Here is a 115343-nt window from a genome sequence, read left to right as displayed (position 1 = left end):
TCGACGCGCAGACCCGGGCCGATCTGGAGGACCTGGTACGGGGGTTGTGGCGGGAGCGCGGCATCACGATCCTGTTCGTGACGCACGACATCGACGAGGCCGTCTACTTGGGTGAACGGGTGGTCGTGCTGTCCGCGTCCCCGACCGTCGTGCAGGAGCAGTTGAAGGTCGATCTGCCCGTGGAGCGAGACCAGTTGCACACCCGGGTCGCCCCGCGCTTCGCCGAACTGCGGACCCATGTGTACGAGCAGATCCAGGCGGCGAAGCGCGGAACTCTGCCGGTCCAGGACCGACTCACGAAGTCGTCGAATACGCCTCCACTTCACTGAACTGCGCTGCCGGCCAACCGGAGTTGGCGGTGACGGCGATCCGCAGACAGCGCAGGTTCGTGCCGCTCGGCAGCGCCACGGTGACCGTGTTCCCGGTCGCCGGGTCGAAGCGGTAACCGGCGGAGCCGACGACGGTCGAGTAGGTAGAGCCGTTCGTGCTGCCCAGCACGGACAGCGTCTCGGTGCGGGCGCCCCACGCGGACGACGGCGGCAGCTTCAACACCACCCTGCGGACGGCTTGGTTGGCGCCGAGGTCGACCGTCCAGGTCTGCGGGAACGCGTTGTTGGCGGATTCCCAGTAGGTGTTCGCGTCGCCGTCGACCGCCTTGCCCGGTGTGTAGACGTCCTGCGAGCCGGTCGCGGTGGCCGGGCGGCCCTTGGCGAGGTTGGTGTTCTGGTCCGGGGGCGGGGTGCCCTGCCCGGGCTGCGGCCACGTCGAGCAGTCCGACCAGGTGCTGCTCCAGCCGGAGTTGCCGCCGCCGTCGGTGAGGGTGAAGGTGCCGGAGCCGGACGGATAGGGGCAGTTGTAGATGCCGGCCGCGCCGACGCCGGTGGCCTGTACGTTGCTGAACCTGGCCGCGCCCTGCGCCTCCGCCTGGACGACGACCGTCCCGGTGTTCTGCACGCTCGCACCGCTCACGGTGACATTGCCGGTCGAGTAGCCGTGGCCGCCGCCGGACACGAACTCGAAGGCGCTGTACGGGCTGTTGGTGATCGTCGTGTTGGTGATGTTCACGGTCGCGTTGACCGCGCTGTCGTAGGAGTCGACGCGCAGCGCGCCCATCGGGTGTCCCCAGTTGGGGTTGATCGCCCCGGTGCGGACGAGGGTGTTGCCGTCGACCGTGATGGTGCCGGCCAGCGGGGAGAAGGGGTCGAGGAACTTCTGGTTGGAGATCGCGATGCCGCTGCCGAGGGCGTTGGTGTCGGAGATCAGGTTGTTCCTGACCGTGATGTCGGTGCCGCCGTAGATCGCGATGCCGTTGGCGAGGTTCGGCTGCGAGATGGTGTTGTTCTCGAAACTGCTGTTGGTGTCCGGGGAGTTGAGCGACCACATGGCGAGGGAGTCGTCGCCCTGGTCGCGGAGGAAGTTGTTGCGGACGATCACGCCGTGGGCGTTGCCGTTGAGGTTGAGGCCGTCGGCGGTGGTGTCGAGGATCCGGTTGTTCTCGACGACGAGGTTGTCGTTGTTGCCCGTCAGCCAGAAGCCGCACTTGAGGTGCTGGATCCACATCCCGGAGACCGAACTCCCCGACCCGAGCGTCCCGTTGACGAAGTTGTCCGGGTTGGAGTCGACGCGTTCGGTGACCTCGCCGATGACCGCGAAGTCCTTGATGTGGACGCCGCCGGAGGAGCTGGACTGGTCGATGAAGCGCGAGCTGTGCACGACCGAGTACCACTGACCGGCGCCCTGGAGCGTCACGTTCTGCACGCCGCTGAGGGAGGAGGTGAGCCGGTAGTCGCCCGGCGGGATCCACACCACTCCCCCCTGTGCGGCGGAGATGGCGTCACGGAAGGCCTGGGTGGAGTCGCCCGCGCCGCTGGGGTCGGCGCCCCTGGAGACCACGGACACCGAACCGGCGGGCTGGGTGGCGGCCCCGGCGACCTGCTCGAAGTCGGCCACGTCGACGGTGACCTGGGTGCCCGTGGACACGAAGGCGACCTTGTCGCCCTGCTGCACGTTCTGGCCGAGCAGGAGCCGCGCGTTGTCGAAGAAGTGGTGCGCCTTGACACCCGCGATCCAACTGGTGTCGACGTACGAGTACTTGGACGTCACGGCGAGCGTCCTGCTGATCTTGACGCCGTTGACGTACACGTCGAGGCTGCCGCTCTGACCGTCCGGGACGCTGTACGACACGTTCACGGCGTTGGCCGCGCGCGGCACGGTGAACTCGACACGCTGGCCCGAGGTGAGCCGTACGGCCTGCCGTCCGGAGGCCTCGGAGGCGAGGGTCCCCTGGGTGTAGTCGGGGCCGACCCTGGTACCGGTCGTGGTGGCGGACTCGGCCTCGACGGACGTGAAGGGGAGGGTGGCTCCCGAGGCCGCGTGGGCGGCGGCCGGGGCCAGGGCGACAAACGTGCCGGCGGTGAGGGCGACCGCCGCACCGATCATTGACATGCGCCTGACAGTTACGAGTGTGGTGCCGTGCATGTGCCGATCCCTTCGGGGTGGGGGTAAGGGGATAGCGGATGCGGGGTGGCGGTCGACTGTCGACGATCTTCGGTCATCGGTCGACCACCGGCATTACGCGGTATGCAGCCAGGCGGCCGTGTCCCGTGGCAGCCTGCCTTGGTCGTCCAGGGGGTTACTGGTCAGCAGGAGCCGGTCGTGCGCGGGGAGGTCGACCGCCGTGTCCGACAGGTTGACCACACAGATCACGCCCTCCGCACGGGCGAAGGCGAGGACGCCTTCGGGGGCGGGCAGCCAGGTGAGGGGGCCGTCGCCGAAGACCGGCCGCAGGCGGATCGCGTCGCGGTAGAGGTTGAGCATGGAGTCGACGGTCCGCTGCTGACGGTCGACCGCATACGATGTCCAGCCGGTCGGCTGCGGCAGCCACGGCTCACCGCGCGAACCGAAGCCCGCGTACGGCGCGTCCTCGACCCAGGGCAGCGGCACCCGGCAGCCGTCACGGCCGGGGTCGGTGCCGCCGGAGCGCAAGTACATCGGATCCTGTATGCGGTCGACCGGCAGCTCGACCTCGGGCAGTCCCAGCTCCTCCCCCTGGTAGAGGTAGACCACTCCGGGCAGGGCCAGCGACAGCAGCGCCGCCGCCCGCGCGCGCCGGGTGCCCAGGGCGAGGTCGGTCGGGGTGCCGAAGGCCTTGGCGGCGAAGTCGAAGCCGGTGTCGGCGCGGCCGTAGCGGGTGACCGTGCGGGTCACGTCGTGGTTGCACAGGACCCAGGTGGCGGGCGCTCCGATCGGCGCGTGCTCGGCGAGGGTCTCGTCGATCGAGGTGCGCAGCCGGTCCGGGTCCCAGGGGCAGGACAGGAAGGCGAAGTTGAAGGCGGTGTGCAGTTCGTCGGGGCGCAGATAGCGGGCGAAGCGTTCGGTGTCGGGGAGCCAGACCTCGCCGACGAAGACGGCGCCGTACTCGTCGGCGACGGCCCGCCAAGAGCGGTAGATGTCGTGGAGTTCGTCACGGTCGACGAAGGGGTTCGGGTCGCGGCCCTCGACGAAGTCGGGCAGTGCGGGGTCCTTGGCGAGCAGCGCCGCCGAGTCGATGCGGACCCCTTCGACCCCGCGCTCGAACCAGAAGCGCAGGATGTCCTCGTGCTCCTGACGCACCGCCGGGTGGGCCCAGTTGAGGTCGGGCTGTTCGGGGGTGAACAGGTGGAGGTACCAGTCGCCGTCCGGGAGGCGGGTCCAGACGGGTTCGGTGGAGCCGGCGAACTGGGACGGCCAGTCGTTGGGCGGGAGTTCGCCGTGTGCGCCGCGTCCGGGGCGGAAGTGGAACAGCTCGCGCTCGGGGCCGCCAGCGAGGGCGGCACGGAACCACGGATGCTGGTCGGAGACGTGGTTGGGCACGATGTCGACGATCGTGCGGATGCCCAGCTCCCGTGCCTCGCTGATGAGTTTCTCCGCCTCGGCGAGCGAGCCGAAGGCCGGGTCGATGGCGCGGTAGTCGGCGACGTCGTAGCCGCCGTCCTTCATCGGTGACAGGTACCAGGGGTTGAACCACAGGGCGTCCACGCCGAGTTCGGCGAGATACGGCAGCCTGGAGCGGACTCCCGCGAGGTCGCCCGTGCCGTCGCCGTCGCCGTCCGCGAAGCTGCGCACGTACACCTGGTAGATGACGGCCGAGCGCCACCAGTCGTCGTGGCTCTGGGCATGGGGAGGCTGTCCCACGGTGCTGGCCTTTCTGTCGGGGGCGTCGAAGGGGGCGGTGTCAGCCCTTCGTGCTGCCCGCGCTGATCCCGGCGATGATGTGCCGTTGGAAGACCAGGAACATCGCGACCATGGGGATGCTCGCGATCACCATCGCGGCGATGAGCACGGTCAGTTGGATGTTCTGGGACAGCTGGACGAGTGCCACGCTGATCGGCTGTTTGTCGGTGTCGGAGAAGACCATCAGCGGCCACAGGAAGTCCTGCCAGACGGCGACGAGCGCGAAGATCGAGACGACGCCGAGGACCGGGCGGGACATGGGCAGCACGATGGACCACAGGGTGCGGAGTTTTCCGGCGCCGTCGATCTCGGCGGCTTCCAGGACGTCGCGCGGGAGTTGGTCGAAGAACCGTTTGAGGAGGTACAGGTTGAAGGCGTTGGCGACGGCCGGCAGCCAGATGCCGAGGGGGTCGTTCAGCAGGCTGGTGTGGATCAGCGGGAGGTCGGCGACGGTCAGGTACTTCGGTACGACCAGGGCCTGCGCCGGGACCATCAGCGTCGCCAGGATGCCGCCGAGGATCAACTTGCCGAAGGCGGGCTTCAGTTTGGACAGGGCGTAGGCGGCGGCCGTGCACAGGACGAGTTGGAACGCCCAGGCGCCGGCGGCCTGGACGACGGTGTTCCACAGGTGTTCCGGGAGCTGCATCAGGTCCCAGGCGTCGGTGTAGCCGCTGAGGTGCCAGTGCTTGGGGACGATCGTGGGCGGGGTCTGCGCGATCTCGTCCGGCGACTTCACGGCGCCGGTGACCATCCAGTAGACGGGGAAGAGGAAGGCGAGCGCGAAGAGGACGACGACGCCGGTGAACACCGTCCAGTAGACGGCTTTTCCGCGCGGCCGGGCGAGGGTCGCCGGGGAGAGCAGCGTGCGGGTGGTCACAGGTCGTCCTCTCCGGAGCGGGTCAGCCGCAGATAGGCGGCGGAGAAGACACCGAGCAGCACGAGGAGCATCACGCTGAGCGCGCAGGCGCCGCCGAAGTCGTTGTAGAGGAAGGCGTATTTGTAGATCAGGTAGAGCACGGTGACGGTGGCGTTCTCCGGGCCGCCGCCGGTGATGACGAACGGTTCGGTGAAGACCTGCATCGTGGCGATGATCTGAAGGAGCATCAGCATGAGGATCACGAAGCGGGTCTGAGGGATCGTCACATACCGCACGCGTTGCAGCAGGCTCGCGCCGTCGAGTTCGGCGGCCTCGTACAGGTCGCCGGGGATGGACTGGAGCGCGGCCAGGTAGATCAGGACGGTGCCGCCCATGTTGGCCCAAGTGGCCACGATCACCAGGGAGATGAGGGCGGTGTCGGTGCCGTTGGACCAGTTCGAGGTGGGCAGGTGCAGGAAGCGCAGCGTCTCGTTGGCGAGGCCCGCTCCGGGGTCGTAGAACCATTTCCACAGCAGGGCGGTGACCACCGGCGGGATCATCACGGGGAGGTAGACGACGATCCTGAAGAAGGCCTTCCAGTGCCTCAACTCGTTGAGGACCAGGGCGAGTACGAACGGGATCGCGAAGCCGATGAGGAGGGCCAGCAGGGTGAAGACGAGGGTGTTGCGCCAGGCGGCGGTGAACTCGGGGTCATGCCAGACGCGGGTGAAGTTGGCGGTGCCGACCCACTCGGGCGAGGAGCCGGGCGTGTACTTCTGGAAGGCGATCACGACCGCGCGGATCGCCGGGTACCAGGAGAACAGGGCGAAGCAGATGAGCCCGCCGACGAGGAACGCGTAGGCGCGGGCCTGGTCCAGGAGGCGGCGCCGCCTCCGGCCCCCGGCCGGGGGCGGCGCCTGGACCTGTCGAACCGCCGTCGTCAGGGCGGGACTCCGGGTGGCCGTCCGGGTCATCGGGTCAGCCCCGGGCCAGGATGCCGTCGATCTTTCCGGAGGCGTCCTTGAGGAGCTGGTCGATGTTCGCGTCCTTCTTGGTGAGGACGGCGGAGACGGCTCCGTCGAGGACGGAGTAGATCTGCTGGGCGTCCGGCGGCTCGATCTTCATCTGGAGGGACTGGTTGCCGTCCAGGAAGGCCTGGTAATTCTGCACCGGGACATTGGAGTTGGCCTTCTTGACCTGCTGGTCCTTGGCGTCGGCGGCGCCGGTGAACAGGCGCGGTTCGGGCAGTCCGACAGGTGCGTTGGCCTGCTTGGCGCGGGCGTAGTCGCCGAGGAAGCCGCTGCCCGGGGTGAGGAACATGCTGTCGAGCCACTTGAGGCCGGCGCGGATCTGGGCGGGCGTGTCGTGCTTGTTGAACATGTAGCCGTCGCCGCCGATGAGCGTGCCCTGGCCGCCGGGCATCGGGCCGAGGGCGAGGTCGTCGTAGTTGCCGCCCTTCTCCTTGACCAGGATCGGGATGTTGTCCGGCGCGGAGAGGTACATGCCGAGCTTGCCCGAACCCATCAGCTGCTGCACGTCGTTGATGACGAGGAGCTGCTTGCTGCCCATCGAGTTGTCGGTCCAGCGCATGTCGTGCAGGTTCTGCAGCACGGCGTGGCCCTGCGGCGTGTCGACGTCGGCCTTCTTGCCGTCGGCGCTGACGACGTCACCGCCCTGCGAGTACATCTCGGCGGTGAAGTGCCAACCCCCTTGGTTCTGGGCGCTGTAGTCGGCGTAGCCGACGGTGCCGTTGCCGAGCGCGGCTATCTTCTTCGCGTCGGCCCGGACCTCGGCCCAGGTCGTCGGCGCCTTGTCGGGGTCGAGGCCGGCCTGCTGGAAGAGCTTGCGGTTGTAGATCAGGCCCATCGAGTAGCCGGTGCGCGGGATGCCGTAGATCTTCCCGTCGACGGTGTAGATGTCGCGCAGCTGCTTCTGCAGCGTGTCGTAGCTCTTCAACTCCTTGATGTACGGCGTGAGATCGGCGGCCTGGTTGATGTCGACGACGTGCTTGGCGTCCGTGAAGTACGTGTAGAACACGTCCTCCATCTGGCCGCCGGCGAGTTTGGCGTCGAAGGTCTTCGGGTCCTGGCAGGGGAACGCGTCGTGGGTGACGACGTCGATGTCCGTGTTCTTCTTCTCGAAGGACGCGACATCGGAGTCGAAGAACTTGCGGTCGACCTTGGCGCTCTTGGGCGGTTCGCAGTTGACCGTGATGCGTGTCTTGCCGCTCGCCGAGTCGTCGCCGGACCCGCAGGCGGAGGCGGTGAGCGCGAGTGAACAGACGCCGATCGCGGCGAAGGTGCGGCGGAACCCGGTGCTTCTCATCGGTGGACCCCTCTGGGCAGGAGCGGTGGGCGCCGCACACTCAAGCACCGCCGACATCCGTCCGCAAGATGTCGCGCAGAATCTGTAATTATTCGACAGCGCGGCGACGCTCAGTCGCGCGGCGCTTGCGCGGTGGAACCGCGCACTACCAATTCCGGTTCGAAGAGCAGCTCTTCGGGCGGTACGGCCGTGCCACCGACCTGCGAGTTCAGGAGCTCCACGGCCGCTCGCCCCATGGCCTCGATGGGCTGGCGGACGGTGGTCAGCGGGGGCTCGGTGCAGTTCATGAAGGCGGAGTCGTCGTAACCGACGACAGAAATCCGTGAGGGGACGTCAAGTCCCTTGCGGCGGGCGGCCCTTATCGCGCCGAGGGCGAGGGGGTCGCTGGCGCAGATGATGCCGGTGACGCCCCGGTCGATCAGCCGGGAGGCCGCGGCGTGACCGCCCTCGATGGAGAAGATGGCCCGGGCGACGAACTCCTCGGGCAGATCCCCCGAGATGGCCCGGGCGGCGGCCAACTTCCTTGCGGAGGGCATGTGGTCGGCGGGGCCGAGGACGAGTCCGATGCGCTCGTGGCCGAGGGAGGCGAGGTGTCGCCAGGCCTGCTCGACGGCGACCGCGTCGTCGCAGGACACGGCGGGGAAACCGAGGTGGTCGATGGCCGCGTTGACCAGGACGACCGGGATGTTGCGCTCGGCGAGCAGCCGGTAGTGGTCGTGCGGCGCGTCGGCCTGCGCGTAGAGCCCACCGGCGAACACGACGCCGGAGACCTGCTGTTCCAGCAGCAGCGTCACGTAGTCGGCCTCGGAGACCCCGCCCTTGGTCTGGGTGCACAGCACCGGGGTGAGGCCGAGTTGGGCGAGCGCGCCGCCGATCACCTCCGCGAAGGCGGGGAAGATGGGGTTCTGAAGCTCGGGCAACACGAGACCCACGAGCCGTGCCCGCTCCCCGCGCAGTTGGGTGGGCCGCTCGTAGCCGAGGACGTCCAGGGCCGAGAGCACCGCCTGTCGGGTGGGCTCGGAGACTCCGGGTTTGCCGTTGAGCACTCGGCTGACCGTGGCCTCGCTGACCCCGACCTTCTTCGCCACCTCAGCAAGTCGTCGCGTCATGCACGCAAGAATAGCGCAAGATACGCAAGTGGTTTGCGTTATGGGTGAGTCGGATCACGTGATCCACGGCTCCGGGTGCCGGTCAGTCGTGGGCGGCCCACAGACCGCGGACATGCCCGAGGTGCCGGGTCATGATCTCACGCACGGCCCGCTTGTCGCGGTCCAACAGTGCGTCGAGAAGCTCCAAGTGCTCCTGCGCGGAGGCGAGTAGACGGCCGGCCTCGACCAGCGCGGTCAGCCCGTAGAGCCGCGAGCGCCCGCGCAGATCGCCGACGACCTCGACCAGGTGGGCGTTGCCGGCCAGGGCGAGCAGTCCGAGATGGAAGCGGGTGTCGGCCTCGACGTACGCGATGAGGTCACCGGCCACGGCCGCGCCGACGATCTCCCGGGCGGCCGGCCGCAGCGCCTCCAGCGAGACGGGGTCGGCGCTCTCGGCCAGCCCCACCACCGTGGGGATCTCGATCAGCGCACGGATGTGGGTGTACTCGTCGAGCTGCTTCTCCGAGACCGCGGTGACCCGGAACCCCTTGTTCGGGACGGTGTCGACCAGCCCCTCCTTGGCCAGGTCCAGCATGGCCTCGCGCACCGGCGTCGCCGAGACCCCGAAGCGGGCGGCCAGGGTCGGCGCGGAGTACACCTCGCCCGGCCGCAGCTCCCCCGCGATCATCGCGGCCCGCAGGGCGTCGACGACCCGCTCGCGATAGCTGCTCTTCCTGCCGCCCAGCGTGGGCAGATCCGGAGGGGTGGTGGGCGGGGCGCTGGTGCGCTGGGCGACCATCGAATCTCCTAGTGGTGCAATGTCACACACGGTGCAATGTCACGCGTGACCGCCGATTATCCCCGGTCTAGAGGATGAATCCGCCCGGGAACGGATCGGTGGGATCGAGCAGGTACTGGGCGGTGCCGGTGATCCAGGCGCGGCCGGTGAAGCTGGGCAGGACGGCGGGGACACCGGCGACTTCGGTGGTGTCCAGGAGCCGTCCGGTGAACTGGGTCCCGATGAAGGACTCGTTCACGAACTCGGTGTGCAGCGGGAGTTCACCGCGCGCGTGGAGTTGCGCCATGCGCGCGCTGGTGCCCGTGCCGCAGGGTGAGCGGTCGAACCAGCCCGGGTGGATCGCCATCGCGTGCCGGGAGTACCGGGCGGTCGCGCCGGGCGCGTAGAGGTGCACGTGATGGCAACCGCGAATGGAGGCGTCCTCGGGGTGGACGGGCTCGTCGCTCTCGTTGATCGCCGCCATGAGGGACAGGCCGGCCTTGATGATGTCGTCCTTGCGGGACCGGTCGAAGGGCAGCCCGAACTGGTCCAGCGGCAGGATGGCGTAGAAATTGCCGCCGTACGCCATGTCGTATGTCACCGTCCGCCCGTCGGCGAGGGTGATCTTGCGGTCCAGGCCGGCGGCGAACGACGGGACGTTCTTGAGGGTGACGTTCTTCGCGGCGCCGTTCTCGACCGCGACCTCGGCGACGACCGGTCCCGCCGGGGTGTCGAGGCGGATCGTGGTGACCGGTTCGACGACCTCGACCATGCCTGTCTCGACGAGCACGGTGGCCACGCCGATCGTGCCGTGCCCGCACATCGGCAGATAGCCCGAGACCTCGATGTAGACGACGCCCCAGTCGCAGTCGGGGCGGGTGGGCGGCTGGAGGATCGCGCCGCTCATCGCGGAGTGGCCGCGCGGCTCGTTCATCAGGAACTGCCGGATGTGGTCGCGGTGTTCGCGGAAGTACAGCCGCCGCTCGTTCATGGTCGCGCCGGGGATGGTGCCGATGCCGCCGGTGATCACGCGGGTGGGCATGCCCTCGGTGTGCGAGTCGACGGCGTGCAGGACGAGTGTGCTGCGCATGAGGCTCCCTGTTCGATCGATGCCGGTGCGAGGGTACTTACGCGAGTCCGGCCGCGACGGCCTTCTCGGTGGCGGCGCGCACGGCCGCCTCCTGCTCGGGCAGCAGCGGGACGCGCGGCGGACGCACCGGGCCGCCGTGTCGGCCGACGAGGTCCATGGACAGCTTGATGGCCTGCACGAACTCCACCTTGGAGTCCCAGCGCAGCAGCGGGTGAAGTTGCTCGTACAGCTTCTTCGCCGTGGCCAGGTCGCCGCCGACGGCCGCGTGGTACAGCTCGACGCTCGCGGCGGGCAGCGCGTTCGGGTAACCGGCCACCCAGCCCTTCGCACCCGCGAGCGCGAGTTCCAGCAGGACGTCGTCGGCGCCGATCAACAGGTCCAGTTCCGGAGCGAGTTCGGCGAGCTGGTAGGCGCGGCGGACATCGCCGGAGAACTCCTTCACGGCGTGGATGTACCCCTCGCCGTGCAGCTTGGCGAGCAGTTCGGGCACCAGGTCGACCTTGGTGTCGATGGGGTTGTTGTACGCCACGATCGGCACCCCCGCCTTCGCGACCTCCGCGTAGTGCGCGAGGACCGAACGCTCGTCTGCGCGATAGGCGTTGGGCGGCAGCAGCATCACGGAGGCACAGCCCGCGTCGCGGGCCTGCTCGGCCCAGCGGCGGGACTCGGCGGAGCCGTAGGCGGCGACCCCGGGCATCACGCGCGCGCCGCCGATCGCGGCGACCGCCGTCTCGACGACCTTGGCGCGCTCCTCGGGTGTGAGCACCTGGTACTCGCCGAGCGAGCCGTTCGGTACGACACCGTCGCACCCGTTGTCGACCAGCCATGCGCAGTGCTCGGCGAACTTGCCGTAGTCGACGGCGAGTTGCTCGGTCAGCGGGAGCGCGGTGGCGACGAGGACGCCGCGCCAGGGGCGGTTCGGGGTGGTGGTCATCCGGAGTCCCTCTCAATGGGGTGTGACATTTTACTGATGGACAGGGCGACGGCGGCCCAGGGCGCCGCAGTCGGTCGGGCAGGGCGGTCAGTCGGGTGGCGCGGGTGATCGGTCGTCCTCGGCCTCGCCCGCCCGTGCGAGCACCCCGAGCGGTACGGGCCGCGCGAACGGCCGCCGGGACGGGCTGAGTTCGCATCCGGCGAGCCCCGCGACGGCGGGCCCGCACATCCGCCCCTGGCACCAGCCCATCCCGGCCCGCGTCAGCAGCTTCACGGTGCGTACGTCACCGGCGCCGAGCTCCTCCACGGCCTCGTGGATCGCTCCCCCGGTGACCTCCTCGCAGCGGCAGACGACGGTGTCGTCGGTGACGAGGTCGGTCCAACGGGCGGGCGGCGCGTACACGGTGTCGAGTGCGGCGAAGAACTCCCGCAGTCCCGTGCGGGACTTGGCGGCCGTCGCCCAGGTGCGCGGGTCGGGTTCGGTGCCGTGCAGGCGTGCGGCGGCGGAGCGTCCCGCGATGTGCCCCTCGGTGAGGGAGAGGGCCGCGCCGCCGATGCCGGTGGTCTCGCCGGCCGCCCAGACGCCGGGGACGTCGGTGCGCTGTTCGTCGTCGACGTGGACGTTGATCCCGTCGAGCCGACAGCCGAGGGTCTCGGCGAGGTCGGTGTGCGGGAGCATGCCGTGGCCGATCGCGAGGGTGTCGCAGGCGATGCGGCGTGCGGTGCCCGGCCGGACCCGTCCGTCGGTGTCGAGCGCGGCGACCGTCACCGCCGCCAGCCGCTCCTCGCCGTGCGCCTCGACGACGGTGTGCCGGGTGAGCAACTTGACCCGGTGGCGCAGAAGTTGGGCCGCGTACTGGGCGCCCTCGACCAGCTTGCCGGGTTGCGCGGCGAGCGCGCGGGTCCGTCGTACGAACGCTCTGGGGTCGGCGGACTCGACGAGGGCGGCTACGTCAACACCGGCTGCTGCGAGGCCTGTTGTCACGGGGAGGAGGAGCGGTCCGGTGCCGGCGATCACGGCGGTGCGTCCGGGGACGGCGAGGGTGCCCTTGAGCATGGCCTGGGCGCCGCCCGCGGTGAGGACTCCGGGGAGCGTCCAGCCGGGGAACGGGAGGACCTTCTCGTACCCGCCGGTGGCCAGGAGGACGGCGTCTGCGCGTACCTCGACCGGGGTCTCCTGTTCGGGGCCGAGGAGGGCGTGCACGGTGAAGTCGCCGTGCGGGCCGCCTCGGTCGGACGTACCGGGCCGGTGGTTCGGCCCCCGCTCCACGAGCCAGACATGACGGTCCGTCAAGTGCGTTACGCGGCCCGCCTCCACGTGTCGCGCGAGGGAGTCCCTGAGCCGCTCCCACGTCCGCCACTGATGGTGCAGGGCCTGCGGGCGCCGGGCACGCAGTTCGGCGGCCGGCTGTCGGTAGAACTGGCCGCCCGCCCACGCCGCCGAGTCGATCAGGGTGACGCGGACGCCGTGTGCCGCGGCGGCGACGGTGGCGGCGAGTCCCGCCGGACCGGCGCCGATCACGGCGAGGTGCGGTCGGTCAGTCATCGTGGCCCGTCCCCTCCTGCGTACGGATGGCGTCCCCCGGGTGCAATGGCACCAGGCAGGCCCGTTGGTTCGGGCGGGAGTTGACGGTGACGAGGCAGTCGTAGCAGACGCCGATCCCGCAGAAGACGCCGCGCGGACGGCCCTCGCCACGGGTGGTGCGCCAGGACGTCACGCCCGCCGCCCACAGTGCGGCGGCGACGGTCTGGCCGGGGAGTGCCTCGATCTCGCGGCCGTCGAGGGTGACCGTGAAGGCGGGGTCCGGGTGGGCCTCGGCGAGGTCCAGCGGGGAGCTCATGCGTCCTCCTCGGGGAAGCGGTCGGGCCGGAAGGGTGCCGGGTCGAGGTCCGGGGTCCGGCCGTCCAGCAGTTGGGCGATCAAGTGCCCTGTGCCGGTGGCGAGTCCGATGCCCGCGCCCTCGTGCCCGCAGGCGTGGACGAGCCCGGGGACGCGGGGGTCGGGCCCGATGGCGGGCAGGTGGTCCGGCAGGTACGGGCGGAAGCCGAGGTAGGAGCGCATCGCGCGGACGTCGGACAGGAACGGGAAGAGTCTCGTCGCGCCCGCGGCCAGCGCCCGCACGACCGGCAGCGAGAACGTCCGGTCGAAGCCGACGCGTTCGCGGCTCGCGCCGATCAGGATCGGTCCCGCGGCCGTGCCCTCCACGACCGGTGAGGTCTGGAGTGCGGCCGAGTCGCTGGCCACGTCGGCCACGTAGTCGGCGGCGTACACCTTGTGGCGGACCAGGCGTGGCAGTGGTTCGGTGACGAGGACGAAGCCGCGGCGCGGGAGGACGGGGAGGGTGACTCCGGCCAGGGCGGCGAGTTCGCCGCCCCAGGTGCCGGCCGCGTTGACGACGATGGGGGCGAGGATGTCGCCCCGGTCGGTGCGGACGCCTTCGACGGTGCCGTCCGTCGTGAGGAGTACGTCCGTCACCGTACGGCCGGTGAGCAGCCGGGCGCCCGAGACCCGTACGAGGTGGGCGGCGGCCAGGGCGGGCATCACCTGGCAGTCCTGCGGGTAGTACACGCCGCCGGGGAGGCCGGGGGCGAGGTGGGGTTCGAGGTCGTTGAGGGTGTCGGCGTCGACCGGCTCGGCGACGACTCCGGCGGTGCGCTGCTCCTCGGCGAATCGCTCCAGTGCGGCGAGTCCGTCGGGCGTGGAGGCGACGACGAGGCCGCCCTTCGCCTCGTACTCGACGAACTCCCCGAGTTCTTCCGCGAGTTGTGCCCACAGGCGGCCGGAGAGGAGGGCGAGGTCGAGTTCCGGGCCCGGCTCCTTGTCGGAGACGAGGAGGTTGCCCTCGCCGGCGCCGGTCGTGCCGCCCGCGACCGGGCCGCGGTCCACGATGATGACGTCGAGGCCCGCCCGGGCCGCGTAGAGGGCGCAGGCCGCGCCCACCGTCCCGGCTCCGACGACCACGACATCGCAGGTCAGTCGCTTGCTCACGTCAGTACTATGTCACATGTCTCTCTGGCTGGGTATGGTGCGACGCGAGTGTCACCACCCCCGGAACCACCGCACACGGAAGAGGTGCCCGTCGTGGCCAAGGGCCGAAAGAACGGTCTCTACCGAGGAATCTCCGACGAGCTGTCCGCCCTGATGCGGACCGGCTGGGCCGACACCGAACGCACGGACCTGGAGCCGACCGAGCAGGCCCCGTACGCGGCCCGCCGCCGGGCCGCGCTGTCCGCGCTCTTCCCGGGCGAGCGCCTGGTCGTGCCGTCCGGGAACCTCCTGATCCGCTCGAACGACAGCCACCACCCGTTCCGCCCGTACTCCGGCTATGTGCATCTGACCGGCGACCAGACACGCGACGGCGCCCTGGTCCTGGAGCCCCGCCCCGACGGCGGCCACGACGCGCACTGTTACCAACTCCCCCGCGACAGCCGGGACAGCGACGAGTTCTGGGCGGGCTACACCGCCGAACTGTGGATGGGCCGCCGCCGCACACTGGCCGAGTCTGCACTGGTGCTCGGTCTGCCCTGCCGGGACATCCGGACGATCGCCGAGGACCTGGCGAAGACCTCCGGAACCCCCACCCGCATCGTCCGCGGCATCGACCCGGCACTGGACGCCGCGCTCGACACCGACGAGGAACACGACGCAGAGCTGGAGACGGCCGTCTCCGGACTGCGGCTCGTCAAGGACGACTGGGAGATCGGCGAGATGCGCCGGGCCGTCGACTCCACGGTGCGCGGATTCACCGATGTCGTACGGGAGTTGTCGCAGGCGGTCGCCACCTCGGAGCGCTGGATCGAGGGCACGTTCTTCCGCCGGGCACGCGTAGAGGGCAACCACGTCGGCTACGGCTCGATCTGCGCCGCCGGCGAACACGCCACGATCATGCACTGGACCGACAACGACGGCCCGGTCCGCCCCGGTGAACTCCTGCTGCTGGACGCGGGCGTGGAGACGCACAGCCTCTACACCGCCGACGTCACCCGCACCCTCCCGATCAACGGGACGTTCAGTCCGGTCCAACGCAAGGTCTACGACGCGGTGTTCGAGGCCCAGGAGGCCGGCATGGCAGCGGTGAAGCCGGGTGCGACGTACCGGGACTTCCACGAGGCGTCCCAACGGGCGCTGGCCGCGCGGCTGGTGGAGTGGGGCTTCATCGAGGGGCCGGCCGAGCGGGCCTACGAACTGGCGCTCCAGCGGCGGTTCACGATGGCGGGCACCGGGCACATGCTCGGGCTCGACGTCCACGACTGCGCCGAGGCGCGGAGCGAGGAGTACGTGGACGGGGTCCTCGAACCCGGCATGGTGCTCACCGTCGAGCCGGGCCTGCACTTCCAGTCCGACGACCTGACGGTCCCGGAGGAGTGGCGGGGCATCGGCGTCCGGATCGAGGACGATCTGCTGGTGACGGCGGACGGCTACGAGAACCTGTCGGCGGGGCTGCCGCGCTCGGCCGACGAAGTCGAGGCGTGGATGCGGGAGTTCGCGGGCTGAACTGGGTCAGTGCGCCGAACTGGTCCACCCGCGCGTCGGGGTGACCGGTCGTCAGACACGGCTGGCGGTGGCCGTGTCGGCGGACAGCCGCTGCGCCACGTAGATCGGGAGCACGGAGATCAGGACGAGCACGGCCGCCACCACGTTGACCACGGGCGCCTGTTGGGGCCGGGTCATGTTGTTGAAGATCCAGATCGGCAGGGTCTCGATGCCGGGCCCGGCGGTGAACGTGGTCACCACGATCTCGTCGAAGGACAGCGCGAACGCGAGCAGACCGCCCGCGAGGAGCGCCGAGCGCACCAGCGGGAAGGTGACATCGACGAAGGCGCGGAAGGTGTCGGCGCCCAGATCCATCGCGGCTTCCTCGTACGACCCGGAGGTGCGTCTGAGCCGGGCGACGACGTTGTTGAAGACGACGACGATGCAGAAGGTGGCGTGTCCGACGATCACCGTGAACAGGCCGAGGCCCACGCCGAGCGGCTCAAGTACCGTGCTGAACGCCGAGTTGAGGGCGATGCCCGTGACGATGCCGGGCAGCGCGATCGGCAGCACGACGACGAAGGAGATGGCGCCGCGGCCGAAGAAGCGGTACCGGGCGACCGCGAAGGCGATCAGGGTGCCGAGCACCAGCGCGATGGCGGTGGCGCCGAGTCCGGCCTTCACCGAGACCCAAAGGGCCGTGCGGGCACCGGAGTTCTGCCAGGCGACGGACCACCAGTGCAGGGTCAGGCTGTCCGGCGGCCAACTCGCGCTGCGGTCCGGGTTCAGGGAGTTGACGAGGACGAGCAGGAGCGGGACGTAGATCACCGCGAAGCCGAACCCGGCGGCCACGCGCAGGGCGATGCGCGCGGAACGGGAGAGCTGCATGACATGTCACCTCCTTCAGAGGCGGTCGACGGTGTTTTACAGGCTGCTCAACGCGCCCGTACGGCGCATCGCCAGCAGGTACACGACGATGACGACGACCGGGACGGTGCCGAGGGCGGCGGCCATGGGCAGGTTGAGTTCGATGTTGGAGTAGACGAGGTTGCCGATGAGCTGGGTCTTGCCGCCGACGATCTGCACGGTGATGTAGTCGCCGAGGCTGAGCGAGAAGGTGAAGATCGACCCGGCGGCGACGGACGGCAGCACCATCGGCAGCACGACGGACCGGAAGGTCCGTCCGGCCCGCGCGCCCAAGTCCGCCGACGCGTCGAGGAGGTTGGCTGGCAGTTGCTCCAGCGCCGTGTGGATCGGCAGGACCATGTACGGCAGCCAGAGGTACGTGAGCGTGAGGACCGTCGCCGGCAGTCCGAACCCGGGTCCGCTCAGGCCGAACGGCTGCAACATCCAGTCGGCCAGGCCTCCTTGGGACAGGATGAGCCGCCACGCGTAGACCTTGACCAGGTAACTGGCCCACAGCGGCGTGAGGATGGCGACCACCAGCAGCGGTCGCCACTTCGGCCTGGCGACGCGGGCGGTGTAGAAGGCGAGCGGGAACGCGAGCACGGCGCACAGGACGGTGACGGCGAGCGCGACGCCGATGCTGCGCAGGATGACCTGCCGGTACACGGGCACCGTGAACAGCTCGTGGAAGTTGTCGGTCGAGAAGACCTTCACCACCTCGGAGGTGAAGGAGTCCGTCGTCCAGAACGCCGAGACGAACAGCACGCTCAGCGAGCCGAGATAGAGCACGGCGAGCCACAGCAGCGGTGCGGTGAGCAGCAGGGAGAGCCGCAGCCGGGGGCGCCGGTACAGCGCCCCCGCGGTCCGGTTCAGCAAGGACATGTGTCAGCCCTTGATCTCGGTCCAGGCCTGCACCCACTTGGCGTACGGCACGCACTTGACGTCGGTGCGGCCGTCGAGGCACTGCTGGATGGGCGTGTTCCAGAAGGCGATGTTCTTCCAGTACGCGGTGTCGGCGGCGTGGTAGGTGGTGCAGAAGTTCTTGTCGCTGGTCTCGGCGCAGGCCTCGGAGTTGGCGGGGGCCTCGCCGAAGTACTCGGCGACCTGGGCGTTGACCTTCGGGGAGACGATCCAATTGAGCCACTGGTAGGCGCAGTTGGGGTGCTTGGCCTTGGCGGAGATCATCCAGGTGTCGGACCAGCCGGTCGAACCCTCCTTGGGTACGAAGGCCTTGATCTTGGTGCCCTCGTCGGCGGTGAGGTTGGCGATGACCTGCCAGGTGGTGCCGACGACGGAGTCGCCGCTCTTGAAGGCGGAGATCTCCTTGAGGTAGTCGCTCCAGTACTCGCCGATGTCCGCGTTCTGCTTCTTCAGCAGGGCGACGGCCGCGTCGAACTGGGTCTGGTCGAGCGCGTAGGGGTCCTTGATCTTCAACTCGGGCTTGGTGGCCTTGAGATAGAGGGCCGCGTCGGCGATGTAGATCGGCGAGTCGTACGCGGTGACATGGCCCTTGTACTTCGAGGCGTCGTCGAAGACCGCGGCCCAGGAGGTCGGGGCGGGGGTGACCTTCTGGGTGTTGTACATCAGCAGGTTGGCACCGCGGCCGTGCGGGATGCCGTAGGCCTTGCCCTTGACCGAGTTCCAGGCCTGGAGCTTCAAGTCCGGGAAGATGTCCTTGTAGTTGGGGACCAGGCTCGTGTTGACGGGGGCGGCGTCGCCGGAGGCTATGAGGCGCAGGGAGGCGTCGCCGGAGGCGGAGACGGCGTCGTACTCGCCGGTCTTCATCAGCTTGACCATCTCGTCGGAGCTGGCGGCGACCTTGGAGTTGACCTGGCAGCCCGTCTGCTTCTCGAAGTCGCCGACCCAGTTCACCTTGGGGTCGTTCGAGCCGTCCTCGACATAGCCGGCCCAGGCGATCAGGTTGACCTCGCCCTCGCTCTTGCCGAGCTTCGACTGGGCTTTGAGATCAGGGGGGTTGAGGCCGCCGCCCGACGAGCCGCTGTCGGAGGAGCCGCAGGCGGTGGCGGCGAGCAGGACGGCGGCACAGGCCGTCACCTGGAGGGTTCGGGTGAGACGCACGGCGTTCTCCATGGGTGAAGGAGATGGGTGACAAAGACGAGTGACGGAGCGAGCGGGGTCAGCGGGGGTCGGGGACGTGCACCGTGTGGCGCCGGTGCCATTGCAGTAGCACCCGGCTGCCGCGATAGGCGGCGACATCTTCGGCGGAGGTCTCCAGGTTCTGCTGGAGCGCGGTGAGCCGGCCGCCTGTGTCGAGGTCGACGAGGAAGCGGGTGGAGTCCCCGAGGTAGACGACCTCGGCGACGGTGCCGGCGGCGCTCTCGTGGTCGGGGTCGTCGGCCTGGGCGGAGTCCTTGAGGACGCGGATCTTCTCGGGCCGGATGCTGTAGGTGCCCGTGGTGCCGACGACGCGCTGCGCGGACTCGCCCGCCAGCAGGTTGGAGGTGCCGACGAAGGACGCGACGAACGGGGTCGAGGGGCGTTCGTAGACCTCGGCGGGGGTACCGACCTGTTCGATGCGGCCCTCGTTGAAGACGGCGATGCGGTCGCTCATCGTCAGGGCCTCCTCCTGGTCGTGGGTGACGAAGACGAAGGTGATGCCCACCTCCCGCTGGAGCGCCTTGAGTTCGACCTGCATCTGCTCGCGCAGTTTCAGGTCGAGGGCGCCGAGCGGTTCGTCGAGCAGCAGGACGCGGGGGCGGCCGACGAGGGCGCGGGCGAGGGCGACGCGTTGCCGCTGGCCGCCGGAGAGCTGGGCCGGGCGACGGGTGCCGTAGCCCTCAAGTCGTACTTCGGCGAGGGCTGTTCGGGCGCGGACCAGTCGTTCGGCCTTGGGGACCCCCCGGACCTTGAGGCCGTAGGCGACGTTCTGTTCGACCGTCATGTGCGGAAAGAGGGCGTAGTCCTGGAAGACGGTGTGGACGTCCCGTTCGAAGGGGGCGAGGCCGGTGACGTCCTGGCCGGCGAGTTCGACGGTGCCGCCGGTGGGGCTCTCGAAGCCGGCGATCATGCGGAGCACGGTCGTCTTGCCCGAGCCGGACGGGCCGAGCATCGAGAAGAACTCGCCGTCCCTGATCTCCAGGTCGACGCCGGCCACGGCGGTGGTCTCCCCGAACGATTTCCGCAGATCCCGCAGCCGGATCGCAATCCCCTCCATGGGCGGGAACCTTTCTGGCGCTCTGTAACGTTGCACGGAAACATATGAAGTCATAGTTCAAATCTCAAGACCCCCTTGGGGTAAAGCTTGAGTCAACGTGCAAGGTGGTGGCCGTGAACCAGCAGCAGCACATGAACGGCGGCGCCCGGAAAGCCGTCTTCGCCCCGGTCGACAACCGGGCGCGGGTCGACGCCGTCGTCAGCAGGCTCGGGGACGCCATCGAACTCGGACTGCTCGCCGAAGGTGAGCAGCTGCCGGGCGAGAGCGAGCTCGCCGGGCAGCTCGGCGTGTCCACGGTGACCCTGCGGGAGGCGCTGATGGCGCTGCGCCAGCAAGGCCTCGTCACCACCCGCCGGGGGCGCGGCGGCGGCAGCTTCGTGTCGCTGCCCGAGGTCCCGGGCGAGGAACGGCTGAAGGTCCGGCTGCGCGGCTGGAGCACCGAGGAACTGCGTGACCTCGGCGACCACTGGGCGGCCCTGTCCGGCACCGCGGCCCGGCTCGCCGCACAGCGCACCGAGCCGGAGGATCTGGTCCAACTCCGGCGCAGCGCCGAGGAGTTGACGCACGCCGAGGACGCGGCGGCGCGCGGCAGGGTGTACGGCCGGTTCCATGTCGAGCTCGCCGCCGCCGCGCAGTCCGCCCGACTCACCCGCGAACAGGTCGCGTTGCAGACCGAGGTCGGCGCACTGCTGTGTCTGGTGCTCGGGAACGACGAATATCGTGAAGAAGCCGCGGCCCGTCACCGCTCCGTAATCTCGGCCGTGCAAGATGGGGCCCACGATTCGGCCAGGGAGTCGGCCGAGCGGTGCGTGCAGGAGTCGACGGCGCGGCTCATCGCCGAGCGGCTGGCCCTGTAACCGTCATCGCGTCCGCTCCCCGTCTGCTGGAGGGCACGCATGAGCCTCGCGACGGCAACGCCGGCCACGGCACCCGAGCAGTCCGTCGCGGCCGGGGTCCGCTCGGCTCTGGAGTCCGTCTTCGACGCCGTGGCGGCCACCCGCGCCGACACCACGGCGCTGCTCGCCAAGGTGGCCGCACAGGGCCGCCGCCCGGCGACCGTCGACCTCGCCGCACTCCGCCCGGGCCTCCATCTCCGGCTCTCCCGCCACGAGTTGGTGTCCGGCGTCGGCTTCGTCGCCGCGCCGGGACTGCTGAGCGACGTACCCGCGTGGCTGGAGTGGTGGCAGACCACGGCCGACGGAGGCATCCGGCCGCTGCTGCTCGACCTCGATCCCGAGCACTCGGCGTACGCGGACTACACGCACTGGGACTGGTTCGCGCTGCCCCGTGACACCGGGGAGCGGGCGGTCGCCGGACCGTACGTCGACTACCTCTGCTCGGACGAGTACAGCCTCACGCTGTCCGCGCCGGTCGAGATGGACGGACGGTTCGCCGGGGTGGCCGCCGCGGATGTGTATCTGCGGCACTTCGAGGCGGCCGTGATGCCGATGCTGCACCAACTCCCGGGCCCGGCAAGGCTGGTGAACGCGCGGGGCCGGGTCGCCGCGTCCACCGACCCCCGGCACCTGGTCGGTTCACTCAGCAAGGGACCGGACTTCGCCGAGGCGCTCGCGGCGGGCCGGGCGGCATATGCGCGGGGGGCGCGGCTGGTGCCGTGCGACGGGGTGCCGCTGGTGCTGGTCGTCGTAGAGCGGTGACCAACGGACAGCCAGGCACGGGGAGTTGACGGTCCGACGCTCAGTCGGCCGCCGGGACAACCCGCAGGTGTCCGGCGCCGCGTCCCGGCCTGCGGACCCTGGCCGACGGGGTCCGGCGGGCCTCGCGCAGGACCAGCGTCAGACGCGTATAGCCCATGTTCTCCAGGGTCTTGGGGGTCTCGCCGACGACCCGGCAGTCGGTGGCGCCCCAGCGCGGGTCGGGGTGCAGCAACGGGCGGACCGCGCCGTCGTGCTCGACGGCCCCCGCGCCGACCGCGCGGATCCAGTGCGGCAGGCCCTGCCGGTAGGCGGCTTCCATGATCGGGTCCTGGGCGATGTCACGGCGGATCGCCTGGAGGCCGTGGTCGTGTCCGTGGCTCTCCACGGCGGCGGCGAAGTGGGCCAGCATCGGCAGACACCAACTCGACTCGTGCTGACCGAGAACGGTGCTCGCGTCGGGGTGGAAGAGCACGAAGCGAAGGAAGTTGTCGCCCGGCATCGCCGTCGGGTGCGGGCCGACCGCCCGGAAAAGTGACTTGAAGGCGCCGTTGGTCAACACCACGTCCCAGCGGTGGTCCACGACGACGGAGGGAAAGGTGACGGCCTCCAACAGCGTGCCGTAGTCCAGCAGATACGCCTGGTCCTCGGGACTCTCGGGGACGGGCCGCGGCGCGGACCGCTGCCCACCTGCCTGGTACGCCATCGGGAGGTCACCCCTCTTGCCTATGCGGCCTTCTCGCGGCGCCCTGATCCTGCTGCCCCGACGCGAGCCGTGTCAACTATCGTGGCATTTCATGCTTGTTGACGGCTGAAATTGGCCACAGTTGTGGCGAGACCTGGATGCGAGTTCGAACCAACCGCTACCCTCCGGGATGTTCACGGCCACCGTTTGTGAGAAGCCTGTGAGAGACGTTGAGGAGATCTGTCGGTGTCGGATGGCTTCGAGGTACAGGGCACGACGGCGACCGCTCTGCTGCCCGCCGTCGTCGACCGCGTCACCGCGCTCGCCGAACGGCTCGACGTGCCGCAGTCCGAGGTCGTCCACATCGGCCGGCTGTCCGTCGCCTGCGGTGTCCCGGAGTCCGTGGTCAGGGCCCTGCTGAGCGGCCGTCCCGCGGGCGAGCCCGATGTGCAGGCCCGGTTCCTGCAACGCCTCGGCCTGCTGCGCCGCACCAGACTCAAGCCCAACGGGCGCAAGTACACCCAGCAGGAGATCGCCGACGGCGCGGGCATGTCCCGCCAGCAGGCGGGCGCGCTCATCAACGGCGACCGGCGTCCCACCATGGAGCACTGCGACGCCCTCCAGCGCTTCTTCCGCGTGCACGCCGGATTCCTCACGGCCGAGGACCCCGAGGCCCTCGCGGGCGCCCTCCAGCGCACCGAGCAGGAACTGTTGCAGAAGCTCGCCGACCGCGAGCGCGCTGCGGCCGAGGCCGCGGAGGACCCGCTGGAGCGGCTGCTCCAGGACCACGGAGTGCGCGGAATCGCCTGGCGCGCCGCGCAGTTGCCCACGGACCAGCACCGCGACAAGGTCGCCGAGTGGCTGGACATGCTCCTGGAGAGCGTGAAGCGGCCCGAGTCGTGATCCGGGGGAGGACTGTGGGCATCGGCAGGCAGATGCGCCGCCTGTGCGGCGAGTTGGTCGCGGAGCTGAGCCTCGGCGCACCCGCACGCCCGCACGACCTGTACACCGCGCTGTGCGACGCGATGAGCCGCCGCCGGGGCCGCCCGGTCCAGTTCCGTACGGCCGCCTTCCCGGCCTGCACCGCGAGCGGGCTGTGGCTCGACATGGCGGACCAGGATCTCGTGGTGATCGAGGAACGCACCGCGCCCGACCACCAGTTGGTGATCCTGGGCCACGAGCTGTGGCACATGAAGGCCGGCCACTGCGGCCCGCATCTGGAGGGCGTCGCGGTGGCCGCCCGGCTCCTGGGCGAGACCGTCGACGAGGCGGCGCTGCGGGCCACGGTCCTCAAGGTGGCCGCCCGCAGCCGGTTCGAGCGCGCCGACGAGCGGGAGGCCGAGAGCTTCGGTCTGCTGCTGGCCAGCAAGTGCCGTACGTGGCTCGCCGGTTCGTCGCTGCGGGGGCCCGCGCGGCACGACCATCTGGCGGGGCGGATCGAGGCGTCGCTGGGGTATCCCGGTCTGCGGGGCTGAGAGTTGACGGGCCGTCACTCTCAAGAGGTCTAGGTGGCGCTGCGTTCGCTCGCCTCCCGCAGGTCCCGTTCCGTCGCTCCGCCCTGCGCGGTGACGCCGGGGCGGCCCTCGCACAGGAGGTCGCGCCAGTGCTCGCGGCTCCAGTGGGCGGGGGTGGTGGTGTGGGTGAACTCCTCCACCAGGGTGAGGAATCGGGCCGGGTCGGTGTGGAACGGGAAGTGTCCCGCGCCCTCGAAGATCTCCAGCCGGCTGCCCGGCATCGCCTCGTGGGCGCCGTACGCGTGCCGTACCGGCACCACGCTGTCCCGGTCGCCCCACAGCAGCATGGTCGGCATGCCCTCGGTCAGATAGCAGCGGTCGAGCATGGTCACCACCTGACCGCGCCAGTCGACGACCGCGCGCAGGGTGCGGATGAAGGCGTTGCGGGCGGTCTCGTCGGGCAACGCGTCGACGAGGGTGAGGAGTTCGGGGGCGTCCTGACCGAGGTCGGTGTCGAGAAGACGCATCAGGCCGACGGCTAGGCCGACTTGGAGGCGCATGCCGGGCAACCGCAGTGCGGACAGGGCGAGATGGGACCCGGGGAGCGAGACGAGCCGTAGCACCGGATTGACCTCGCGGCCCACGCCGCCCGCGCTGACCAGGACGAGGCGTTCGGTGCGCTCGGGGAACTGGTAGGCGAACTGCATCGCCACTCCCCCGCCCAGCGAGTGCCCGAGCAGGGTCGCGGACTCGATGCCGAGCGTGGTGAGCAGATCGCGCACGCCGTTGGCGTAGGCGGCGACCGAGTAGTCGGCGCGCGGTTTGTCGGAGGCGCCGTGCCCGAGGAGGTCGGGGGCGATCACCGTGTGGGTGCGGGCGAGGTCGGGGATCAGGTCGGTCCAGGTGGCGGAGGAGTCGCCGATGCCGTGGATGAGGACCAGCGCCGGGCCCTCGCCGGCCATCCGGAAGGCACGGCGGTATCCGTGCACGACGCGGTACCGCAGTTCGAGTTCTCCGGCACCCACCGAGCGCAGTCGTGCGGCGCGCGCCGGGCGCCGTGCCGGAACATCCGCCACGCACTCGCCTCCCGTTCACCTGGCCGCCCACCAGCGGCCGAAAGCCCTTCCTCCCAGCGTAGGGCCGCTGTCCCACCGGGGATTTCGGTGAGGTTTCGCCTCCGCTAAGCGGGCGAACCGGCGCCCGCCGAGGCGGGATTGTCAGTGGCACCCGGCAAGCTGGAGTCGTGCCACCGCCGTGCGGGGGCGCATGACGCCGAACAGGGGAGAGCCGTCCTATGCAGACCGCAGTGATGACCGACCGCGAGCGCGCCGCCGTTCAGGCCTATCTACGGCTGCTGCACACGGTCAGAGCAGCCTTCGACGGCCCACCGGGCGCCCCCCGGCCGGTCCTTGTCCCGCCCTCGGTGCTGGCCGAGGCGGACCAGGCGCTGACGGACGCCGGACTCGCGGGCAACGAGGAGGCGTTCTTCCGGCTGTTGGAGAGCTGGTGCCCGGAAGGGTGAGGGGCGGGTTCAGGGATGCGGGACCGTGACGGCCGTGGCGACCAGTCCGCGCCCGACGGTCCAGCGGCCCTCGAACACGTCGAGGCGTACACCGTCGACCACCGGGCCGGGGACGAGGAGGCGTGCGCGCAGCGTGCCGCGTGCTTCCTCGCCGGGGTCCGTGAAGACCTCGATGTCGGCCTCCGAGAAGTCCAGCCACTTGCCCGTGAGGGGGAACCACGCCTTGTAGACGGACTCCTTGGCGCTGAACAGGAGCCGGTCCCAGTGCACCGCGGGCCGCTCTGCCGCCAGGCGCGTGAGGCGTTCCTGTTCGGCGGGCAGGGCGACGGAGGCGAGGACGCCGTCCGGGAGCGGGGCGTGGGGTTCGGCGTCGATGCCGAGCGAGGCGAGGTCGGTGGCGCGGGCCAGCGCGGCGGCGCGGTAGCCGTCGCAGTGGGTCATGCTGCCGATGACACCGGTGGGCCAGGTCGGCGCCCCGTGGGCGCCGGGCAGGATCGGCTGCGGAGGCACACCGAGCTTCTCCATGGCACGCCGCGCGCAGGCCCGTACGGCCGCGAACTCGCGCTGCCGCTTGGGTACCGCGCGGACCACGCGGGCTTCTTCCTCGGGGTACAGCGGGGCGTCCTGGAGCCCCTCGTCACCGTGTGTCTCCACGCTCACCACGGAGTCCGGGAGCAGTTCCTCGATCACCGGTTCCGACCTCCATCGGCAGGATGCGGCGCAGTCGGCCCGGGGGGTCCGGGCGCTTCTGCCACTCGCGGGGGTATCCCACGGACACCTCTTCGAAGCGGACCCCCTCGTGGTGGGTGGTCCGCGGGATGTGGAGATGGCCGTAGACCATGGTGTCCACGCGGAATCTGCGGTGCCAGTCGGCGGTCAGGGTAGTGCCGCACCACATGGCGAACTCGGGGTACCAGAGGACTTCCGTGGGGTGCCGGTCCAGGGGGTAGTGGTTGATCAGGACCGTGGGCAGGGTGTCGGGGATCTCGGCGAGCCGGCGTTCGGTCGCGGCGACGCGGGCCCGGCACCAGGCCTCGCGGCTGGGGTAGGGGTCGGGGTGCAGCAGGAACTCGTCGTTGCAGACGATGCCGGTGCCGTGCGCGTACGTCAGTCCCTCGTCCTTGGTGGCGCAGCCGGCCGGGAGGAACGAGTAGTCGTAGAGGAGGAAGAGCGGGGCGACGACGACCGGGCCGCCGGGGCCCTCCCAGACGGGGTAGGGGTCCTCGGGGGTGAGGACGCCCAACTCCCGGCACAGGGCGACGAGATGGTCGTAGCGGGCGACGCCGCGCAGGGTGACGGGGTCCTTGGGGTGGGTCCACAGTTCGTGGTTGCCGGGGGCCCAGAGGACCTTGCGGAAGCGGCCGGCGAGGAGTTCGAGGACCCAGCGGATGTCGGCCACGGTCTCGGCGATGTCACCGGCCACGATGAGCCAGTCCTCGTCCGTGACGGGCCGCATGTTCTGGACCAGGGCGCGGTTCTCCGCGTACCCGATGTGCAGGTCGCTGATGGCCAGCAGCTGTCCGGCTCCGCCGGCCGTCGACTCCACCCTCGCCCCCTCCGCGCACCCGAATGAGCCCACGAGATCACATCCCGCCGTGCCGCGACAAGACGGCGAGGCGGGCGGGGGCGGACGGGCCGGCCGGGAGGCCGGGCGGGGAGGTCGAAACCGTGCGGCGACGCGCGTTCACGTGCCAGGTGGGCACCATCGGGGAATCCGTAACACGGGCGTTGCACGCGGCACCCTTCGAACGCCGTATGATCGCCCCAACACCACCGTCACGAACGCCCCTTCGCCGAGGGCGGTTTGGTGTACCTCCAACCACCTTGGCCGGGCACGGCCCTGTTTTGCCGTGCCCGCGAACCCGAAAGGACGGCCCTGCATGGTCTCTCGCGTACGCGTCTGGCTCAACCGCACGTACGCGGAGAACGTGTTCTTCATGGATCAGCTGCGGAGAAATCCCAGCGATCGGGCCGTCGAGATCCATGCCACGCACGGCGACGTGGACTCCCCCGTACTGGCCGCCGCCGACACCGCCGACCTGGAGCCCGAGGGCCTGTCCCAGGCCGCGTACGTCGAGTACGCCCTCGACCAGTGCGCCCGCCGCGGCATCGACGTGTTCGTGCCCCGGCTGCACCAGTCGGAGATCGTCGCGCACCGCGCGGACTTCGAGGCGGTGGGCACGGCGCTGCTGGCGCCGACCCCCGAGGCCGTCGCCGTCTTCCACGACAAGGTGATCGCGTACGAGGCCGTCCAGGCGATCGGCGTGCCCGTACCGCCGTGGTGGCGGGTCCGCACCGCGCCCGAACTCGTCGCGGCCGTCGAGGAGTTGGAGGCCGCCGGACACAAGGCGTGCTTCAAGCCGGCGTCCGGGGCGGGCGGGGTGGGCTTCCGCGTGGTCACGCGCGCCCCCTTCTCCCTCATGCACCTCAACGGCTTCCCGAGCCCCTACGTCCCGCTCGACACGGTCGTCGAGGCGCTGGAGCGGGCCGACGAGCAGGTCGACTGGCTGGTCATGCCGCGTCTGGAGGAGCCGGAGGTGTCGGTGGACTGCCTGACCGGTCCCGACAACGTGGTCCGGCTCGCCGTGGGCCGCACGAAGAACGGCCGCCGTCGCGGTTTCACCCTGCACGAGCAGTGGCTGGAGCCGGCCCGCCGGATCGCCGAGGGCTTCGGGCTGCACTATCTGTCCAACATCCAGTTCCGTATGTTCGGCGACACGCCCGTACTGATGGACGTCAACACCCGCCCCGCGGGCGGCCTGCACCAGCTGTCGCTGTGCGGGGTCAACGCCCCTTGGGCGGCAGTGCAGTTGGCGCTCGGCGAGGACCCGGGCACGATCGAGCCGCCGTTCCTGGGCGCGGACTACGCGGTGGTGTCCGGCCCGCGTCAGCTGCGTCCGGTGTCGCTCCCGCACCAGCGCGCGGAGGAGTCGGAGCCCCTGCTCCCGGCGGCGGCCGCACCCGCGCAGGACTCGGTGGACACCGTGGACGCTGTGGACACGGCACCGGAGGCCTCCGAGACGGGCAGCCGGGCAGCGGCCCGCGCCTGACTCCTCGGGCCCACCCGCCCTCGCACCACAACTTCATACCGGTCTGGACCAATCATGGCGTCGCATCTTGACACCGCGATTGGTCCATACCAACTTGGTTGCGCACCCTCCTGCACTCCCGAACACCCCCATTCCTTCAGGGAGATCGCGTGCGCGACACACTCAGACGTTCCAGACGTCGGTTCCTCGCCCTGCTCGGTACCGCGGCCCTGGCCATGGCCGGGGCCATCGCGCTGCCCGGCACCGCGGAGGCGGCCAACGTCCTGACCAACCCCGGCTTCGAGTCGGGCAGTCTCTCCCCCTGGTCCTGCACCGGGAACCTCGGCTCGGTCGTCTCCTCGCCCGTACACGGAGGCTCCAAGGCCCTTGCGGGCGCGGTGAGTTCGAGCGACACCGCGCAGTGCACCCAGACGGTGGCCGTGCAACCGAACACGGCCTACTCGCTCAGCGGCTGGGTGCGCGGAAGTTATGTCTACCTCGGTGTCAACGGCGGTTCCTCGACGTGGACTTCGTCCCCGTCGGCGTACACCCAGTTGACGACGTCCTTCACCACCGGCGCCGCGCAGACCAGCGCCACCATCTACGTCCACGGCTGGTACGCGCAGGGCACCTACTACGCGGACGACATCAGCCTCGACGGTCCCGGCGGTGGCGGCGGTGGCGACACCCAGGCCCCGACCGCGCCGACCGGCCTGACGTCCACGGCCAAGACCTCCTCCAGCGTGTCGCTGTCGTGGGGCGCCGCGAGCGACAACGTGGGCGTCACGGCGTACGACATCTACAGCGGCGCCAACCAGGTCCTCAGCGTCTCGGGCACGAGCGGGACGGTCAGCGGGCTCGCGTCCAGCACCGCCTACACGTTCACCGTCAAGGCGCGCGACGCGGCCGGGAACAGCTCGGCGGCCTCCAACGCGGTGAGCGTCACGACAAGTGCCGGCACCGGTGGCGGCACCGGGTTCACCCAGGTCGCGCCGTATCTGTACGAGGGCTGGGGCGATCCGCCGAGTCCGAGCACGGTGATGAGCGCGACCGGCATCAAGTGGTTCACCATGGCGTTCGTGCTCGACTCCGGTGGCTGCACGCCGAGTTGGGACGGCAGCCGGGCGCTGACCGGTGGCGTCGACCAGACCGCCATCAACCAGATCCGCGCGGCCGGCGGTGACATCGTGCCGTCCTTCGGCGGCTGGCAGGGCAGCAAGCTCGGCGCCAACTGCTCCTCCGCGAGCGCACTCGCCGGGGCCCTGCAGAAGGTGATCACCGCCTACGGCCTCAAGGCGATCGACATGGACATCGAGAACACGGACGAGTTCGAGAACGAGGCCGTCCAGGCGAAGATCCTGACCGCGCTGAAGACCGTCAAGGCCAACAACCCGGGCCTGAGGACGATCGTCACCTTCGGCACCTCGACGACCGGCCCGACGTACTACGGCAACCGGCTCATCGAGCAGGCGCAGTCGCTGGGCGCCGGCATCGACGTCTTCACCATCATGCCGTTCGACTTCGGCGGCGGCTCCGACATGTACGGCAACACGGTGGCCGCGGCCGAGGGCCTGAAGACCAAGCTGAAGTCCACGTTCGGCTGGGACGACGCGACGGCCTACTCGCACATCGGTATCTCGGGCATGAACGGTCTGTCGGACCAGTCCGAGACCACGACTCCGGCCATCTGGACGCAGATCCGTGACTGGTCGAACTCGCACCACATCGCGCGGCTCGCGTTCTGGTCGGTCAACCGTGACCGCGGGTGCGCCGGCGGCGGAGTGGTGAGCAACTGCTCCGGCATCAGCCAGAACACCTGGCAGTTCACGTCCATCACGGCCGGTTTCACCGGCTGACGACCCCCACCCCTGGCGGCCGGTCCCCCGTGTGGGCCGGCCGCCTCGGTGTGGGCCGGGCAGTCGCCGCCGACCGTCAGAAGCGGCCTGATCCCCGGTACAGCTCCAACTCCCCGTCCAGTTCCACGGCGAGGACCGTGGCGAGCGGGTCGAGATCGGCCAGGGGCGGCGGGTCGATCCACAACTGGCCCACGGCCTCGTGGAGTCCGCCGACGACCCGGTGCGCGAGTTCGGTGCCGGTGCCCAGCACGGTGACCCGGCGGACCGGGGTGACCAGTCCCCGGACACCGATCTCGGCGCGTGGGACGTCGAACAGGGTGAGGTAGAGGGTGCGGCCGTCTGCGGAGAGAGTGCTCGGCCCGTAGTGGTGCCCGGCCGGGAGGCCGCGGACCGTGCCGTACACGGCGTCGGAGTGCTTGCGGATCCACTCCCCCAGCCCTTCGAGACGCTCGACCTGCGGCTGCGGGATGGTGCCGTCCTCCATCGGGCCGACGTCGAGGAGCAGGTTGCCGCCCCCGCCGATCGTCTCCGTGAAGTAACGCACCAGCTGGCTCAGCGACTTGTGGTTGTCGTCGTGGTGCTGGTAGCCCCACGAGTCGTTGATGGTGAGGCACAACTCCCAGGGCCCGTCCGGGGGTTCGACGGGGGCACCCTGTTCCGGTGTCGCGTAGTCGCCCTCGCTGAGCATCCGGGCGTTGAAGACGACATGCGGCGAGTACGAGCGGATCAGCGCGGCGAGTTCCTTGATCCGCCACTGCTCCTCGCTGCGGTCCCACTCGCCGTCGAACCACATCAGATCGGGCCGGTAGCGGGAGGCCAACTCCCGTATCTGACCGTCCCGGTAGACGATGAACCGCTCCCAGGCCGCCAGGTCCTCGCCCTCGGCCGAGCACTCGGAGTACCGGTTGTCCTCCTGCTCAGGCGGGCGACCCGGCTTGCGGGTGGTGGCGTAGTCGGGGTGGTTCCAGTCGGAGTGCGAGTAGTAGAGGCCGACCTTCAGGCCCTGCTCGCGGAGGGCGTCCGCGTAACCGGTGAGGTAGTCCCTGCCGAGGTTGAGATCGCCGAACCCGGTGTCCCACAGCGCCACTCCGTCGTGGTGGCGGCTGGTGAGGACGGCGTACTTCGCACCCGCGCGGGCGAACAGGTCGGCCCAGGCGCGCGGGTCGTACTTCGCGCCGCTGAACCGGCCGAGCTGGGACATGTACCGATCGTGCGGCACGATGTCGTCGTAGAACGACCAGGACTCCTGGACGCCGTCGACGGCGTAGATCCCCCAGTGGACGAAGATCCCCAACTTGGCGTCGGTGAACCACGGTTGCATGGACACGGCTGAACTCCCGTTACGTACAAAGGCCAGTTGGGGGACAGCCAAGGGGCGGGACCGGTGTGCGACAACCAGCCCCGCCCCCTGGGGTTCTACTGACCTGCGTCCGCCCGCTTCAGACGGAGCGTCAGGATCTGGAAGGGCCGCAGCTTCACGGCGACCGAGTCGCCGTCGACGGAGACGTCCTCCAGTGGACGCTCCAGCAGGTCGGTGATCCCGGCGCCCGCGAGCGGGAAGCCCGTGCGCAGGACACCCTCGGCGCGGCCGCCGTTCGACTCGTAGAGCCGGACCACGACATCGCCGGACTCGTCGTCGGCGAGCTTGACCGCCTCGACGGTGACGCCCTCGCCGTCGACGGAGACGACCGGCTCCGGGGCGCCGACCGAATCGGCCACCCGCAGCGGGAGGTTGAGCGCGTAGCCCTCGGCGACCGCGTCGTCGATGCTCGCGCCGGGCAGCAGCGAGTAGACGAAGCGGTGCTTGCCCTGGTCGGCGCCCGGGTCCGGGATGCGCGGGGCGCGCACCAGGCTCAGGCGGACCGTGGTCGTCGTACCGCCGTCCTCGCGGACCGTGCGCGAGACGTCGTGGCCGTACGTCGAGTCGTTGATGACGGCGACGCCGTAGCCGGGCTCGGCGAGGTGCACCCAGCGGTGGCCGGAGACCTCGAAACGGGCCGCCTCCCAACTGGTGTTGGTGTGCGTGGGCCGCTGGATGTGGCCGAACTGGATCTCGGCGGAGGAGTGCGCCGCCCGGATGTCCACCGGGAAGCCCGCCTTGAGGAACTTCTCGGCCTCGTGCCAGTCGATGTCGGTCTCGAAGTCGATCCGGGCGCTGCCCGCGCGGAGGGTGATCGTCTGCACGATCCTCGAGCCCTTGCCGAAGGACCGCTGCACGCGGATCGCGCCGAGCAGCGGGTCCTGCTCGACGACCGTGATCGAGTCGGCGGCCAGGAGGTCGGTGAAGCGGTTCTTGTAGTGCTTGTCGACGTCCCAGGCGTCCCAGTAGTTCGGGAGGTCGGTGTGGAGGCGGAGCAAGTTGCCCTGGTCGGCGAGGACTTCGCGGCCGCCGTGGCGCAGGTCGCGCACGGAGGCGAGGGTGCCGTCGTCGGCGAGTTCGACGCGGACGATGCCGTTGTCGAGGACGCGGTCGGTGACGGTCACCGCCTGCGGGACGTACTCGGCGGCCAGCGGGGCGCTGCCGTTCGCGGGGACCGTCGCGTACATCGGGACACCGGTCGCGGTGCGGATGACCTCGGCGCGGTCGTAGGGGCTGGTGTTGAAGACACGGGTCCCGCCGCCGCCGAGCGCGGCCACGGCAGCCGCCGTCAACTCCTCCAACTCCGTTGCCACGCGGGCGTATTCGGCCTCGGCCTCGCGGTGCACCCAGGCGATCGAGGAGCCCGGCAGGATGTCGTGGAACTGGTGCAGCAGGACCGTCTTCCACAGCCGGTCGAGCTTCTCGTACGGGTAGGCGTAACCCGGTGCGTGCAGCGCGGCCGTCGTCGCCCACAACTCGGCCTCGCGCAGCTTGTGTTCGCTGCGGCGGTTGCCCTGCTTGGTGCGGGCCTGGGAGGTGTAGGTGGCGCGGTGGAGTTCGAGGTAGAGCTCGCCGACCCAGACCGGGGCGTCGGGGTACTCGGCGCGGGCCTTGGCGAAGAACTCGTCGGGGTGCTCGACGACGACCTTGGGCGAACCTTCCAAGTCGGCGAGCCTGCGCGCCCGTTCCATGATCTCGCGAGTGGGACCGCCACCGCCGTCGCCCCAGCCGAACGGGGCCAGCGAGCGGGTCGCGCTGCCCTTCTCCTGGTAGTTGCGGACCGCGCGGGACATCTCCTCGCCGCTGAAGCGGGCGTTGTAGGTGTCGACCGGCGGGAAGTGGGTGAAGATGCGGGTGCCGTCGATGCCCTCCCACCAGAAGGTGTGGTGGGGGAACTTGTTGGTCTGGTTCCAGGAGATCTTCTGGGTGAGGAACCACTCGTTGCCGGCGAGCTTGGCGAGCTGCGGGTAGGCGGCGTTGTAGCCGAAGGAGTCGGGCAGCCAGACGCCCTTGGTCTCGACGCCGAAGTGCTCGATGAAGAACCGCTTGCCGTGGACGAGTTGGCGGGCGATGGCCTCGCCGCCGGGCAGGTTGCCGTCGGACTCGACCCACATGCCGCCGACCGGCGCCCACTGGCCGCGCTTGACGGACTCCTGGATGCGGGCCCACACCTGCGGGTAGTTGTCGCGCACCCACTCGTACTGCTGGGCCTGCGAGCAGGCGAAGATGAAGTCCTCGTACTCGTCGGCGAGCGAGGTCACGTTCGAGAAGGTGCGGGACGTCTTGCGCTTGGTCTCGCGGATCGGCCACAGCCATGCCGAGTCGATGTGCGCGTGCCCGACACCGGAGACGATGTGCGCGCTGGCGTTGGCTGGCTTGGACAGCACGGGCTTGAGCGCGGCCCGGACGTCGGCGGCCGTACCGGCCACGTCGTCGAGGTCGAGGAGGTCCAGGGCCCGGTCGAGGGCGTGCATGATCTCGTGCCGGCGCGGGTCGTGCTCGCCCAGTTCCAGCATCAGCTCGCGCAGCACCTGGATATCCAGGTCGAGGTGGAAGACCTCCTCGTCGAGGACGGCGAGGTCGGCGCGGCGGAATGTATACAGTGGACGGTCGCCTGCGGTCAGTACATCGCCGAGCGGTGTCGGCTCCGAGAAGTTGTTGGCGAGGATGTCGGGGTTGGAGGCCGCCTCGACCAGGTAGTCGATCACCTCGCCGCCCTCCGCCGGGTTGGCGATGGCCACGTACTGGTTGAGCGGGTTGACCGCCTTCAGCGGTGTCCCGTCCACGAGGTGGACCAGCGCCTCGGCCTGGTTGCCCGGCCAGTCGCCCGTGAAGCCGAGGTCGATGACGGCCTCGACGCGCTTCCCGGCCCACTCGGCGGGCACCTCGCCGCGCATCCGGAACCAGGTGGTGCCCCAGGGCGGACCCCACGGGGTGTCCATCGCGAACGGCGTGTACGGCGCCGCCGCGGCCTCCTCGAAGGGGACCGGCTCACCGGGGGCCTGCCAGGCCTCGACCGTGAAGGGCGCGGTCGCCGCGTAGATCGCGGGCTTGATCCGCTGGTCATGGGCGCGCTGGACGCGCTCCTCGATCCGGCTGCGTTCGTCGTGCATGGGAGGTCTCCAGGGAACCAGGGAGCTGAGCTGCTGAGAACGTGGGGAGTTGTTGAGAGCGTGCGGAGCTGTTGAGGACTCGCTGTCGAGACCTCACTGTCGAGAACTCGGGGAAAGCGCTTACTGGGGCGGTGCCTACTTAAGGTACGCCAGACCCGGGTGGACCTCGGTATAGCCCTCCACCAGGCGGCGCGCGACGTTCACGGAGTCGACCAGCGGGTGCAGCGCGAAGGCCTTCACCGCCGTCGTTCGGGAGCCGTTCTCGGCCGCCGCGAGGACCTCGCGCTCGACGCCCTTGACCGCGCAGACCAGGCCGGTGGCGTGGTCGGGCAGCGGGGCGACCGCGACGGGGTGGGCGCCGTTGGCGTCGACCAGGCACGGCACCTCGATGACGGCGTCCGCGTCGAGGACGGACAGGGCACCTTGGTTGCGGACGTTGAGGATCAGGGTGGTGCGTTCGTCGCGGGCGATGGCCCGCATTAGGGCGAGGGCGACCTTCTCGTACCCGCCGGAGAGGTCGTCGGCGTCGCGTTCGCCGGCGCCGGCCGTCTCCCGGTTCTCGGACATGTAGGTCGCCTCGCGCTCGGCGCGGGTGCGGTCCCAGGCGGTGAGCGCGGCGGCGTCCGGGCGCTTCATCTCGTCGTAGAACTGGGCCTGTTGGTCACGGAGGAACGCGCCGCGGGTCCGCTCGACCTCGCGGTAGGCGCGGACGGTCTCGCGGTTGAAGTAGTAGTAGTGCAGGTACTCGTTCGGGATCGCGCCCAGCGACTGGAGCCAGTCGGTGCCGAAGAGCTTGCCCTCCTCGAAGGAGCCGAGCAGGTCGGTGTCGGCGAGCAGGCGCGGGAGTTCGTCGCGGCCGGCCACACGCAGGCCGCGTACCCAGCCGAGGTGGTTGAGGCCGACGTAGTCGATGAAGGCCTCGCGCGGGTTGGCGCCGAGCACCTTGGCGATACGGCGACCGAGGCCGACCGGGGAGTCGCAGATGCCGATGACGCGGTCGCCGAGGTGGCGGGACATGGCCTCGGTGACCAGGCCGGCGGGGTTGGTGAAGTTGATGACCCAGGCGTCGGGGGCGAGACGGGCCACGCGTTGCGCGATGTCGACGGCGACGGGGACGGTTCGCAGACCATAGGCAATACCGCCGGCGCCGACCGTCTCCTGGCCGAGGACGCCTTCCGCCAATGCCACGCGCTCGTCGTTCGCGCGGCCCTCCAGGCCGCCGACGCGGATCGCGGAGAAGACGAAGTCGGCGCCGCGCAGGGCCTCGTCGAGGTCGGTGGTGGCGGTGACCTTGGGGGCGTCGGGCACGGTGGCGGCCTGTTCGGCCAGTACACGGGCGACCGCATACAGTCGACTGTCGTCGAGATCGTGCAGCACCACTTCGGTGACCCGGCCCTCGCCGCGGTCCGTCAGCAGTGCCCCGTACACGAGCGGCACCCGGAACCCGCCGCCGCCCAGAATCGTCAGCTTCACGCTTTCACCTTTCCTGCCACGACGACCTCGACGCCCGCTTCCTCCAGGGAGGAGCGGGTCACCGGGTCGACCGGGGCGTTCGTCACCACCGCGTCCAGGTCCTCGGGACCGCACACCTTCGCCATCCCCGTACCCGGGAACTTCTGCGCGTCGGCGAGCAGGACGACCTTTTCGGCGGCCTTGATCATGGCTCGCTTGACCGGCACCTCGACGACCGTCGTGTCCATCACCTGCCCGCCGGGCCGCACTCCACTGGTGCCGAGGAAGAGCCAGTCGGCGTGCAGTTGGCGCAGGTTGTCCTCGGTGAGGAAGCCCACCAGGGAGCGGTACTCTCGCCGGACCATGCCGCCGAGCAGCACCAGTTCGATGCCCTCGTCGTCGGCCAGCTCCTCGTAGACCACGAGGTTGCTGGTGATCACGGTGAGCCGGCGGCCGTGCAGTTGCCGGGCGAGCCGGTAGGCGGTGGTGCCGATGTCCAGGAGGACCGACTCGCCGTCCGCCACCATGGCGGCGGCGCGCGCGGCTATCGCGTCCTTCTCGGCCACCCGCACCTCGGCGACCTCGGCGAAGGGCTGATCGCCCTCGTCGGCCACGGCACCGCCGTGGACCCGGGTGAGCAGTCCGTCCTCCTCCAGTTTGAGCAGGTCGCGCCGGATGGTGGCCGGACTCACGCCCAGTTGCTCGGAGAGGTCGGTCACAGAGGCGGGGCCACCGGAGCGAAGGGCCCGCAGGATGAGTTGGTGTCGTCGTTCTGCCAGCACGCGGTGCACACTACTCGTCATCTTCAATCATTTCCATGCTCAGTTCTGCTCGGGTATTGACCAATCTCCCCGGGCAGAGCACGATTCCGGCATCGAAAATGACGAGTTTTGACGAGAGGTGGCGCGCGTGGACGACGACAGGCCCGATGTGCTGCTGACCGGGCTGCTCTTCTACGACCTCGTCCTGACGGGTCTGGGAAAGCCGCCGACGCCGGGCGAGGAGATCTGGACGGCGGGCATGGGCTGCGGCCCCGGCGGCATCGCGAACCTCGCGGTGGCCACGGCCCGCTTCGGCCTGCGCACCTCGCTGGCCACGGTCTTCGGTGACGACTTCTACGGCGAGTACTGCCGGGACGTCCTGTGCGACCAGGAGAATATCGACCTCTCGCTCTCCCGCACCGCGGACGGCTGGCCCACCCCCGTCACCGTCTCGCTCGCGACCGGCCACGACCGGGCGCTGGTCACCCACGGCCAGGAGCCCCCGTTCTCGCAGGACGCGCTGATGGGCGACCCGCCCGAGGCGCGCACGGCGCTGGTGCACATCGAGGCCGAGCCGCGCGAGTGGATCGCCAAGGCCGCCGCGAACGGCACCCACGTCTACGCGGACGTCGGCTGGGACCCCACCCAGGAGTGGTCCCGCGACCTCCTCGACCAACTCGCCCTGTGCCACGCCTTCCTCCCGAACGAGACCGAGGCGATGGCCTACACCCGCACCGACAGCGCGGTAGCGGCCCTCGGCACGCTCGCGGAACTGGTGCCGGTGGCGGTCGTCACCCGGGGCGGGGACGGCGCGATCGCCGTCGACCAGACCACCGGGGAGTACGCGGAGGTCCCGGCCCTCGCCGTGGACGTCCTGGACGCGACCGGCGCAGGAGACGTCTTCGGGGCGAGCTTCGTCACGGCCTCCCTCGGCGGCTGGCCCCTGGCCGAACGGCTGCGGTTCGCGGTCCTCGCGGCCGGGCTGTCCGTACGGCACCACGGCGGCGCCCTCGCGGCTCCCGGCTGGTACGGCGTCGACCGCTGGTGGCGCTCCCTGACCGATCCCGACCTGAAGCGGACCTACGGCTTCCTCGCCGACCGGCTGCCGGCGGACGTGGGCTCCCAGGTGCACCACGCGCCCGTCACCCCGCCCGCCCGACAGCACTGACCCGCACCCGATCCACCGCCCCGTCCCAGAGCCCCACAGCACCCCCGATCCACCGCACCATCGCAGAGCCCCACAGCACCCCCGCCCCACACCCACACCACCACGCCCCTCAGTACCACGCACAGGAACAACAGGAGTGACCCGTGGACCTTTCACGCAGAGGCTTCCTCCAGGCCGCCGCCCTCACCGCGGCCGCGTCCGGCCTGACCGTCGCATGCGGCGGCGGCTCCGGATCGGGCGGAACCAAGAACGGCAAGAACCTCACCCTGTGGTACTGGGGCGGCGCGCTCAGCGACAAGGTGGTGGCGGAGGCGAAGACCCACTTCAGCGGTACGGTCAAGCTGACGGCCGCCTCCATCGGCGGTGACTTCAAGCAGAAGCTCACCACCACCCTCGCCGCGGGCGGCTCCTCCGTGCCCGACATCACCGGCATCAAGGGCGAGGACATCGCGTCCTTCCTGCCCAACGCCTCCCGCTTCCTCGACCTGAACGACCTGGGCTTCAAGAAGGTCTCCTCGCAGTACCTGGACTGGAAGACGAAGCTCGCCCAGACCTCCGACGGCAAGCAGATCGGCTTCCCGATCGACATCGGCCCGACCGCGCTCTTCTACCGCGAGGACCTGTTCGCCAAGGCCGGCGTGGACACCGACCCCGACAAGGTCGCCGCCCTGGTCACGACCTGGGAGGACTACTTCCAGCTCGGCATGGAGCTTCAGAAGAAGAACCCCGGCACCTACCTGGTCAACAACCTCGGCTCCATGTTCGACATGACCATCGGCCAGGGCACCCAGCGGTTCATCGACAAGAACAACCACTTCATCGGCGACCAGGACCACATCCGCGCCGCCTGGACCACCTCGGTCCGCCCCTACACCCTGGGGCTCGACGCCAAGATCAACGACAACAGCTGGAACGCCGCCGTCGGCAAGAACCTCCTCACCGAGTTGGGCGCGGCCTGGCACGCGCTGGACATCGAGCAGGCCGCCCCTCAGACCAAGGGCAAGTGGCGGGTGTGCGCGATGCCCGTCGGACCGGCCAACCAGGGCGGCTCCTACCTGGCCCTGCCCAAGCAGTGCCGCAACCCCGAAGAGGCCTTCAAGATCATCAGCTGGATCCTCAGCCCGGCCAACGACGCCCGCGGGTTCACCGACGCCGCCATCTTCCCCGCGGCCCCGGCCGCGTACACCATGCCGGCCATGACCGGCCCCGACGCCTTCTTCGGCGGACAGAAGATCATCGAGGTCTTCGGGCCGGCCGCCAAGTCCGTCCCGGCCGCCTACGAGGCCCCGGCCGACGCCGCTGTCATGGCCCCCTACAAGACGGAGCTGACCAATATCGAGGCCAAGGGCAAGAAGCCCGACGACGCCTGGAACGACGCGGTCAGCCAGGCCAAGCAGATCGCCCGCCGCCAGGGGGTGAACTGAGGTGACGTCCCCTCCGGTCGCCGGTCCCGCCACGGTGCGCGAACACCGCGGCGGGCCGGGCCCGGCCCGGTTCCGCCCCCGGCGCGCCACGCCCGTCGGCACCGTCCGGCCGAAGCGGCGCGGCCCGCTGAAGTACTGGCGGCAGTACCTGGCGATCTCGCCCTTCTACCTGATCTTCGCCGCGTTCTCCTTCTTTCCGGTCTTCTACTCGCTGTACCTGGCCTTCCAGCGCTGGGACGGCCTCGGCGTCAAGCAGTTCGTGGGCCTTCAGCAGTTCAGGTTCCTGTGGTCGGACCCGGTCTTCTGGCTGTCGATCCGCAACACCCTGGTGATCTGGGTGCTGTCCACGGTGCCCACCCTGCTGGGCGCCCTGGTGCTGGCCACGCTGCTGCACTCGGTGCGCCGCTTCAAGGGCTTCTACCGGATCGCGCTCTACGTGCCGAACGTCACCTCGATCGTCGCCGTGGCGATCTTCTTCGGCGCGGTGTTCAGCAACAACTTCGGCCTGGTCAACGCGATCCTCGGGACGGTCGGCATCTCGCCGGTGCCGTGGCTGAGCAACCCGTGGCTGATCAAGGTGGTCATCGCGCTGCTGATGACCTGGATGTGGACCGGCTACAACATGATCATCTACCTGGCCGGTCTCCAGGCGATCCCGACCTCCATCTACGAGGCGGCGAAGGTGGACGGCGCCGGCCCGGTCCGCACGTTCTTCCAGATCACCGTCCCGATCCTGCGGCCGATCATCCTGTTCACCGTCATCATCTCGACCATCAACGGCCTTCAGAGCTTCAGCGAACCCCAGGTGTTGTTCGCCAGCAACGCCGCCAACGCCAACCTCGGCGGCCCCGGACAGGCCGGCCTGACGACGCTCCTGTACTTCTACCAGTCGGCCTTCCTCAACAACGACTACGGCTACGGAGCCGCCATCGTGTGGGCCTTCTTCCTGCTGATCATCGTCCTCGTCGCCGTCAACTGGCGCCTCACCCAACGAGGGAGGAAGCCGTGACCACAGCCGACACCACGGCCGTCACACCGGCCGAGCCGACACAGCCGGCCCCGCGCGCGCGACGGCTGCGCCGCCCCAAGGGTCTGACCGCGCACATCATCCTCATGGCGGCCGTCCTGCTCTCGGTCTTCCCGTTCGCGTGGACGATCGTCATGGCGACCAACACCACCCAGGACATCTACAAGAGCCCGCCGAAGTTCACCTTCGGCTCCCACCTGCTGGAGAACGTCCGGCACGTGCTGAACACCATCGACTTCTTCGGGTCGATGCTCAACACGATCGTCGTCGCGACCGTCACCACCGTCCTGGTGCTGTTCGTCGACTCACTGGCGGCGTTCACCTTCGCGAAGTTCGACTTCCCCGGCCGCAAGGTGCTCTTCGGCACGCTGCTGCTGTTCATGATGCTGCCACTGCAACTGGCGATCCTGCCGCAGTTCATCCTCATGTCGAACATCGGCTGGGTGGGCATGCTGAAGGCGCTGATCCCACCCGCCCTGGCCAACGCCTTCGGCATCTTCTGGCTGCGCCAGTACATCGAGAACGGCGTGCCCGACGAACTCCTCGACGCCGCGCGCATCGACGGCGCCGGGTTCTTCCGCCAGTACTGGAACATCGCCCTGCCGATGATCAGGCCCGCGCTGTCCTTCCTCGCCATCTACGCCTTCGTCGGCGCCTGGAACGACTACGTCTGGCCGCTCATCGTGCTCACCAACCCGGACCACGTGACCCTCCAGGTGGAGCTGGCCCAGCTGAACGTCGGCCACACCACCGACTACAGCATGGTCATGGCCGGGGTGCTGATGGCGTCGCTCCCGCTGGTGCTGGTCTTCGCCATCTTCGCGCGCGGCTTCATCGCGGGCGCCACCGAGGGCGCGGTGCAGGGCACCTGACCCGCGCGGGCCACCCCGGCCCGCGCGGTACGCGCAGCACAGAGGAGGGATCCGGTGACGGACACCGACGCCGAGCGGACGCGGGGAGCAGCGCGCAACGGGCCTTCCGCAGCGGAGGGCGAGGGCCCTTCGGCGCCCCTGCCCTTCCCCCGGCGCCGTCCCGTGCCCGCCGGACGGGGCGGCACCCCGCGCGACAAAGTGCTCGTGGTGGGCATGGACGGGCTGCGCCACGACCGGCTGGTCCGCTCCCCGGCCCACGCTCCCGTCCTGCACGGCCTGCTGGCCAAGGGCGCCCACGGCACCAGCCTGCTGCCGTACGGCGAGGCCGACGGCCAGGCCGAGGGCGGGCCGTCGACCAGCATGGCCTACACCGACTCCGGGCCCGGCTGGTCCAGCGTGCTGACCGGGGTGTGGCCCGACCGGCACGGGGTCACCGGCAACGACTTCGCCCGCGCCGACTACACCCGCCACCCCGACTTCCTCAGCCGTGCGGCCCTCGCCCTCCCCGGCCTGCGCACCGCCGCCGCGGTGTCCTGGCCGGAACTGGTCCACCGCGGTGTCCTGGGCCCCGCCATCGGCCAGCGGGTGCACCACGACGGCGAGAGCGACGGCTACGCGAGAGCGGACGTCCTCGTCGCCGGCACCGCCCTGCGCTGGCTCACCGAGGACGACCCCGACCTGCTGTTCGTGTACTTCGGCGCCACCGACGAGGCGGGCCACGCCACGGGTCCCCTCTCCGCCGCCTACGACGACGCCCTCCTCGCCCAGGACACCCACCTGGGGCGGCTGCTGGCGGCGCTCGACGCCCGGCCGTCCGACGAGCGGTGGACCGTGCTGGTCACCACCGACCACGGGCACCTGGACACCGGCGGCCACGGCGGCGACACCCGCGCCGAGCGCGAGGTGTTCGTCGTCCTCGCCGGGCCCGGCACGGCCGCCGGCACCCGGCTCGACTCACCCCGGCTCATCGACGTCGCCCCCACCGTCCTGGACCGGCTCGGCATCCCCGTCGAACCGGACTGGGGCCTGCCCGGACGGGTCCTGCCCGGACCCACCGCACCACCCCGGTCACCCTTGTCACCCCTGTCACCCCAGTCACCCCTGTCATCCACACCACGCCCGCCCGATACGCCAAGCACGCCAACCGCAAAGGGAGCCACCCGCCGATGAACGATCCGTCGATCCACGGGCCCCGGCCCGCCGATCCCCTGATCGCCCTCCGCCCCTGGGAGGCACCCGAGCTGACCTCCTGGGCACGGCTCCCCATGAACGCCGTCGACCGGCGCACCGGAGCGCTCCTCCTGGACGGCGACTGGCGCTTCCAACTGCTGCCGGCGCCGGACGCCCCGCTCGCGGACGGCTGGTCGTCCGCATACGTGCCCGGTGTATGGACCATGCAGGATACGGACGACCTTCCGCAGTACACGAACGTCCGTATGCCGTATGCGGAATTCCCTCCGCTGTCGCCCGCGGCCAATCCGACGGGTGTCTACGAGCGGGCGATCGACATCCCCGCCGAGTGGACCGGGCGGCGGATCGTCCTCCAGGTCGGGGCCGCCGAGAGCGTGCTGCTCGTGCACGTGGACGGGCGGCCCGTCGGCATCTCCAAGGACTCCCATCTCGCCGCCGAGTTCGACCTCTCGCAGGTCGTACGTCCCGGCGCGTCGGCCACCGTACGGCTGACCGTCGTCAAGTGGTCGGACTCCTCGCACATCGAGGACCAGGACCAGTGGTGGCACGGGGGCATCACGCGCTCGGTGCTGCTGTACGCGACCGATCCGCTGTATCTCGCGGACGTGACCGTGCGCGCCGGGTACGACGGAGAGCTGCGCGTCGACTGCCAGGTGCGGGACGCGGGCGGCGCGCTGCCCGCCGGGTGGTGGATCAGCGGCGATCTGGAGGGGCAACTCCTGGCCCAGGACGCGGAGTTCGACCGGTTCAACACGGAGGACGACCGCGTCTCCGACTTCCTCGGCGAGGCCCGCATCCGGGCCACCGTCCCCGAGGCGCGGACCTGGAACGCCGAGACGCCCGAGTTGTACGGCCTCACCGTCCGGCTGCACCGCGCCGACGGAACGGTCGCCGACACGTCGTACCGGCGCATCGGATTCCGTGACGTCGAGATCGTCGGGCGGGACCTGCTCGTCAACGGCGAGCGCGTGTTCGTCCGGGGTGTCAACCGGCACGACTTCCATCCGCTGACCGGCCGCACGGTGTCGTACGACGACATGCGCGCGGACCTGGTGCTGCTCAAGCGGTTCGGCTTCAACGCGGTGCGCACCTCGCACTACCCGAACGACCCGGCGCTCTACGACCTCGCCGACGAGCTCGGACTGTATGTGGTCGACGAGGCGGACATCGAGTCGCACGACCACGCGCACGAGATCGCCGACGACCCGCGCTATCTGAACGCGTTCGTGGACCGCGTCTCGCGGATGGTGCTGCGGGACAAGAACCACCCGTCGGTCATCGTCTGGTCGCTCGGCAACGAGTCCGACTACGGCGCGAACCACGACGCGGCGGCCGGCTGGGTCCGCCGGCACGATCCGACCAGGCCGATCCAGTACGAGGGCGCGGCCAAGCGCGGCTGGGCCGATCCGGACCTCGCCTCCGACATCGCGTGCCCGATGTACGCGTCGCTGGAGGACTGTGTCGCGCACGCGCTGTCCGGTGAGCAGACGAAGCCGTTGATCCAGTGCGAGTACTCGCACGCGATGGGCAACAGCAACGGCACGCTCGCGGACCACTGGGCCGCCATCGAGTCAACCCCGGGTCTTCAGGGCGGCTTCATCTGGGAGTTCTGGGACCACGGAATCCTGCAACGTGTGAGCGACGGAAGACCCACCGGCCGCGCGGGCGCCGGACTGTATGACAACGGTGTCGCCGCGCCCGGTCAACGCTGGGCGTACGGCGGTGACTTCGGCGAGTCGATCCACGACGGCGCGTTCATCGCGGACGGCGTGGTGTTTCCCGACCGCACGCCCAAGCCGGTGATGTTCGAGCACCGGGAGATCGCGGCGCCGGTGCGCATCGAGTCCTTCCGGCACGAGGGCATCGTCCTCGGCAACCACCAGCACTTCCGGGGACTCGAATGGCTCGCCGGGACCTGGGAGTTGGCGCTCGCGCACGGCCGTACGCTGACCGCCCCGGCAAAACTGCCCGCCCTGTGCCCCGGCGAGACGACGGCCGTACCGCTGCCGTTCGAGCTGCCGGCGGACGGCGGCGAGGCCTGGCTGACGCTGCGCGTGACGACGGCCGAGGACCAGGTGTGGGCGCCGCGCGGCACGGAGGTGTGCGCGCCCCAGGTGCGGCTGCGGGCGGCAACTCCCCTGACGTTGCCGGCTGTCGGCGGCAGCCGGGTCGAGGTCGACGGGGAGGGCCTGCTGCGCCACCCGCTGTTGGCCCTCGCCCCGACCCTGTCCCTCTGGCGGGCGCCCACCGACAACGACGAGTTGGGCGGCATGGCGGCGCGCTGGCGGACCTGGGGGCTCGACTCGCTGGTCCGCAAGGTCGTCTCGGTACGGCGGGACGGCGAGCGGGTGACGACGGTCGCCGAGTACGCCGGGGCCGTGGGTGTGGTCCGGCACTGCCAGGTGTTCACACCGGTGGAGGGCGGGGTGCGGGTCGAGGAATCGGCCGAGCTGCCCGAGGAGTTCGTCGACGTGGCCCGGGTGGGCACCGTGTTCGAGACGGTGCCGGGTCTTGATCTGCTGGAGTGGTTCGGCCGGGGTCCGTGGGAGTCGTACCCCGACCGCAGCACGGGCGCGCCCGTGGGCCACCACTCGGTCCCCGTCGACGAGTTGTTCACTCCGTATCTGCGGCCGCAGGAGAGCGGTGGCCGGCACGGGGTGCGGTGGTTCACGCTGTCGGCACCGGACGCCACCGGTCTCACGGTCGACCTCGACGAGCCCCGCCAGGTCTCGGTGACCCGCCATCGCGCCGAGGACCTGACCGCCGTACGGCATCACGACGAACTGGTGCCGCGCACGTCCTGTGTGGTGCAACTCGACGCGGCGCACCGGGGGTTGGGCACGGCCTCGTGCGGGCCCGACACCACACCGCAGTATCTCGTCGCACCGGGTGTCCATCGCTGGAGCTGGACCCTGCGCGTTCTGTGAGATCACCGGATCCCGAATCCTCGGTTTCCGGCTCCCCAGTCCTGACCTCACCGGCCTTGAACTCCCGAGCTTTCACGAGCACTTATCCACGGAGCACACATGTGTACTTCGCATGAGCACGAGCAGTGCGAGAGCGCCCAGGCGGGCGCCGGGCGGCGCAACTTCCTGCGGGCGACCGCCCTGCTCGGCGCCGCCGCCACGGCCGGCGTCGCGCTGCCGACCGTCGCCGAGGGGGCCCCGAACTCCAGCTCCAAGACCGCGAGTTGGCGACCCGACACCGACAGCCGGCGCTTCACGCTCGCCGTGATGCCGGACACCCAGTACCTCTTCGACGGGCCGAGCATCGACAAGGCGCCGATCGAGGCCTCGCTGCGTTATCTCCTGGAGCACGGCAAGGACGACAACATCGTCTTCCTGTCCCACCTGGGCGACCTGACGCAGAACGGCGCGCAGCCCGAATTCGCCGCGATCGGGGAGGCGTTCAGGCTGCTGGACCGGCGGGGCGTCGGCTACAGCGTGCTGGCCGGCAACCACGACATCAAGTCGTCGACCGACGACCAGCGCGGCGCGTCGCCCTACCTGGACGCCTTCGGCCCGCAGCGCTTCAAGAACAAGTCCACGTTCGGCGGCGCCTCTTCGGACGGCTACAACACGTACCACGTGTTCGAGGCGGCCGGACGGGAGTGGCTCGTCCTCGCGCTGGACTGGCGGCTGTCGGCGCAGGGCTACGCCTGGGCGAAGGACGTCATCGCCCAGCACCCGAAGACGCCGGTCGTCCTCACCACGCACGAACTGGTCGTGGACGACGACACGTTGTCGGACTACGGGCAGCAGCTGTGGGACCGGCTCATCGCGGACCACGACCAGATCTTCCTCACGCTGAACGGCCACTACTGGCCCGCGGGCCGGGCGACGCGCAAGAACGCGGCGGGCAACGACGTCCACCTGCACCTGACGAACTATCAGAACCGCTACTTCGGCGGCGCGGCGATGATCCGCCTCTACCACTTCGACCTGGACCGCGACGTCATCGACGTGGAGACCGTGTCGCCGTGGATCCTGGGCCGGGCGGCGAAGGGCCTCAACGAGCTGGAGCGCCAGGAGATCGAACTCAGCGGCGACGCCGACCGGTTCTCCGTCGACATCGACTTCGCGGACCGCTTCGCCGGCTTCGACCCGGTGCCGGTCCGCCCGGCGCGTCCCGCGTCGACAATGCTGATCCCGGGCACGGCCGCCTACTGGCGCTTCGAGTCCCCGGTCTCCGGCACAGGCACCGTCCGTGACCTGTCCGGCCGCGGCAACGACCTCACCGTGGTCTCCGTGAACGGCGGCACCCTCGGCTGGTCGGCGGACCACCACCCGGACCAACCGGGCCACGGCAGCCTGGAGTTCACGGGCTACAAGTCCCCGCTGAAGGGCGCCTACCTGCGGACCGTGGACGGTGCGCCGCTCAACTCGGCGACGTTCAGGAGCGGTTACACCATAGAGGCGTTCTACTGGCTGCCCGCCGACTGGAACGCCTCGCACAACGCCTGGGCCGGTCTGGTCAGCCGCACCGGCCGCAACGGTTCGGTCGGCACGGTGACGGACGATCCCGACGAGCCGCTCGCGACCCTGTCCCTCTCGGACGGGCCGGGCCCGCAGTGGGCTGTACACCCCCTGAACCAGCAGCAGTTGGCGACCAACTGGGGTGACGAGACCGACCCCGAGATCTGGTGGCACGTCGCCGTCGTCAACGACGGACGGCACACCACCATGTACGTCCAGGGCTGCCCGGTGGCCCGCAACCCGCACGCTCCGGCGACCGGCATCGCCTCCTCCGGACAGCCGTGGCTGCTCGGCGGTTACGAGTACGCGGACAAGATCGACCAGATCCTGCACGGCCGCCTCGGCGACGTCCGGATCGTCTCGCGGGCGCTGCCCGTCTCCTCCTTCATGACCCACTGACAGCCCTCCAGAGGACTTCCGCATCATCATGACCGAGCAGCAGCTGCCCACCTGGGCCGACCCGTCCGTCTCCCCCACCGCCCTCGACGCGCAGGGCGTCTCCCGGCGCCAACTCCTGCGCCGCGCAGGCCTGTTCGGCGCCGCGTTCACCCTCGGCGCGGGCCCGCTCGCCACGTCCGCGGCGGCGTCCGGGCGGGGCTACGGCGGCAACGACCCGCGCCTCGCCTACCTCGTCGGCGACCACCACGTGCACTCCGTGTACAGCCATGACGCGAAGTACACGTTCTCCCAGCAGGCGCAGGCCGCCGCGAAGTACGGCCTCGACTGGATGGTGTTCAACGAGCACTCCAACTTCGGACACGCCTCCTACGGCGCGAAGTTGGAGCACGCGGAGATCCTCAAGGCCCGCGCCGAGAACCCGCGCCAACTGATCTTCCAGGGCCTGGAGTGGTACATCCCGGCCGCCGAGCACTGCACGGTGTTCGCGGCGCCGGGCCGCCACGAGGTGGATCTGCTCACGCAGTTCGAGCTGGCCTACGACGGGAAGCTGCTCGGCTACACGGAGGGCGCGGCCGGGGCCGCCGACACCGCCCGCAACGAGGCTCACGCGGTGAAGGCCCTCAAGTGGCTGGCCGCGCAACGGCGTTCGGGCTATGTGGACGATGTCCTCGTCCTCGCCAACCACCCGCTGCGCCTGGGCATCGACTCCCCGCACGAGATCCGGGCCTGGCGGGACGCGGCCCCCGAGATCATGATCGGCATGGAGGGCGCACCCGGCGCGCAGGGCGCGGCCCTGCCCGGCTGGCGTGGTGCGACGTCGATCCGGGGCGAGTACGAGAACAAGCCGTCGGCGCAGTCCTGGTCGGGGTATCCGGCGGACGCGTATGTGACGTACGGCGGTTTCGACTGGGCGACGGCGACCGTCGGCGGGCTGTGGGACTCGATGCTGGCCGAGGGCCGACTCTTCTCTATCACCACCAACTCCGACAACCACCGTACGGTCTACGACACTTGGGCCAACGGCGGCTGGCCCGAGGGGCAGAACTTCGACAACACCGGCAAGCTGCCCGACCCGGTACAGACCGGCACCGCGCAGCCCGGCAGCGACTTCTGGCCCGGCGAGTTCAGCCGCACGCACGTCGGTGTGACCCGCTACGGCTACGGCGCGGTGATGGCGGGGATGCGCGCGGGCCGGGTCTGGGTCGATCACGGGCATCTGCTGGACGGGCTCGACGTCCGACTGAAGCGGGACTGCGACCACGGCCAGGGCGTCACGCTGGGCGGCCGACTGCGGGTCCGCAAGGGTGACCGGCTCACGCTGAACATCACCGTGACGACCACCTCGCGGCCCAACGCCCAGGGAATCCTGCCCGAGTTGGCGCACGTGGACGTGATCCGGGGTGCGGTGCGCGGCGCGGTGTCCGACCGGGACGCGTGGCGGGCACCGGACACGAAGGTCGTGCGGACGGCGGACGTGAGCGGCCGCAAGGGGACGTACACACTGCGCGTCCCGGTGACCGCCGGGGACGAGTCCTTCTATCTGCGGCTGCGCGGCAGCGACGGCGAGCGACACGGCGCGGGCTACCTAGGCGCCTCGGTCGATCCGCACGGCCCGATCCCCCACGAGCCCGGAAACGGTGACCCGTGGGCCGACACGTGGTTCTATTCCAACCCCATCTTCGTCGACCTGGCAGGTATCTGATGAAGCGTCAACTCACTTTCCTCGCTGCCTTATTGGGTGCTCTCACGCTCGGCGTGAGCACCTCCTCGGCCGCCGCGACCACCTGGGTGGAGACCGGCACGGCCTACACCGGCAGCCTCGGCGGCGGTGAGGGTGTCGCCAGTCAGGCGGACGGCTCGCTGCTGTACCGCGGGCTGGCGTCCATCCCGCTGGATCTGCGCATCCAGGGCTGGAACCACATCGGTGACCCCGACATCGCGAACGGCTACGTCTTCGACGCCTACCAGGGCGCCGACACGGCCACGTCCAAGATGTACGCGGTCACCACGCCGTCCGGGACGCGCTACACGTACGTCCACACGCTGGACTCGGGCGAGAAGATCAACAACTCGTTCGACGCGATCTCGCCGGACACGCAGTGGATGGTGTCGGGCGAGTGGGGCGACCAGTCCAGACTCCAGGTCTTCCCCACTCCCCTGCTCAACCCGTCCACTCCGGCGACGGGCGGGGCGCTGCCGCAGGCCGGGCAGATCACCCTGGACAGGACGGTGAACGACATCCAGGGCTGCGACTTCGTGACGGACACCCGGCTGGTGTGCGTCTCGGACGACGCGTCGGGGAGCAAGTTCCCCGAGATCCGCCCGCTCCTCCAGGTCGACCTGCCGCACAAGCTGGACGGGCAGCCGATCACCGGCACGGTGACGAGCCTGTTCGCACTGCCGGCGCGGAGTATCTGCACGGGCACGTTCGAGGCCGAAGGCATCGACTACGACGTGAACAGCGGGACGTTGCGTGCCGAGGTCGTGCAGCCGGGCGTGTGCCAGGTGTCGACCAGCGTGTACTCGTACAAGCAGCAGTAGTAGTCGAGGGTCGCTCAGGCGTAGAACCGCGAGAGGCTCTGGAGGACGGCGGCGGGCTTCGGCCCGCCGTCGATCTCTATCGTCCCGTCGACGGCGATCTGCACCCCGCCCGGCACGTCCTCGACCGAGGCGAGCTTCGCGGCGAGCCGGATCCGCGAGCCCACCTTGACCGGTGCGGGGAAACGCACCTTGTTCAGGCCGTAGTTGACCTTCGTCGACACGCCCTCGACGTCCAGCAGCTCGGTGAAGAGCGGGATGAAGAGGGAGAGGGTCAGGTAGCCGTGCGCGATGGGCGCGCCGAAGGGGCCCGCCGCGGCCTTCTCCGGGTCGACGTGGATCCACTGGTGGTCGCCCGTCGCGTCGGCGAAGGTGTCGATGCGCTCCTGGGTGACCTCGATCCACTCGCTGGTGCCGAGGTCGCTGCCGGCGAGCTTCTTGAGTTCGTCGAGGCCGTTGACGGTGATGGTCATGTCGCTTTCCCTACTTAAGAGTTGGTGCCGAAGCGCTTGCGCACCCGGGACTTGAGGAGCTTGCCGGAGGCGGTGCGCGGGAGTTCGTCCGCGACCACCACCGACTTGGGGATCTTGTATTTGGCGAGCCGGCCGGCCAGCGACGCGAGCACCTCGTCGGGGTCCGGCGTGGCACCCTCGCGGGGTACGACGACCGCGCGCGGCACCTCGCCCCACTTGTCGTCCGGGACACCGATGACCGCGCACTCGACGATGTCGGGGTGGGCCAGGAGCAGGTCCTCGATCTCGGCGGGATAGATGTTCTCCCCGCCGGAGATGATCATGTCCTTCATACGGTCGACGATGTACACGTATCCGTCCTCGTCGGTCCGTGCCGCGTCCCCGCTGCGGAACCAGCCGTCGGCGAAGACCGCGGCCGTCTCCTCGGGCAACCCCCAATAACCGGGCATGACATGGGGTCCGCGCACGACGACCTCGCCCGTCTCGCCGACGTCGGCGGGGGTGAGGTCCGGCCGGACGACCCGTACGTCGCTGAAGAAGTGCGGTACGCCCGCCGAGCCCGCCTTGCTCACGGCGTGTTCGGCGTCCAGGAACAGGGTTCCGGGCGCGGCCTCCGTCATGCCGTAGCCCTGGAGGAAGGTCAGCCCGCGCTGCTGGTACGCGGCGATCAGCGGGGACGGGACCGGGGAGCCGCCGCAGGTGAGGATGCGCAGCGAGGACAGGTCGGCGTCGGCCCAGCGGGGGTGCCGGGCCAGTTGGTCGAACATCGTCGGGACCCCGAACATGAAGGTGATCCGGTGCCGTTCGACGAGGTCGAAGGTGGCCGCCGGGTCGAAGGCCTCGACCAGGACGCAGGTGCCGCCCTTGAGCAGGACCGGCAGGGTGAGCATGTTCAGACCGGCCGTGTGGAACAACGGGGCGGAGACCAGGGCGCGTTCGTCGGCGATCAGGTCGGTGTCGACGAGAACGTTGATCGCGTTCCAGGCCAGGTTGCCGTGGGTGAGCATGGCGCCCTTGGGGCGGCCGGTCGTGCCCGAGGTGTACATGATGATGCAGGTGTCGTCGGCCGACACGGGTTCGTCGATCGGCTCGGTGACGGCGACGTCGATCAACTCCTCGTATTCCGGGCCGACTTCGATGTAGACCCGGACGTCGGTGCTGCCCGGCAGTCCGGCGACGAGGCCGGCGTGCGTCGGGCCGTAGACGAGGATCTTGGCGCCGGAGTCGGTGAGTTGGTGGGCGATCTCCGGGCCGACGAGGCGGGTGTTGAGGGGGACGAAGACCGCGCCGAGGATGCCGGCCGCGAACAGGGTCTCCAGGTAGGAGGGGTGGTTGGGGCCGAGGTAGGCGATGCGGTCGCCGCGGCGGAGGCCACGGGTGCGCAGGGCGTGGGCGAGGCGGGTGGTTCGGGTGTGCAATGTGCCGTAGTCCATCGCCGTGCCGTCGCTGCCTGTCGACGAAGTACCGGATCCCGTCGACGAAGTACCGGATCCGGTCGACGAATCGTCACGCCCCGCCGACGGTCCTCCGTCGACCGTAGACAGTCCGCCGTAGACCAGAGCCGTGCGGTGTGGGGTCTTGCGGGCTCGGCGTGCGGGCCAGGAGCCCAGTCCCTCGTTGCGCATCGGGGGTCCCTTACGTCAGTCCGAGGAGGCGGGCGGCGTTCTCCTTGAGGATCTTCGGCCTGACCTCGTCCTTGATCGGGAGCTTCTCGAAGTCGGCGAGCCAGCGGTCCGGGGTGAGGACGGGGTAGTCGGAGCCGAAGAGGACCTTGTCCTTGAGGAGGGTGTTGGCGTACTGCACGAGTTGCGGCGGGAAGTACTTCGGCGACCAGCCGGACAGGTCGATGTGGACGCCCGGCTTGTGGGTGGCGACGGCGAGGGCCTCGTCCTGCCAGGGGAAGGACGGGTGCGCCAGGATGATCTTGAGGTGGGGGAAGTCGGCGGCGACGTCGTCCACGTGCAGGGGGTTGGAGTACTTGAGGCGGATACCGCCGCCGCCCGGTACTCCCGCGCCGATGCCGGTCTGGCCCGTGTGGAACAGGGCGATGGTGCCCGTCTCCTCGATGACCTCGTACAGGGCGTAGGCCACGGCCCGGTCGTTGGGGAAGAAGCCCTGGATGTTGGGGTGGAACTTGAAGCCCTTGACGCCGTACTCCTCGACCAGCCGTCGTGCCTGCTTCACGCCCGCTCGGCCCCGGAACGGGTCGATGGACGCGAAGGGGATGAGCACGTCGGCGTTGGCGGCGGCGGCCTCGGCGACCTCCTCGTTCGGGACGGGTTCGGTGCCGGTCGCGGACTCGGCGTCGACCGTGAAGATGACCGCGACCATCTTCCGCTCGCGGTAGTACGCGGCGGTCTCCTCCAGGGTCGGTTTCCGCTTGCCCTCGACCTTGAAGTAGGCGGAGGAGGCGTCGTGGAGGTCGTCGTCCAGTGAGGAGTGGCCCTTGGAGGACACCTCCGCGTGGGTGTGGACGTCGATCGCGACGAGGTCACTCAGGTCCATCACGCCTCCGGGAGCTTCGGTGCGGGGATGCCGACCGACTGGAGTTCGGCGCCGACCGAGGTGGGGAAGGCGTCGGCCAGGGTGTCGGGGGTCCAGCCGCCGTCGGCGTAGGCCGTGCTGATCTCCTGCGGGTGGGACCAGAGTGCCACCTTGTCTCCTCCGATGCCGATGGCCTGGCCGGTGATGGAACGCGCGGCCCCGGAGGCGAGGAACGGGACGAGGGCGGCGCAGTCCTCCGGGGTGCCGAAGCCCTCGCCCTTGCGGAGGAAGTCGGGCAGCGGGTCGCCGCCCCGCATGGCCTCGATGTAGGGGGCGAACGCGGGGATCGTCTCGGTCATCGCGGTCGCGGCGACCGGCACGATCGCGTTGACGGTGATGCCGGCGCGGCCCAGTTCCATCGACCAGGTGCGGGCGAAGGCGGCGATGCCGGCCTTGGCGGCCGAGTAGTTCGTCTGGCCGAAGTTGCCGCGCTGGCCGGCCGGCGAGCCGACCAGGATCAGGCTGCCGCCCTCGCCCTGCTCGCGCATCCGTACGGCGGCGGCGCGGGCGCAGGTGAAGGTGCCCTTGAGGTGGGTGGTGATCACCGCGTCGAAGTCCTCGTCGGTCATCTTCCACAGCACCTTGTCGCGCAGGATGCCCGCGTTGGTGACCAGGATGTCGAGCCGGCCGAACTCCTCGACGGCCCGGTTCACCAGCCGCTCGGCGGCCTCGGTGGTACCGACCGGGACCACCTCGGCGACGGCGGTGCCGCCCGCCTCGGTGATCGACTTCACGGCCTGCTCGGCCACCGCCTCGTCGATGTCGTTGACGACCACGGACGCGCCGTGGGCGGCCAGGGCGTGCGCGTAGGCGAGGCCGAGGCCCCGGCCGCTGCCGGTGACGACGGCGACCTTGCCGGTCAGATCGATGCTGGGCACGAGCGGTCCCTTCACAAGACGAGGCTGCGGTACGCCACACCGGGACCGTCACAGCGCAGAGCGCGAGGACTGCAAAGACTGCGACAGCTACGACGACTGCGACGCCTGCGAGCGGCACCGGTGCGGCTTCGAGATCGAAGCTAAGAGCAATAATTGTTGACGTCAATAGTTGTTGCCGATGGACCATGTGCGTCACACTGGCCCGGAACCACCGCACGCCCCGCCCGGGGCCTCGACCCAGGGAGCCCGCCATCGCCCGCCAGCCGCACACCGCGAACCCCCCGATCGACGCGCACGAGCCGTGGATGCGCGGGCTGCACGCGGACACGGGGTATCTCATGTACCGGCTGGGGCTGCGTTCCGGTCAGCTCTTCAACACGTTCCTCCAGGAGTCGGGCCTGCGCCTGCGCCACTACGCGCTGCTCCGTTTCCTGGCCACGTCCGAGGGCGCCCTCCAGCGCGAACTGAGCACCAGGCTCGGCTACGACCCGAGCGCGATCGTCGGTCTGGTCGACGACCTGGAGAAGCTGGGATTCGCCGAGCGCCGCCCTTCCCCCGACGACCGGCGCAGCCGCATCGTGGTCCTGACGGCGGACGGCCGCGGTTTCCTCCGCGACACGGACGAGGCCGGCCTGCGGGTGACGAACGAACTGCTCGGCCCGCTGGACGCGACCCAGCGGGAGACCCTGCACGCGTTGTTGCAACAGGTCGCCGAGGACGGACTCGCCTGACGCCGGACAAGGAGGTACGGCGATGACCACCACCCGGCCGGAGACGACCGCCCGGTCCGCGCCCGACCGACTGCTCGCCGTGCTCGCCGCCTTCGACCACGAGCACACGGCCCTGTCCCTCTCCGACATCAGTCGCCGCGCCGGCCTCACCCTGACCACCGCCCACCGCCTCGCGGGCGCCCTCACCGAGTGGGGCGCGCTGGAGCGGGACGCGTCGGGCGTCTACCACGTGGGTCTACGGCTGTGGGAGATCGCGGCGCTCGCGCCCCGCGGCCTCGCCCTGCGCCAACTCGCGCTGCCCTACCTGGAGGACCTGTACGAATCGACGCACGAGAACGTGCAGTTGGCGGTGCGGGACGGTACGGAGGTCGTCTACACCGAGTGGATCTCGGGCCGTTCGGCGGTCGGGGTGCACATCCGGGTGGGCGCCCGCTGGCCGCTGCACGCCACGGGCGTGGGACTCACCCTGCTGGCCCACGGTGACGCGGACTTCCAAGAGGCCTACTGCGCGGGGCCGTTGGCGTCCTTCACGCCGTACACGATCGTCGATCCGCTACGACTGCGCCGGGTGCTGGCCGAAGTCCGGCGCACCGGCGTCGCGGTGAGCAGTCGTCAGATTACGGACGACGCGCTGTCGGTGGCGGCTCCGGTGCGCGGGCCGGGCGGTGCGGTGGTGGCCGCGGTGTCGGTGGTGGTGCCCCAAGTGGACGCGCAGGTACCGGCGTTGGTCCCTGCGGTGCGGCTCGCGGCGCGGGGGATATCGCGGGCGCTGGGGTGGCTGCCGGACCAGTGACGGCGTCCTCGACACCCACCGGGGAACTACTTGTTCTCGCCGGGCTTTCCGATGTGTTCGCCGTCGCCGGGGGTGTCGTCCCCGGGCTCGGCCGAGGCGGTGGAGGTGGTGAGGGCGGCGGTGGAGGTAGCGGCGGACGTGGGCCGCGTGTGGTCGCCACCGTCCCCGGACTTGCCGGTCGCGTCCGAGGCGTTGAGCTGGAAGGCGGCAGCTCGCCGCCCGTGCCGAGAAGGGAAACCAGGACGCCGACAAGCTGCGCGATCAGGGCGGGCATCCGAGCGGTGACGAGGACGACGGTGACGACTACGGCGGTCTGCTGGCCGGGAGTCAGAGTCTGGTGCGGCTGGTCTCCGGCGGGAAGGTGATCGCCCAGCACGGTGAGACGCCGACCGCTCCGCTCCCGCTGCCCACCCGGGACGGCTACCGCACGATCGACACCGACGGGCAGACCTGGCGCTCGCTGACCCGTTCGCTGAGCACCACCGGGGAGCGGCTCGAAGTGCTCCAGGACATCGACCCGATCGAACGGCGGCTGGCGGACAACACCGCGATCGTCGCCGCCGTCACCCTCCTCGCCGCGCTCACCGCGGCCGGCGGTGTCTGGCTGCTGACCCGGATCATCCTCCAGCCACTGGAGCGCCTGCGGACCGGTGCGCTGGCGATCAGTGCGGACACGGCCGGGCCCCAACTCCCCGGCGTCACCCGCCCGCAGGAGGTCGCCGACCTCTCCCGCGCCCTGAACGGCATGCTGGACCAGTTGCGCGTCAGCATGGACTCCACCCGCCGTTTCACCGCCGACGCCGGGCACGAACTGCGCACCCCGCTCACCAGCATCGGGGTCACCCTGGAGACCCTCCAGCGCAACCCCGACCTCCCCGCGCCCCAACGGGCCCGCGCCCTGGAGGCGATGAGCGCGGAGCACCGCCGTATCACCGCCCTGCTCACCGGTCTGCAGACCCTGGCCCGCGGCGACGCCCACGCGCTGCCCGAACAGGCCCCCGTCGCGCTGGCCGAACTCCTCGAAGCGGCCGTCACGCACGCGGCGCTCCGCCACCCCACCACCACCTACCGGCTCACCTCCGACAGCCCGGCGACCGTGCACGGCTGGCCGGTCGGCCTGCGCCTGGCCGTCGACAACCTCCTCGACAACGCGGCGCTCCACGGCCGCCCCGACGGCACCGTGGACGTCCGCCTCGAACAGGCCGCGGACACGGTCCGGATCACCGTCGGCGACGACGGTCCCGGCATCCCCGCCGACCAACAGCAGTCCATGAAGGCCCGGTTCACCCGAGGTGCCCGCACCCGCTCCCCCGGCTCCGGCCTCGGCCTCGCCCTCGTCGACCAGCAGGCCCACCTCCACCACGGCACCTTCGACCTCGCCCCCGGCCCCCTTGGCGGCCTGGCAGCCACCCTCAGCCTCCCCTCGGCCCCCGAGGACGAGCCCGGCGAACGACCCGCCCCCGACTGACAACTCCCCTTCCTCCCAACCGAGTTGGGGGGCGTCCGCGGATTCGGGCGCATACACGGGCCTACGACGGGACAGGCCGCCGGAGCCGACACCCGCCCGGCCCGCCCGTCTCACCCGGGCAGCCCCGCCAGCATCCGCCGGTCCCGAGGTGCCGCCTTCCGGTCCAGGCGCGCGTCCAGCAACCGTCGTGCCGCGTCGCACCGTCCCGCCGACACCAGTGCGTACAGCAACGTCTCCTCGACGACCTCGCGTTGGGCCGCGCTGCCGCCCACCTTGCGCAGCACCGGCAGCAGGGCGTCGAGGCCGTGGGCCGCCTCGTGGAAGCGGTGGTCGACGAGGGCGGCGAAGGCGTCACAGAGCGGGGCGATGATCTCGCGTTGGACCGGATCGGCGCCCGCCGCGTGGTCGCGCAGGCGGCGCAGGGCGGGGAGGTCTCCGGCGGCGGTGAGGGTCACCGCCGCGTGCAGCGCGGTGAACGCGGTCGCGGGCCGCTCCAGCACCTCGACGGCGACCGAGTCCAGGACGTCCGAAGTCGGCAGTTCCCCGGGCCAGTTGCCGCTGAGCCGGGCCCGCCACAGCAGTGACCCGGAGTCGACCAGCGCGCGCACTCCGGTCACCCTCCCCGACGCTCGGCTCCGCTCGCGCGGGGGGACCCCCATCGGGGCCAACTGGGCGTACCAGCGCCTGCGGACGGCGGCCGGGTCGTCCAACGCGAGTTCGTGCAGGGCGATGTGCCAGGAGAAGTGGGCCCGGTGGACGGCACCCCGGCCCTGCCCGGAGACCCAGCCGTCCAGCCAGTCCCGGCCCGCCTCGTGCGCGCCGGACTCGTAGTGGACGTGGGCCAGCGCGTGCACGGCGTGACCGGAGGAGGGCTCAACTGCCAGGGCTCGGTGGGCGAGTTCGCCCGCCTCGTGCAGCCGGCCCTGCTCCTGGCGGAGGAACGCGAGCAGCGAGGTGTGGAACCAGTGCCCGTCGTAGGCGGGGGACGTGCGCTCGACCAGGCGGAGCGCGTAGTCGTCGTCCAGGTCGGTGACGCCGGAGAAGGCGATGGTGGGGACGGCGGCGGCGAGGGCGAGCGCGTCGGCGGGGTGGGTGTCGAGGTGGCGCAGCAACGCGCGGTCCCCGTCGGCGGATTGGACCCGGCGCGTGATCACGTCCACGAAGGACCGCTCGCGCTCGTCGGCCCGTTCGCGGGCGCAGCGCTGGGCGTCGGCGAGGGCCCGGGGTACGTCCACGGCGGCTCCGCACTCGTGGCCGAGGAGGGCCAACGCCGCGTGCGCCAGGGCGAATCCGGGGTCGAGGGCGATCGCGCGGGAGAAGGCGTCCTCGGCTCCGGCGCGCACTTTGAGGACCCGGTCGAGTCCGTTGCGGTACGCGGTGGCGGCCTCGGCACGGGTGGAGAGCGGGAGTCCGAGTCCGTCGACGGGCCTGCGGCGGGTGCGGCGGGCCGGTGGTGCGAGCAGGTGCCGCGCGAGGGCGGCGGCCTGGACCCGGATCTCGGGGATCGCGGTGGTCTCCCAGAGTTCGCCGCGCCTCGGGGCGCCGAGCGTGAACAGCGGTCGTACGCACCGGCCTTGGGCGTCGAGGAGGCGTCCGTCGCGGGTGGCGACCCCTATGCCGAGCGGTCCGGGGACGGCCGTACCGGTCTCGAACAGGCCACGCCACAAGGGGTCTTCGAGCCGCTGTCCCGGTCCGGTGCAGTCGATCACCCAACCGACGCGCAGCGTAAGGCCGTTGGTGAGGGTGACCACGAACTGCCCGTCGTGCTCGGTCACGTCGGCGATCGTGCCGGCGTGGACCTGGAGGCGTCGCGCGGTGCGGGCCCGGGTGACCGATTCGGCGGTGGCGGGGGCCATGCGGTGGCGGTGGGTGTTCCAGATCGCGCCCTCGTGGGCGAGGAACTCCCCGCGTTCTTCGGGGGTGAGGCTGTGCCAGAGTCTCGCGGTGTGCGGGCGGAGGCTGTCGAGGGCGGGCCGCCAGTCGCCGTGGGTGCGGACGGAGCGGCTGACGTGCCGGTAGACGGTGCGGCGCAGTCCGCTCAGCGTCAGGTCGCGCGGCCACTTCGGGGCTTCCATGGCGCCGGCCGGGCCCAACGCGTGCGGCTGCGGCAGGAGTCCGCTGCGGGAGACGGTGTGCACGGTGCGTTCTGGCCGGTCGAGGGTGAGGGCGAGGTCCACGGCGGTGAGGCCGGTACCGACGAGGAGGAGGTCGGCGGTGTCCTCGCGTACGGCGTCCAACGCACCCGGTGTCCAGGGTGAGTTGACGAAGCGGGGCGAGGTGCGCAGCACGGGCGGGGCCCAGGCGGCGGTCGGGGCGGCGGGGCCGGTGGCGAGGACGGCGCTGTCGGCGGTGAGGAGTCCCCCGTCGGCGAGGTGGAGTTCCACCGGGCCTTCGGGGGTGCCGGTACAGCTCTCCGCGCGGGTGCGCAGCCGTCGTACGGAGACTGTGCCGTGGGAGCGGACGACGGACTGGGCGAGGGTGTCGGCGAGATAGGCGCCGTAGCGGTAGCGGGTGGCGAAGTCGGCGCCGGTGACGGTGGGTTCGCCGTGGCGGCAGAGCCAGCGGGTGAAGTGGCCGGGGTCGTCGGGGTAGCAACTCATGCCGCCCGCCGGGACGTTGAGCCGATGGCGTGGATCGGGTGTGGCGTAGGCGGTGCCGCGGCCGGCTTCCGGGGCCGGGTCGACCAGCACCAGGTCGAGCGGGGTCCGGCGGCGTGTGGCGCTCTCGCAGAGCTGGACGGCGGTCAGGGTTCCTGCCGCGCCCGCTCCGACGATCGCCACGGTGGGCCGCTTGCGGACTTCGGTCACGAATACCTCCGGCGGTGGTCTGCCGCGGAGCCGCCGAAGCGGAACTCCGCCTTCAGTTCCTTCCTCACTATTCCGACCGGGCAGGTGGGGAAGCCATGGCGGGACGGGGATCTCACCGGATACTCAGGGCACCGGTCGGCGCGTTCATACTCTGTTCACACTCGCGGAGCGTCCGGCAACCGTGGTTTCAGGCCTTCTTTCAGGCTCTCTTCACAGGAATCTCAGGTTGGGGCCCTGGGATTCAAAGACTCGCCCCATGGAAGTGGCGCAGGATGCAACGGCACTGGTGATCTCGTCGCGTACGACCAGGGTGTGCGCGACGTATGGAGGAAGGCCTGCTGTGGGCGCGTCGCACATATCCAACCGGTCCGAGGGCACATCGGAGAGGTGGTCCCGTCGTGGGGTCCTCACCGTGCTCGGGGTGGTGCCGGCCGCCGTTCTGACCGGCTGCAGCGGCTCGGCGGGCGCCGCCGAGAGTTCCTCCTCGGGTGGTGCGTCGGCGACGGCGTCCGCGAAGGCCGCGAAGGTGCCGACCGTGACGGTCCTGCCCGCCGACGGCACCAAGAAGGCCGGCTTCGCCACTCCCGTCGAGGTCAGCGTGACCGACGGCACGCTCGCCACGGTGAAGGTGACCGGCAACGACGGCTCCACGCTGGCCGGGACCTTCAACGACGCCAAGACGAAATGGACGTCCACCAAGAATCCCTACTCGGGCACGAAGTACACGGTCGCGGCGCAGGCGCAGGGCGCCACCGCGAAGACCGCGACCTTCACCACCAAGTCGCCCGGCGAGACCTTCGTCGGCTACTTCACCCCCGAGGCGGACTCCACCTCCGGCGTCGGCATGCCCGTGTCGATCAACTTCACGCACGCGGTCAAGGACCGGGCCGCCGTCCAGAAGGCGATCACGGTCACCGCCGAGCCCGCCGTCGAGGTGGTCGGACACTGGTTCAGCGACACCCGGCTCGACTTCCGCCCCGAGACGTACTGGGCGGCCGGCACGAAGATCACGCTCAGCCTGCGGCTGAAGGACGTCGAGGGCCAGGACGGCATCTACGGCACCCAGTCCAAGGACGTCACCTTCCACATCGGGCGCGCGCAGATCAGCACGGTCGACCTGTCCAGCAAGGAGATGGTCGTCAAGCGGGACGGCAAGACCCTCGCCACCTACCCGGTCAGCGGCGGCAACGCCCAGCACACCACCTGGGCCGGGATCATGGTGATCAGCGAGCGCTTCAAGCAGACCCGCATGGAGTCCTCCACGGTCGGGCTCGGCGACGAGTACGACATCTCCGACGTCCCGCACGCCCAGCGCCTCACCACCTCCGGCACCTTCGTGCACGGCAACTACTGGGCGTCGACCTCGGTGTTCGGCAGCGAGAACACCAGCCACGGCTGCGTCGGCCTGCACGACGCCAAGGGGGCGAACAACAGCTCCGTGGCGGGCTACAAGTTCTACGACAGCTCGATGCTCGGCGACGTCGTCATCGTGAAGAACTCCGGCGACAAGACCGTGGCGGCGGACAACGGCCTCAACGGCTGGAACCTGTCCTGGGCGAACTGGAAGGCGGGCAGCGCGGTCTAGGCCGACCTGTCCGGCGGGCCGTGTCGCCGGCCCGGGGCGCGGCGCACGGACTCCCGGGCCGGCTCCCACCCGCATCGCCTCAGGGGCGCGGGGAGCCGCGGCATGGTCGTCGGTCACCGACTCCCGCACGCTCGAACGACCGCGCGCCGGACCCGTCGCGTCGCCCGCGGTACCGGCCTCCGGCGACCGCGTTCCCTGGGACCGGGTCGACCGGAGAGCCCCCTGCCCCGACGCCCCGCCAAGCCGCTCGGAAACCCCCTCTTTCACCGGGATTCATCGCCTTCATCACCTGAACTCCCGCACAGCGAAAGGACTTCCGCGGCTTCACCTCTTGACGCTCGGAGTGGCTGAGAGCACATTGACCGCGCAACTACTGCGTGAGAGCGCTCTCAGGCAGGCACGGCACCCGCATCCCCCTCCGTATCCGAGAGGCACCGATGAGTGAAACCTCCGGCACGCAGCGCAGACCCCGTCCCCTACGGCGCGTCCTGATCGCCGTCCTCAGCACCCTCGGCCTGGCGGCCGCCACCGCCACGGCCTTCACCCTGCCCGCGAACGCCTCCGCGCCCACGCCCCCCACCGGCTGGACACAGGTGTTCCTGGACGACTTCAACGGCACCGCGGGCACCGGTGTCTCCACCACCAACTGGCAGTACGACACCGGCACTTCGTACCCGGGCGGGGCCGCCAACTGGGGCACCGGCGAGGTAGAGACGATGACCTCCTCCACCAACAACGTGGCGCTCGACGGCAACGGCAACCTGCTGATCACCCCGCGCCGGGACGCCGCCGGCAACTGGACCTCGGGCCGTATCGAGACCAACCGCACCGACTTCCAGCCGCCGGCCGGCGGGAAGCTGCGTGTCGAGGCCCGTATCCAACTCCCCAACGTCACCGGCTCGTCGGCGCTCGGTTACTGGCCCGCGTTCTGGATGCTGGGCGCGCCCTACCGGGGCAACTACCAGAACTGGCCCGGCGTGGGCGAGTTGGACGTGATGGAGAACGTCCAGGGTCTCAACACCGACTGGGCGACGGTGCATTGCGGCACCAATCCGGGCGGCCCCTGCAACGAGACGACCGGCATCGGCGGCAACACCGCCTGTACCGGGACCACTTGCCAGGCCGGCTTCCACACGTACGCCATGGAGTGGGACAGGTCGACGAGCCCCGAGCAGATCCGCTTCTACCTCGACGGCGTCAACTTCCATACGGTGAACGCCAGTCAGGTCGACGCCACCACCTGGGCCAACGCCACCAACCACGGTTTCTTCATCATCCTGAACGTGGCGATGGGCGGCGGCTTCCCGGCGGCGTTCGGCGGCGGCCCCACCAGCGCCACCGACCCGAACCACCCGATGACGGTGGACTACGTCCAGGTGCTCCAGTCCACGGGCAGTGGGAGCGGTACCACGACCCCGCCGAGCGGCAGCCGGGACGCCTACAGCGCCATCCAGGCCGAGTCCTACGACAGCCAGTCCGGCACGATCGCCGAGACCACCACGGACACCGGCGGCGGCCAGGACATCGGCTCGATCGCCAACGGCGACTGGGCGCTCTACAAGGGCGTCGCCTTCGGCTCCACGGCGGCCACCCAGTTCTACGCCCGGGTCGCGAGCGGTGCGGCGAGCGGGGTCAGCGGTCTGGTGCAGGTACGGCTCGACAGCCCGACCGCGACCCCGATCGGCAGCTTCGCGCTGGCCAACACCGGGGGCTGGCAGTCGTGGAGGACGGTTCCGGCCAACATCAGCTCGGTCACCGGCACCCATGACGTCTACCTCACCTTCAGCAGCGGCCAGCCCGCGGACTTCGTGAACGTGAACTGGTTCGACTTCGGGCACTGATCCCAACTCCCCACGGGGAAAAGGGGCTTCGCGCGTGCGCGTGGGGCCCCTTCGCCATTCCCGCCGGGCCGGACGGTGGAGCGGGGCACCTGGGGGAGGCGTGCGTTTCCCTCGCCGGACGGGGCGAGATCACGACCAACTTCCTCTCTGCTGCTAGCCCCTTCCTTCCATCGCAGGTCAGCGGTCCGCCCTCCCGGGAACGACCGTCGGCCTGCGATGGACCGTAGTAGACCGGTCGGCTAGCTTCGTCGTACGACGCGGATCGGACGCCGGAACCCCGTTTCCTTCGAACTCGGAGCAAAGCCATGAACGACCACGGTCGCCAGGACGGCATCCACCCCTTCCCGGCCGGTATGCAGACGCGTGAGATCGAGACCAACGGCGCCACGATCCACGTACGCGTCGGCGGGCAGGGGCCGGCGGTCGTCCTGCTGCACGGCTTCGGCACCACGGGTGACATGTGGGGCCATCTGACGAACGCACTCATCGAGGACCACACGGTCATCGCGCCCGACCTGCGCGGGTTGGGCCGCTCGTCGAAACCCGACGGCGGCTACGACAAGAAGAACCAGGCGGCGGACGTATGGGGCGTGCTGGACGCCCTGGGTGTGCGGTCGATCGAGTTGGTCACGCACGACATCGGCATCATGGTCGGCTACGCGGTTGCCGCCACCCATCCCGAGCGCGTGAGCCTGTGGGTGGCGATCGACGCGCCGCTGCCCGGCATCGGACCCTGGGACCGGATCACCCAGGATCCGTCCATGTGGCACTTCGGCTTCGGCGGTCACGACATGGAGCGCCTGGTCGCGGGCCGTGAGCGCATCTATCTCGACCGTTTCTGGAACGAGCTCTCCGTGGTCCCGGAGCGGTTCGACGAGGCCAAGCGCCAGCACTACGCGGCGCTCTACGCACAGCCAGGCGCCATGCGGGCGAGCTTCGCCCAGTTCCTGACGTTCGGTCAGGACGCCGTCGACAACGAGAAGTTCCTCGCGCAGGGCAAGCTCCGGATGCCGGTACTGGCCTTCGGCGGCGAAGCCACCTTCGGCCCCGGCATCGGCGAAGTACTGCGGTGCGTCGCCGACGACGTCGAGCACGCGGTCGTCCCGGACTGCGGGCACTGGATCACGGAAGAGCAGCCGCAGGCCACGACCGACCTGGTCGTCGACTTCCTGCGCCGGGTGCGCTGAGGCCCACCGCCGCCGACGCGACCCGCGCACCACCCGTCAACTGTCCGACAGCCGGGCCCACTTCGGGCCCGAGCACCCGGGGCCCGGCACGGATCGACGTGCCGGGCCCCTTCTGTTTCGGTGCTCACCGGTCACGCTCACCGCAACTCCGCCCGGAACCCCGCCGGCGTCACATCCGTGTGCTGCTGGAAGAACTTGGAGAAGTTGGCCGCGTCGGGGAAGCCGACTGCCGCCCCCACGCGGCCGATCGGCAGGTCCGTGTGGGCCAACAGCCGTTTCGCCTCCAGGACGACCCGCTTGTCGATGAAGCCCTTGGGGGTCTCGCCGGTCGCGGCGCGGACCGCGCGGACCAGGGTGCGGCGGGAGTAGCCGAGGGCGTCGGCGTACGCGCTGACGCTGTGGTTGGTGGCGAAGCCCTGCTCGACGGCGTCGCGGAAGAGCGTGAACGTCGTGTCGGCCCGCTGCCGGGCCGCCTCCGCCGAGCTGGCCGCGAGATGCGCGAGCCGGAGCAGGAAGGCCGTCAGGGAGTGTCGTAGGACCGAGGTGTGCAGGCTGAGCGGGAGCGTGGTCGAGTCCTCGTACTCCCGGCGGAGCTGGCCCAACGAGGCGCGCAGGGCGGCGAGGCGGGGCTCGTCGGGGTGCAGGAGGGGCGGGAGGTCGTAGCGGTAGAGGCCGGTCGCCTCGACCGTGGCGCGGGGCAGGAAGCCGGGCTGCATGGTCAGGACCGTGCCGCGGTACTCGGCCATCCGCGAGAAGCGGTGGACCTGGCCGGGGCGGATCCACAGGACGTCGCCGACGTTCGCCTCGTACTCGGCGAAGTCGATCATGTGGCGGACCGGGCCCTCGTCGAAGAGCATCACCACATGGAAGTCGATGCGGTGGACGCGGTGCAGCGGTGCGTCGGCGTGCCAGGTGCGTCCGGTGCCCATCGGGCCGACCTGCATGCCGACGCCGCAGACGCTCAGATCGACAGGGAAGGGAAACGTTCTGATCACGTCGCCGTCACCGGCGACGCCTTGGATGGTTCTGTCCGCCATGTCCTTCTCGTGCCGCCTCAGTACGGGTTCCGGTGTCCCACTTTCACCACAGGCTGGCACACCGACACCTTCCCTCTTAAAAGTCAGACTTTTAGATTTGAAGGCGTCCGAGCAGTTCTGCCGCTCTACCGAGGACTTCTTGAAGATGAACGCGCACACACCTGACAGCTTCGAGTGGACCGATCTCGACCGTCGAGCCGTCGACACCGCCCGCGTTCTGGCCGCTGACGCGGTGCAGAAGGTCGGCAACGGGCACCCGGGTACCGCGATGGCTCTGGCCCCCGCCGCGTACACGATCTTTCAGAAGGTGATGCGTCACGACCCAGCGGATCCCGAGTGGACCGGTCGTGACCGCTTCGTCCTCTCCCCCGGCCACACCTCGCTGACGCTGTACACGCAGCTCTACCTCGCCGGGTACGAGCTGGAGCTCGACGACCTGAAGGCGTTCCGGACGCACGGTTCGAAGACGCCTGGTCACCCCGAGTACGGGCACACGGCCGGTGTGGAGACCACGACAGGACCGCTCGGCCAGGGTGTCGCCAACGCCGTCGGCATGGCGATGGCCGCCCGCTACGAGCGCGGCCTGTTCGACCCCGAGGCCCCCGAGGGCGAGTCGCCCTTCGACCACACGATCTGGGCGATCGTCTCCGACGGCGACCTGGAGGAGGGCATCTCCGCCGAGGCCTCCTCCCTCGCCGGCCACCAGCGGCTCGGCAACCTCGTCTTCGTCTACGACGACAACCACATCTCCATCGAGGGCGACACCGCGACCGCCTTCTCCGAGGACGTGCTGAAGCGGTACGAGGCCTACGGCTGGCACACCCAGCGCATCGAGCCCGCCGCCGACGGCGACATCGACCCGCACGCGCTGTACACGGCGCTCAGGACGGCGCAGGCCGAGACCGGGCGCCCCTCGATCATCGCGATGCGTACGATCATCGCCTGGCCCGCCCCGAACGCGCAGAACACCGAGGCCGCCCACGGCTCCGCGCTCGGCGCCGACGAGATCGCCGCCACCAAGCGCGTCCTCGGCTTCGACCCCGAGAAGTCCTTCGAGGTGGCCGACGAGGTCGTCGCGCACAGCCGTCAGGCCCTGGACCGGGGTGCCGAGGCGCACTCCGCCTGGGACAAGCGGCTCGACAAGTGGCGCGGCGCCCAGCCCGAGCGGGCGAAGCTCTTCGACCGGATCGTCGCCGGTCAGCTCCCCGACAGTTGGGAGGACGCCCTTCCGGTGTTCGAGGAGGGCTCCTCCGTCGCCACCCGGGCCGCGTCCGGCAAGACCCTCCAGGCGCTCGGCGCGGTCCTGCCCGAGCTGTGGGGCGGCTCCGCCGACCTGGCCGGCTCGAACAACACCACCATCGACAAGGCCTCGTCCTTCCTCCCGAAGGGCAACCCGCTGCCGGAGGCCGACCCGTACGGCCGTACGATCCACTTCGGTATTCGCGAGCACTCGATGGCGGCCGAGATGAACGGCATCGCCCTGCACGGCAACACCCGTGTCTACGGCGGCACCTTCCTGGTGTTCTCCGACTACATGCGCAACGCCGTCCGCCTCTCCGCGCTGATGCAGCTCCCGGTGACGTACGTCTGGACCCACGACTCGATCGGTCTCGGCGAGGACGGCCCCACCCACCAGCCGGTCGAGCACCTCGCCTCGCTGCGGGCCATCCCGGGCCTGAACATCGTCCGCCCCGCCGACGCCAACGAGACGGCGATCGCCTGGGCCGAGATCCTCAAGCGGCACGCCACGAAGCCCGCCCCGCACGGTCTCGCGCTGACCCGTCAGGGTGTGCCGACGTACGCGCCCAACTCCGATGCGGCGCGCGGCGGTTACGTCCTCAAGGACTCCTCCACCGGGACGCCGGACGTCGTGCTCATCGCGACCGGTTCCGAGGTCCACCTCGCCGTCGGGGCACGCGAGCAGTTGGAGGCGGAGGGCGTGGGCACGCGGGTGGTGTCGATGCCGTCCGTGGAGTGGTTCGAGGAGCAGTCGCGCGAGTACCGCGACAGCGTCCTTCCGCCGTCCGTGAAGGCCCGCGTTGCGGTCGAGGCCGGGATCGGTCTCACGTGGTACCGGTTCGTGGGTGACGCAGGACGCATCGTCTCCCTCGAACACTTCGGCGCCTCCGCCGATGCCAAGACCCTGTTCGCCGAGTTCGGTTTCACCGCCGAGAACGTCGCCGCCGCAGCCAGGGCTGTATTCAGTTCAACTACGGGCCTCGCCGCCGCGCGCGGTTGATCCGATCGCCAGAAAGAAGATGATCACAGTGACCGAAGTGACCGCCACCGCGGGAACACTCAAGCGCCTCTCCGACGAGGGCGTCTCCATCTGGCTGGACGACCTGTCGCGCAAGCGGATCGAGTCCGGCAACCTCGCCGAACTCATCGACACCAAGAACGTCGTCGGCGTCACCACCAACCCCTCCATCTTCCAGGCCGCCATCGGCTCCGGCGAGGGTTACGAGGAGCAGCTCGCCGACCTCGCCGTGCGCAAGGTGACGGTCGAAGAGGCCGTACGGATGATGACCACCGCCGACGTCCGCGCCGCCGCCGACATCCTGCGCCCGGTGTACGAGGCGACCGGCGGCCGGGACGGCCGGGTCTCCATCGAGGTCGACCCGCGCCTCGCCCACCGCACGACGGCGACGATCGCCGAGGCCAAGCAGTTGTCCTGGCTGGTGGACCGCCCCAACGTGATGATCAAGATCCCGGCGACGAAGGCCGGTCTCCCGGCCATCACCGAGGTCATCGGCGAGGGCATCAGCGTCAACGTCACGCTGATCTTCTCCCTGGAGCGCTACCGCGAGGTCATGGACGCCTACCTGGCCGGCCTGGAGAAGGCGCGGGCCGCGGGCATCGACCTGGCGACGATCCACTCCGTGGCGTCCTTCTTCGTCTCCCGCGTCGACTCCGAGATCGACAAGCGCCTCACCGCGCTCGGCACTGGGGGCACCTCCCAGGCTTTCGGCACTGGGGGAGAGGCCCTCGCCCTCAAGGGCAAGGCGGCGCTCGCCAACGCGCGGCTCGCCTACGAGGCGTACGAAGAGGTCTTCGCCGGTGACCGCTGGACCGCCCTCGCGGGCGCCAAGGCCACCAAGCAGCGCCCCCTGTGGGCCTCGACCGGCGTGAAGGACCCGTCCTACAAGGACACCCTGTACGTCGACGAGCTGGTCGCGCCCGGCACGGTCAACACCATGCCCGAGGCCACGCTGAACGCCACCGCCGACCACGGTGACATCCACGGCGACACGGTGACCGGCGGCTACGCGCAGGCACGCGCCGACCTGGACGCCGTAGAACGACTGGGGATCTCCTACGACGCGGTCGTCAAGCAGTTGGAGGACGAGGGCGTCGCCAAGTTCGAGGTGGCCTGGCAGGACCTGCTGGGTGCCGTCGCGAAGTCGCTGAGCGGCAAGGGGGTCGACGGGGAATGAGCGCGGACCTTCCCACAACCACGGCGTCCGAGCGGGCGCTCACCGTCGAGGCGCTCGCCGACGCGCTCGACCTCGACTGGGACAACCCGCTGCGGGACCCGCGCGACCGCCGGCTCCCCCGTATCGCGGGCCCGTCCGGCCTGGTCATCTTCGGGGTCACCGGTGACCTGTCCCGCAAGAAGCTGATGCCGGCCGTCTACGACCTGGCCAACCGGGGCATGCTGCCGCCGGGCTTCTCCCTCGTCGGGTTCGCCCGGCGGGACTGGGAGGACCAGGACTTCGCGCAGGTCGTGCACGACTCGGTGCGCGAGCACTCCCGGACCGAGTTCCGCGAGGAGGTCTGGCAGCAGCTCGCCGAGGGCATGCGGTTCATCCCGGGCGACTTCGACGACGACACCGCGTTCAAGCAACTGCGCGCCGCCGTCGACGAGTTGGACACCTCGCGCGGTACGAGCGGCAACTACGCGTTCTATCTCTCCGTACCGCCGAAGTTCTTCCCGAAGGTCGTCAAGCAGCTCAAGAAGCACGGGCTCGCGGACGCCCCGGACGGGGGCTGGCGGCGGGCGGTCATCGAGAAGCCGTTCGGGCGCGACCTGAAGAGCGCGCGGGAGCTGAACAAGATCGTGCACGAGGTGTTCGACCCGGACCAGGTGTTCCGGATCGACCACTACCTCGGCAAGGAGACCGTCCAGAACATCCTGGCGCTGCGCTTCGCCAACCAGATGTACGAGCCGATCTGGAACCGGTCCTACGTCGACCACATCCAGATCACGATGGCCGAGGACATCGGCATCGGCGGCCGGGCCGGCTACTACGACGGCATCGGCTCGGCGCGTGACGTCATCCAGAACCACCTGCTCCAACTCATGGCCCTCACCGCCATGGAGGAGCCGATCGCCTTCGACGAGGAGGCGCTGCTCACCGAGAAGCTCAAGGTGCTCAAGTCGGTTCGGCTGCCCGGGGAGTTGGGCGAGCACACGGTGTTCGGGCAGTACGCGGAGGGCTGGCAGGGCGGCGAGAAGGTCGTCGGCTACCTCCAGGAGGACGGTATCGACCCGCAGTCGAAGACCGACACCTACGCGGCCGTCAAGTTGGAGGTGGACAACCGCCGTTGGGCGGGCATCCCCTTCTATCTGCGCACCGGCAAGCGGCTCGGGCGGCGCGTCACGGAGATCGCGGTCGTCTTCAAGCGGGCCCCGCACTCCCCCTTCGACTCCAGCGCCACCGAGGAGCTGGGCCAGAACGCGATCGTCATCCGCGTCCAGCCCGACGAGGGCATGACGGTCCGGTTCGGCTCCAAGGTGCCGGGCACCTCGATGGAGATCCGGGACGTGTCCATGGACTTCGCCTACGGCGAGTCGTTCACGGAGTCGAGCCCGGAGGCGTACGAGCGGCTCATCCTGGATGTGCTGCTCGGCGACGCCAACCTGTTCCCGCGCCACCAGGAAGTGGAAGAGTCCTGGAAGATCCTCGACCCGATCGAGGAGTACTGGGCACAGAACGGCAGGCCCGCGCAGTACTCCTCGGGCAGTTGGGGCCCCGAGGAGGCGGACGAGATGCTCGCACGAGACGGACGGAGCTGGCGCAGGCCATGAAGATCGACCTGAGCGACACCACGGCAAGCAAGATCAACAAGGCACTGGTGCAGGGTCGCCGCGACATCGGCACCCCTGCCGTGGGCATGGTCCTGACGATGGTCATCGTCACGGACGAGGAGAACGCCTACGACTCGATCAAGGCGGCCGAGGAGGCCTCGCACGAGCACCCCTCGCGCACCCTGGTCGTCATCAAGCGGCACGCCCGTACCCCGCGCGACCGCACGAACTCGCACCTCGACGCCGAGGTCCGGGTGGGCGCCGACGCGGGCGCGGGTGAGACGGTCGTGCTGCGGACCTACGGCGAGGTGTCCGACCACGCCGACTCCGTGGTGCTGCCGCTGCTGCTGCCGGACGCGCCGGTGGTCGTGTGGTGGCCGGCGGAGGCACCCGAGATCCCGGCGAAGGACCCGCTGGGCGCCCTCGCGCAGCGCCGGATCACCGACCTGTACGCGGCGACGAACCCGCTCGAGGCCCTGGACGCCCGCGCCCGTTCCTACGCGCCCGGCGACACCGACCTCGCCTGGACCCGGCTGACCCCGTGGCGCTCGATGCTGGCGGCGGCCCTCGACCAGGCCAAGTCGAAGATCACCTCGGGTGCCGTGGAGAGCGAGGCCGACAACCCGGCCGCCGAGCTGCTGGCCCGCTGGCTGGAGGCCCGCCTCAAGGTGAAGATCGACCGCGTGGTCACCGCGGGCCCGGTCATCACGGCCGTCCGGCTGGGCACCGGTGCCGGCGAGGTCGTCATCGACCGGCCCGAGGGCCCGCTGGCCACGCTGTCCCTGCCCGGGCAGCCCTCCCGCACCCTCGCGCTGAAGGTCCGCACGACCTCCGAACTGATCGCCGAGGAGCTGCGGCGCCTCGACGCCGACGAGATGTACGCCATCGCCCTCCGGGCCGAGGGCACCAAGGAGACCCCTTCTCATGCCTGACTCCCCCAAGCTCGTGCGGCGGCCCGAGTGGGCCGCCCTGGAGGACCACCGCGCGGGTCAACTGCACCCGCGGTTGCGCGAGTTGTTCGCGGCGGACCCGGGGCGCGCGGAGCGGTACGTGGTCACCGTCGGCGATCTGCGCATCGACTATTCCAAGCACCTGATCACGGACGAGACCCTCGCCCTGCTCCAGGAACTCGCCACCGCCACCGACGTGTTCGGCCTGCGGGACGCGATGTTCCGCGGCGAGAAGATCAACGTCACGGAGGACCGCGCGGTCCTGCACACCGCGCTGCGCGCCCCGCGTGACGCGGTGGTCGAGGTCGACGGCGAGAACGTGGTGCCGCAGGTGCACGCGGTGCTCGACAAGATGGCCGGCTTCGCCGACCGCGTCCGCTCCGGCGAGTGGACCGGCCACACGGGCCGCCGTATCCGCAACATCGTCAACATCGGCATCGGCGGCTCCGACCTCGGTCCCGCGATGGCGTACGAAGCCCTCCGCGCCTTCACCGACCGCGGTCTGACGGTGCGCTTCGTGTCGAACGTGGACGGCGCCGACCTGCACGAGGCCACCCGTGACCTCGACCCGGCCGAGACACTGTTCATCGTCGCGTCCAAGACCTTCACCACGATCGAGACGATCACCAACGCGACGTCCGCCCGGACGTGGCTCCTTGAGGGTCTCGGGGGCGACGACAAGGCCGTCGCGAAGCACTTCGTGGCGCTGTCGACGAACGCCGGGAAGGTGTCGGACTTCGGTATCGACACGGACAACATGTTCGAGTTCTGGGACTGGGTCGGCGGACGCTACTCGTTCGACTCGGCCATCGGACTGTCGCTGATGATCGCCATCGGCCCGGACCGCTTCCGGGAGATGCTCGACGGTTTCCACCTCGTCGACGAGCACTTCCGCACCGCGCCCGCCGAGTCCAACGCGCCGTTGCTGCTGGGCCTGTTGGGCGTCTGGTACGGCAACTTCTTCGACGCGCAGTCGCACGCGGTGCTGCCGTACTCGCACTATCTCTCCAAGTTCACCGCCTACTTGCAGCAGCTGGACATGGAGTCCAACGGCAAGTCGGTGGACCGGGACGGGAATCCGGTGGAATGGCAGACCGGCCCGGTGGTGTGGGGCACGCCCGGCACGAACGGGCAGCACGCCTACTACCAACTCATCCACCAGGGCACGAAGTTGATCCCGGCGGACTTCATCGGCTTCGTCAACCCGGTCGCCGAGCTGAGTGAGGGGCTGAAGGCGCAGCACGACCTGCTGATGGCCAACTTCTTCGCGCAGACACAGGCGTTGGCGTTCGGCAAGACGCCCGACGAGGTGCGGGCAGAGGGCGTCGCGGAGGAACTGGTCCCGCACAAGACGTTCCAGGGCAACCACCCCACGACCACGATCCTGGCCCGCGAGCTGACCCCCTCGGTGCTCGGCCAGCTCATCGCGCTCTACGAGCACAAGGTGTTCGTGCAGGGCGCGGTCTGGAACATCGACTCCTTCGACCAGTGGGGCGTCGAACTGGGCAAGGTCCTCGCCAAGCGCGTCGAACCCGCCCTCACCGAAGGCACGGACGTACCCGGTCTCGACTCCTCCACCGCCGCCCTCGTGGCTACCTACCGCACTCTCCGGAAGAAGTGAACGACATGCAGCTCGGACTCATCGGCCTCGGCAAGATGGGCGGCAACATGCGCGAGCGCATCCGCCGCGCGGGCCACACCGTCATCGGCTACGACCGCAACCCCGAGATCTCCGACGTGAGCGACCTGGCCGAACTGGTCGACAAGCTCGAAGCGCCACGCACGGTCTGGGTGATGGTCCCGGCCGGTGCCGCGACCCAGTCGGTCGTCGACGAGCTGGGCGGGCTGCTCCAGCCCGGTGACACGGTGGTCGACGGCGGCAACTCCCGCTGGACGGACGACGAGAAGCACGCGGAGGAGCTGGGCGCCAAGGGCATCGGCTTCGTCGACGCGGGTGTCTCCGGTGGTGTGTGGGGCCTGAAGAACGGCTACGCGCTGATGGTCGGCGGCGACGCCGAGAACATCGCGAAGGTGCAGCCGATCTTCGACGCGCTCAAGCCCGAGGGCGAGTTCGGCTTCGTGCACGCCGGCAAGGTGGGAGCCGGGCACTTCTCGAAGATGGTCCACAACGGCATCGAGTACGCCATGATGCAGGCCTATGCCGAGGGCTGGGAGCTGCTGGAGAAGGTCCACTCCGTGACGGACGTGCGGGAGGTGTTCCGGTCCTGGCAGGAGGGCACCGTGATCCGTTCCTGGCTGCTCGACCTCGCGGTCAACGCCCTTGACGGCGATGAGCACTTGGACAAGCTGCGCGGCTTCGCGGAGGACTCCGGCGAGGGCCGGTGGACCGTCGAGGCGGCCATCGACAACGCGGTGCCGCTGCCCGCGATCACGGCCTCCCTCTTCGCGCGGTTCGCCTCGCGTCAGGACGACTCGCCGCAGATGAAGATGGTCGCGGCGCTGCGCAACCAGTTCGGCGGCCACGCCGTCGAGTCGAAGTAGGCGCGCTGTGGGGGATCTTCTGCTGGTCCGCCACGGCGAGACGGAGTGGAGCGTGTCGGGCCAGCACACCAGCTGGACCGACCTGCCCCTCACCCGGCACGGCGAGGAACAGGCCAAGTCCCTCGCCCCGCTCCTGGCGGGCCGGACCTTCGCACTCGCCCTGAGCAGCCCGCTCGACCGCGCGATACGCACCGCCGGACTCGCGGGCATCACCGGGGCCGTACCCGACCCCGACCTGCACGAGTGGGACTACGGCGGCTACGAGGGCGTCACCACCGTCGACATCCACCGCACCCGCCCCGACTGGTTCCTGTGGACCGACGGGGTGCCCCCGGGACCGGTCGGACACCCCGGCGAGTCCCCGGACGAGGTGGGCGCCCGGGCCGACCAGGTGCTGAAGCGGGTGGACGGCGCGCTCGTGGACGGTGACGTGGTCCTCGTGGCCCACGCCCACTTCCTGCGCGTCCTCACCGCGCGTCGGCTGGGTCTGCCGGCGGCGGACGGCCGTCTGTTCCAACTGGCGACCGGCACGGTCAGCCGCCTCTCCACCGAGCACGACCGCCCCGTCATTGCCGAGTGGAACACCCGGCCATAACGACACAACTCCCCGGCCCGGACCGCGCGTTGACGTGCGGTCCGGGCCGCGGTCGTCCCCTGTGCCGGTGGCCTCCGCGCCGCTAGAGTCCCGCCTGATGGAGATCAACGATCTGACACAGGCCGAGGAAGAGGTGTGGCGGGCCTTCCCGTTGGGCGAGTCCGTGGACTTCCGTACGGCACCGGACGAGGACATCGCCCTCGGCGGCGGCTGGGGGCCCGAACGGATCGTCCGCGCCGAGGTGTTGCGGGCACTGGTGCTCAACGGGCCGCAGGAAGCGGGGGAGATAGCGTCGCTGAGTCTGGCGGGCGCCCGGGTCGTCGGCATGCTCGATCTGCAGTACGCGACGATCGACCACCCCGTCCGGCTGCGGAGCTGCTACTTCGACGAGGTACCCCGCTTCTACGCCTCCCGGCTGCGCGAACTCAACCTCAGCGAGTCCGTCCTGCCCGGGCTGACCGCCCACGCGATGCGCGTGGACGGCGTGCTGCGGATGACACGGTCCCGGTTCCGGGGAGTGGTGCGGCTCGCCGGGGCGAAGATCGCCGGGAGCCTGTTCATGGAGGGCTCGCGGATCATCGCTCCGGACGCGGAGGAGCCGGTGCTCCAGCTCAACCAGGCCGCCATCGGCGACGACCTCCGGGCGGCCGGCCTGAGCACCCACGGTCAGATACGGCTCAGCGGCGCGAGTGTCGCCGGGTCGGTCAACTTCAACACGGCGCACCTGTCCAACCCCGGGGGCTCCGCCATCGATGCCGAGATCCTCACCGTCGAGGGCAATGTCCTCGTCCGGGAGGCCCGTGTGGACGGCTGGATCGGCCTGCGCGGAGCCCGGATCGCGGGCCGGCTGGACCTGTCGTACGCGACGCTGTCGAACCCCGGCGGTCCCGTCCTGCTGGCGAGCAGCACCACCATGGGGGAACTCTGGCTGCGTGAGAGCCCGCCCATGCAGGGGGGACTCGTGCTGCGGAGCGCCCAGATCGACGTCCTGCTGCTGGAGCCGAGCGCGCTGCCGGACCAGGTCTTCCTCACCAGCTTCGCCTACACCTCGCTCATCCCGCACGAGCCCGCCGAGCGCCGGCTGACCATGCTCGAACGCGACGGTGACGGCTATGTCCCGCACGCCTACGAGCAGTTGGCCGCCGCCTACCGTCGCATCGGCGACGACGGCGCCGCCCGTCTCGTCCAACTCGCCAAGCAGCGCCGCCTGCGCGGCACCCACCTCTGGTACGGCCGTGTCTGGGGCTACGTCCAGGACGCCACCGTCGGCTACGGCTTCCGCCCGCTGCGTGCCTGCGGCTGGCTGCTGTCGCTGCTGGCGATCGGCTCCGTCGCGTACGGCCTGCATCACCCGGCCGCACTCAAGCCGTCCGAGGCACCGCACTTCAACCCGGTGTTCTACACGCTCGACCTGCTGCTGCCGGTGATCTCCTTCGGCCAGGAGGAGGCGTTCGCGCCGGCCGGCTGGTACCAGTACCTCGCCTACGCCCTGATCATCACCGGCTGGATCCTGGCCACGACCGTCGTCACCGGTGTGACCAGGACCGTCAGCCGCCAGTGAGGAGCTTCGCGGTGCGCTGGGCGGCCAGCCGCACCGGCGCGTTCTGGGCGCCGTAGCCGCGGTAGTCGCCGTCGCGCTGGACGAGTTCGAAGAAGACCCGCCCGACGGTGCGGGTGTAGCAGTGCCGGAACTCGCCGCCCGCGTCCCGGTCGTAGAGGATGCCCAGCTCCTGGTACGTCGCCAACTCGTCCTCGGTGAGGTCGAATCGGGCCGCGAGGTCGTCGTAGTAGTTCGCGGGCATCCGCAGCAACCGACCGCCCAGTTCACGGAAGCTGCGGGCCGCCGTGACCAAGTCCCCTGTGGCGAGGGCGATGTGCTGGGCGTGGGTGTCGCCCTCGGTCGGGGCCGCGCCGACGCTCAGGGCGATACGGACGCTGCCGTCGGGGGTGGTGACGGCGCGGCTGCGCAGCAGGCCGTAGGGGTCGGCTACGTCGACGCTCTCCTGGGCGTCGAGCCCAAGAACGGTGCGGTGGAAGAGAGTTGCCTCGTCGAAGTGGTGCCAGGGCTGGGTGAGGGCGAGGTGGTCGATGCGTTGGACGCCTGTCCCTGGGGGCGGTTGGGCGATGGTGTCGGTGAAGTCGGTGCGCCAGCCGGGGAGTTCGTGGGTGGTCGGGGCGGTCGGGGCGCAGAAGAAGAGTTCCGTGCCGTCCGGTGCGGCGACCGCTTCGAGTGGGACGTCCTCGGGTGCGCGGCGGCGCGGCAGGACGGGGGCGAGGAGTGCCTCGGCGCGGCGGGCGGCGCCCTGTGGGTCGGGGGATTCCAGGCCGATCGCCGCGAGCGCGGTGCCGTCCCGTCGTACGGCGGGGCCGGTGTTGACCAGGATGCGGGCCTCGCCCTGCTGCCACAGGTCGACCGGCTTGCTGCGGTGGCGGGCCGTGCGGGCGAAGCCGAGGGCACCGAGCAGGGCCGATACGGGTTCCGCGTCGGGCGTGACGAGTTCGGCGAAGGCGATGCCCGTGGGGACGACGGGAGCGGGGGGCCGAGAGACACCGACCGTCTCTTGAAGGACCAGCAGCGAGCGGTGGGCGTCCACGGCTGTCGGGCCCGCTTCCGCCTGCCGGAACACGTCGTTGAAGACCTCCAGCGAGAGCGGGCCGTCGTAGCCGGCGCTCAGGACGTGCCGGACGAGTCCGGCGACGTCGAAGCCGCCCTGGCCGGGGAAGCAGCGGTAGTGGCGGCTCCACTGGAGGACGTCCATCGCGAGCAGCGGGGCGTCGGCGAGCTGGAGGAAGAAGATCTTCTCGCCGGGGATGTCCTCGATGCCCTTGGGATCGGAACCCCGGGACAGGATGTGGAAGCTGTCCAGGCAGGTGCCGAGCGCGGGGTGGCCTGCCGTCTCGACGATGCGCCACGCGTGGTCGTACGTGCTGACGTGCCGCCCCCAGGCGAGCGCCTCGTAGGCGACCCGGACCCCGAACTCCTGCGCCAGGTCGGCCAGTCGGCTGAGCTGCGCGGCGGCGAGCGCGTCGTCGTCCTCGGCGAGCGGGGAGACACTGGAGCAGACGAGCACGGTGTCGGTACCGAGCCTGCGCATCAGCTCGAACTTGTGCCGGGCGCGGCGCAGATTGCGGCCGAACTCGGCCTCGGGGACCGCCTCGATGTCCCGCATGGGTTGATAGAGATCGATCGACAGCCCGAGGTCGCTGCACCGGGCGCGGATCTCCTCCGGGGCGAGGGGGCTGGCGAGGAGATCGTTCTCGAAGATCTCCACACCGTCGAAACCGGCCCGGGAGGCAGCGGCGAGCTTCTCGGTGAGGGAGCCGCTGAGGGAGACGGTGGCGATGGATGTACGCATCGGGTACCTCTCAATTTCGTTGCGGGCACGGCTGTTTCGAGTGCAGGGCGGGCACACCTCCTTCGGCACGGCCGCGGCTACTTCGGCGTGGGTACCGCGCCCGCCAGTTCCGCGATGTCGGTGAGCATCCGCGCGGTGTCCGGCTCGCGGCCGGTGAACAGACGGAAGGCGTCGGCTGCCTGGAAGACCGCCATGCCGGCGCCGTCGAGGGTGGCGCAGCCCAACGTGCGGGCGGTACGCAGGAGTTGGGTCTCCAGGGGGCGGTAGACGACCTCGGCGACCCAGAGGGCGGGGTGCAACAGGCTCGCGGGGAAGGGCAGTCCGGGGTGGGCGGCCATTCCGGTGGGGGTGGCGTGGACGATGCCGTCGGCACCGGTGAGCAGTGCGGGCAGCAGTTCGGGGCCGGCGGCGGACGCGCGGTCGGCGCCGAAGTGGCGGTTCAGGGAGTCGGCGAGGGCCGCGGCACGCTCGGGCAGCGCGTCGACGACGGTGACGCGCTCGGCGCCGAGGGTGAGCGTGGCGTGCGCGACGGCCGCGCCCGCGCCGCCCGCCCCGAGCTGGACGACCCGTTCCATGGGCGCGTCGGGCAGGCCGCGCGCGAAGGAGGCGGCGAAGCCGGTGACGTCCGTGTTGTGGCCGATCGCGCGCCCGTCCGCCGCGAGGACGACCGTGTTGACCGCGCCCAGCGCCTCGGCCTGCGGGGCGAGCCCGTCGAGGTGTTCGATGACGAGCTGTTTGCACGGGTGGGTGATGTTGAGCCCGTCGAAGCCCAGGTCGCGGGCGGCCCGCACCAGGTCGCCCACCGCCTCCGGGCCGACGTCGAGCACGTCGATGTCGATGAGCCGGTAGACGTAGCGCAGACCTTGCCGGTCGGCCTCGCGTTCGTGCAGGGCCGGGCTGAGGGAGGGGCCGATGCCGGAACCGATCAGTCCGACGAGATACGAGTCCTTGACGACCGTCGGTTCCTTGAAGACGTCGGCCATGTCGGCCCTCCTGAGCGGCTCACCAATGTACGAACTAGTACGTTAGCTATACCAGGATCCCCGGACCACGGGAAGCCCCGGACGGGAACTCGACGTCTCCCCACCGGGGCCCGGCTTCTAGAATCACCGGCACTGGCCCCTCGCCCGAAGGAACCCGATGACCAGCGTCGAAGAACCGGCACGACCGAACGGGCGGATCCGTGACGCCGCCCGCACCAAGGCCGAGATCCTCGACGTGGCCACCCAGGAGTTCGCGCGGGCCGGCTACGACGGCGCCCGCGTCGACGAGATCGCCGCCCGCACCCGCACCACGAAGCGGATGATCTACTACTACTTCGGCGGCAAGGAGCAGCTCTTCACGGCCGTCCTGGAGCGGGCCTACGGCGTGATCCGCGAGGCCGAACAGGGCCTGGACGTCGAGCACCTGGACCCCGTCGCGGCCATCCGCAGGCTCGCGGAGCTGACCTTCGACCACCATGAGCAGCACCCGGACTTCATCCGCCTGGTGTCCATCGAGAACATCCACGGGGCCGAGCACATCGCCGCCTCCGAGAAGCTCGGGAAGATCGGCTCGCCCGCCCTCGACGTGACCGGCCGCATTCTGGAGTCGGGCCGCAGGTCGGGCCTGTTCACGGCCGACGTGGACGCCGTCGACCTGCACGCGATGATCAGCTCGTACTGCTTCTTCCGGGTCGCCAACCGGCACACCTTCGGCGCCCTGTTCGGCCGCGACCTGGTGGCACCGGAGCAGCGCGAGCACTACCGGACCATGCTGGGCGACATGGTGATCGCCTATCTGACGGCGGAACGCACGACGGACTGAGGCCGCGCCGAGCTCGTACCGAGATCGCCCCGAGATCGCGCGACGGCACCTCTTGACACCCGGGAAACGCGAGCGCAACATCCCTACCCACCGGGACTAACTACCCAGTGGGTTAATTAGCCGCGTTCCGGCACCGCCACCCCGCTCCCCGTCTCCCCTCGCCTCGTCTCCCCTCTCCGCTCGCTCCGCCTACGGTGGAGTCTCCGCGAAGGAGCAAGCCGTGTCCGTCCCCGCCAAAGCCGTCGGGCAGCCGAAGAAGGCGGCAGCCGCCGCCTGGATCGGCAGCGCCCTGGAGTACTACGACTTCTTCATCTACGGCAGCGCCGCCGCGCTCATCTTCCCCAAGGTCTTCTTCGACGACTCGGACCCCGCGACCGCGACCCTGCTCTCGCTCGCGACCTTCGGGGTCGCCTACGCGGCCCGTCCGGTGGGCGCGCTCTTCCTCGGTCACTTCGGCGACCGGGTCGGCCGCAAGAAGATCATGATCTTCACGCTGCTGCTGATGGGCCTGTCGACGTTCCTCATCGGCTGCCTGCCCACCCGGGCCCAGGTCGGCTCGCTCGCCCCGGTCCTGCTCGTGCTGTGCCGGGTGCTCCAGGGCATCTCGGCGGCGGGCGAGCAGGCCAGCGCCAGTTCGATGACACTGGAGCACGCGCCCTCGGACCGGCGCGGCTTCTTCACCAGCTTCACCCTCGGCGGCACCCAGGGCGGCCAGCTCCTCGCCACCCTCGTCTTCCTCGGCATCGCCCAACTCCCCGAAGAACAGCTGCTGTCCTGGGGCTGGCGCGTCCCGTTCTGGGCCAGCGTGCTGGTCGCCGTTGCCGGCTACTTCATGCGCCGCAAGCTCCAGGAGACCCCGGCCTTCGCCGAGCAGGCGGCGACCGAGGGGGTCGTAAAACTGCCGCTCGTGGTGCTGCTGCGCGAGCACTGGGCGGACGTCCTGCGGGTGATCGCGGGCGCGCTCATCGCCTCCGTCTCCACGATCTTCACCGTGTGGGCGCTGGCCTACGCGACCAGCGACTCCGTCGGCATGTCCCGCACGTCGATGCTGTGGGTGGGCGCGCTCGCCAACCTCGTCGCCCTCGCCGCGATCCCCCTCTGGGCCACCCTGTCCGACCGCATCGGCCGCCGCCCGGTGTACCTGATCGGCGCGGTCGGCAGCGCGATCACGATGTTCCTCTACCTCTGGGCGATCTCGACGGGCTCCTACGCCCTCGTCCTGATCCTCGGCATCGTCACCTTCGGCGTCGTCTACAGCGCCGCGAACGGCGTGTGGCCCTCCTTCTACGGCGAGATGTTCTCGACCCGGGTACGGCTGTCCGGCATGGCCATCGGCACCCAGATCGGCTTCGCCGTGGCCGGGTTCGCGGTCACCTTCGCCGCGCAGATCGCGGGTCCGGACGGCACGGACTGGTCCTCGGTGGCCCTGTTCACGGCGGCGCTGTGCGTCCCGCCGGTCATCGCCGCGCTCACGGCCCGCGAGACCCACAAGGTCCCGACGGAACTCCTCGGCACCCGCTCCCCCAAGGAGGCGCCCCACCCGGAGACGGTGACGGCCTGACCGCCACCACCCCCTGAGCATCCCGGGTGCCGGACGCCTTACGGGCTCCGGCGCCCGGGGTTTCGACGCTCGCCCCCGGTCGACCACCGCCTAGGTGTTGGACCACGCCCGCGTGCACAGCACCAGCCGATAACCGTCCGGGTCCTCGATCGTGACACCCCACTCGTTCCAGTACGGGTTGGGTGACGGCACCCGCTTGCCGCCGTGCTCCTCCAGCCGCGTCACCAGGTCCTCCGGTACCGGACCGTCGACGTAGATCACGAGGAGGTCCTCCTCCGTGGGGCGCGGCTCGACCGGACCGCCGGGTTCGTGGACGAGTTCCAGATGCCAGTCGGCGTCGGGCCAGCCGAGCATCAGCAGATCGTGCTCGCCGGGTTCGCTCCCGCCCTCGGCCCGCCACAGGACAGCGAGTCCGAGGCCGTCGCCCCAGAACCGCCCGGCGACGGCGAGGTCCCTGGACGGGCGGGCGATCCTGATGTGACTACGGCCGTCGACCGGCATCGTGACCTCAACTCCCTTGTTCCCGAACCGCGGTGGCGTGTCCCACAGCCTAGGCGGGACCCTGATCGCCGGACCATCGGCCATCCGCCCTACGCCTCCGGTCGGGCGCACGCGACATCCGTCGGCCTGCGGGCACGTGGCGCGACGCCAACCGGGGTAGGACGCTCAACGGGCCGGGTGACACTCACGTCGTACGCGAACCGGCCTTCGTGAACCCGCGTGCGCAGGACGTCGTCGGTGCCCTGCGCCGCCCGGAGGGCCTCCGCGTGCCCCGGCCGATTTCAGGGGCGGCCGGTGCACGCGGGCCCGGCTCACCCCTCGTTGCCCCCGGCGGGAATCCCGTACGCCCGCTCCACCCGCAGCCGGAGCACGACCCGCCGGTCCCGCACCATCGCCGCCCGGTAGTCGTCCCAGTCGGGGTGCTCGCCCAGGACGTCGCGGTAGAGCCGGATGAGCTCCTCGACCGTGTCGTCGTGCGGGTCGGCGGCGACCGGTGTGAGGTCGGCCGTGCCCTCGGCGACCGTGTACGCGCGGCGGTCGGGGCTGGTCACGTGGTAGGAGGCGCGGGGGTCCCGGCGCAGGTTGCGGGTCTTGGCGCGGTCGTCGGTGATCGACACCCGGATGGTCCGCTCGTCGGGGTAGTAGGCGTGGCTGACGTTCGACAGCTGGGGCCGGCCGTCGCTCTTGAGGGTGACCAGCACCCCGCCGTGGCCGTCGGACAGCAGCCGGAGGAGGGGTGCGTCGTCCTGTGTCGTGTCCTGAGTCATAGACGGGACAACGGGCGCGGCGCATCCACCATTCCCGGTAGACACTGTCTACGGATGACTGGTAGACAGTGTCTATGAGTGCATCGGAAGCAGCGGGACTGCGGGACCGGCTCGTCGACGTCGGTGTCGGCCTGGTGGCGACGGAAGGGGCGCAGGCCCTCACCCTGCGGGAGATCGCCCGGCGGGCCGGTGTCTCGCACGGGGCGCCGCGCCGTTACTTCCCCACCCACCTGGAGCTGCTGTCCGCCATCGCGCGGCGCGGCTTCGCCGATCTGGGCGAGCGGGCGGGAGCGGCGATCGGCGACGGTACGGCGAGCCCGCGGGCGCAGGTGACGGCGCTGGGCCGCGTCTATCTGGAGTTCGCGCTGGACAACCCCGGCATGTACGAGTTGATGTTCCGTCACGATCTGCTGGAAAGCGGGCACTTGGGGCTGCGGGACACCAGCCTGCCCCTGTTCGGCGTCCTGGTGGACCTGGTCGGCCGGGCCCGTCCCGACCTGGACGCCCGCCCGGTCGCGGGCGCGTTGTGGGCGAACCTGCACGGCATCGCCCAGCTCTGGCGCTGGGGCAGCCTCCAACTCGCCACCGGTGCCGACGACTTCGTACCCCTGCTGCGCTCGGCCCTCGACGCGCATCTCGGTCCGGAGGCCGCCGTATGACCGCGCGTGGGCGGCTCGTGCTGGCCGGGAGTGCGGCGGGGGCGGCGGTCGTCGCGCTCGACGGAACCGTGCTCACCGTCGTACAGCCCACGTTGCAGCGGGAGTTGGGGGCGTCCCTGGCCCAGGTGCAGTGGACCAGCACCGCGTATCTGGTCGCCGTGGCGAGCCTGTTGGTGTCGGCCGGGCGGATCGGGGACCGGTACGGGCATCAGCGGGTGTTCGGGCTCGGCATCCTCGGCTTCGGGGTCGCCTCGGCCGGGATCGGACTGGCGCCCGGTGTCGGCTGGGTGATCGGACTCCGGGTCGTACAAGGGGTGTTCGGGGCACTGTTGCAGCCGGCCACGCTCGGCATGCTGCGCGCCGCGTTCCCGCCCGACCGGCTGGGCATGCCGATCGCCGTACGGACGAGTGTGATCGGACTCGCGGCAGCCGCCGGGCCGTTGGTGGGCGGGGCGTTGGTGGCTGCGGTGGGCTGGCGGGCCGTGTTCTTCCTCCATGTCGTGCCCTCGCTCGTCCTCGGCGTGCTCGCCCTCACCGTGCGGGGGCCGCGGCCGGCGGAGGCGAGCGACGTCCGGTTCGATCTGCCCGGCGCGCTGCTGCTCGCGCTGTGTCTCGCCTCGCTCGTCCAGGCGTTGGTGGATCTGCCCGGGTCGGCCGCCGGCCTGGCCGTGTCCGCGTCGGCCGGTCTCGCCTTCGTCCGGCATGAGCGTCGTACGGCGCATCCGCTCCTGCCGTCGGACGTCGTCGGTTCGACGGCGATCCGCGGTGCGCTCGCGATGCTGCTCGCCGCCTCGGCCGCTTTCTCCGGGACGCTGTTCGTCGTCACCTATGTGCTCCAGGAGGCATGGGGGCTCAGTCCGTTCCAAAGTGCCCTGCGGGGGCTGCCGTTGGCCGGGGCGATGGTCCTCGCCGCGCCCGTGTGCCCGGTGGTGCTGCGCCGGGTGGGGGCGCGCCGTACGGCCGGAGCGGCGACGGTGGTCGTGGCCCTGGCCGTTCTCGTGCCCTCCCGGGCCTCGGGGACGGTCGCGGTGTGCGGTGGATTCGCCCTGCTGGGGGCCGGGTTCGGGACGGTGATGGTGGCGGCGACCCAGGTCGTGGTGCGGGCGGCGGCCGTGGAGTCGGCCGGGGTGGCGGGCGGGCTCAAGCAGACCGCGGCGAACGTGGGGCCGACACTGGGAGTCGCCGTCGGGAGCGCGCTGTTGGCCGGAACCGGCCGGGCGTGGGCGCTCGGAGTGCTCGCCGCGGTGGCCCTGACCGGCGCTCTCGCCGCTCGCGCGCTGCCCGGGCGGACAGTCGCGTCGCTCACACATCCCCCCGTTACAGGAGACCGCGCAGGTGTTCCTGCGGGACGATGAGTTCCGAGGTGTCCGGGGCCGGGTATGCGGGACCCCACCTCGTGAACGCAATTCGGAGGAGAGCCATGGCACAGCTGCGACAAGAGGTCGACCCGGACGAGGTCGGACTGGATCACAAGGCGCTGGACCGCCTGGACCAGCACTTCGCCCACTACGTCGACGTGGAGCGCCTGCCGGGCTTCCTGGTGTCCGTGGCCCGCGGCGGACGCGTCGCCCACCTCACCGCCCACGGGTACCGCGATGTCGCGGCGAAACTCCCCGTCACACCGGACACGTTGTACCGGATCTACTCCATGACCAAGCCGGTCACCGCGGTCGCCGCGCTGATCCTGATGGAGGAGGGCAAACTCTCGCTGGACGACCCGGTCGCCGACCACCTGCCGGCCTTCGCCGACATGCGGGTCTACGACAGCGGCTCCGGCGCCGACGTGAAGACGCGGCCGGTGGAGCAGCCGATGCTGATCCGCCACCTGATGACCCACACCTCGGGCCTGACCTTCGCCTTCTACCACGCGCATCCCGTCGACGCCCTGTACCGGGAAGCCCACTTGGAGTCGTCCGTGCCGCCCGGCGCGAACCTCGCCGAGACGATCGACGTGTACGCGAGCCTGCCGCTCCAGTTCGAGCCGGGCACGCAGTGGAACTACTCCGTCGCCTCCAACGTGCTGGGCCGGATCGTCGAGGTGGTGTCCGGGCAGCGGCTCGACGAGTTCTTCGCCGAGCGGATCTTCCGGCCGCTCGGGATGCCGGACGCCGGCTTCCAGGTCCCGGACGACAAGGCGGACCGGCTCTCCGAGTTGTACGGCGACGCGGACGGCGGCGGTATCGAGCCGATCGCCGGGCTGCCGCTGCGGGGCGGCCGGCCGCGGTTCCTGTCGGGGAGCGGCGGGATGGCGGCGAGCCCGTACGACGTGCACCGGTTCGCGGAGTTCCTGCGGCGCCGGGGCGAACTCGACGGCACCCGGTTGCTCGCCCCCGAGACGGTCGACCTGATGGCCAGCAATCATCTCCCCGGCGGCGCCGACATGCGTGCCTTCGGCAGCCCCCCGCACCAGGAACCCGGCAACGACGGCATCGGTTTCGGCCTCAGCGTCTCCGTCGTCGTCGACCCCGAACGAACCCAAGCCCCCATGGGCCTGGGCGCGTTCGGGTGGAGCGGGGTGGCGACGACGACGTTCTGGGTGGACCCGGGCCGCGATCTCACCGTGCAGTTCATGACCCAGCTCCGGCCGAAGTCGTCACTGAAGATCATGCCGGAGCTCAAGCAGTTGGTGCACGAGGCGATCACCGGCTGAGGACCGGCCGCGTACGGCTACTGATCCACCCGCAAGGTGAACTCCAGCCCCTCCCCCGCCAGTTCGCTCAGCCACTCCCGTGACCGCTCCGCCGTCTCCGCCGCCCGGTTCAGCCCGGACGGCAGGTCGTCGGACAGGATGTGCCGGACAGCGAGGGAGAGGGGACGCGAGACGCAACGGGCCATCGCGCTCTCCTCCTCGTCGCCGACCAGGTCGAGGAGGTAGCCGCCGGACCAGGTCCCGCCCGTGTCGCTCCGGACGTCCAGGGACACCGCGAGGACGACCCGGTCGTGGTCGGCTTCCGTGGTGGGGTAGGTGGCCGCCAACTCCCGTGCCAGCGCGGCGATCCGGATGTCGTCGCCCGCCTTCAGTTCCTCGAACACCGCGTCCCAGGCCCGCAGCCAGCCCTCCAGGCGCAGCGTGCCGCGCACGAACGTCCGTGGTGTCCAGGCCGTCGGCAGCCCGTACTGCTCGATGAACGGCACGCTGTCCCGGTTCGGATAGACCTCGAAGGTCTCGCCGTCCACGTCATGCGGCCGGGTCACCTCCCAGGGCCGGGCCGCGACGGTCTCCGTGCCGTCCTCCAGGTAGCGCGCCGGTGAGCGCAGCGCGCCCAGGACTCCGGCCGGCGCCCAACTGAAGCGGTACCGGAAGTCGTTGGGCACCGCGGGGACACCGCCGCAGTACGAGGTGAGGGTGTACGAGGCCGCCGTGCCCGCGCCGATCGCGTCCTGGGCGCGGGCGACGAGGCTGTGGGCGAAGAGGTGGTCGATGCCCGGGTCGAGTCCGGCCTCGGTGAGGACGACGATGCCCGCCTTCTCGGCCGCCGGTACCTGTTCCAGGACGGCGTCCGAGACATAGCTGGAGCAGGCGAAGTGTGCCTGTCCGCGGACGCAGGCGGCCAGCAGCGCCGGATGTTCGGCCGCGGGCAGCATGGAGACGACGACGTCTCCGGGGGCCAGTTCGGCCGTGAGCGCGGCGAGGGTGAACGCGCGCGGTGCGGCGCGTCCCGTCAGGCCCAGGTGGTCGAGGGCCTGAGCCGCGCGCTCCTCGGTGCGGTGCCACAGCCGTACCCGGTCGGCGGCGTCGCAGAGTCGGGCGAGTCCGCTGCCGGTGGAGAGTCCGGCGCCGATCCAGTGGACGGTTCCGCTCGCGCGCACCACGTCAGACATGGCCCAACTCCCCTTCCGCGACGGCGATTTTGAGCTCACGGGACTTCGTACGGAAGAGGTCCAGGCTTCGCCTCCACGCGCCGCCGGTCCCGAAGTCCAGGAGCTGGGGCAGCAGCGCGGCCGAGAAGTCGGTGCTGGACTCCCTCGGCAGCAGGGACGGCAGGTTGTCGATGGCGATGAGGTCGAGCGGGGGCCGCGCGTGCAACTCCCTTACCGGGTCGCCCCATTCGGTCGTGCGGTCGTAGACCGGCAGGACGTTGAGGGGTGAGCCGACGTCGCAGGTGACGTCGCAGACGGTGCGGAGGCGACGGGTCGGGTCGTCGAGGTCCGGTTCGCGGAGGAAGGGCGGGACGGGGGTCGTGGCCAGGACGCAGTTGACCAGGACGTCGTGGGCCAACAGGGCCGGGCGGTCCAGGTTCTGGGTCTCGGGCAGGTCCCAACAGGTCGGCCGGACGCCGGCCGTGGAGAAGGCCACGCGGGCTCCCCGTCCGCTGCGGCCCAGCGCGCCGATCACCAGGGCGGTGAACTCCGCTTCCCCTGCGGCGGGTTGGAGGGTCTTGTCCAGCTCCTCCTTCGAGGTGGGCACCAGGGGCGCGGTCAGTCGGCCCCGGTGCTGGAGCACGGCGAGGGCCGCGCCCAGGTAGCCGGCCCAGAAGCCGAAGGCGGCGAGGCGGCGACCGTCGTCGTCCACCAGGTATTCGAGGTCGAGGAGCGCTCCTCCCCCGGCGCCGAAGCGCCGCAGCAGGTCGCTCGCCCCGGGCTGGCCCTTGTAGGCGTGCCCAAAGAAGATGTGACGGTGGGTCAACCCGGCCGGTTCGTCCGGGAGTTCCTTGAGGCCGAGGATCACCGCGTCCGGCGGCGCCGACACCCAGGAGTCGGCGGGTGCCACCCGGACGCCGACCGCCTCGTACTCCTCGATCGGGAAGATCCGCTGCGGGGACTCCTCGACCGTGAGGGTCACCCCGCTCTCGACGAGGCGGCGGGCGTCGGAGGGGACGACCGGGGTGCGGCGTTCGGTCGTGCGGGGCTCGTGGCGCAGCCACAGATGCAGCTCGGTCATACCAGGTTGACCTCCGGACGCGGGGCGTCGGCCGCGAACCGGCCGGCGCTCAGGGGGCTGACGTCCACGAAGGGTACGTGGCCGAGGTACAGGTCGCGGACGACCTCGCCGACGGCCGGTCCCTGGAGGAAACCGTGGCCGGAGAAGCCGGTGGCGTAGAGGAAGCGGGAGACCGAAGTCGCCTCGCCGATCAGGGCGTTGTGGTCCGGCGTGTTCTCGTACAGGCCCGCCCAGCCGCCGGTGCGGCGCAGTTCCAGGAGGCCGGGGGCGCGGCGCTGCATCGCCTCGGTGAGACGGGGGATCCAGCGGTCGTGGGTGTCGGTGGCGAAGCCGGGACGCTCGTCGGGGTCGGACATGCCGACGAGGAGGCCGGGGCCCTCGGCGTGGAAGTAGAGGCTCGTCGTGAAGTCGATCGTCATGGGGAGCGTGGGCGGCAGGCCCGGCACCGGTTCGGTGACCGCGATCTGGCGGCGCAGCGGCCGTACCGGGAGGTCCACGCCCGCCATCGCGCCGATCGCCTTCGACCAGGCGCCGGCCGCGCAGATCACCGTGTTCGTGTCGATGCGGCCCAGTGTGGTCAGCACGGCGGTGACGGTGGTGCCGTGGGTCTCGATGCCGGTGACGTCGGTGTGGCGCAGGATCGTCGCGCCGTGGGCGCGGGCGGCGGAGGCGTAGCCGTGCACGACGGCCTCGGGGGTGCAGTGGCCGTCGTCGGGCGAGTAGGCGGCGGCGAGGAGGCCCTCGGTGCTGATCAGCGGGGAGAGACGGCGGGCCTCGGCGGGGTCGATCAGACGGCTGGGCACGTCGAGGGAGTTCTGCAGCCGGACGCCCGCCTCGAAGGTGGCGACGTCCTCGGGCCGGGACAGCAGGAAGAGGTAGCCGACGCGATGTAACCCGATGTCGTACCCGGTGTCCTCCTCGAAGCGCTCGAAGGCCTCCAGGCTGCGGGCGCCCAGTTGCACGTTGAGCCCGTCGGAGAACTGGGCGCGCACTCCGCCGGCCGCCTTGGAGGTGGACCCGGCGGCGAGTTCGTCCCGTTCGACGAGGACCACGTCTCTGACGCCGGCGCGGGCCAGGTGGCAGGCGATGCTCGTACCGATGACCCCGCCGCCGATGACGACGACCTCAGCCTGACGCTTCACGGGCGCTCCTTCTTGGCCGCGTCGATCACGGCCCAGGCCGCGGCCGCGTCCTGGATGCCGAGTCCCACGCTGTTGTAGTGGACGATGTCGTCCGGTCGGGTACGGGCGGCGCGGCGGCCGGTGAGTACGGCGCCGAGCGGGATCAGGTCGGCGGGGGCGAGCAGTCCTTCGCGCAGGGCGTCGACGATCGGTCCGGCGTGCTCGGCGGCCGTCTCCGGGTCGTCGACGACGACGGCCGCCGACCGGCGCAGTACCTCCGCGTCGACCTCGCCGCGGGTGGGTTCGAAGGAGCCCACGCTGACGACCGTGCAGCCGGACGCGAGCCATGCGCCGCGCACCACGGGGGTGGTGCTGAGCGTGCAGGCGGCGACCACGGACGCGCCGGTCACGGCTTCCTGCGCGGTGTCCACCGCCTCTACCGGGAAGGGGAGTTGGGCCGTCAGCGTCCGCGCGGCCCGTGCGCGCCGCTCGGGGTTCGGGCTCCACAGGCGTACGGAGGTCAGCTCCCGGACCCGGGCGATCGCGTGGACGTGGGCGAGGGCCTGGGTGCCGGAGCCGAGGACGGCGAGCCGGTCGGCGTCGGGGGCGGCCAGGGCGTCGACCGCCACGGCGCTGCCCGCGGCCGTGCGCAGGGTCGTCACCGCCGTGCCGTCCATGACCGCGACCAGACGTCCGGTGAGCGGGTCGAGGGCGCTGATCACCGCGTGGATCGTGGGCAGCCCCGCCTTCGCGTTGGCCGGGTTGACGCTGCCGAACTTCGCCACCGCCCCGGTGTCCGCCGACAGCCGGGAGACATGGGCGAAGACGACGCTGTCGTCGAAGCGGCTCGGGTGCATGATCTTGCCGGGCAGGTCGGCCTCGCCGGCGCCGAGCGCGGTGAAGGCCGCGCGCTGCGAGGCGATGGCCGCGTCCGCGTCGAGCAGGTGCCGGACGCGGTCGCCGGAGAGGAAGAGGACGTCGTCGGTCATTCCCTCTTCCTGTCCGGACCGCGCTCACCGGAATCAGGACCAGTGCGCCACCGCGTCCAAATGGGGCAGGTGGTGGTCCAGACGCTCCCGCTTGGTGCGCAGATAGGTGATGTTGTTCTCGCAGGGCGGGATCAACAGCGGTACCTCTTCGGAGACTTTGATGCCGTGTTCCAGCAACGCCTCGCGTTTGCGCGGGTTGTTGGAGAGCAGCCGGACGCTCGCCACACCCAGGTCGTGCAGGATCTCGGCGGCCACGCCGTAGTCGCGGGCGTCGACCGGGAGGCCGAGGGCGAGGTTCGCCTCGACGGTGTCCAGGCCCTCCGCCTGGAGGGCCATCGCGCGCAACTTGGCGAGCAGGCCAATGCCGCGGCCCTCGTGCCCTCTCAAGTAGACGACTATGCCCCGGCCTTCGGCGACGACGGCGCGCATCGCGGCGTCCAACTGGTCGCCGCACTCGCAGTGCTGGGAGCCGAAGGCGTCGCCCGTCAGGCACTCCGAGTGGAGTCGGGTGAGTACGTCGTCCGTGCCGATGTCGCCGTAGACCAGGGCCACTTGCTCGTCACCGCGGTCGTGGTCCAGGTAACCGATCGCCTGGAATTTGCCGTACACGGTGGGCAAGGGAGCATTCACGACGCGTTCCGCGCCCGTGGGCTGTGGAGACTTCTTCTTGCCGAGTACGCCAATGTTTTCTGTCATGATCTGGTTCCTAAGCAGAGACGAAAGGCCGTGAAAAAATGAATGGTTCGGGCTCACGGACGGCGGCAAACGGACTGGTGCCGGCGGACACCACGCAGGACGTACGGTCTAGGGGGGCAAGTGTCTCAACACAGGTCGCCGTCCTTCCGGTCGGCAGTTTCGAGCAGCACGGCCCGTATCTTCCGCTGGCCACCGACACCCTCGTCGCCTGTGCCGTGGCCCGGGAGATCGCCGCGGCGTACCCGGTGCATCTCCTGCCGCCGGTGACGATCGGCTGCTCGCACGAGCACGCGGCCTGGCCGGGGACCGTCAGCATCTCTTCCGTGACCCTTCATGCGGTGGTGCGGGACATCGCGGACTCGCTCCGCCGCTCGGGGGTCGAGACCCTGGTGGTGGTCAACGGACACGGCGGAAACTACGTACTGGGCAACGTCGTTCAGGAGTCCTCCGCGCGCGGGGAGCGGATGGCGCTGTTCCCCGCCGCCGAGGACTGGGAGGCGGCGCTGGAGCGGGCCGGGGTACTGACCTCGCTGCTCACCGATATGCACGCGGGGGAAATCGAGACCTCCATTCTGCTGCACGCTCATCCTGAATTGATCCGTCCCGGTTATGAGACCTCCGACTTTGTCGCCGACGACCGTCGCCATCTTCTGACGCTCGGTATGTCCGGCTATACCGAGTCGGGCGTCATCGGACGCCCGTCCCTCGGCTCGGCGGAAAAGGGGAAGACCTTGCTGGCGAGCCTCGCCGATTCCTTCGGCGCGTATTTCTCGATGCTGACCTCGGACGCCTGAGCGGGCGCCGGGTCCGGTGCCTCGCTGCCGGACCCGGTGGTGCGCAGGCCGGTGTACCAGCGGGCGACCAGGACGACCAGGCCCGGCAGGGCTGCGACGAAGCTGAGCACGCCGTAGATCACCGAGACGGCCAGGCCGCTGCTCGCGCCGAGGCCCGCGGCGCCGAACGCCCAGGCGGTGACGCCCTCGCGGGGGCCCCAGCCGCCGACGTTCAGCGGCAGGCCCATGGCGAGCAGCGCGAGGATCGCGATGGGGAGCAACTGGGCGACGGTGGCGGCGGAGCCGGCGGCCCGGGCGGCGACGACGAACATCGCGAGGTGGCCCGCCAGGATGATCAGCGAGGAGAAGGTGACGCCGGGCCAGTTGGCGCGGGAGAACAGTCCGGCGCGGGCCTCGTCGAGGGTGGTGCGCAGGGCGCGGCCCCGGCCGGTGGCGGCGGCCGGACGGTTCATGCGTACGGCGGCCACGACCGCGAGGGCCCCGACGGCGCCGAGCAGGACGAGCGGGGCGATGCTGCGGACGTCGGCCATCACCGGGGAGTCCAGGCCCAGCAGGATGGTGATCCCGACGACGGCCAGCGCGATCTGGCCCGCGACGCGTTCGAGGACGACGGCGCGGACGGCACGGCCCATGTCGCCGGCGCTCTGTCCGTGGCGGACCGCGCGGTGCACGTCGCCGAGGATGCCGCCGGGCAGGGCCGCGTTGAGGAACAGGGCGCGGTAGTAGTCGGCGACGGCCCCGCCGAGCGGCAGTTTGATGCGCAGTCCGCGTGCCACCAGGGCCCAGCGCCAGGCGCTGAACACTGTGGTGACCAGGCCGATGCCGAGGCCGATCAGCAGGGTCGGTACGTCGATGCGGCGCAGGCCGTCCAGGAAGACGCCGGTGCCCAGGCGCCACAGGAGGACGCCGAGGATGGCGGCGCCCGCGACCGTGCCGAAGTGGGTGCGTACCGCGCGGGAGTTCACCCGGGTCAGGATCGCGCGCAGGACGCGGCGGGCGCCAAAGGCGCGGTCGGCGGTGGGGCGCGGTGCGGAGACGATCACCCCGATGCGGTCGCCGGAGACGGCGGAGCTGTGCAGCGGCGGGGTGTGCCGGGGCCGCCGCTGCACCTGCTGCACGGCTCCCTCGGCCCGCAGTTCGAGGGCGACCGGCGCGGGCCGCTCGACGCGCACCCGGCGCGTCTTGGTGCCCGGTCGCGGTACGACCGTCCGCATCGTCTCCACGCTCATGACGTTCCCCCCGTCGGCCGGGCCAGTGCCAGCAGGTCGCTGTGGTGGACGAGCACGGTCAACTCCCCCGCCGCGCACGCCGCGAGGCGCTGTTCCAGATAGTGGTCGGCACGTTCCTTCAGTTCGGGGCGTTCCTCGACGGCCGCGCCGACCCAGCCGCGCAGCCACTCGGCGGTGAGCGCGGCCTCGTCGGGGCCCAGCCGCCAGGCGCTCGGGTGGACGCGGACCGTGGCGCCGTGCGCGGCGAAGGCCTCGCAGGTGACGGTGACCGCGTCGGGGCCGAGCATGCCGTCGCGCCGCTGGTGGGCGTTGAACGCGTCGGCGATCTCGGCGTCCATCGGCTCGGCCGGGGTGAGTTCGACCCGCCCGGCGACGGAGAGCGTGAGCAGCGCGGGGCAGCCGGCGCCGACACAGGCGGCGACGAGCGCGTCGACCTCCTCACGGGTGAGGACGTCCAGGAGCGCGGAGGCCGTCACCAGCGAGGCGCCGACCAGCGCGTCCGGGGTCAGCCGGGCCACGTCGCCGCGCCGGGTCTCGACCGTGACGCGGCTGCCGTCGGCGGCGGCGCGGGGTGAGGCGACGGCGGCGAAGTGCAGGAGGTAGGGGTCGCGGTCGTGCAGGATCCAGTGCTGGGCGCCGTCCAGGCGCGGGGCGAGCCAGCGTCCCATCGAGCCGGTGCCGCAGCCCAGGTCGTGGATGACGACCCCGGACCGGCCCGGCAGGTTGGCCAGCCGGATGCGCAGCGGGTCGAGCAGTTCGGGCGCCCGCGCGACGGCGTCGGCGCCCTCCCGCAGCTCCAGCCACTCGGGCGCGTAGCGCGGCGGGTCGTCGGGGCCGACGTCCCGCAGTCGTACGGTGGCCCGCTCGCCGGGGCGGGTGGCGGGTCCGGCGCCGGGGATCACGGAACCGGACCCGAACTGCTCGACTGCGTCCACATCCACGGAAACCGCCACCACGTCCTCCGGCCCCGGCTGCGCAGCCGTAGCGTCCTTCGCCTCGGGCTGTACCGGAGGCACCAACATGCCCAGCGGTACGCCCCTGGGGCCCGGCTGTGCCGGGATCCGTCCGGTCTGGCCCGCCTGTACCGCGGCCGGTGCGGGCTGCGTGGACTGTGTGTTCCTCATGCCGCCCTCCGGGGTTCGCTGGGGAGCCGGGTGAGTACGCCGGCCAGGCTGCGGGCCGTGGTGGCCCAGCCGTCGAGCGCCGCTCGTCTACCCCGGGCCGCCGCCTTCAGACGTCGGCGTACGTCGGCCTCGCCGAACCAGCCGCGCAGTTCGGCGGCGAGGGCGGCGGGGGCCTCCGGCGGGACGAGGATGCCGGGCACCCCGCCGTCGGGGGCGCGGCCGACCGCCTCCGGCAGCCCGCCGACGTCCGTGGCCAGCACGGGGATGCCGCGGGCGAGGGCCTCGGTGACGGCCATGCCGTAGGTCTCGGCGTACGACATGAGGACCATGAGGTCGGCGGAGGCGTAGCTGGCGTCGAGTTCGGCGCCGGCCTGCGGGCCCGCGAGGTGCAGGCGGTCCTGGAGGCCGTACCGCGCGATGAGGTCCCGCAGGTGGTCGACGTACTCCGGGTCGTTGCCGAAGCCGCCGACGCAGACGCAGGTCCACGGCAGGTCGGTCGCGGCGGCCAGCGCCTCGATCAGCCGGTGCTGGCCCTTGCGCGGGGTCAGCGTGGCGACGCACAGCAGGCGGGAGACGCCGTCGGTGCCGGAGGCGAGGGGCGCGATGTCGGCGCCGGGGGTGGCGACATGGACGCGCTCGGGGGCGAGGCCGTGGTGGGAGACGAGGCGGCGCACCGCCCAGTCGCTGGTGCCGATGACGGCCGACACCGCGCGCAGGACCGTGCGCTCCCTCTCGTCCAGCTCCGCGGCGACGGCGGCCTCCAGGCCGGTCTCGTCGCCGAGCGGGAGGTGCACCAGGACGGCGAGGCTCAGCCGGTCGGCCTCGGGGACGACGATCTCGGGGACCCCGCAGGCCACGATCCCGTCCATGAGGACGGCGGCCCCGTCCGGCAACTCGCGCAGCACCCGGGCGAGTTCGGCGCGGGCGTCGGCACCGGGCCGGGGCCACTCGCCGTCCACGGCGTGCTTGTGGACCTGCCAGCCGAAGCCGGGGAGGTCCAGGCTGACCCGCCGGTCGTAGGCGTTGCCGCCGCTCGGCGCGGCCGGGTCGTCGACGCCGCCCGGCATCACGAAGTGCACGGTGCGCAGGGACATGGGGATGATCTCGGCATTCCGGGAGGCCGCGCGCTGTGCGGGCAGGAATCCCAGCGAGGGGGCACGGTCGATGGTCACGTCGCTCACAGAGCACGCTCGTAACTCGCCCAGGCGACGTGCGACTCGTGCAGGGTGACCTGGAGTCCGGCCAGGCCTTGGGCGCCCTCGCCGAGCGCGCCCTTCTGGATCCGCTCGGCGAGCCGGTCGGCGATGACCTTCGCGAGGAACTCCGTCGAGGTGTTGACCCCGGCGAAGTCGGGCTCGTTGTCGAGGTTTCTGTAGTTCAACTCACTCACGACGGCACCCAGTTCCTGGGTGGCCAGTCCGATGTCGACAACGATGTTGTCGTCGTCCAACTGCTCGCGCCGGAACGTGGCGTCCACAAGGAACGTGGCTCCGTGCAGCCGCTGTGCGGGCCCGAACACTTCGCCGTGGAAGCTGTGGGCGATCATGATGTGATCGCGAACGGTGATGCTGAACAACGGACGACCCTCCAGGTGCGGCGCGTCTGGTCCCCCGGCTGATCCCTGCCGGGGGATGCCGTGTAGTACGGCTCCACGCCTCCCCCTGTTCAGCCCGCTCTCACTCTTTTCTCAGGTCAGACGCGCTTGTCGTACGGAATTGAACGGTTCTCAACCAATGTCGGTGTAGCGGACCAGGTGACACAGGGCCGGGATCTCCCCCGAGGCGAGCCTCGGCAGCAGGTCCGGCAGCTCCTCGAAGTCGCTCTCCCCGGTGACCAACGCGTCCAGCGCGGGGTCGGCGAGCAGGTCGAGCGCGAGGGCGAGCCGGTCGGCGTAGCTGCGGTTCGCGCGGTTCGGGGAGACGGTGCCGACCTGGCTGCTGCGGATGACCAGGCGGCGGGAGTGGAAGGCCTCGCCGAGGGGGAGGCTCACTCTCCGGTCGCCGTACCAGCTGAGTTCGAGGACGGTGCCCTCGGGACTGAGCAGTTCCAGCGCGCGGGCCAGGCCCTGCTCGGTGGCGCTGGCGTGCACGACGAGGTCGCGGTCGCCGAGCGCGTCCTCGGGCAGCGCGAAGCCGACGCCCAGCGCCTCGGCGGTCTTGGCGCGCGCCGGATCGGCGTCCACCAACTGCACCCGCACGCCCGGGAAGCGGGCCAGCAGCGCGGCCACCGAACACCCGACCATCCCGCCGCCGACCACCGCGATCCGGTCGCCGATCAGTGGCCTCGCGTCCCACAGGGCGTTGACGGCGGTCTCCACGGTCCCGGCGAGGACGGCCCGCCCGGCGGGTACGGAGTCCGGCACGGGTGTCACGGCGCTCGCGGGGACGACGTAGCGCGTCTGGTGCGGATAGAGGCAGAAGACGGTACGGCCGAGCAGCGCGGCCGGGCCCTCCTCCACGACCCCGACATTGAGGTAGCCGTATTTCACCGGGCCCGGGAAGTCGCCCTCCTGGAAAGGTGCCCGCATCGTCGCGTGCTGGCTCTCCGGCACACCCCCGCGGAAGACCAGGGTCTCGGTGCCGCGGCTCACGCCCGACCACAGGGAGCGGACCAGCACCTCGTCCTTCGCGGGGTCCGGCAGAACGACGTCGCGTATCTCGCCGTGCCCCGGAGCGCTGACCCAAAACGCCCGCGCGGTGCGCTTCATCGGGATCCTCCTGAACGATCGGGAAGCTGTTCACGTACGGGTAACCACAGGCCGCGCACAGTACGCGGCGTTGATCGACTCTGTCATACGGCCGGAGGGTGTGCGGTGGCCCTGAACAACACATACGAAGCAAGGCTGGTCCAGCAGGAGACCGCTGTGGGAGCGGGCGTTCAGATCCTGTTGCTGGCGTTGCTCGGCACGGCGATCGGGATGGGGCCGGCCGGCTGGCTGACCGGCCTGGCATTCGCGATCGCCACCTGGGCCGTGCTGTCCAAGGCGCTGCACCGGTCCCGGACGCGTTCCTTCGGCCCGGCGAACCGGGTCACGCTCGGCCGCGCGATCCTGGTCGGCGGGGTGACCGCGCTGGTCGCGGACTCCTTCGAGAGCTCGCCGCCGGTGACGCTGCTGGTGGGTCTGACGGCGGTGGCCCTGATCCTGGACGGCGTCGACGGCAAGGTGGCCCGGCGCACGAACACCTCGACCGCGCTGGGCGCGCGCTTCGACATGGAGGTCGACGCGTTCCTGATCCTGGTGCTCAGCGTGTACGTCTCGACGCAGATGGGCCCGTGGGTCCTGCTGATCGGCGGCATGCGCTACGCGTTCGTCGCCGCGGCCCGCGTCTGGCTGTGGCTGAACGCCCCGCTCCCGCCGAGCACCGCCCGCAAGACCGTCGCCGCCACCCAGGGCATCCTGCTGCTGCTGGCGGGCTCGAACCTGCTGCCGCACACGGCCAACCTCGCCGTGGTAGCGCTCGCGCTGGGCACGCTGGTCTGGTCGTTCGGCCGCGACATCCTGTGGCTGTGGCGCACCTCCCGCACCACCCTCGTCGAGGAGATCCCGGCCGAGGAGAAGGTCCTCGAACTCGTCTCGCAGTAACAGCGGTCGGCACACGCACGCCGAAAGGGCCCGGACCACCAGACGGTGGATCCGGGCCCTTCGGCTTGCCGCACTACACGTGGGACGTGAGCGCTACGGGCGGCTACGACCGCGGCGCGCGGCTGCGTACGACGGCGAAGGCGCCGGCCGCGAGGCCGAGGACGCCCACGATCAGGCCGGCGATGCCGAGCCCGCGGGCGGTGGAGTCGCTGCTCGAACCCGACGAGGAGGCGGAGGTCGTCTTCGTGGCGGTGGCCGCCGTGGAGGCGGAGGCGGCCGGGGTCGCGTCGCCGTCCTCGCTCTCCTTCGCGGTGAGCTTGAGGACGGGCGCCGGGTTCTCCGGCTCGTCGTCGCCCGCCGCGGCCTCCTCGATCCAGCGGACGACATCGCCGTCCGAGTAGGTCTGGAGCGTCTTGAAGGACAACTGGTCGGTGTCGTCGGGCAGTTGACCGAAGGCGACGTTGAAGTCCTCGTACTGTCCGGCCCCGATCTTGCCGCCGGTCCAGGTGATCTCGGAGACGGCGTCGGTGATGTTGCCGTCGTCGGTCTTGACCGGGGTCTTCAGCTTGGTGCTCGTGACCTTCGCGGTCCAGCCGTTCTGCGGGGTGACCAGCACGCCGAGGACGGGGTGGTCGGTGGGCAGGAACACCTGGACCTTGGTGGTGCTCGCCTTGTCCTCCTCGTTGGGCACGCGGAAGGTGAGGACACCGTCCGTGGCGCCCTTGGCGTAGCTCTCCGGGTGGACGGTGACATGCGCGGAGGCGACGCCCGCGGCGGCCAGGACTCCGGCGGTGGCGAGCGCGGCGACGGTGCCTGCGCGGCGCAGGGTGGTGCGGTGTGCGGACATGGTGAGGTGATCTCCGTACGGGAAAAGGAAGTTGGGGGGGTCAGACCGGGTACGGGATCGGGACGGGCGGCCCTCGGCGGCTGACCGCGTGCCGCAGGAGGAGCTGGCGGAAGGGGGCCGCGTCGGCGCCGGCGTGCCCGGGGCCCACCGTGCGGGCGGGCAGGGGGGCGGGTGCGTCCCGCCACCAGGCCACGAGCCCCGGCACGAAGGCGACGGCCCAGCGCAGCAGCGACCACAGCGCGGCCTCACCGCGCCGCAGCCACCAGGCCGCGACGAGCGCGGCGACGACATGGGCGGCCACGGCGTGCGGGGTCATCGCCTGCGACTGCCGCATGGGCGCCATGCCGTGCCCCGACATGTGCGCCATCTCGGCCATCGCCATCCCGGCCCGGGGCCGCGCGAGGTCGAAACCGAGGTGGAGCCCCGCCTGAGTGACGAGCATGGCGGCACCGATGCCGGGCAGGGACCGCTCGCGTCCGCCGAGCAGCCACCCCATGACGAACACGACGAGGAACCCGGCACCGTCCGCCCACAGCGGGGGCGTCGCGCCGGTGGCGAGCCCGTGCCCGGCGGCAGCCAGCAGCACACACACCGCGGCGAACACCGCGGCGCGCAGGCTCCGTACCGCCGGGGATGCGCTCATGGTGACGGATCCTCCCACGCGCCGCTGCCGCCGCAGCCGCCGATGGCGGTTTAGGGGGCAGCTCATATCTGGTTCATGGCTTGGTACGGGGGTGGCGCCTGGGGCGTTCAGTTCGCGCGGGGTGACTCCTGCGGGCATGCGTCGATTTACCGGGATACGGCCGTCGGCCCGGTCCCGGGAGCGCCGCGACCAGGCGACGGCCGTTGCGGATCAACTCCCGTGCGCCGGCGGCCCGATGGCCGAGATCGGTACCGCGGCGGGCTCCGACCACGACCAACTGGGCGTCCGGCTCCGGTCGGGAGATCCCTGCGCGGGCGCACGGAGGCGGTGGCCCGGCGCGGTTCAGGTCCGCCGTGGCAGCACCCCGATCGCCGCGAGCGGTACGGCGGCCAGGGCCAGCCATGGGACGGCCGCGGGCAGGCCCGTGTCGAGGAGGGTGCCGGTGGCGGCGCTGCCGAGGAGGACGATCAGACCGGAGACGGAGGAGAGGGCTCCGGTGTAGAGGCCGAGGCGGCCGGGTTCGGCGAGGTCCGGGACCCAGGCGCGGGCGACGGGCGCGATGAGCATCTGTCCGAGGGTGAGCAGGACGACGAGGGCGGTCGCGGGCAACAGCGCGGTGGTGCCGGTCAGTTGGGCGGGTCGCGCCACCGCCACGGCCGTGAACCCCACGGCGATCAGCAGCAGCCCCGCCGCCATGGACCGGCGCGGGTCGAGCCTCTCTCCCACCCACCGGGTGACCGGCAACTGCGCGGTCACCACGAGCAGCGAGGACAGCGCGAACAGCCAGGCCAGCGGCGCCTGCGAGCCCGCCGCGCGCTCGACCTCCTCCGGGAGGGCCAGATAGAGCTGGTTGTAGGCGAGGAGATAGGCACCGTAGGCACAACACAGCGCCAGGAAGCGGCGGTTGAGCAGCAGAGTCCGCACGCCGCCCTTCGCTCTCATCCGCGTCCGCCCGGGAATGTGCTGCGGCAGCAGCCACGCGTGCCCGGCGAGAACCAGCACGAAGACCCCGGCCCCGGCGAGACACGTCACCCGGAAGTCCACCGCGAGCAACAGTGCGCCGAGCAACGGCCCGACGAAGGCGCCGACTTGACCGGCGACGGTGAACAGCGCGAGCACCCGCGTCCGGGATCCGCCGCCCGCCTCCTCCCACTCGACCGCCTGCCGCGCGACCTCCGACTCCACGGCCGGTGAGAACAGCGCGGCGGCGAACCCGATGAGCAGCACGGCCCCGACGACGGCCCAGGTCTCCTCGGCGTACCCGAGCCAGCCGAACCCGGCGATCCGCAGCACGCACCCCGCGAGCACGACGGGCCGGACGCCGTACCGGTCGGCGAGGGCACCGCCGACCACGAACAGCCCCTGCTGGCTGAAGGTCCGCAGCCCCAGCACGAGCCCGACCAGCCAGCCCGCCATGCCGATCACGTCCGCGAGATGCTCGGCGAGGAACGGCAGCACGGCGAAGAAGCCGATGTTGAAGGCGAGTTGGGTGAGGATCAGCAGTCGGAGCAGGGGCGAGAGCGGGGTCCGGGCGAGGGTGGCCGTGCTCATCGGACCGCCGACTGCCCTTGTCCTGCGGCTCGTACGCTGCCCGCCGCCGTCACCGCGAGCGCGCCGAGGAGGGCGAGGACGGCGGCGGGGGCGAGGACGGCCCAGGGAGCGCGTTCGGCGTAGGGCTGGTTCTCGGCGAGGAGCAACCCCCATTCCGGGGCGGGCGGTTGGGCGCCCAGGCCGAGGAAGCCGAGCGAGGCGAGGGCGAGGGCGACACCGGGCAGACGGAGCAGGGCGTGCCGGGTGACGGGTGGCAGGACGGCGGGCAGCAGCGCGCGGCGCAGGAGGTACCGCCGGCCCGCGCCCAGGCCCCGGGTGGCGGTCACGTGCAGGGTGGCGCGTTCCTGGCGCAGCAGAGCGGAGGTGTGCGCGGCTAGCGGCGTCCACGCGAGAACGGCCACGGCCAGGGCGGGGGTGCCGCTCCCGCTGCCGGCCACGGCGGTCACCAACAGGGCGGCCAGCACCGGCGGTACGGCGTTCACCGTGTCGACGAGCGGACCGGAGAGCCGGGGCGCCAGCCCGAGCAGCAGGCCTGCGCCGAGTGCGACGGCACTGATCGCGAGGGCGAGCAGCAGGGTGTCGACGGCGCCGTGGGCGACCCGCGCGAGGAGGTCCCGGCCGAGCGCGTCGGTGCCGAACGGGTGGGCCCAGGTGGGGTGTTGGAGGCGCAGTCCGGTGTCCAGGGCGAGGGGGTCGCGGGGCAGACCGAGCGCGACGACACCGAGGAGGAGGACACCGAGGACAAGGGGCGTGGTGTGTCGGGGAGTTGAGGTGGCGGGTCCGTGGAGGGAGGGGAGGGCGTCGGCGCGCAGCGCGGGACCGACGAGGAGGCGGGCGGCGAGGCGGGCGAGTCCGGCGGCACCGGCGGCGAGCAGGAGGAGGGCGAGGGTGCCGGCCTGGAGGACGGGCAGGTCCTGGGCCAGGGCGGCCTGAAGGGTGGTGCGCCCGAGCCCCGGTATGTCGAAGATCTGCTCGACGGCGACGGCCCCACCGGTGAGCCCGACGACGAACAACCCCATGTTGGGCAGCAGTCCGGGCAGACACCGCCGCACGGCGTGCCGCGCGATCCGCCCCCCGGACAGCCCCCGCGCGACCCCGGCCCGCACCCACGGCTCGGCGAACGCCCCCGGCAGCAGATCATCGAGCAACCGCCCGAGCACGGCCCCGGCGGGCACCCCGAGCGCGAGCGCGGGCAACACGATCCAGCGCGGCCCGTACCACCCGAGCGCGGGCAACCACCCGAGCTGCACCCCGACGACCGTGGCGAGCACGGACGCGACAAGGAACTCGGGGAGCGCGGCGAGCATGGCGGACCCGGTTGGCCCCGCGGGGCGACCGGTCCATCGCCGTGTGCGCAACTCCCGCAGCACGCCACCGCGTCCCGCCCCGGCACCGTCCGACCACTCCGTCCCGCGCCCGCCCCGCCGCAACGTACGCGCACACACCAGCCCGGCCGAGACGAGGGCCACCACGAGTGCCGCGCTCATCAACAGCAGGGACGCGCCCAGGGCTTGGAGTACGGCGGGCGTGACCTCGTCGCCGGAGATCCAGGACCGGCCGGCGTCGCCGCGCGGCAGGCCGGTGAGCCATTGGCCGAGGAGGTGCAACGGGCCGTTGTCGAGCCCCAGTTGGGCGCGGACGGCGGCGAGGACCTCGGGGTCGGGGTCACGTTCCGCCGAGCGGGCCTTGAGGACGGTGAGGGCCGGGTCGGTGCGGGACAGCCAGGGCAGCAGGCCCACCGCGCACACGAGGGCAGCCGCGAGGAAGGCGCGCCAAACCAGCGCGGTCGTGCGGTGCAGCATGGTTCAGCGCCGGGTTCCGGTGCCGACGAGGGTGCGCTCGTACGGGTCGAGGAGGACGCCCTCGACGGAGGTGCCGACGCCGGTGACGACCCGTTGGTGGACGAGCGGCACGACGGCGTCGGTACCGAGGATCTCGGCCTCGGCCGTCATCGCGGCGCTCTGCCGTGCGGAGGTGTCGGCCGTGCCCTCGGCCTTCGCGACGGCCCGGTCGACGGCCTTGTCACAGAGCAGGGCGAGGTTGTAGCCGCCGTCGCAGGTGTAGTCGCTGGCCAGCACGGCCACCGGATCACCCGTGTCCACCAGGGTGTTGCGGGCCACGACGAACGCGTCGAACTTCCCGGCCAGCGCGTCGCTCTCGATCCGCGAGTACTCCCGCACCTCCAACTCGACCTCGAATCCGGCCTGTTCCAGCTGCTGCTTCAACACCTGCGCGGCTTCGGGGAGTTCGGGCCGGTTGTCGTACGTCGCGAGGGTGATCGCCGTCCCGTCCGGCGCCGCCGCCTTCGCCCGTCCGACCGGTTGCTCGCGCTTCCCGGCGGCCCAGGTGACGGCGGGCCCGTAGATGCCCGCGCCCGCGTCGGCGTGACCCTCGTAGACGCCCTTGGCCAGTGCGCTCGTGTCGACGGCCTCGCGGGCCGCCGCCCGGAGCTTCGGGTCCTTGAACGGGCCTGTCCTGGTGTTGAGTTGGAGACTCGTGGTACGGGTGGTGGCGGTCTCGCGGCGGGTGGCGTTGTCGAGGGTGGCGGCCTGGGCGACGGGTATCGCCTCCGCCATGTCGACCTGCCCGGTGCGCAGCGCGTTGGTGCGGGCGGTGCCGTCCGCGATGAACCGTGCGTCGATTCCGGCGGCCCGGGCGAGGCCGCCCCAGTAGTCGTCGAAGCGGTCGAGGGTGGCCGCCGTGGAACCGGTGACCTTCGTCAGCTCGAAGGGACCGGTGGCGGTGCCGACCGGATCGACGCGGCCCTTCTCCTCGTACGCCTTCGGGGACAGCACGGCGAGCGCGGGACCGGCCAGCCTCAACGGCAGTACGGGGTCGGGGGAGTTGGTGCGGACGCGGAGGCGGTCGCCGCCCGCCGACTCGGCGGTGAGGGTGACACCGGAGAGCGCGGCGGGGGCGGGCTTCGCCTCGGCGGCGTGGGTGAGGGCGGCGGCCACCTGGGCCGGGGTGACCTCGGTCCCGTCCTGGAACGTGGCCTCGCGCAGGGTGAACAGCCAACTGCGGCCGCTCTCCCGCTGCCAGGACCGGGCGAGCGCGGGCGCGGCGGAGCCGTTGGCGTCCAGCGAGGTCAGCCCCTCGGTCACGCCGAGGCGGCTGAGGATCGTGGCGTCGGCGCCGTACGGGGAGAGGTTCTCGGCGGGCGGGAACGCGAGGGCGACGCGCAGCCGGGAGCCGGACGTCCCGGTCGTGTCCCCGCTCTCCTCGCCGGCGGAGGAGAAACAGCCGGTGAGCAGGGGCGCGAGAGTGATCGCAAGGAGCAGTCGGGCAGGGCGGGTTCGTCGCAGTCGCATCGCGGTCATCGCTCCATCGCCAGTTCGAAGTGCACGACCTGACCGCCGTGCGGGTCGTCGCGCTCGTCGTGCACGACCTTGCCGAGCGACCGCCAGAAGGCCTCGGCGCCGGGCACGGTGGGATCGGTGTGCAGATATACGGCGCGGTAGCCGCCGTCGGCCGCGGCGAACCCGAGGAGTTCGGCGACGAGATGCCGGGCGAGGCCGCGGCGCCGGTGCGCGGGGCGGACGTAGACGCGGCGTACTTGCGCGGTCCCGCCGGAGGGGTAGCGCTCGGCGAGTTCGCGCGGGTTCGGCGGGTGGGCCGGGCCGCGGGAGTCGAGGGCGGCGGTCGCCACGACCTCGCCGTCGGCGGGGTCGAGCGCCACGAGGAGGGTGTGGCGGGCCGGGGCGAGGTAGGCGGCGGCCGGGTCGATGATGTCGCCGTGCCAGCGCGGCACGTAGCCGGTACGGAAGTCGCGGTAGACGGTGTCGAGCATCACGGCACGCGCACCGTCGAGGTCGTCCGGGCCTGCCGCCCTGATGCAGTAGTCAAGCACTTGCACATCATATGCATTAAGACTCCAGCCTTGATCACTCTCGTGATCACTCTCGATTTGACAGCCCAGCGGCCACCCCCTAAAAACTAGCCACATGACATTCATTTTCAAAACCGCGAAAGCGACGGACCGGTAGTGCGCGTCGCGTTCGTCGGCAAGGGCGGCAGTGGAAAGACCACGTTGTCGGCGCTCTTCGCCCGCCATCTGGCCCGCTCCGGCGCCCCCGTGCTCGCCATCGACGGCGACATCAACCAGCACCTGGCGGAGGCCCTGTCCCCCGGCACCGAACCGGTCACCGCACCGCCTCTGGCCGCCCACCTGACCGAGCTCAAGGACTTCCTGCGCGGCACCAACCCGCGTATCGCCTCCGCCGAGGCCATGATCAAGACCACACCACCTGGCCGCGGTTCACGTCTGCTGCGTCTGCTCGGCGACGACGAGGTGCACGCCCGCCATGTGGTCCGGGCGGGTGACGTACCGCTGATGGCGACGGGCGAGTTCGAGGAGAGCGACCTCGGGGTGGCCTGCTACCACTCCAAACTCGGCGCGGTGGAGCTGTACTTGAACCACCTCGTCGACGCCCCCGGCGAGTACGTCGTGGTCGACATGACGGCCGGCGCCGACGCCTTCGCCTCCGGTCTGTTCACCCGCTTCGACCTGACGTTCCTGGTGGCCGAACCCACCCGCAAGGGCGTGTCCGTCTACCGCCAGTACCGGGACCACGCACGGGAGTTCGGCATCCGGCTCTCGGTGATCGGCAACAAGATCACCGGCGAGGACGACCTGCTCTTCCTCAAGGAGGAGGTGGGGGACGACCTCCTCACCCACCTCGTCCACTCACCCTGGGTGCGCGCGGCCGAACAGGGCCGGGCACAGGGCGAGTTGGAGCAGCCCAACCGCCACGCCCTGAACATCCTCCGCGAGGCAGTCGACGCCCGTCCCAGGGACTGGCCGACCCTGCACCGCCACGCCGTCGAGTTCCACCTCCGCAACGCCCACGCCTGGGCGGACAAGGCGACGGGCCTGGACCTCGCCGCCCAGGTGGACCCGGAGTACGTACCGGGCCCGCCGCACTGATCTCTCGACGACCGACCGCAATCTCACCGACTGACCAACTACCGGACAGGACACCCCTTTTCATGTCTCTCGACGTCTCCCCGAAGCTCCTCGCCGAAGCCGAGCACGGTGACATCCGCGAGGCGGACTTCGTGGACACGGTCCGCGCGTCCCTGCCGTACGCCTACGACCTCATCGCCGGCCTCGCGACCGAACTCCGCGCCGGCACGGCGGACTTCACCGACAACCAGACCCCGCCCCCGTCCGAGCGGGAACGCGGCCAACTGCTGCGGGCGCTGGCCAGCGACGCGATCCGGGGCAGCCTGGAGCGCCACTTCGGGGTGGCCCTGGCCTTCCAGAACTGCCATCGGGTGGCGGCGTTCCGGCCGACGGCACTGGACGGGGAGAGCTACGCGCGGTTCACGTCGGTCCGGTCCCAAGTGCTGAACCAGTCACCGGAGTTCAGGGACTGCTGACGGACTCCACCAGCGCGACGAACCGCTCGGCGTCGTCCCGCCACGGCATGTGCCCCGCGCCCGGCTGGACCGTGAACTCCGCGTTCGGGAACAGTTCCGCGTACTGGGCCATCGCGCGCGGTGGAGCGGAGATGTCGAACTCCCCGGCGAGGACGAGCACCGGGGAGGTGAAGCCGGCCAGGGCCGCACGGGTCCCGGGCGGGTCGAAGGCGCCCTCGGCGGCGTAGGTGTCCGCGGCCTCCGCGTTCTCCTCCTGTCCGTCGGACTCCTCGAAGGCGCGGGCCCGCTCGTCCCAACGGGCGTGGGCGAAGGGCGCGATGGCCTCCCAGGAGTCGGGGGTCGCACGGCCGGCGGTGATCTGCTCCAGGGCGCTGAACGCGGGTCCGAACCACGGTTCGGACCCGCGCAGTCGCGCCACTGCCAGACGGTCCTCGGCCGAGATCCCGATGCCGACCGCGTAGACGCTGGGCGTGACCAGGGTCAGCCGGGCCACGCGGTCCGGGTGGCGGGCCGTGTACAGCGCGGCCAGGTTCGCGCCGGCCGAGTGCGCGAGCAGGTCGATCCGGTCCAGGCCCAGGTGGTCGCGCAGGGCCTCGACGTCGTCCACGAGCCGGTCGCAGCGGTACGACTCCGGGTCCTGCGGCACCTCCGACGCGCCCGTGCCCCGTAGGTCCAGCCGGATCAGGCGGCGGTGTGCGGTCAGGCCGCCGAGGGTGCCGAGGTAGGCCGAGTCGCGCATCGGTCCGCCCGGGAGGCAGATCAGGGGCGGGCCGTCGCCCTCGGTGTGATGGGCGAGGCGGGTTCCGTCGGGTGCGGCGAAGGTCGGCATGGGCGCGAGCGTGTCAGGGGGCGGGGCCCACGGCAACCGGATTGCGCGGCGGCGAACGGGCCGGTCCGGTGCCGTGCTCCGGACCGGCCCAGCTGTCACCTCTTCTGCTCGACCCGCACCCAGTCCACCTCCGCCTGCACTCCCCCGGCCGCGACCTTGTCGACGCTCGACTGCGGCAGACCCCAGTACGGAGTGGTCACCTGGTTCCAGCCGGCCGGATACGCGCCGCCCAGCGCGAGGTTGAGGATGACGTACTGGTTGTGGTCGAAGACCCATTGGCCGCGGGTCGATTCGAGCTTGTTGCGGGTGGTCTCCTGGACGAGGTTGTCGTCCACGTAGAAGCGCATCGCGGTCGGGGTCCATTCGACCGCGTACGTGTGCCACTGGTCGATCGTGCCGGCGTTCGGGAAGGTCTGGCGGGCACCGATGTTGCCGTCCGCCGAGTAACCGGGGCCGTGCAGCGAGGTGCTCGTCCAGTCGGAGTAGCCGATGTTCTCCATGATGTCGGTCTCGCCGGAGGCCGGCCAGGACACGGACGGGTCGTCGACGTTGCTGCCGAGCAGCCAGAAGGCGGGCCAGAACCCGTCGCCGACCGGCAGCTTCATACGGGCGCTGACCTTGCCGTAGGTGAAGTCGAAGTGCGTGTTGGTGTCGATACGGCCCGACGTGAAGTCGTAAGTGCCGCCGCCCGCCTGGGTGCAGCCCTTGCAGTACTTCGCCCCGAGGATCAACTCACCGTTCTGTGTGCGGACGTTGTCCGTCGAGTCGACGTACGCCTGGGACTCGCCGTTGACCGGGCCCATCTCCGTGCCCGTCCTGACCACCCGCCACTTGCTGCGGTCCAGGGCGGCCGACGTGAAGTCGTCGAAGAACGTCGTCTGGTACGTGCCCGACTGGTCGCCGGGGAGGGCGGGGTAGGCGGCGGACGCGTTGCCGCCGGTGCCCCAGACCTGGAACTCGTAGAGCGAGTAGCCGAATTGGGCCGTGTAGGGCGCCGGGTTGTAGAAGGAGCGGCGTTCCTTGCCGAGCATGCGGACGTAGCGGCCGGCGACCGGCTGGGGCAGGGTCACCGTGTCGTGGCGGCCGGTCGCGTCGGCGGGGGCCTGGATGTTCGCGCGTCGCGCGGCGATGTCGGCGGCCGAAGGTTCGTAGACCGTGCGCCAGGTGGTGTTGTCGTCCGAGACCTGGAGCAAGTAGTCGACGGCGTAGGCGGATTCCCAGTAGAAGTCGACCGTGTCGATCGTCGAGGTCGCGCCGAGGTCCACCGAGACCCAGCGGTCGGCGTTCCAGTCGCTGGACCAACGGGTCGCGTCGTCCTTGAGGTTGGTGGGCCAGCCGCCGTCGGTGACGTACGTCGGTGAATTGCCGTTGTGCTGGTAGTAGTTGGAGTACGCCGGGTGGTTCAGGGCGAGGTTGGTGCGGGTCGTGGACGCGGGGGCCGGTTCGCCGCCGTAGACCTTGAAGGAGTAGAGCGAGTAGCCGTAGGGCGTGGCGCGTTCGAAGCCGCGCAGGCGGATATATCGGCCCGTCACCTCCTGGGGGTACGTGCTCGTGGTGACCGAGCCGCCGGTGCCGGCCGTCTCCGTGTAGAAGGGGCTCCAGTCGGTGCCGTTCTTCGAGATCTCCAGGACGTATCTCTTGCCGTAGGCCGCCTCCCAGTCGAGGGTGACGCGGTCGACGCGGAGGGTGGTGCCGAGGTCGAGGCGGATCCAGGCGTCGTCGGCGAAGTTGCTGGACCAGCGGGTGGCGCCGTCGCCGTCGAAGGCGAGGCCGGGAGTGGTGCCGCCGTTCTCGCTGCCGGAGGCGGTGACGGCGGCCGGGTTCGCGGCGTAGGCGGCGGCCGCGCGGTCGGTGTCCCAGGTCGCCGCGACGGCGGCCTGCGGAGCGGGGGCGGCGAGGGCCGGGGTCGCCACGAGCAGGGCCAGCGCGGTAAGTGCCGTGAGCAGGGTGCGGGTTGGCATGCGGGTCTCCTTGAGGGGCGGAACTCCTTCTGGGGGTGATCGTGCTGACGTGCACATGACACACATGGGACTGATGGTGCCCCGGTGGGTGCGGGCTCCCCCGCCCGCGCCCACCGGGGCGGCCTTGCTCAGGCCGCGCGCCGGGCCCGGCCGCGGTGGTCGCGGATGATGTCCGCGTACCGGCGGCCGGAGCCCTTGATCGTGCGGACCTGGGTCTCGTAGTCCACGTGGACCAGTCCGAACCGCTTCTCGTAGCCGTACGCCCACTCGAAGTTGTCGAGCAGCGACCAGGCGAAGTAGCCGGCCAGCGGGGCGCCCTTGCGGGCCGCCGAGGCGCAGGCCGCGAGGTGCTGGACCAGGTAGTCCTGGCGTTCCGGGTCGTCGACGGTGCCGTCGGGGCGTACGATGTCGGGGAACGAGGAGCCGTTCTCCGTGACGTAGATCCTGCGGGGGTCGTACTCCTCGGTGAGGCGCAGCAGCAGGGTCTCGATGCCGGACGCGTCGATCTCCCAGTCCATGCCGGTGCGCGGGACGCCGAGGCGGCGCACGGCGCGGGTGTAGGGGGCGGGGCCGGTGGGGTCGTCGGCGACGGTCGCCGGGAAGTAGTAGTTCAGGCCGAGCCAGTCCAGCGGTGCGGCGATGGTCGCCAGGTCGCCCGGCTGTTCCGGGAGTTCGACACCGTAGGTCTCGACCATGTCGGCCGGGAAGCCGCGGCCGTGCACCGGGTCGAGCCACCAGCGGTTGACGTGGCCGTCCTGCCGGCGCGTGGCCTGGACGTCCTCGTCGCGGTCGCTGGCGGGATACACCGTGGAGAGGTTGTTGACGATGCCGACCTGGGCGTTCGGGGCGGCGGCGCGGATCGCCTGCGCGGCGAGACCGTGGCCGAGGAGCAGGTGGTAGGAGGCGCGGACGGCGGCCGTGAGGTCGGTCCAGCCCGGGGCCATCTTGCCTTCGAGGTGGCCGATCCAGGCCGAGCAGGAGGGCTCGTTGAGGGTCGTCCAGTGGGTGACGCGGTCGCCGAGGCGTTCGGCGACGACCGAGGCGTACGCGGCGAAGTGCTCGGCGGTCGCGCGCTCGGGCCAGCCGCCGCGGTCCTGGAGCGCCTGGGGCAGGTCCCAGTGGTAGAGGGTGACGGAGGGGGTGATGCCCGCCTCCAGGAGTCCGTCCACCAACTGGTCGTAGAACGCGAGGCCCTTGGGGTTGACCGGGCCGTCGCCGCCGGGGGTCACCCGGGGCCAGGCGATGGACAACCGGTAGGCGTTGGCGCCGAGTTGGCGCATCAGGCCGATGTCCTCGCGCCAGCGGTGGTAGTGGTCGCAGGCGACGTCGCCGTTGTCGTTGTTGTCGATCTTGCCGGGGGTGTGCGAGAAGGTGTCCCAGATCGACGGCGCGCGTCCGTCCTCGGCGACCGCTCCCTCGATCTGGTACGCCGCGGTGGCCGTGCCCCACAGGAAGTCGTGCGGGAGTGCGGCGAAGTCGATGGTCACTGAAGTCCCTTTACGGTCAGCGGAGTTGTCAGTGGAGTCGGTCGGGTGGGTCACTTGACGGCGCCCGCCGTCAGCCCGGCGACGAGATAGCGCTGGAGCAGCAGGAAGCCGGCGACCACGGGCACGCTGACGACCAGCGAGGCGGCCATGATCTGGTTCCAGTACACGTCGTTGAGCGTGGAGTAGCCCTGGAGTCCGACGGCCAGCGTGCGGGTGGCGTCGTTGGTCATGACGGAGGCGAAGAGGACCTCGCCCCACGCGGTCATGAAGGCGTAGACGGCGACCGCGACGATGCCGGGGATCGCGGCGGGGACGACGACGCGCAGCAGCGCGCCGATCGGTCCGCAGCCGTCCACCAGCGCCGCCTCGTCCAGGTCCTTCGGGACGGAGTCGAAGTAGCCGATCAGCATCCAGATGGAGAACGGCAGCGAGAAGGTCAGATACGTCAGGATCAGACCGCCGCGCGAGCCGAACAGGGCGATGCCCGTGGCGTTGCCGATGTTGACGTAGAGGAGGAACAGCGGGAGGAGGAAGAGGATGCCGGGGAACATCTGCGTCGACAGGACGGTGACCGTGAAGACGCGCTTGCCGCGGAACTCGTAGCGGCTGACCGCGTACGCGGCGAAGACCGCGATCACCACCGAGCAGACGGTCGCGGCGACGGACACGATCAGCGAGTTCATGAAGTACTTCGCGAGCGGGACCGTCGACCAGATGTCGATGTACGGGCGGATCGTGAGCCCGCTCGGCAGCCAGCGGAACTTGCCCGTGACGTCCGAGAGCGGTTTCAGGGAGCTGGAGAGCATGACGTACACCGGCACCAGGACGAAGCCGGTGAGCAGGGTGAGGAAGATCCGCCGCGACCAGATGAAGGAGCGGGGCGGGGCCATGGGCGAGGCCATGGACGAGGGGTGACTAGACATCGGCCGTTTTCCGTCCGCGTGAGGTGAACACGAGATACACGCCGGTGACGACGAGCAGGAACAGGAGCAGCAGGACCGACATCGCCGAGCCGGTGCCGAAGTTCCAGGTGACGAACGAGGCCTGGTAGATGTGCACCGAGATCAGGTCCGCGGCCCCGGGGGCCGACCTGCCGAACAGGACGTACGGCGTGTTGAAGTCGTTGAACGTCCACAGGAACAGGACGAGGACCAGCACCTGGTTGACCGGCCGCAGCGACGGCAGGGTGATGCGGCGGATCTGCTGCAACCGGCCGGCGCCGTCGATGGAGGCCGCCTCGTACAGCTCCTTGGGGATGTTCTGCAGGCCGGCCATCACGATGAGGAAGGCGAACGGCCAGCCCTTCCACACGGACACGATCAGCAGCGCGTAGAAGCTGTTGTCGCCGATCAGCCAGAACGACGGCTTGTCGGTGAGGTGCAGCTGGTCGTGCAGGACGTGGTTCACCAGGCCGTTGTCGTGCTGGAACATGAACACCCAGGTGATGACGGCCGCGTAGACCGGCAGCGCGTACGGGATGAGGAAGAGCGCTCTCAGGAAGCCCCGGCCGCGGAAGGTGTCCTGCATGTAGATCGCGGCGACCGTGCCGATCAGCCAGCAGAAGGCGACCGACAGCAGGGTGAAGGCGACGGTGACGAAGAAGGAGTGGAGGAGCGACTTGCCCACGGGGGCGCTGAAGTCCACCGACACCTTGTAGTTGTCGAAGCCGGACCAGGGCGCGGTGCCCCAGTCGCGGATGTAGAACTGGGTGAGCTCCTTGAAGCTCATGACGATGCCGATGACCATCGGCACCAGGTGGACCAGGAGTTCGAGGAACAGGGCGGGCAGGAGCAGCAGGTAGGGCAGTCCGATACGGCGGATCCGTTCGCCGCGCCGCCGGCGCGGGCCGGGGGCCGCCGGGTCGGAAGGGTTCTTCCGCACGGCGGCCTCCGGGGTGACAGTGCTCGTCACAGTCGCACTCACTTCGCCGGCATCTGCTGCTGGGCCTTTTCGAGCTCCGCCTTGACGGACGCGGTGGTGACCGCGCGTCCGGCGGCGGCGTCGGCGAAGAGGTCCTTGACCGCCGTGCCGACCGCCGTCTCGAACTGCGACTCGTCGGCGACCTGCGGCAGCGCGGCGCCGCTGGTGGCGAGGGTGTTCTTCAGGACGGAGTTCGCCGGGGAGTTGAACGCCGCGTCCTCCTGTGCGGCCTTCACCGGCGGGATGGAGCTGTAGGCGGTGTTGAGGATCTTCTGCTCGGCGTCGCTCGTCAGGAACTTCACGAACTGGGTGGAGCCGTCGAGGTTGTCGGTGTTCTTGAAGACGGCCAGGTTGATGCCGGCCACCATCGAGTTCACCTGGGCGCCGGTGCCGGGGGTGCCGGACTGCACGGGTATCGGGGCGATGCCGTAGGCGCTGTCGCTCATGCCCTGCGACTTGAGGTTGGCGGACGCGGACTGCCACATCAGCATCGCCGTCCTGCCCTTGGCGAAGTCGCTGACGGACTGGTTCTGCGCGTACTCGGCGTTGCCGACCGGGATGATCTTGTCCTTGGCCATCAGGTCGACGTACTGCTTGACGGCGGCCACGACACCGTCGTTGGTGAAGTCGGCCAGCTCGTCGGCGGTGAAGAAGTCGGCGCCGTGCTGCTTGGCGAAGACGAAGGCGTGGTGGATGTTCTCGGAGACGTTGGCGCCCTCGGCCCCGAGCGCCTGCTTGCCCTTCGCCTCGATCTTCTTGCCGTCGGCGATCAACTCGGCCCAGGTGACCGGAGGTTGGGAGATGCCCGCGTCGGCGAAGATCTGCTTGTTGTAGTAGAGCGCGTACGCCATCGAGTACAGCGGGACGGCGGCCGGGTCCTTGCCGGTGGCGCCGGTGGAACCGAGCGCGGAGTCGACGAAGCGGTCCTTGCCGCCGATCTTCGCGAAGTTGGCCGCGTTCCACGGGAGGAAGGCGCCGGTGGCCTGGAGGGAGGCGCTCCAGGTGTTGCCGATGTTCAGGACGTCGGGGCCCTGGCCGGAAGTCGTCGCCGTGAGGATGCGGTTGAGCAGGTCGGACCAGGGCACGACCTCCAGCTTCACCGTGATGCCGGTCTGCTTCTTGAACTTGTCGAGTTCGGGCTGCAGGACCTTCTTGTCGATCGCGATGCTGGCGCCCTGGTTGGAGGCCCAGTAGGTCAGCGTCTTGGGCTTGTCGTTGGACCCCCCACCCGTGGACGAACCGCCTCCGCAGGCCGTGGCCGCCAGGGCGATGGACATGGTGACGGCGCCTACGGCCGCGGCTCGGATGCTGCGCATACTCCGGGTGTCCCTTCAGGGAATGCACTCACGACTTAATTTAGGACGTGAGTTAAACCTCGGAAGCCAGCAGCGTCAAGAGTTTGGACGCCACTCGTCGAACTCGGTCGTATCTCTTGACGGCCGCGTTCACGGACCTGAAGCATTCCCTCGCGAGAGAGCGCTCCCAACCCCACCGGCGTTCATTTCATGAACAAGGAGAGCCGCCTGATGTCCCCAGTTCCCCGCAGAGCCGTGCTCGGTGCCGCCGCAGCCGCGTCCGCCCTGGCCGCGCTGCCCGCAACCGCCTCCGCCGCCCCCGCAACTCCCGCGACTCCTGGTGCGAACAAGCCACTTGCCCTGCCGGGTGGCGGCGATCTCGGCCCCAACGTGATCGTCTTCGACCCGTCGACCGCCGGCATCCAGGCCAGGCTGGACCAGATCTTCGCCCAGCAGGAGACGGCCCAGTTCGGCACCGGCCGCTACGCCCTGTTCTTCAAGCCCGGCACCTACTCCGGGCTCAACGCACAGCTCGGCTTCTACACCTCGATCGCGGGCCTCGGCCTCTCCCCCGACGACACCACGATCAACGGTGACGTCACGGTCGACGCGGGCTGGTTCAACGGCAACGCCACGCAGAACTTCTGGCGTTCGGCGGAGAACCTCGCGCTCGTGCCCGTCAGCGGGACCAACAGGTGGGCCGTGGCTCAGGCGGCCCCCTTCCGGCGGATGCATGTGCGCGGCAGCCTCAACCTCTCGCCCAACGGCTACGGTTGGGCCAGTGGCGGCTACATCGCCGACAGCCGGATCGACGGACAGGTCCAGCCGTACTCGCAACAGCAGTGGTACACCCGGGACAGTGTGATCGGCAGCTGGCTCAACGGCGTCTGGAACATGGTGTTCTCGGGCGTGCAGGGCGCTCCCGCGCAGGGCTTCCCGAACCCGGTGTACACCACCCTCGCCACGACCCCGGTCTCCCGCGAGAAGCCGTTCCTCTACCTCAACGGCACCGAGTACCGCGTCTTCCTCCCCGAGAAGCGCACCAACGCGAGCGGGGTGACCTGGGGCAACGGCACACCGCGCGGCACCTCGCTGTCCCTGTCGCAGTTCTACGTCGCGAAGCCGGGCGTCACGGCCGCCACTCTCAACCAGGCGCTCACGCAGGGACTTCACCTCCTGCTGACGCCGGGGATCTACCACCTGGAGCAGCCGATCCAGGTGAACCGCGCCAACACCGTTGTCCTGGGCCTGGGTTACGCGACCCTGGTCCCCGACAACGGAGTCACGGCCCTCAAGACGGCCGACGTCGACGGCGTACGGCTGGCGGGCTTCCTGATCGACGCGGGCACGGTCAACTCCAACACCCTGCTGGAAGTGGGCCCTTCGGGCACGACGACGGACCACTCCGCCAACCCGACCACCGTGCAGGACGTGTTCGTGCGCATCGGCGGCGCGGGCGCGGGCAAGGCCACCACCAGCGTGGTCGTCAACAACCGGCACACCATCATCGACCACACCTGGCTCTGGCGCGCCGACCACGGCACGGGCATCGGCTGGGACACCAACCGGGCCGACTACGGGCTCGTCGTCAACGGCGCCGACGTGCTGACCACCGGACTGTTCGTGGAGCACTTCAACAAGTACGACGTGCAGTGGAACGGCGAGCGGGGCCGCACGATCTTCTTCCAGAACGAGAAGGCCTACGACGCCCCGAACCAGGCGGCGATCCAGAACGGCTCGATCAAGGGGTACGCGGCCTACAAGGTCGGTGCCAATGTGACCGTGCACGAGGGTTGGGGGCTCGGCAGTTACTGCTACTACAACGTCGACCCGACGATCGTGCAGCACAACGGCTTCGCCGCGCCGAACCGGGCGGGCGTGAAGTTCCACGACCTGCTCGTCGTCTCGCTCGGCGGGCAGGGCCAGTACGAACACGTCATCAACGAGACGGGCGCGGCGACTTCGGGTACGTCGACGGTCCCCTCCACGGTGGTGTCGTACCCCTGAGGTCGTGGGGGGGGGGGGGGGGGGGGGGCCCCCCCCCGCGCGCCCCCCCCCCCCCCCCCCCCCCCCGGGGGGGCGCCCCCGCGGGGCCCCCCCCCCCCCCCCCCCCCACACACCC

Annotated in this window: 97 protein-coding genes and 1 pseudogene (1 of these 98 only partly in view); 42 read left to right on the top strand and 56 right to left on the bottom strand. The window is 70.7% G+C overall.

Going from position 1 to position 115343, the window contains the following annotated elements; all coding sequences use genetic code 11:
• A protein-coding gene (locus tag ACIRRY_RS02230; RefSeq protein ID WP_403966871.1) for an ABC transporter ATP-binding protein crosses the window boundary here: on the top strand, positions 1–329 show its end. It extends 502 nt beyond the left edge of the window; the window shows 329 of its 831 coding nt (coding positions 503–831); its start codon lies off the left edge, out of view; it ends in the stop codon at positions 327–329.
• Here ACIRRY_RS02230 and ACIRRY_RS02225 read toward each other — a convergent pair.
• The 12 genes from ACIRRY_RS02225 to ACIRRY_RS02170 all read right to left on the bottom strand — a co-directional run bounded on the left by ACIRRY_RS02225 (position 295) and on the right by ACIRRY_RS02170 (position 14271).
• Entirely contained in the window at positions 295–2478 is a 2184-nt protein-coding gene (locus ACIRRY_RS02225) for a discoidin domain-containing protein (RefSeq protein ID WP_403966868.1), read from the bottom strand. The two genes, ACIRRY_RS02230 and ACIRRY_RS02225, sit on opposite strands and share 35 nt — an antisense overlap.
• 93 nt (positions 2479–2571) lie before the next feature.
• Entirely contained in the window at positions 2572–4173 is a 1602-nt protein-coding gene (locus ACIRRY_RS02220; protein WP_403966865.1) for a glycoside hydrolase family 13 protein, read from the bottom strand.
• Positions 4174–4213: 40 nt separating this feature from the next.
• Positions 4214–5089 (bottom strand): carbohydrate ABC transporter permease, encoded by an 876-nt coding sequence (locus ACIRRY_RS02215; RefSeq protein ID WP_403966862.1) that lies wholly within the window; start codon positions 5087–5089, stop codon positions 4214–4216.
• Complete coding sequence (locus ACIRRY_RS02210) at positions 5086–6042, bottom strand: carbohydrate ABC transporter permease (RefSeq protein WP_403966859.1); 957 nt, start codon at positions 6040–6042, stop codon at positions 5086–5088. Before ACIRRY_RS02210 ends, ACIRRY_RS02215 begins: the two co-directional genes overlap by 4 nt.
• Before the next feature lie 4 nt (positions 6043–6046).
• Positions 6047–7393 carry an ABC transporter substrate-binding protein gene (locus ACIRRY_RS02205; protein ID WP_403966856.1) on the bottom strand — a complete coding sequence of 449 codons (1347 nt, stop codon included), beginning with the start codon at positions 7391–7393 and terminating at the stop codon, positions 6047–6049.
• Between the two features lie 110 nt (positions 7394–7503).
• Entirely contained in the window at positions 7504–8502 is a 999-nt protein-coding gene (locus ACIRRY_RS02200) for a LacI family DNA-binding transcriptional regulator (RefSeq protein WP_403966854.1), read from the bottom strand.
• 82 nt (positions 8503–8584) lie between these two features.
• A complete protein-coding gene (locus ACIRRY_RS02195) occupies positions 8585–9280 on the bottom strand; it encodes a GntR family transcriptional regulator (protein ID WP_403966851.1) in 696 nt (231 codons plus the stop codon).
• 67 nt (positions 9281–9347) lie between these two features.
• Complete coding sequence (locus ACIRRY_RS02190; protein ID WP_403966849.1) at positions 9348–10349, bottom strand: proline racemase family protein; 1002 nt, start codon at positions 10347–10349, stop codon at positions 9348–9350.
• A gap of 37 nt (positions 10350–10386) precedes the next feature.
• Positions 10387–11283, bottom strand: a complete 897-nt coding sequence (locus ACIRRY_RS02185; protein ID WP_403966846.1) for a dihydrodipicolinate synthase family protein — start codon at positions 11281–11283, stop codon at positions 10387–10389.
• A gap of 87 nt (positions 11284–11370) precedes the next feature.
• Complete coding sequence (locus ACIRRY_RS02180; protein ID WP_403966843.1) at positions 11371–12828, bottom strand: NAD(P)/FAD-dependent oxidoreductase; 1458 nt, start codon at positions 12826–12828, stop codon at positions 11371–11373.
• Positions 12821–13123 carry a (2Fe-2S)-binding protein gene (locus tag ACIRRY_RS02175; protein ID WP_403966840.1) on the bottom strand — a complete coding sequence of 101 codons (303 nt, stop codon included), beginning with the start codon at positions 13121–13123 and terminating at the stop codon, positions 12821–12823. The genes ACIRRY_RS02180 and ACIRRY_RS02175 overlap by 8 nt, the downstream gene beginning before the upstream one ends.
• On the bottom strand, positions 13120–14271 hold the full coding sequence (locus tag ACIRRY_RS02170; RefSeq protein WP_403966837.1) for an NAD(P)/FAD-dependent oxidoreductase: 1152 nt from the start codon (positions 14269–14271) through the stop codon (positions 13120–13122). Before ACIRRY_RS02170 ends, ACIRRY_RS02175 begins: the two co-directional genes overlap by 4 nt.
• A 93-nt stretch (positions 14272–14364) precedes the next feature.
• On the opposite strand from ACIRRY_RS02170, the gene ACIRRY_RS02165 reads away from it, so the two are divergent.
• Positions 14365–15777: an aminopeptidase P family protein gene (locus ACIRRY_RS02165; RefSeq protein WP_403966834.1), complete on the top strand. Its 1413-nt coding sequence runs from the start codon at positions 14365–14367 to the stop codon at positions 15775–15777.
• 51 nt (positions 15778–15828) lie between these two features.
• Here the strand turns inward: ACIRRY_RS02165 and ACIRRY_RS02160 are convergent, their stop codons facing one another.
• The 4 genes from ACIRRY_RS02160 to ACIRRY_RS02145 are packed head-to-tail and all read right to left on the bottom strand — an operon-like array spanning position 15829 to position 19837.
• Positions 15829–16644, bottom strand: coding sequence for an ABC transporter permease (locus ACIRRY_RS02160; RefSeq protein ID WP_403966831.1), 816 nt, complete (start codon positions 16642–16644; stop codon positions 15829–15831).
• A gap of 36 nt (positions 16645–16680) precedes the next feature.
• Positions 16681–17544: an ABC transporter permease gene (locus tag ACIRRY_RS02155; RefSeq protein ID WP_403966828.1), complete on the bottom strand. Its 864-nt coding sequence runs from the start codon at positions 17542–17544 to the stop codon at positions 16681–16683.
• 3 nt (positions 17545–17547) lie between these two features.
• The gene (locus tag ACIRRY_RS02150; RefSeq protein WP_403966825.1) at positions 17548–18741 is read right to left on the bottom strand and encodes an ABC transporter substrate-binding protein; all 1194 of its coding nucleotides are present in this window, start codon (positions 18739–18741) and stop codon (positions 17548–17550) included.
• A 58-nt stretch (positions 18742–18799) separates the two neighbouring features.
• Positions 18800–19837, bottom strand: a complete 1038-nt coding sequence (locus tag ACIRRY_RS02145) for an ABC transporter ATP-binding protein (protein ID WP_403966822.1) — start codon at positions 19835–19837, stop codon at positions 18800–18802.
• A gap of 131 nt (positions 19838–19968) precedes the next feature.
• On the opposite strand from ACIRRY_RS02145, the gene ACIRRY_RS02140 reads away from it, so the two are divergent.
• A complete protein-coding gene (locus tag ACIRRY_RS02140; RefSeq protein ID WP_403968318.1) occupies positions 19969–20694 on the top strand; it encodes a FadR/GntR family transcriptional regulator in 726 nt (241 codons plus the stop codon).
• A gap of 39 nt (positions 20695–20733) precedes the next feature.
• The gene (locus ACIRRY_RS02135; RefSeq protein ID WP_403966819.1) at positions 20734–21495 is read left to right on the top strand and encodes a cache domain-containing protein; all 762 of its coding nucleotides are present in this window, start codon (positions 20734–20736) and stop codon (positions 21493–21495) included.
• Between the two features lie 40 nt (positions 21496–21535).
• Here the strand turns inward: ACIRRY_RS02135 and ACIRRY_RS02130 are convergent, their stop codons facing one another.
• Entirely contained in the window at positions 21536–22198 is a 663-nt protein-coding gene (locus ACIRRY_RS02130) for a hypothetical protein (protein ID WP_403966816.1), read from the bottom strand.
• 225 nt (positions 22199–22423) lie between these two features.
• On the opposite strand from ACIRRY_RS02130, the gene ACIRRY_RS02125 reads away from it, so the two are divergent.
• Entirely contained in the window at positions 22424–23080 is a 657-nt protein-coding gene (locus ACIRRY_RS02125) for a helix-turn-helix domain-containing protein (RefSeq protein ID WP_403966814.1), read from the top strand.
• Between the two features lie 32 nt (positions 23081–23112).
• Positions 23113–23652 (top strand): toxin-antitoxin system, toxin component, encoded by a 540-nt coding sequence (locus tag ACIRRY_RS02120; RefSeq protein WP_403968316.1) that lies wholly within the window; start codon positions 23113–23115, stop codon positions 23650–23652.
• 29 nt (positions 23653–23681) lie between these two features.
• Here the strand turns inward: ACIRRY_RS02120 and ACIRRY_RS02115 are convergent, their stop codons facing one another.
• Positions 23682–24707 (bottom strand): alpha/beta fold hydrolase, encoded by a 1026-nt coding sequence (locus tag ACIRRY_RS02115; RefSeq protein ID WP_403966811.1) that lies wholly within the window; start codon positions 24705–24707, stop codon positions 23682–23684.
• A 218-nt stretch (positions 24708–24925) separates the two neighbouring features.
• On the opposite strand from ACIRRY_RS02115, the gene ACIRRY_RS02110 reads away from it, so the two are divergent.
• Positions 24926–25153 carry a hypothetical protein gene (locus ACIRRY_RS02110; RefSeq protein ID WP_033281635.1) on the top strand — a complete coding sequence of 76 codons (228 nt, stop codon included), beginning with the start codon at positions 24926–24928 and terminating at the stop codon, positions 25151–25153.
• Between the two features lie 9 nt (positions 25154–25162).
• Here ACIRRY_RS02110 and ACIRRY_RS02105 read toward each other — a convergent pair whose 3' ends face one another.
• Both ACIRRY_RS02105 and ACIRRY_RS02100 read right to left on the bottom strand, forming a co-directional pair.
• Entirely contained in the window at positions 25163–25843 is a 681-nt protein-coding gene (locus tag ACIRRY_RS02105; protein ID WP_403966808.1) for a 4'-phosphopantetheinyl transferase, read from the bottom strand.
• A complete protein-coding gene (locus ACIRRY_RS02100) occupies positions 25791–26699 on the bottom strand; it encodes a metallophosphoesterase family protein (RefSeq protein ID WP_403966805.1) in 909 nt (302 codons plus the stop codon). Before ACIRRY_RS02100 ends, ACIRRY_RS02105 begins: the two co-directional genes overlap by 53 nt.
• Positions 26700–27033: 334 nt before the next feature.
• Here ACIRRY_RS02100 and ACIRRY_RS02095 point away from each other — a divergent pair, with 334 nt between their 5' ends.
• Both ACIRRY_RS02095 and ACIRRY_RS02090 read left to right on the top strand, forming a co-directional pair.
• Positions 27034–28203 carry an ATP-grasp domain-containing protein gene (locus tag ACIRRY_RS02095; RefSeq protein WP_403966802.1) on the top strand — a complete coding sequence of 390 codons (1170 nt, stop codon included), beginning with the start codon at positions 27034–27036 and terminating at the stop codon, positions 28201–28203.
• A gap of 149 nt (positions 28204–28352) precedes the next feature.
• Entirely contained in the window at positions 28353–30038 is a 1686-nt protein-coding gene (locus ACIRRY_RS02090; RefSeq protein ID WP_403966799.1) for a carbohydrate binding domain-containing protein, read from the top strand.
• A gap of 76 nt (positions 30039–30114) precedes the next feature.
• Here the strand turns inward: ACIRRY_RS02090 and ACIRRY_RS02085 are convergent, their stop codons facing one another.
• From ACIRRY_RS02085 to ACIRRY_RS02070, 4 genes are all read right to left on the bottom strand, one after another.
• The gene (locus ACIRRY_RS02085; RefSeq protein ID WP_403966796.1) at positions 30115–31365 is read right to left on the bottom strand and encodes an alpha-L-fucosidase; all 1251 of its coding nucleotides are present in this window, start codon (positions 31363–31365) and stop codon (positions 30115–30117) included.
• 89 nt (positions 31366–31454) lie between these two features.
• Positions 31455–34511: an alpha-mannosidase gene (locus ACIRRY_RS02080; protein WP_403966793.1), complete on the bottom strand. Its 3057-nt coding sequence runs from the start codon at positions 34509–34511 to the stop codon at positions 31455–31457.
• Between the two features lie 135 nt (positions 34512–34646).
• The gene (locus ACIRRY_RS02075; protein ID WP_403966790.1) at positions 34647–35984 is read right to left on the bottom strand and encodes a 6-phospho-beta-glucosidase; all 1338 of its coding nucleotides are present in this window, start codon (positions 35982–35984) and stop codon (positions 34647–34649) included.
• Positions 35981–36745, bottom strand: coding sequence for a DeoR/GlpR family DNA-binding transcription regulator (locus ACIRRY_RS02070; RefSeq protein WP_403966787.1), 765 nt, complete (start codon positions 36743–36745; stop codon positions 35981–35983). Before ACIRRY_RS02070 ends, ACIRRY_RS02075 begins: the two co-directional genes overlap by 4 nt.
• A gap of 127 nt (positions 36746–36872) precedes the next feature.
• Here ACIRRY_RS02070 and ACIRRY_RS02065 point away from each other — a divergent pair, with 127 nt between their 5' ends.
• The 9 genes from ACIRRY_RS02065 (at position 36873) to ACIRRY_RS02025 (ending at position 49821) form a co-directional block, all read left to right on the top strand.
• Positions 36873–37892: a carbohydrate kinase family protein gene (locus tag ACIRRY_RS02065; RefSeq protein ID WP_403966784.1), complete on the top strand. Its 1020-nt coding sequence runs from the start codon at positions 36873–36875 to the stop codon at positions 37890–37892.
• Positions 37893–38035: 143 nt separating this feature from the next.
• Positions 38036–39316, top strand: coding sequence for an ABC transporter substrate-binding protein (locus tag ACIRRY_RS02060; protein WP_403966781.1), 1281 nt, complete (start codon positions 38036–38038; stop codon positions 39314–39316).
• Positions 39317–39350: 34 nt separating this feature from the next.
• Positions 39351–40325, top strand: coding sequence for a carbohydrate ABC transporter permease (locus ACIRRY_RS02055; protein WP_403968314.1), 975 nt, complete (start codon positions 39351–39353; stop codon positions 40323–40325).
• 104 nt (positions 40326–40429) lie between these two features.
• On the top strand, positions 40430–41215 hold the full coding sequence (locus ACIRRY_RS02050; RefSeq protein ID WP_403968312.1) for a carbohydrate ABC transporter permease: 786 nt from the start codon (positions 40430–40432) through the stop codon (positions 41213–41215).
• Positions 41216–41377: 162 nt separating this feature from the next.
• Positions 41378–42385 (top strand): alkaline phosphatase family protein, encoded by a 1008-nt coding sequence (locus tag ACIRRY_RS02045; RefSeq protein ID WP_403968310.1) that lies wholly within the window; start codon positions 41378–41380, stop codon positions 42383–42385.
• Positions 42382–45333 carry a glycoside hydrolase family 2 TIM barrel-domain containing protein gene (locus ACIRRY_RS02040; protein WP_403966778.1) on the top strand — a complete coding sequence of 984 codons (2952 nt, stop codon included), beginning with the start codon at positions 42382–42384 and terminating at the stop codon, positions 45331–45333. Before ACIRRY_RS02045 ends, ACIRRY_RS02040 begins: the two co-directional genes overlap by 4 nt.
• A 99-nt stretch (positions 45334–45432) precedes the next feature.
• Entirely contained in the window at positions 45433–47280 is a 1848-nt protein-coding gene (locus ACIRRY_RS02035; RefSeq protein WP_403966775.1) for a LamG-like jellyroll fold domain-containing protein, read from the top strand.
• A gap of 28 nt (positions 47281–47308) precedes the next feature.
• A complete protein-coding gene (locus ACIRRY_RS02030) occupies positions 47309–48982 on the top strand; it encodes a PHP domain-containing protein (protein WP_403966772.1) in 1674 nt (557 codons plus the stop codon).
• Positions 48982–49821, top strand: coding sequence for a hypothetical protein (locus ACIRRY_RS02025; protein WP_403966769.1), 840 nt, complete (start codon positions 48982–48984; stop codon positions 49819–49821). The genes ACIRRY_RS02030 and ACIRRY_RS02025 overlap by 1 nt, the downstream gene beginning before the upstream one ends.
• Positions 49822–49835: 14 nt before the next feature.
• Here ACIRRY_RS02025 and ACIRRY_RS02020 read toward each other — a convergent pair whose 3' ends face one another.
• The 4 genes from ACIRRY_RS02020 to ACIRRY_RS02005 are packed head-to-tail and all read right to left on the bottom strand — an operon-like array spanning position 49836 to position 53713.
• Complete coding sequence (locus ACIRRY_RS02020) at positions 49836–50291, bottom strand: MaoC family dehydratase (protein WP_403966766.1); 456 nt, start codon at positions 50289–50291, stop codon at positions 49836–49838.
• 14 nt (positions 50292–50305) lie between these two features.
• The gene (locus ACIRRY_RS02015; RefSeq protein WP_403966762.1) at positions 50306–51916 is read right to left on the bottom strand and encodes a long-chain fatty acid--CoA ligase; all 1611 of its coding nucleotides are present in this window, start codon (positions 51914–51916) and stop codon (positions 50306–50308) included.
• Positions 51917–51926: 10 nt separating this feature from the next.
• Positions 51927–52796, bottom strand: a complete 870-nt coding sequence (locus ACIRRY_RS02010) for an amidohydrolase family protein (RefSeq protein WP_403966759.1) — start codon at positions 52794–52796, stop codon at positions 51927–51929.
• Positions 52796–53713, bottom strand: coding sequence for an SDR family NAD(P)-dependent oxidoreductase (locus ACIRRY_RS02005; protein WP_403966756.1), 918 nt, complete (start codon positions 53711–53713; stop codon positions 52796–52798). The genes ACIRRY_RS02010 and ACIRRY_RS02005 overlap by 1 nt, the downstream gene beginning before the upstream one ends.
• A gap of 305 nt (positions 53714–54018) precedes the next feature.
• Between ACIRRY_RS02005 and ACIRRY_RS02000 the strand changes: the two genes are divergently transcribed.
• The 3 genes from ACIRRY_RS02000 (at position 54019) to ACIRRY_RS01990 (ending at position 56705) form a co-directional block, all read left to right on the top strand.
• The gene (locus ACIRRY_RS02000; protein WP_403968308.1) at positions 54019–54444 is read left to right on the top strand and encodes a MarR family winged helix-turn-helix transcriptional regulator; all 426 of its coding nucleotides are present in this window, start codon (positions 54019–54021) and stop codon (positions 54442–54444) included.
• A gap of 22 nt (positions 54445–54466) precedes the next feature.
• Positions 54467–55237 (top strand): IclR family transcriptional regulator, encoded by a 771-nt coding sequence (locus ACIRRY_RS01995; RefSeq protein ID WP_403966753.1) that lies wholly within the window; start codon positions 54467–54469, stop codon positions 55235–55237.
• 337 nt (positions 55238–55574) lie between these two features.
• Positions 55575–56705: an ATP-binding protein gene (locus tag ACIRRY_RS01990; RefSeq protein ID WP_403966750.1), complete on the top strand. Its 1131-nt coding sequence runs from the start codon at positions 55575–55577 to the stop codon at positions 56703–56705.
• Positions 56706–56815: 110 nt separating this feature from the next.
• Here ACIRRY_RS01990 and ACIRRY_RS01985 read toward each other — a convergent pair whose 3' ends face one another.
• A complete protein-coding gene (locus tag ACIRRY_RS01985; protein WP_403966747.1) occupies positions 56816–59512 on the bottom strand; it encodes an FAD/NAD(P)-binding protein in 2697 nt (898 codons plus the stop codon).
• 340 nt (positions 59513–59852) lie between these two features.
• Here ACIRRY_RS01985 and ACIRRY_RS01980 point away from each other — a divergent pair, with 340 nt between their 5' ends.
• The 3 genes from ACIRRY_RS01980 to ACIRRY_RS01970 all read left to right on the top strand — a co-directional run bounded on the left by ACIRRY_RS01980 (position 59853) and on the right by ACIRRY_RS01970 (position 64125).
• On the top strand, positions 59853–61097 hold the full coding sequence (locus ACIRRY_RS01980) for an Ig-like domain-containing protein (protein ID WP_403966745.1): 1245 nt from the start codon (positions 59853–59855) through the stop codon (positions 61095–61097).
• Positions 61098–61534: 437 nt separating this feature from the next.
• Entirely contained in the window at positions 61535–62938 is a 1404-nt protein-coding gene (locus tag ACIRRY_RS01975; RefSeq protein ID WP_403966742.1) for a glycoside hydrolase family 16 protein, read from the top strand.
• Positions 62939–63243: 305 nt separating this feature from the next.
• Positions 63244–64125, top strand: coding sequence for an alpha/beta fold hydrolase (locus ACIRRY_RS01970; protein ID WP_403966739.1), 882 nt, complete (start codon positions 63244–63246; stop codon positions 64123–64125).
• 137 nt (positions 64126–64262) lie between these two features.
• On the opposite strand, the gene ACIRRY_RS01965 is transcribed toward ACIRRY_RS01970, so the two are convergent.
• Positions 64263–65162, bottom strand: a complete 900-nt coding sequence (locus ACIRRY_RS01965; RefSeq protein WP_403966736.1) for a helix-turn-helix domain-containing protein — start codon at positions 65160–65162, stop codon at positions 64263–64265.
• Between the two features lie 145 nt (positions 65163–65307).
• Between ACIRRY_RS01965 and tkt the strand changes: the two genes are divergently transcribed.
• The 8 genes from tkt (at position 65308) to ACIRRY_RS01925 (ending at position 75799) form a co-directional block, all read left to right on the top strand.
• Positions 65308–67401 (top strand): transketolase, encoded by a 2094-nt coding sequence (tkt, locus tag ACIRRY_RS01960; RefSeq protein ID WP_403966733.1) that lies wholly within the window; start codon positions 65308–65310, stop codon positions 67399–67401.
• Between the two features lie 19 nt (positions 67402–67420).
• Positions 67421–68596 (top strand): transaldolase, encoded by a 1176-nt coding sequence (gene tal, locus ACIRRY_RS01955; RefSeq protein WP_403966730.1) that lies wholly within the window; start codon positions 67421–67423, stop codon positions 68594–68596.
• Complete coding sequence (gene zwf, locus ACIRRY_RS01950; RefSeq protein ID WP_403966727.1) at positions 68593–70191, top strand: glucose-6-phosphate dehydrogenase; 1599 nt, start codon at positions 68593–68595, stop codon at positions 70189–70191. Before tal ends, zwf begins: the two co-directional genes overlap by 4 nt.
• Positions 70188–71123, top strand: a complete 936-nt coding sequence (gene opcA / locus ACIRRY_RS01945; RefSeq protein ID WP_403966724.1) for a glucose-6-phosphate dehydrogenase assembly protein OpcA — start codon at positions 70188–70190, stop codon at positions 71121–71123. Before zwf ends, opcA begins: the two co-directional genes overlap by 4 nt.
• Entirely contained in the window at positions 71116–72762 is a 1647-nt protein-coding gene (gene pgi / locus ACIRRY_RS01940) for a glucose-6-phosphate isomerase (RefSeq protein ID WP_403966721.1), read from the top strand. The genes opcA and pgi overlap by 8 nt, the downstream gene beginning before the upstream one ends.
• A 5-nt stretch (positions 72763–72767) precedes the next feature.
• The gene (gnd, locus tag ACIRRY_RS01935; protein ID WP_403966718.1) at positions 72768–73643 is read left to right on the top strand and encodes a phosphogluconate dehydrogenase (NAD(+)-dependent, decarboxylating); all 876 of its coding nucleotides are present in this window, start codon (positions 72768–72770) and stop codon (positions 73641–73643) included.
• Between the two features lie 7 nt (positions 73644–73650).
• Positions 73651–74238 (top strand): histidine phosphatase family protein, encoded by a 588-nt coding sequence (locus tag ACIRRY_RS01930; protein WP_403966715.1) that lies wholly within the window; start codon positions 73651–73653, stop codon positions 74236–74238.
• A 97-nt stretch (positions 74239–74335) separates the two neighbouring features.
• The gene (locus ACIRRY_RS01925; protein ID WP_403966712.1) at positions 74336–75799 is read left to right on the top strand and encodes a membrane-associated oxidoreductase; all 1464 of its coding nucleotides are present in this window, start codon (positions 74336–74338) and stop codon (positions 75797–75799) included.
• On the opposite strand, the gene ACIRRY_RS01920 is transcribed toward ACIRRY_RS01925, so the two are convergent.
• Both ACIRRY_RS01920 and ACIRRY_RS01915 read right to left on the bottom strand, forming a co-directional pair.
• The gene (locus tag ACIRRY_RS01920) at positions 75786–77594 is read right to left on the bottom strand and encodes a bifunctional sugar phosphate isomerase/epimerase/4-hydroxyphenylpyruvate dioxygenase family protein (protein WP_403966709.1); all 1809 of its coding nucleotides are present in this window, start codon (positions 77592–77594) and stop codon (positions 75786–75788) included. The two genes, ACIRRY_RS01925 and ACIRRY_RS01920, sit on opposite strands and share 14 nt — an antisense overlap.
• 77 nt (positions 77595–77671) lie before the next feature.
• The gene (locus ACIRRY_RS01915) at positions 77672–78577 is read right to left on the bottom strand and encodes a shikimate dehydrogenase (RefSeq protein ID WP_403966706.1); all 906 of its coding nucleotides are present in this window, start codon (positions 78575–78577) and stop codon (positions 77672–77674) included.
• Positions 78578–78734: 157 nt separating this feature from the next.
• Here ACIRRY_RS01915 and ACIRRY_RS01910 point away from each other — a divergent pair, with 157 nt between their 5' ends.
• Positions 78735–79400 (top strand): TetR family transcriptional regulator, encoded by a 666-nt coding sequence (locus tag ACIRRY_RS01910; protein ID WP_403966704.1) that lies wholly within the window; start codon positions 78735–78737, stop codon positions 79398–79400.
• A gap of 220 nt (positions 79401–79620) precedes the next feature.
• Complete coding sequence (locus ACIRRY_RS01905) at positions 79621–80961, top strand: MFS transporter (protein ID WP_403966701.1); 1341 nt, start codon at positions 79621–79623, stop codon at positions 80959–80961.
• Between the two features lie 90 nt (positions 80962–81051).
• Here the strand turns inward: ACIRRY_RS01905 and ACIRRY_RS01900 are convergent, their stop codons facing one another.
• Both ACIRRY_RS01900 and ACIRRY_RS01895 read right to left on the bottom strand, forming a co-directional pair.
• Positions 81052–81462 (bottom strand): VOC family protein, encoded by a 411-nt coding sequence (locus ACIRRY_RS01900; RefSeq protein WP_403966699.1) that lies wholly within the window; start codon positions 81460–81462, stop codon positions 81052–81054.
• Between the two features lie 311 nt (positions 81463–81773).
• Positions 81774–82229, bottom strand: coding sequence for a PPOX class F420-dependent oxidoreductase (locus tag ACIRRY_RS01895; RefSeq protein ID WP_403966696.1), 456 nt, complete (start codon positions 82227–82229; stop codon positions 81774–81776).
• 74 nt (positions 82230–82303) lie between these two features.
• Between ACIRRY_RS01895 and ACIRRY_RS01890 the strand changes: the two genes are divergently transcribed.
• From ACIRRY_RS01890 to ACIRRY_RS01880, 3 genes are all read left to right on the top strand, one after another.
• On the top strand, positions 82304–82888 hold the full coding sequence (locus ACIRRY_RS01890; protein WP_403966694.1) for a TetR/AcrR family transcriptional regulator: 585 nt from the start codon (positions 82304–82306) through the stop codon (positions 82886–82888).
• Positions 82885–84243, top strand: a complete 1359-nt coding sequence (locus ACIRRY_RS01885; protein WP_403966691.1) for an MFS transporter — start codon at positions 82885–82887, stop codon at positions 84241–84243. The genes ACIRRY_RS01890 and ACIRRY_RS01885 overlap by 4 nt, the downstream gene beginning before the upstream one ends.
• A gap of 65 nt (positions 84244–84308) precedes the next feature.
• The gene (locus tag ACIRRY_RS01880; RefSeq protein ID WP_403966688.1) at positions 84309–85538 is read left to right on the top strand and encodes a serine hydrolase domain-containing protein; all 1230 of its coding nucleotides are present in this window, start codon (positions 84309–84311) and stop codon (positions 85536–85538) included.
• A 17-nt stretch (positions 85539–85555) separates the two neighbouring features.
• Here ACIRRY_RS01880 and ACIRRY_RS01875 read toward each other — a convergent pair whose 3' ends face one another.
• Genes ACIRRY_RS01875 through ribA form a run of 5 tightly spaced genes read right to left on the bottom strand, consistent with a single transcriptional unit; the run spans position 85556 to position 90576 of the window.
• Complete coding sequence (locus ACIRRY_RS01875; protein ID WP_403966685.1) at positions 85556–86710, bottom strand: saccharopine dehydrogenase family protein; 1155 nt, start codon at positions 86708–86710, stop codon at positions 85556–85558.
• Positions 86703–87770 carry a saccharopine dehydrogenase gene (locus ACIRRY_RS01870; protein WP_403966682.1) on the bottom strand — a complete coding sequence of 356 codons (1068 nt, stop codon included), beginning with the start codon at positions 87768–87770 and terminating at the stop codon, positions 86703–86705. Before ACIRRY_RS01870 ends, ACIRRY_RS01875 begins: the two co-directional genes overlap by 8 nt.
• A complete protein-coding gene (locus ACIRRY_RS01865) occupies positions 87767–88912 on the bottom strand; it encodes an NAD(P)/FAD-dependent oxidoreductase (protein ID WP_403966679.1) in 1146 nt (381 codons plus the stop codon). The genes ACIRRY_RS01870 and ACIRRY_RS01865 overlap by 4 nt, the downstream gene beginning before the upstream one ends.
• Positions 88909–89880, bottom strand: coding sequence for an ornithine cyclodeaminase family protein (locus tag ACIRRY_RS01860; protein WP_403966676.1), 972 nt, complete (start codon positions 89878–89880; stop codon positions 88909–88911). The genes ACIRRY_RS01865 and ACIRRY_RS01860 overlap by 4 nt, the downstream gene beginning before the upstream one ends.
• Before the next feature lie 33 nt (positions 89881–89913).
• A complete protein-coding gene (gene ribA / locus ACIRRY_RS01855; protein WP_200690420.1) occupies positions 89914–90576 on the bottom strand; it encodes a GTP cyclohydrolase II in 663 nt (220 codons plus the stop codon).
• 38 nt (positions 90577–90614) lie between these two features.
• Here ribA and ACIRRY_RS01850 point away from each other — a divergent pair, with 38 nt between their 5' ends.
• On the top strand, positions 90615–91370 hold the full coding sequence (locus tag ACIRRY_RS01850) for a creatininase family protein (RefSeq protein ID WP_403966673.1): 756 nt from the start codon (positions 90615–90617) through the stop codon (positions 91368–91370).
• A gap of 92 nt (positions 91371–91462) precedes the next feature.
• On the opposite strand, the pseudogene ACIRRY_RS01845 reads toward ACIRRY_RS01850, so the two are convergent.
• The 5 genes and pseudogenes from ACIRRY_RS01845 to ACIRRY_RS01825 all read right to left on the bottom strand — a co-directional run.
• Positions 91463–92584: pseudogene (locus tag ACIRRY_RS01845) on the bottom strand (YbhN family protein); the annotation flags it as partial.
• A gap of 11 nt (positions 92585–92595) precedes the next feature.
• Positions 92596–93621, bottom strand: coding sequence for a trans-aconitate methyltransferase (locus ACIRRY_RS01840; protein ID WP_403968306.1), 1026 nt, complete (start codon positions 93619–93621; stop codon positions 92596–92598).
• A 98-nt stretch (positions 93622–93719) separates the two neighbouring features.
• Positions 93720–94904, bottom strand: coding sequence for a glycosyltransferase family 4 protein (locus tag ACIRRY_RS01835; RefSeq protein WP_403966670.1), 1185 nt, complete (start codon positions 94902–94904; stop codon positions 93720–93722).
• Positions 94901–95299: a 6-carboxytetrahydropterin synthase gene (locus tag ACIRRY_RS01830; RefSeq protein WP_200691410.1), complete on the bottom strand. Its 399-nt coding sequence runs from the start codon at positions 95297–95299 to the stop codon at positions 94901–94903. The genes ACIRRY_RS01835 and ACIRRY_RS01830 overlap by 4 nt, the downstream gene beginning before the upstream one ends.
• Before the next feature lie 150 nt (positions 95300–95449).
• The gene (locus ACIRRY_RS01825; RefSeq protein ID WP_403966667.1) at positions 95450–96430 is read right to left on the bottom strand and encodes a zinc-binding alcohol dehydrogenase; all 981 of its coding nucleotides are present in this window, start codon (positions 96428–96430) and stop codon (positions 95450–95452) included.
• A gap of 105 nt (positions 96431–96535) precedes the next feature.
• On the opposite strand from ACIRRY_RS01825, the gene ACIRRY_RS01820 reads away from it, so the two are divergent.
• Positions 96536–97306, top strand: coding sequence for a CDP-alcohol phosphatidyltransferase family protein (locus ACIRRY_RS01820; RefSeq protein ID WP_403966664.1), 771 nt, complete (start codon positions 96536–96538; stop codon positions 97304–97306).
• A 103-nt stretch (positions 97307–97409) separates the two neighbouring features.
• Here the strand turns inward: ACIRRY_RS01820 and ACIRRY_RS01815 are convergent, their stop codons facing one another.
• The 6 genes from ACIRRY_RS01815 to ACIRRY_RS01790 form a co-directional block, all read right to left on the bottom strand.
• A complete protein-coding gene (locus ACIRRY_RS01815) occupies positions 97410–98153 on the bottom strand; it encodes a YcnI family protein (RefSeq protein ID WP_403966661.1) in 744 nt (247 codons plus the stop codon).
• Between the two features lie 40 nt (positions 98154–98193).
• The gene (locus tag ACIRRY_RS01810) at positions 98194–98796 is read right to left on the bottom strand and encodes a hypothetical protein (RefSeq protein ID WP_403966659.1); all 603 of its coding nucleotides are present in this window, start codon (positions 98794–98796) and stop codon (positions 98194–98196) included.
• Between the two features lie 342 nt (positions 98797–99138).
• Complete coding sequence (locus ACIRRY_RS01805; RefSeq protein WP_403966656.1) at positions 99139–100347, bottom strand: MDR family MFS transporter; 1209 nt, start codon at positions 100345–100347, stop codon at positions 99139–99141.
• Positions 100344–102149 (bottom strand): ABC transporter permease subunit, encoded by a 1806-nt coding sequence (locus ACIRRY_RS01800; protein WP_403966653.1) that lies wholly within the window; start codon positions 102147–102149, stop codon positions 100344–100346. The genes ACIRRY_RS01805 and ACIRRY_RS01800 overlap by 4 nt, the downstream gene beginning before the upstream one ends.
• A gap of 3 nt (positions 102150–102152) precedes the next feature.
• Entirely contained in the window at positions 102153–103667 is a 1515-nt protein-coding gene (locus ACIRRY_RS01795; protein WP_403966651.1) for an ABC transporter substrate-binding protein, read from the bottom strand.
• A complete protein-coding gene (locus ACIRRY_RS01790) occupies positions 103664–104197 on the bottom strand; it encodes a GNAT family N-acetyltransferase (RefSeq protein ID WP_403966649.1) in 534 nt (177 codons plus the stop codon). Before ACIRRY_RS01790 ends, ACIRRY_RS01795 begins: the two co-directional genes overlap by 4 nt.
• 135 nt (positions 104198–104332) lie before the next feature.
• On the opposite strand from ACIRRY_RS01790, the gene ACIRRY_RS01785 reads away from it, so the two are divergent.
• Together ACIRRY_RS01785 and ACIRRY_RS01780 are read left to right on the top strand one after the other, a co-directional pair.
• Entirely contained in the window at positions 104333–105274 is a 942-nt protein-coding gene (locus tag ACIRRY_RS01785; RefSeq protein WP_403966646.1) for an ATP-binding protein, read from the top strand.
• A gap of 62 nt (positions 105275–105336) precedes the next feature.
• Positions 105337–105729 carry an SCO5389 family protein gene (locus ACIRRY_RS01780; protein WP_403966644.1) on the top strand — a complete coding sequence of 131 codons (393 nt, stop codon included), beginning with the start codon at positions 105337–105339 and terminating at the stop codon, positions 105727–105729.
• On the opposite strand, the gene ACIRRY_RS01775 is transcribed toward ACIRRY_RS01780, so the two are convergent.
• The 6 genes from ACIRRY_RS01775 to ACIRRY_RS01750 form a co-directional block, all read right to left on the bottom strand.
• Positions 105716–106558, bottom strand: a complete 843-nt coding sequence (locus ACIRRY_RS01775) for an alpha/beta fold hydrolase (protein ID WP_403966641.1) — start codon at positions 106556–106558, stop codon at positions 105716–105718. The two genes, ACIRRY_RS01780 and ACIRRY_RS01775, sit on opposite strands and share 14 nt — an antisense overlap.
• 95 nt (positions 106559–106653) lie before the next feature.
• Positions 106654–108519: a discoidin domain-containing protein gene (locus tag ACIRRY_RS01770; RefSeq protein ID WP_403966639.1), complete on the bottom strand. Its 1866-nt coding sequence runs from the start codon at positions 108517–108519 to the stop codon at positions 106654–106656.
• Between the two features lie 128 nt (positions 108520–108647).
• A complete protein-coding gene (locus tag ACIRRY_RS01765; protein ID WP_403966636.1) occupies positions 108648–110006 on the bottom strand; it encodes a GH1 family beta-glucosidase in 1359 nt (452 codons plus the stop codon).
• A 50-nt stretch (positions 110007–110056) separates the two neighbouring features.
• Complete coding sequence (locus ACIRRY_RS01760) at positions 110057–110896, bottom strand: carbohydrate ABC transporter permease (protein WP_403968304.1); 840 nt, start codon at positions 110894–110896, stop codon at positions 110057–110059.
• Positions 110897–110921: 25 nt separating this feature from the next.
• Positions 110922–111917, bottom strand: coding sequence for a carbohydrate ABC transporter permease (locus ACIRRY_RS01755; protein ID WP_403966634.1), 996 nt, complete (start codon positions 111915–111917; stop codon positions 110922–110924).
• A gap of 8 nt (positions 111918–111925) precedes the next feature.
• Complete coding sequence (locus ACIRRY_RS01750; RefSeq protein ID WP_403966631.1) at positions 111926–113242, bottom strand: ABC transporter substrate-binding protein; 1317 nt, start codon at positions 113240–113242, stop codon at positions 111926–111928.
• Between the two features lie 210 nt (positions 113243–113452).
• Here ACIRRY_RS01750 and ACIRRY_RS01745 point away from each other — a divergent pair, with 210 nt between their 5' ends.
• Positions 113453–115228, top strand: a complete 1776-nt coding sequence (locus tag ACIRRY_RS01745; protein ID WP_403966628.1) for a coagulation factor 5/8 type domain-containing protein — start codon at positions 113453–113455, stop codon at positions 115226–115228.
• The last annotated feature ends 115 nt before the right edge of the window (positions 115229–115343 follow it).

The organism is Streptomyces sp. NPDC101776, assembly GCF_044766845.1.
Classification (GTDB): Bacteria; Actinomycetota; Actinomycetes; order Streptomycetales; family Streptomycetaceae; genus Streptomyces.
The sequence above is the reverse complement of the archived record's forward strand: the minus strand, read 5'-3'. Positions and strand labels throughout refer to the sequence as shown.

Excerpts from the sequence above, each read along its gene's own strand:
- ACIRRY_RS02200 (WP_403966854.1), bottom strand. The coding sequence starts at position 8,502 with ATGACGCGACGACTTGCTGAGGTGGCGAAGAAGGTCGGGGTCAGCGAG.
- ACIRRY_RS02205 (WP_403966856.1), bottom strand. The coding sequence starts at position 7,393 with ATGAGAAGCACCGGGTTCCGCCGCACCTTCGCCGCGATCGGCGTCTGT.
- ACIRRY_RS01920 (WP_403966709.1), bottom strand. The coding sequence starts at position 77,594 with ATGCGTACATCCATCGCCACCGTCTCCCTCAGCGGCTCCCTCACCGAG.
- ACIRRY_RS01805 (WP_403966656.1), bottom strand. The coding sequence starts at position 100,347 with ATGAGCACGGCCACCCTCGCCCGGACCCCGCTCTCGCCCCTGCTCCGA.
- ACIRRY_RS01900 (WP_403966699.1), bottom strand. The coding sequence starts at position 81,462 with ATGCCGGTCGACGGCCGTAGTCACATCAGGATCGCCCGCCCGTCCAGG.
- ACIRRY_RS01840 (WP_403968306.1), bottom strand. The coding sequence starts at position 93,621 with ATGTTGGTGCCTCCGGTACAGCCCGAGGCGAAGGACGCTACGGCTGCG.
- ACIRRY_RS01925 (WP_403966712.1), top strand. The coding sequence starts at position 74,336 with ATGGAGATCAACGATCTGACACAGGCCGAGGAAGAGGTGTGGCGGGCC.
- ACIRRY_RS02015 (WP_403966762.1), bottom strand. The coding sequence starts at position 51,916 with ATGCGCAACGAGGGACTGGGCTCCTGGCCCGCACGCCGAGCCCGCAAG.
- ACIRRY_RS02020 (WP_403966766.1), bottom strand. The coding sequence starts at position 50,291 with ATGACCATCACCGTCAACGGCCTCGACGAACTCAAGAAGCTCGCCGGC.
- ACIRRY_RS02135 (WP_403966819.1), top strand. The coding sequence starts at position 20,734 with ATGAGCCTCGCGACGGCAACGCCGGCCACGGCACCCGAGCAGTCCGTC.
- gnd (WP_403966718.1), top strand. The coding sequence starts at position 72,768 with ATGCAGCTCGGACTCATCGGCCTCGGCAAGATGGGCGGCAACATGCGC.
- ACIRRY_RS01810 (WP_403966659.1), bottom strand. The coding sequence starts at position 98,796 with ATGAGCGCATCCCCGGCGGTACGGAGCCTGCGCGCCGCGGTGTTCGCC.
- ACIRRY_RS01850 (WP_403966673.1), top strand. The coding sequence starts at position 90,615 with ATGAATGGTTCGGGCTCACGGACGGCGGCAAACGGACTGGTGCCGGCG.
- ACIRRY_RS02030 (WP_403966772.1), top strand. The coding sequence starts at position 47,309 with ATGACCGAGCAGCAGCTGCCCACCTGGGCCGACCCGTCCGTCTCCCCC.
- ACIRRY_RS01780 (WP_403966644.1), top strand. The coding sequence starts at position 105,337 with ATGTCTCTCGACGTCTCCCCGAAGCTCCTCGCCGAAGCCGAGCACGGT.
- ACIRRY_RS01860 (WP_403966676.1), bottom strand. The coding sequence starts at position 89,880 with ATGACCGACGACGTCCTCTTCCTCTCCGGCGACCGCGTCCGGCACCTG.
- tkt (WP_403966733.1), top strand. The coding sequence starts at position 65,308 with ATGAACGCGCACACACCTGACAGCTTCGAGTGGACCGATCTCGACCGT.
- ACIRRY_RS02010 (WP_403966759.1), bottom strand. The coding sequence starts at position 52,796 with ATGGACCTGAGTGACCTCGTCGCGATCGACGTCCACACCCACGCGGAG.
- ACIRRY_RS02180 (WP_403966843.1), bottom strand. The coding sequence starts at position 12,828 with ATGACTGACCGACCGCACCTCGCCGTGATCGGCGCCGGTCCGGCGGGA.
- ACIRRY_RS01970 (WP_403966739.1), top strand. The coding sequence starts at position 63,244 with ATGAACGACCACGGTCGCCAGGACGGCATCCACCCCTTCCCGGCCGGT.
- ACIRRY_RS01760 (WP_403968304.1), bottom strand. The coding sequence starts at position 110,896 with ATGGCCCCGCCCCGCTCCTTCATCTGGTCGCGGCGGATCTTCCTCACC.
- ACIRRY_RS01815 (WP_403966661.1), bottom strand. The coding sequence starts at position 98,153 with ATGTCCGCACACCGCACCACCCTGCGCCGCGCAGGCACCGTCGCCGCG.
- ACIRRY_RS01800 (WP_403966653.1), bottom strand. The coding sequence starts at position 102,149 with ATGCTGCACCGCACGACCGCGCTGGTTTGGCGCGCCTTCCTCGCGGCT.
- ACIRRY_RS02040 (WP_403966778.1), top strand. The coding sequence starts at position 42,382 with ATGAACGATCCGTCGATCCACGGGCCCCGGCCCGCCGATCCCCTGATC.
- ACIRRY_RS02035 (WP_403966775.1), top strand. The coding sequence starts at position 45,433 with ATGTGTACTTCGCATGAGCACGAGCAGTGCGAGAGCGCCCAGGCGGGC.
- ACIRRY_RS02140 (WP_403968318.1), top strand. The coding sequence starts at position 19,969 with ATGAACGGCGGCGCCCGGAAAGCCGTCTTCGCCCCGGTCGACAACCGG.
- tal (WP_403966730.1), top strand. The coding sequence starts at position 67,421 with ATGATCACAGTGACCGAAGTGACCGCCACCGCGGGAACACTCAAGCGC.
- ACIRRY_RS02080 (WP_403966793.1), bottom strand. The coding sequence starts at position 34,511 with ATGCACGACGAACGCAGCCGGATCGAGGAGCGCGTCCAGCGCGCCCAT.
- ACIRRY_RS02195 (WP_403966851.1), bottom strand. The coding sequence starts at position 9,280 with ATGGTCGCCCAGCGCACCAGCGCCCCGCCCACCACCCCTCCGGATCTG.
- ACIRRY_RS02000 (WP_403968308.1), top strand. The coding sequence starts at position 54,019 with ATGCGCGGGCTGCACGCGGACACGGGGTATCTCATGTACCGGCTGGGG.
- ACIRRY_RS01890 (WP_403966694.1), top strand. The coding sequence starts at position 82,304 with ATGAGTGCATCGGAAGCAGCGGGACTGCGGGACCGGCTCGTCGACGTC.
- ribA (WP_200690420.1), bottom strand. The coding sequence starts at position 90,576 with ATGACAGAAAACATTGGCGTACTCGGCAAGAAGAAGTCTCCACAGCCC.
- ACIRRY_RS02145 (WP_403966822.1), bottom strand. The coding sequence starts at position 19,837 with ATGGAGGGGATTGCGATCCGGCTGCGGGATCTGCGGAAATCGTTCGGG.
- zwf (WP_403966727.1), top strand. The coding sequence starts at position 68,593 with ATGAGCGCGGACCTTCCCACAACCACGGCGTCCGAGCGGGCGCTCACC.
- ACIRRY_RS01895 (WP_403966696.1), bottom strand. The coding sequence starts at position 82,229 with ATGACTCAGGACACGACACAGGACGACGCACCCCTCCTCCGGCTGCTG.
- ACIRRY_RS02110 (WP_033281635.1), top strand. The coding sequence starts at position 24,926 with ATGCAGACCGCAGTGATGACCGACCGCGAGCGCGCCGCCGTTCAGGCC.
- ACIRRY_RS01965 (WP_403966736.1), bottom strand. The coding sequence starts at position 65,162 with ATGGCGGACAGAACCATCCAAGGCGTCGCCGGTGACGGCGACGTGATC.
- ACIRRY_RS01875 (WP_403966685.1), bottom strand. The coding sequence starts at position 86,710 with ATGTCTGACGTGGTGCGCGCGAGCGGAACCGTCCACTGGATCGGCGCC.
- ACIRRY_RS01995 (WP_403966753.1), top strand. The coding sequence starts at position 54,467 with ATGACCACCACCCGGCCGGAGACGACCGCCCGGTCCGCGCCCGACCGA.
- ACIRRY_RS01885 (WP_403966691.1), top strand. The coding sequence starts at position 82,885 with ATGACCGCGCGTGGGCGGCTCGTGCTGGCCGGGAGTGCGGCGGGGGCG.
- ACIRRY_RS02160 (WP_403966831.1), bottom strand. The coding sequence starts at position 16,644 with ATGCAGCTCTCCCGTTCCGCGCGCATCGCCCTGCGCGTGGCCGCCGGG.
- ACIRRY_RS02155 (WP_403966828.1), bottom strand. The coding sequence starts at position 17,544 with ATGTCCTTGCTGAACCGGACCGCGGGGGCGCTGTACCGGCGCCCCCGG.
- ACIRRY_RS01825 (WP_403966667.1), bottom strand. The coding sequence starts at position 96,430 with ATGAAGCGCACCGCGCGGGCGTTTTGGGTCAGCGCTCCGGGGCACGGC.
- ACIRRY_RS01870 (WP_403966682.1), bottom strand. The coding sequence starts at position 87,770 with ATGACCGAGCTGCATCTGTGGCTGCGCCACGAGCCCCGCACGACCGAA.
- ACIRRY_RS02190 (WP_403966849.1), bottom strand. The coding sequence starts at position 10,349 with ATGCGCAGCACACTCGTCCTGCACGCCGTCGACTCGCACACCGAGGGC.
- ACIRRY_RS02175 (WP_403966840.1), bottom strand. The coding sequence starts at position 13,123 with ATGAGCTCCCCGCTGGACCTCGCCGAGGCCCACCCGGACCCCGCCTTC.
- ACIRRY_RS02130 (WP_403966816.1), bottom strand. The coding sequence starts at position 22,198 with ATGGCGTACCAGGCAGGTGGGCAGCGGTCCGCGCCGCGGCCCGTCCCC.
- opcA (WP_403966724.1), top strand. The coding sequence starts at position 70,188 with ATGAAGATCGACCTGAGCGACACCACGGCAAGCAAGATCAACAAGGCA.
- ACIRRY_RS02050 (WP_403968312.1), top strand. The coding sequence starts at position 40,430 with ATGGCGGCCGTCCTGCTCTCGGTCTTCCCGTTCGCGTGGACGATCGTC.
- ACIRRY_RS01910 (WP_403966704.1), top strand. The coding sequence starts at position 78,735 with ATGACCAGCGTCGAAGAACCGGCACGACCGAACGGGCGGATCCGTGAC.
- ACIRRY_RS02225 (WP_403966868.1), bottom strand. The coding sequence starts at position 2,478 with ATGCACGGCACCACACTCGTAACTGTCAGGCGCATGTCAATGATCGGT.
- ACIRRY_RS01775 (WP_403966641.1), bottom strand. The coding sequence starts at position 106,558 with ATGCCGACCTTCGCCGCACCCGACGGAACCCGCCTCGCCCATCACACC.
- ACIRRY_RS02210 (WP_403966859.1), bottom strand. The coding sequence starts at position 6,042 with ATGACCCGGACGGCCACCCGGAGTCCCGCCCTGACGACGGCGGTTCGA.
- ACIRRY_RS01795 (WP_403966651.1), bottom strand. The coding sequence starts at position 103,667 with ATGACCGCGATGCGACTGCGACGAACCCGCCCTGCCCGACTGCTCCTT.
- ACIRRY_RS02185 (WP_403966846.1), bottom strand. The coding sequence starts at position 11,283 with ATGACCACCACCCCGAACCGCCCCTGGCGCGGCGTCCTCGTCGCCACC.
- ACIRRY_RS01770 (WP_403966639.1), bottom strand. The coding sequence starts at position 108,519 with ATGCCAACCCGCACCCTGCTCACGGCACTTACCGCGCTGGCCCTGCTC.
- ACIRRY_RS01975 (WP_403966742.1), top strand. The coding sequence starts at position 61,535 with ATGAGTGAAACCTCCGGCACGCAGCGCAGACCCCGTCCCCTACGGCGC.
- ACIRRY_RS02025 (WP_403966769.1), top strand. The coding sequence starts at position 48,982 with ATGAAGCGTCAACTCACTTTCCTCGCTGCCTTATTGGGTGCTCTCACG.
- ACIRRY_RS01745 (WP_403966628.1), top strand. The coding sequence starts at position 113,453 with ATGTCCCCAGTTCCCCGCAGAGCCGTGCTCGGTGCCGCCGCAGCCGCG.
- ACIRRY_RS01915 (WP_403966706.1), bottom strand. The coding sequence starts at position 78,577 with ATGGCCGACGTCTTCAAGGAACCGACGGTCGTCAAGGACTCGTATCTC.
- ACIRRY_RS01880 (WP_403966688.1), top strand. The coding sequence starts at position 84,309 with ATGGCACAGCTGCGACAAGAGGTCGACCCGGACGAGGTCGGACTGGAT.
- pgi (WP_403966721.1), top strand. The coding sequence starts at position 71,116 with ATGCCTGACTCCCCCAAGCTCGTGCGGCGGCCCGAGTGGGCCGCCCTG.
- ACIRRY_RS02120 (WP_403968316.1), top strand. The coding sequence starts at position 23,113 with ATGCGCCGCCTGTGCGGCGAGTTGGTCGCGGAGCTGAGCCTCGGCGCA.
- ACIRRY_RS01750 (WP_403966631.1), bottom strand. The coding sequence starts at position 113,242 with ATGCGCAGCATCCGAGCCGCGGCCGTAGGCGCCGTCACCATGTCCATC.
- ACIRRY_RS02095 (WP_403966802.1), top strand. The coding sequence starts at position 27,034 with ATGGTCTCTCGCGTACGCGTCTGGCTCAACCGCACGTACGCGGAGAAC.